This window comes from Burkholderia sp. LFS061 (genome assembly GCF_047978125.1).
Classification (GTDB): domain Bacteria; phylum Pseudomonadota; class Gammaproteobacteria; order Burkholderiales; family Burkholderiaceae; genus Burkholderia; species Burkholderia pyrrocinia_C.
Window position 1 is genome coordinate 1 of the sequence record NZ_JBFPFS010000023.1, and the last position, 107,174, is coordinate 107,174.

The 107,174-nt window shown below is 64.9% G+C and carries 96 protein-coding genes, 3 pseudogenes and 1 riboswitch; of the genes and pseudogenes, 66 read left to right on the top strand and 33 right to left on the bottom strand.

The genetic code is table 11. The annotated features are described in order from the left end of the window. Window positions 1-1,041 precede the first annotated feature (1,041 nt). From ACNQQL_RS20380 to ACNQQL_RS20400, 5 genes are all read left to right on the top strand, one after another. Window positions 1,042-1,650 carry a fimbrial protein gene (locus ACNQQL_RS20380; protein WP_347065260.1) on the top strand — a complete coding sequence of 203 codons (609 nt, stop codon included), beginning with the start codon at window positions 1,042-1,044 and terminating at the stop codon, window positions 1,648-1,650. A 54-nt stretch (window positions 1,651-1,704) separates the two neighbouring features. Next, the gene (locus ACNQQL_RS20385) at window positions 1,705-2,421 is read left to right on the top strand and encodes a molecular chaperone (protein WP_347065261.1); all 717 of its coding nucleotides are present in this window, start codon (window positions 1,705-1,707) and stop codon (window positions 2,419-2,421) included. Between the two features lie 122 nt (window positions 2,422-2,543). Next, entirely contained in the window at window positions 2,544-5,051 is a 2,508-nt protein-coding gene (locus ACNQQL_RS20390) for a fimbria/pilus outer membrane usher protein (RefSeq protein WP_347065262.1), read from the top strand. 72 nt (window positions 5,052-5,123) lie between these two features. Next, window positions 5,124-6,113, top strand: coding sequence for a fimbrial protein (locus ACNQQL_RS20395; RefSeq protein ID WP_347065263.1), 990 nt, complete (start codon window positions 5,124-5,126; stop codon window positions 6,111-6,113). 205 nt (window positions 6,114-6,318) lie between these two features. Then, window positions 6,319-6,483 (top strand): hypothetical protein, encoded by a 165-nt coding sequence (locus ACNQQL_RS20400; RefSeq protein ID WP_347065264.1) that lies wholly within the window; start codon window positions 6,319-6,321, stop codon window positions 6,481-6,483. A gap of 202 nt (window positions 6,484-6,685) precedes the next feature. On the opposite strand, the gene ACNQQL_RS20405 is transcribed toward ACNQQL_RS20400, so the two are convergent. Together ACNQQL_RS20405 and ACNQQL_RS20410 are read right to left on the bottom strand one after the other, a co-directional pair. Next, window positions 6,686-7,018, bottom strand: coding sequence for a DUF2322 family protein (locus tag ACNQQL_RS20405; RefSeq protein ID WP_347065265.1), 333 nt, complete (start codon window positions 7,016-7,018; stop codon window positions 6,686-6,688). A gap of 155 nt (window positions 7,019-7,173) precedes the next feature. Beyond that, on the bottom strand, window positions 7,174-7,875 hold the full coding sequence (locus tag ACNQQL_RS20410; RefSeq protein ID WP_347065266.1) for a flavin reductase family protein: 702 nt from the start codon (window positions 7,873-7,875) through the stop codon (window positions 7,174-7,176). 310 nt (window positions 7,876-8,185) lie between these two features. Here ACNQQL_RS20410 and ACNQQL_RS20415 point away from each other — a divergent pair, with 310 nt between their 5' ends. Beyond that, window positions 8,186-8,512 (top strand): thioredoxin family protein, encoded by a 327-nt coding sequence (locus tag ACNQQL_RS20415; protein ID WP_347065340.1) that lies wholly within the window; start codon window positions 8,186-8,188, stop codon window positions 8,510-8,512. A 10-nt stretch (window positions 8,513-8,522) separates the two neighbouring features. Continuing rightward, window positions 8,523-8,942, top strand: a complete 420-nt coding sequence (locus ACNQQL_RS20420; protein WP_213265607.1) for a secondary thiamine-phosphate synthase enzyme YjbQ — start codon at window positions 8,523-8,525, stop codon at window positions 8,940-8,942. 75 nt (window positions 8,943-9,017) lie between these two features. On the opposite strand, the gene atsR is transcribed toward ACNQQL_RS20420, so the two are convergent. The 3 genes from atsR to ACNQQL_RS20435 are packed head-to-tail and all read right to left on the bottom strand — an operon-like array spanning window position 9,018 to window position 12,249. Next, window positions 9,018-10,829 carry a hybrid sensor histidine kinase/response regulator AtsR gene (atsR, locus tag ACNQQL_RS20425; RefSeq protein WP_347065267.1) on the bottom strand — a complete coding sequence of 604 codons (1,812 nt, stop codon included), beginning with the start codon at window positions 10,827-10,829 and terminating at the stop codon, window positions 9,018-9,020. A 1-nt stretch (window position 10,830) separates the two neighbouring features. Beyond that, complete coding sequence (locus tag ACNQQL_RS20430; RefSeq protein WP_347065268.1) at window positions 10,831-11,334, bottom strand: molybdopterin-dependent oxidoreductase; 504 nt, start codon at window positions 11,332-11,334, stop codon at window positions 10,831-10,833. A gap of 42 nt (window positions 11,335-11,376) precedes the next feature. Continuing rightward, window positions 11,377-12,249 (bottom strand): helix-turn-helix domain-containing protein, encoded by an 873-nt coding sequence (locus ACNQQL_RS20435; protein WP_347065269.1) that lies wholly within the window; start codon window positions 12,247-12,249, stop codon window positions 11,377-11,379. A 392-nt stretch (window positions 12,250-12,641) separates the two neighbouring features. Between ACNQQL_RS20435 and ACNQQL_RS20440 the strand changes: the two are divergent. The 13 genes and pseudogenes from ACNQQL_RS20440 to ACNQQL_RS20500 all read left to right on the top strand — a co-directional run. Further along, a pseudogene (locus ACNQQL_RS20440) lies at window positions 12,642-12,740 on the top strand (sel1 repeat family protein); the annotation flags it as partial. A gap of 1,165 nt (window positions 12,741-13,905) precedes the next feature. Then, complete coding sequence (locus ACNQQL_RS20445; RefSeq protein WP_347065270.1) at window positions 13,906-15,312, top strand: undecaprenyl-phosphate glucose phosphotransferase; 1,407 nt, start codon at window positions 13,906-13,908, stop codon at window positions 15,310-15,312. Window positions 15,313-15,398: 86 nt separating this feature from the next. After that, window positions 15,399-16,583 carry a polysaccharide biosynthesis/export family protein gene (locus ACNQQL_RS20450; protein ID WP_347065271.1) on the top strand — a complete coding sequence of 395 codons (1,185 nt, stop codon included), beginning with the start codon at window positions 15,399-15,401 and terminating at the stop codon, window positions 16,581-16,583. Further along, complete coding sequence (locus ACNQQL_RS20455; RefSeq protein ID WP_347065272.1) at window positions 16,580-17,071, top strand: low molecular weight protein-tyrosine-phosphatase; 492 nt, start codon at window positions 16,580-16,582, stop codon at window positions 17,069-17,071. Before ACNQQL_RS20450 ends, ACNQQL_RS20455 begins: the two co-directional genes overlap by 4 nt. Window positions 17,072-17,078: 7 nt before the next feature. Further along, window positions 17,079-19,328 carry a polysaccharide biosynthesis tyrosine autokinase gene (locus ACNQQL_RS20460; RefSeq protein ID WP_347065273.1) on the top strand — a complete coding sequence of 750 codons (2,250 nt, stop codon included), beginning with the start codon at window positions 17,079-17,081 and terminating at the stop codon, window positions 19,326-19,328. Between the two features lie 19 nt (window positions 19,329-19,347). Then, complete coding sequence (gene wecB / locus ACNQQL_RS20465) at window positions 19,348-20,526, top strand: non-hydrolyzing UDP-N-acetylglucosamine 2-epimerase (protein WP_347065274.1); 1,179 nt, start codon at window positions 19,348-19,350, stop codon at window positions 20,524-20,526. 28 nt (window positions 20,527-20,554) lie between these two features. Further along, window positions 20,555-21,799 (top strand): UDP-N-acetyl-D-mannosamine dehydrogenase, encoded by a 1,245-nt coding sequence (gene wecC / locus ACNQQL_RS20470; protein WP_347065275.1) that lies wholly within the window; start codon window positions 20,555-20,557, stop codon window positions 21,797-21,799. Window positions 21,800-21,819: 20 nt separating this feature from the next. Next, window positions 21,820-23,106 (top strand): hypothetical protein, encoded by a 1,287-nt coding sequence (locus tag ACNQQL_RS20475; protein WP_347065276.1) that lies wholly within the window; start codon window positions 21,820-21,822, stop codon window positions 23,104-23,106. Beyond that, on the top strand, window positions 23,103-24,335 hold the full coding sequence (locus ACNQQL_RS20480; RefSeq protein ID WP_347065277.1) for a hypothetical protein: 1,233 nt from the start codon (window positions 23,103-23,105) through the stop codon (window positions 24,333-24,335). The genes ACNQQL_RS20475 and ACNQQL_RS20480 overlap by 4 nt, the downstream gene beginning before the upstream one ends. Continuing rightward, window positions 24,325-25,464, top strand: coding sequence for a glycosyltransferase family 4 protein (locus ACNQQL_RS20485; RefSeq protein WP_204422271.1), 1,140 nt, complete (start codon window positions 24,325-24,327; stop codon window positions 25,462-25,464). Before ACNQQL_RS20480 ends, ACNQQL_RS20485 begins: the two co-directional genes overlap by 11 nt. Then, window positions 25,461-26,261, top strand: coding sequence for a polysaccharide lyase (locus ACNQQL_RS20490; protein WP_347065278.1), 801 nt, complete (start codon window positions 25,461-25,463; stop codon window positions 26,259-26,261). Before ACNQQL_RS20485 ends, ACNQQL_RS20490 begins: the two co-directional genes overlap by 4 nt. A 131-nt stretch (window positions 26,262-26,392) precedes the next feature. Further along, on the top strand, window positions 26,393-27,472 hold the full coding sequence (locus ACNQQL_RS20495; protein WP_347065279.1) for an aspartate-semialdehyde dehydrogenase: 1,080 nt from the start codon (window positions 26,393-26,395) through the stop codon (window positions 27,470-27,472). Then, window positions 27,469-28,233, top strand: a complete 765-nt coding sequence (locus ACNQQL_RS20500) for a WecB/TagA/CpsF family glycosyltransferase (RefSeq protein WP_347065280.1) — start codon at window positions 27,469-27,471, stop codon at window positions 28,231-28,233. Before ACNQQL_RS20495 ends, ACNQQL_RS20500 begins: the two co-directional genes overlap by 4 nt. A 193-nt stretch (window positions 28,234-28,426) precedes the next feature. Here the strand turns inward: ACNQQL_RS20500 and ACNQQL_RS20505 are convergent, their stop codons facing one another. Beyond that, entirely contained in the window at window positions 28,427-29,443 is a 1,017-nt protein-coding gene (locus ACNQQL_RS20505) for a 1-aminocyclopropane-1-carboxylate deaminase (RefSeq protein ID WP_347065281.1), read from the bottom strand. 198 nt (window positions 29,444-29,641) lie between these two features. Here ACNQQL_RS20505 and ACNQQL_RS20510 point away from each other — a divergent pair, with 198 nt between their 5' ends. The 3 genes from ACNQQL_RS20510 (at window position 29,642) to ACNQQL_RS20520 (ending at window position 31,226) form a co-directional block, all read left to right on the top strand. Then, the gene (locus ACNQQL_RS20510; protein WP_006749403.1) at window positions 29,642-30,142 is read left to right on the top strand and encodes an Lrp/AsnC family transcriptional regulator; all 501 of its coding nucleotides are present in this window, start codon (window positions 29,642-29,644) and stop codon (window positions 30,140-30,142) included. A 110-nt stretch (window positions 30,143-30,252) separates the two neighbouring features. Next, window positions 30,253-30,756, top strand: a complete 504-nt coding sequence (locus ACNQQL_RS20515) for an antitoxin Xre/MbcA/ParS toxin-binding domain-containing protein (RefSeq protein ID WP_347065282.1) — start codon at window positions 30,253-30,255, stop codon at window positions 30,754-30,756. Beyond that, window positions 30,753-31,226, top strand: coding sequence for an RES family NAD+ phosphorylase (locus tag ACNQQL_RS20520; RefSeq protein WP_072438242.1), 474 nt, complete (start codon window positions 30,753-30,755; stop codon window positions 31,224-31,226). The genes ACNQQL_RS20515 and ACNQQL_RS20520 overlap by 4 nt, the downstream gene beginning before the upstream one ends. A 60-nt stretch (window positions 31,227-31,286) precedes the next feature. On the opposite strand, the gene mdeB is transcribed toward ACNQQL_RS20520, so the two are convergent. Next, window positions 31,287-34,019 (bottom strand): alpha-ketoglutarate dehydrogenase, encoded by a 2,733-nt coding sequence (mdeB, locus tag ACNQQL_RS20525; protein ID WP_347065283.1) that lies wholly within the window; start codon window positions 34,017-34,019, stop codon window positions 31,287-31,289. A 149-nt stretch (window positions 34,020-34,168) separates the two neighbouring features. On the opposite strand from mdeB, the gene ACNQQL_RS20530 reads away from it, so the two are divergent. From ACNQQL_RS20530 to ACNQQL_RS20555, 6 genes are all read left to right on the top strand, one after another. Continuing rightward, window positions 34,169-34,696 (top strand): Lrp/AsnC family transcriptional regulator, encoded by a 528-nt coding sequence (locus tag ACNQQL_RS20530; RefSeq protein ID WP_072438246.1) that lies wholly within the window; start codon window positions 34,169-34,171, stop codon window positions 34,694-34,696. 237 nt (window positions 34,697-34,933) lie between these two features. Beyond that, window positions 34,934-36,655 (top strand): ubiquinone-dependent pyruvate dehydrogenase, encoded by a 1,722-nt coding sequence (gene poxB, locus ACNQQL_RS20535; RefSeq protein ID WP_347065284.1) that lies wholly within the window; start codon window positions 34,934-34,936, stop codon window positions 36,653-36,655. Window positions 36,656-36,938: 283 nt separating this feature from the next. After that, window positions 36,939-37,529 (top strand): class I SAM-dependent methyltransferase, encoded by a 591-nt coding sequence (locus ACNQQL_RS20540; RefSeq protein WP_347065285.1) that lies wholly within the window; start codon window positions 36,939-36,941, stop codon window positions 37,527-37,529. A gap of 154 nt (window positions 37,530-37,683) precedes the next feature. Further along, a complete protein-coding gene (locus tag ACNQQL_RS20545) occupies window positions 37,684-39,117 on the top strand; it encodes an alkaline phosphatase (RefSeq protein ID WP_347065286.1) in 1,434 nt (477 codons plus the stop codon). 32 nt (window positions 39,118-39,149) lie between these two features. Beyond that, window positions 39,150-40,541: an alkaline phosphatase gene (locus ACNQQL_RS20550; protein ID WP_072438254.1), complete on the top strand. Its 1,392-nt coding sequence runs from the start codon at window positions 39,150-39,152 to the stop codon at window positions 40,539-40,541. 33 nt (window positions 40,542-40,574) lie between these two features. Then, window positions 40,575-41,330: a hypothetical protein gene (locus ACNQQL_RS20555; protein WP_347065287.1), complete on the top strand. Its 756-nt coding sequence runs from the start codon at window positions 40,575-40,577 to the stop codon at window positions 41,328-41,330. A gap of 149 nt (window positions 41,331-41,479) precedes the next feature. Here ACNQQL_RS20555 and ACNQQL_RS20560 read toward each other — a convergent pair whose 3' ends face one another. Next, entirely contained in the window at window positions 41,480-42,619 is a 1,140-nt protein-coding gene (locus tag ACNQQL_RS20560) for an acyltransferase (RefSeq protein ID WP_347065288.1), read from the bottom strand. Next, window positions 42,616-43,437, bottom strand: a complete 822-nt coding sequence (gene blaOXA / locus ACNQQL_RS20565; protein WP_416392675.1) for an OXA-1043 family class D beta-lactamase — start codon at window positions 43,435-43,437, stop codon at window positions 42,616-42,618. Before blaOXA ends, ACNQQL_RS20560 begins: the two co-directional genes overlap by 4 nt. A gap of 347 nt (window positions 43,438-43,784) precedes the next feature. On the opposite strand from blaOXA, the gene ACNQQL_RS20570 reads away from it, so the two are divergent. Both ACNQQL_RS20570 and ACNQQL_RS20575 read left to right on the top strand, forming a co-directional pair. After that, window positions 43,785-44,135 (top strand): hypothetical protein, encoded by a 351-nt coding sequence (locus ACNQQL_RS20570; RefSeq protein WP_347065290.1) that lies wholly within the window; start codon window positions 43,785-43,787, stop codon window positions 44,133-44,135. Window positions 44,136-44,279: 144 nt separating this feature from the next. Then, complete coding sequence (locus ACNQQL_RS20575) at window positions 44,280-44,840, top strand: hypothetical protein (protein ID WP_347065291.1); 561 nt, start codon at window positions 44,280-44,282, stop codon at window positions 44,838-44,840. Here ACNQQL_RS20575 and ACNQQL_RS20580 read toward each other — a convergent pair whose 3' ends face one another. After that, window positions 44,841-45,716 carry a LysR family transcriptional regulator gene (locus ACNQQL_RS20580; RefSeq protein WP_034181902.1) on the bottom strand — a complete coding sequence of 292 codons (876 nt, stop codon included), beginning with the start codon at window positions 45,714-45,716 and terminating at the stop codon, window positions 44,841-44,843. It lies immediately after the preceding gene. A 129-nt stretch (window positions 45,717-45,845) separates the two neighbouring features. Here ACNQQL_RS20580 and ACNQQL_RS20585 point away from each other — a divergent pair, with 129 nt between their 5' ends. After that, window positions 45,846-47,165 carry a DUF3422 domain-containing protein gene (locus ACNQQL_RS20585; RefSeq protein WP_347065292.1) on the top strand — a complete coding sequence of 440 codons (1,320 nt, stop codon included), beginning with the start codon at window positions 45,846-45,848 and terminating at the stop codon, window positions 47,163-47,165. Between the two features lie 29 nt (window positions 47,166-47,194). Continuing rightward, complete coding sequence (locus ACNQQL_RS20590) at window positions 47,195-47,395, top strand: hypothetical protein (protein ID WP_347065293.1); 201 nt, start codon at window positions 47,195-47,197, stop codon at window positions 47,393-47,395. Between the two features lie 37 nt (window positions 47,396-47,432). Here ACNQQL_RS20590 and cynR read toward each other — a convergent pair whose 3' ends face one another. Next, a complete protein-coding gene (gene cynR, locus ACNQQL_RS20595) occupies window positions 47,433-48,365 on the bottom strand; it encodes a transcriptional regulator CynR (protein WP_347065294.1) in 933 nt (310 codons plus the stop codon). Window positions 48,366-48,478: 113 nt separating this feature from the next. Here cynR and ACNQQL_RS20600 point away from each other — a divergent pair, with 113 nt between their 5' ends. The 4 genes from ACNQQL_RS20600 (at window position 48,479) to ACNQQL_RS20615 (ending at window position 51,003) form a co-directional block, all read left to right on the top strand. Next, the gene (locus ACNQQL_RS20600) at window positions 48,479-49,138 is read left to right on the top strand and encodes a carbonic anhydrase (RefSeq protein WP_347065295.1); all 660 of its coding nucleotides are present in this window, start codon (window positions 48,479-48,481) and stop codon (window positions 49,136-49,138) included. Window positions 49,139-49,168: 30 nt separating this feature from the next. Further along, the gene (gene cynS / locus ACNQQL_RS20605; RefSeq protein ID WP_072438272.1) at window positions 49,169-49,639 is read left to right on the top strand and encodes a cyanase; all 471 of its coding nucleotides are present in this window, start codon (window positions 49,169-49,171) and stop codon (window positions 49,637-49,639) included. A gap of 116 nt (window positions 49,640-49,755) precedes the next feature. After that, on the top strand, window positions 49,756-50,223 hold the full coding sequence (locus ACNQQL_RS20610; RefSeq protein WP_034181908.1) for a nucleoside deaminase: 468 nt from the start codon (window positions 49,756-49,758) through the stop codon (window positions 50,221-50,223). Window positions 50,224-50,568: 345 nt separating this feature from the next. Then, window positions 50,569-51,003 carry a GNAT family N-acetyltransferase gene (locus tag ACNQQL_RS20615; RefSeq protein WP_347065296.1) on the top strand — a complete coding sequence of 145 codons (435 nt, stop codon included), beginning with the start codon at window positions 50,569-50,571 and terminating at the stop codon, window positions 51,001-51,003. An 89-nt stretch (window positions 51,004-51,092) separates the two neighbouring features. On the opposite strand, the gene ACNQQL_RS20620 is transcribed toward ACNQQL_RS20615, so the two are convergent. Further along, window positions 51,093-51,989, bottom strand: coding sequence for a LysR family transcriptional regulator (locus ACNQQL_RS20620; protein ID WP_347065297.1), 897 nt, complete (start codon window positions 51,987-51,989; stop codon window positions 51,093-51,095). Window positions 51,990-52,127: 138 nt separating this feature from the next. Here ACNQQL_RS20620 and tam point away from each other — a divergent pair, with 138 nt between their 5' ends. Continuing rightward, on the top strand, window positions 52,128-52,913 hold the full coding sequence (gene tam, locus ACNQQL_RS20625; RefSeq protein ID WP_347065298.1) for a trans-aconitate 2-methyltransferase: 786 nt from the start codon (window positions 52,128-52,130) through the stop codon (window positions 52,911-52,913). Window positions 52,914-52,943: 30 nt separating this feature from the next. Here tam and ACNQQL_RS20630 read toward each other — a convergent pair. Further along, a pseudogene (locus ACNQQL_RS20630) lies at window positions 52,944-53,021 on the bottom strand (GNAT family N-acetyltransferase); the annotation flags it as partial. Window positions 53,022-53,169: 148 nt separating this feature from the next. Between ACNQQL_RS20630 and ACNQQL_RS20635 the strand changes: the two are divergent. Then, the gene (locus ACNQQL_RS20635; protein WP_347065299.1) at window positions 53,170-53,829 is read left to right on the top strand and encodes a M24 family metallopeptidase; all 660 of its coding nucleotides are present in this window, start codon (window positions 53,170-53,172) and stop codon (window positions 53,827-53,829) included. 240 nt (window positions 53,830-54,069) lie between these two features. Beyond that, window positions 54,070-54,393: a winged helix-turn-helix domain-containing protein gene (locus ACNQQL_RS20640; protein ID WP_047901809.1), complete on the top strand. Its 324-nt coding sequence runs from the start codon at window positions 54,070-54,072 to the stop codon at window positions 54,391-54,393. 27 nt (window positions 54,394-54,420) lie between these two features. Here the strand turns inward: ACNQQL_RS20640 and ACNQQL_RS20645 are convergent, their stop codons facing one another. Both ACNQQL_RS20645 and ACNQQL_RS20650 read right to left on the bottom strand, forming a co-directional pair. After that, complete coding sequence (locus ACNQQL_RS20645) at window positions 54,421-55,767, bottom strand: DUF2325 domain-containing protein (protein WP_347065300.1); 1,347 nt, start codon at window positions 55,765-55,767, stop codon at window positions 54,421-54,423. Between the two features lie 94 nt (window positions 55,768-55,861). Then, a complete protein-coding gene (locus ACNQQL_RS20650; protein WP_347065301.1) occupies window positions 55,862-56,410 on the bottom strand; it encodes a hypothetical protein in 549 nt (182 codons plus the stop codon). A gap of 83 nt (window positions 56,411-56,493) precedes the next feature. Here ACNQQL_RS20650 and ACNQQL_RS20655 point away from each other — a divergent pair, with 83 nt between their 5' ends. Next, window positions 56,494-56,754 (top strand): hypothetical protein, encoded by a 261-nt coding sequence (locus tag ACNQQL_RS20655; protein ID WP_347065302.1) that lies wholly within the window; start codon window positions 56,494-56,496, stop codon window positions 56,752-56,754. A gap of 90 nt (window positions 56,755-56,844) precedes the next feature. Beyond that, window positions 56,845-57,249 (top strand): nuclear transport factor 2 family protein, encoded by a 405-nt coding sequence (locus ACNQQL_RS20660; protein ID WP_347065303.1) that lies wholly within the window; start codon window positions 56,845-56,847, stop codon window positions 57,247-57,249. Between the two features lie 152 nt (window positions 57,250-57,401). On the opposite strand, the gene ACNQQL_RS20665 is transcribed toward ACNQQL_RS20660, so the two are convergent. The 4 genes from ACNQQL_RS20665 to ACNQQL_RS20680 all read right to left on the bottom strand — a co-directional run bounded on the left by ACNQQL_RS20665 (window position 57,402) and on the right by ACNQQL_RS20680 (window position 60,513). Continuing rightward, window positions 57,402-58,286: a helix-turn-helix transcriptional regulator gene (locus ACNQQL_RS20665; protein WP_347065304.1), complete on the bottom strand. Its 885-nt coding sequence runs from the start codon at window positions 58,284-58,286 to the stop codon at window positions 57,402-57,404. Between the two features lie 524 nt (window positions 58,287-58,810). Next, a complete protein-coding gene (locus tag ACNQQL_RS20670; protein WP_347065305.1) occupies window positions 58,811-59,680 on the bottom strand; it encodes an XAC2610-related protein in 870 nt (289 codons plus the stop codon). Window positions 59,681-59,727: 47 nt separating this feature from the next. Further along, complete coding sequence (locus ACNQQL_RS20675; RefSeq protein WP_347065306.1) at window positions 59,728-60,096, bottom strand: hypothetical protein; 369 nt, start codon at window positions 60,094-60,096, stop codon at window positions 59,728-59,730. Window positions 60,097-60,120: 24 nt separating this feature from the next. After that, complete coding sequence (locus tag ACNQQL_RS20680) at window positions 60,121-60,513, bottom strand: helix-turn-helix domain-containing protein (RefSeq protein WP_347065307.1); 393 nt, start codon at window positions 60,511-60,513, stop codon at window positions 60,121-60,123. Window positions 60,514-60,649: 136 nt separating this feature from the next. Between ACNQQL_RS20680 and ACNQQL_RS20685 the strand changes: the two genes are divergently transcribed. The 6 genes from ACNQQL_RS20685 to ACNQQL_RS20710 all read left to right on the top strand — a co-directional run bounded on the left by ACNQQL_RS20685 (window position 60,650) and on the right by ACNQQL_RS20710 (window position 68,257). After that, the gene (locus ACNQQL_RS20685; protein WP_347065308.1) at window positions 60,650-61,282 is read left to right on the top strand and encodes a glutathione S-transferase C-terminal domain-containing protein; all 633 of its coding nucleotides are present in this window, start codon (window positions 60,650-60,652) and stop codon (window positions 61,280-61,282) included. A 107-nt stretch (window positions 61,283-61,389) separates the two neighbouring features. Further along, on the top strand, window positions 61,390-61,776 hold the full coding sequence (locus ACNQQL_RS20690; protein ID WP_347065309.1) for a hypothetical protein: 387 nt from the start codon (window positions 61,390-61,392) through the stop codon (window positions 61,774-61,776). Between the two features lie 91 nt (window positions 61,777-61,867). Then, window positions 61,868-63,160: a TolC family protein gene (locus ACNQQL_RS20695; protein ID WP_347065310.1), complete on the top strand. Its 1,293-nt coding sequence runs from the start codon at window positions 61,868-61,870 to the stop codon at window positions 63,158-63,160. Window positions 63,161-63,171: 11 nt separating this feature from the next. Beyond that, complete coding sequence (locus ACNQQL_RS20700) at window positions 63,172-64,695, top strand: efflux RND transporter periplasmic adaptor subunit (RefSeq protein ID WP_347065311.1); 1,524 nt, start codon at window positions 63,172-63,174, stop codon at window positions 64,693-64,695. Next, window positions 64,692-67,898 carry an efflux RND transporter permease subunit gene (locus ACNQQL_RS20705; protein ID WP_347065312.1) on the top strand — a complete coding sequence of 1,069 codons (3,207 nt, stop codon included), beginning with the start codon at window positions 64,692-64,694 and terminating at the stop codon, window positions 67,896-67,898. Before ACNQQL_RS20700 ends, ACNQQL_RS20705 begins: the two co-directional genes overlap by 4 nt. Further along, the gene (locus ACNQQL_RS20710) at window positions 67,889-68,257 is read left to right on the top strand and encodes a copper-binding protein (RefSeq protein ID WP_347065341.1); all 369 of its coding nucleotides are present in this window, start codon (window positions 67,889-67,891) and stop codon (window positions 68,255-68,257) included. The genes ACNQQL_RS20705 and ACNQQL_RS20710 overlap by 10 nt, the downstream gene beginning before the upstream one ends. Window positions 68,258-68,378: 121 nt before the next feature. On the opposite strand, the gene ACNQQL_RS20715 is transcribed toward ACNQQL_RS20710, so the two are convergent. Beyond that, window positions 68,379-69,389 (bottom strand): sodium:calcium antiporter, encoded by a 1,011-nt coding sequence (locus ACNQQL_RS20715; RefSeq protein ID WP_347065313.1) that lies wholly within the window; start codon window positions 69,387-69,389, stop codon window positions 68,379-68,381. A 112-nt stretch (window positions 69,390-69,501) separates the two neighbouring features. After that, a riboswitch (yybP-ykoY riboswitch) is annotated at window positions 69,502-69,638 on the bottom strand. 469 nt (window positions 69,639-70,107) lie between these two features. Here ACNQQL_RS20715 and ACNQQL_RS20720 point away from each other — a divergent pair. From ACNQQL_RS20720 to ACNQQL_RS20735, 4 genes are all read left to right on the top strand, one after another. After that, complete coding sequence (locus tag ACNQQL_RS20720; RefSeq protein WP_347065314.1) at window positions 70,108-71,817, top strand: methyl-accepting chemotaxis protein; 1,710 nt, start codon at window positions 70,108-70,110, stop codon at window positions 71,815-71,817. A 216-nt stretch (window positions 71,818-72,033) separates the two neighbouring features. Continuing rightward, window positions 72,034-73,347 carry an EAL and HDOD domain-containing protein gene (locus ACNQQL_RS20725; RefSeq protein ID WP_347065315.1) on the top strand — a complete coding sequence of 438 codons (1,314 nt, stop codon included), beginning with the start codon at window positions 72,034-72,036 and terminating at the stop codon, window positions 73,345-73,347. 361 nt (window positions 73,348-73,708) lie between these two features. Continuing rightward, window positions 73,709-76,222 (top strand): EAL domain-containing protein, encoded by a 2,514-nt coding sequence (locus ACNQQL_RS20730; RefSeq protein WP_347065316.1) that lies wholly within the window; start codon window positions 73,709-73,711, stop codon window positions 76,220-76,222. Window positions 76,223-76,399: 177 nt separating this feature from the next. Next, a complete protein-coding gene (locus tag ACNQQL_RS20735) occupies window positions 76,400-77,347 on the top strand; it encodes a GlxA family transcriptional regulator (protein WP_072438529.1) in 948 nt (315 codons plus the stop codon). Window positions 77,348-77,402: 55 nt separating this feature from the next. Here the strand turns inward: ACNQQL_RS20735 and ACNQQL_RS20740 are convergent, their stop codons facing one another. From ACNQQL_RS20740 to ACNQQL_RS20750, 3 genes are all read right to left on the bottom strand, one after another. Next, the gene (locus ACNQQL_RS20740) at window positions 77,403-77,885 is read right to left on the bottom strand and encodes a YybH family protein (RefSeq protein ID WP_347065317.1); all 483 of its coding nucleotides are present in this window, start codon (window positions 77,883-77,885) and stop codon (window positions 77,403-77,405) included. A gap of 126 nt (window positions 77,886-78,011) precedes the next feature. Beyond that, a complete protein-coding gene (locus ACNQQL_RS20745; RefSeq protein ID WP_204422302.1) occupies window positions 78,012-78,866 on the bottom strand; it encodes a DJ-1/PfpI family protein in 855 nt (284 codons plus the stop codon). Window positions 78,867-79,016: 150 nt separating this feature from the next. Beyond that, window positions 79,017-79,763, bottom strand: coding sequence for an SDR family oxidoreductase (locus tag ACNQQL_RS20750; protein WP_347065318.1), 747 nt, complete (start codon window positions 79,761-79,763; stop codon window positions 79,017-79,019). Between the two features lie 351 nt (window positions 79,764-80,114). Between ACNQQL_RS20750 and ACNQQL_RS20755 the strand changes: the two genes are divergently transcribed. After that, window positions 80,115-81,323 (top strand): MFS transporter, encoded by a 1,209-nt coding sequence (locus ACNQQL_RS20755; protein ID WP_347065319.1) that lies wholly within the window; start codon window positions 80,115-80,117, stop codon window positions 81,321-81,323. A 26-nt stretch (window positions 81,324-81,349) separates the two neighbouring features. Here ACNQQL_RS20755 and ACNQQL_RS20760 read toward each other — a convergent pair whose 3' ends face one another. Beyond that, window positions 81,350-82,768: a heavy metal sensor histidine kinase gene (locus tag ACNQQL_RS20760; protein ID WP_347065320.1), complete on the bottom strand. Its 1,419-nt coding sequence runs from the start codon at window positions 82,766-82,768 to the stop codon at window positions 81,350-81,352. Then, the gene (locus ACNQQL_RS20765) at window positions 82,765-83,436 is read right to left on the bottom strand and encodes a heavy metal response regulator transcription factor (RefSeq protein ID WP_347065321.1); all 672 of its coding nucleotides are present in this window, start codon (window positions 83,434-83,436) and stop codon (window positions 82,765-82,767) included. The genes ACNQQL_RS20760 and ACNQQL_RS20765 overlap by 4 nt, the downstream gene beginning before the upstream one ends. Window positions 83,437-83,703: 267 nt before the next feature. On the opposite strand from ACNQQL_RS20765, the gene ACNQQL_RS20770 reads away from it, so the two are divergent. The 10 genes from ACNQQL_RS20770 to ACNQQL_RS20815 all read left to right on the top strand — a co-directional run bounded on the left by ACNQQL_RS20770 (window position 83,704) and on the right by ACNQQL_RS20815 (window position 94,041). After that, window positions 83,704-84,060 carry a hypothetical protein gene (locus tag ACNQQL_RS20770; RefSeq protein WP_347065322.1) on the top strand — a complete coding sequence of 119 codons (357 nt, stop codon included), beginning with the start codon at window positions 83,704-83,706 and terminating at the stop codon, window positions 84,058-84,060. 88 nt (window positions 84,061-84,148) lie between these two features. After that, the gene (locus tag ACNQQL_RS20775) at window positions 84,149-84,445 is read left to right on the top strand and encodes a hypothetical protein (protein ID WP_072438334.1); all 297 of its coding nucleotides are present in this window, start codon (window positions 84,149-84,151) and stop codon (window positions 84,443-84,445) included. Beyond that, the gene (locus tag ACNQQL_RS20780; RefSeq protein WP_347065323.1) at window positions 84,442-85,926 is read left to right on the top strand and encodes a TolC family protein; all 1,485 of its coding nucleotides are present in this window, start codon (window positions 84,442-84,444) and stop codon (window positions 85,924-85,926) included. Before ACNQQL_RS20775 ends, ACNQQL_RS20780 begins: the two co-directional genes overlap by 4 nt. Before the next feature lies 1 nt (window position 85,927). Next, a complete protein-coding gene (locus tag ACNQQL_RS20785) occupies window positions 85,928-87,223 on the top strand; it encodes a copper oxidase (protein ID WP_347065324.1) in 1,296 nt (431 codons plus the stop codon). A 74-nt stretch (window positions 87,224-87,297) separates the two neighbouring features. Then, window positions 87,298-87,645 (top strand): copper-binding protein, encoded by a 348-nt coding sequence (locus tag ACNQQL_RS20790; protein ID WP_347065342.1) that lies wholly within the window; start codon window positions 87,298-87,300, stop codon window positions 87,643-87,645. A 14-nt stretch (window positions 87,646-87,659) separates the two neighbouring features. Next, entirely contained in the window at window positions 87,660-88,040 is a 381-nt protein-coding gene (gene copC / locus ACNQQL_RS20795; protein WP_347065325.1) for a copper homeostasis periplasmic binding protein CopC, read from the top strand. Then, window positions 88,037-88,978, top strand: coding sequence for a copper resistance D family protein (locus ACNQQL_RS20800; protein ID WP_347065326.1), 942 nt, complete (start codon window positions 88,037-88,039; stop codon window positions 88,976-88,978). The genes copC and ACNQQL_RS20800 overlap by 4 nt, the downstream gene beginning before the upstream one ends. A gap of 215 nt (window positions 88,979-89,193) precedes the next feature. Continuing rightward, window positions 89,194-91,005, top strand: a complete 1,812-nt coding sequence (locus tag ACNQQL_RS20805; protein WP_347065327.1) for an ExeM/NucH family extracellular endonuclease — start codon at window positions 89,194-89,196, stop codon at window positions 91,003-91,005. 701 nt (window positions 91,006-91,706) lie between these two features. Beyond that, complete coding sequence (locus ACNQQL_RS20810) at window positions 91,707-93,566, top strand: S10 family serine carboxypeptidase-like protein (protein WP_347065328.1); 1,860 nt, start codon at window positions 91,707-91,709, stop codon at window positions 93,564-93,566. Window positions 93,567-93,648: 82 nt separating this feature from the next. Beyond that, window positions 93,649-94,041, top strand: a complete 393-nt coding sequence (locus ACNQQL_RS20815; protein ID WP_347065329.1) for a 2-oxoglutarate dehydrogenase — start codon at window positions 93,649-93,651, stop codon at window positions 94,039-94,041. A gap of 108 nt (window positions 94,042-94,149) precedes the next feature. Here ACNQQL_RS20815 and ACNQQL_RS20820 read toward each other — a convergent pair whose 3' ends face one another. Then, on the bottom strand, window positions 94,150-94,377 hold the full coding sequence (locus ACNQQL_RS20820) for a helix-turn-helix domain-containing protein (RefSeq protein ID WP_347065330.1): 228 nt from the start codon (window positions 94,375-94,377) through the stop codon (window positions 94,150-94,152). A gap of 243 nt (window positions 94,378-94,620) precedes the next feature. Continuing rightward, entirely contained in the window at window positions 94,621-95,700 is a 1,080-nt protein-coding gene (locus tag ACNQQL_RS20825; RefSeq protein ID WP_347065331.1) for an alcohol dehydrogenase catalytic domain-containing protein, read from the bottom strand. Window positions 95,701-95,810: 110 nt separating this feature from the next. Here ACNQQL_RS20825 and ACNQQL_RS20830 point away from each other — a divergent pair, with 110 nt between their 5' ends. Continuing rightward, window positions 95,811-96,608 carry a helix-turn-helix transcriptional regulator gene (locus tag ACNQQL_RS20830; RefSeq protein WP_347065332.1) on the top strand — a complete coding sequence of 266 codons (798 nt, stop codon included), beginning with the start codon at window positions 95,811-95,813 and terminating at the stop codon, window positions 96,606-96,608. 165 nt (window positions 96,609-96,773) lie between these two features. Here the strand turns inward: ACNQQL_RS20830 and ACNQQL_RS20835 are convergent, their stop codons facing one another. The 6 genes and pseudogenes from ACNQQL_RS20835 to ACNQQL_RS20860 all read right to left on the bottom strand — a co-directional run. Beyond that, window positions 96,774-98,252 (bottom strand): aminotransferase class V-fold PLP-dependent enzyme, encoded by a 1,479-nt coding sequence (locus ACNQQL_RS20835; RefSeq protein ID WP_347065333.1) that lies wholly within the window; start codon window positions 98,250-98,252, stop codon window positions 96,774-96,776. 351 nt (window positions 98,253-98,603) lie between these two features. Continuing rightward, the gene (locus ACNQQL_RS20840; RefSeq protein WP_347065334.1) at window positions 98,604-98,918 is read right to left on the bottom strand and encodes a TrfB-related DNA-binding protein; all 315 of its coding nucleotides are present in this window, start codon (window positions 98,916-98,918) and stop codon (window positions 98,604-98,606) included. An 18-nt stretch (window positions 98,919-98,936) separates the two neighbouring features. Then, complete coding sequence (locus ACNQQL_RS20845) at window positions 98,937-99,194, bottom strand: PAAR domain-containing protein (protein WP_175960441.1); 258 nt, start codon at window positions 99,192-99,194, stop codon at window positions 98,937-98,939. A 71-nt stretch (window positions 99,195-99,265) separates the two neighbouring features. Further along, on the bottom strand, window positions 99,266-100,747 hold the full coding sequence (locus ACNQQL_RS20850; protein ID WP_347065335.1) for a virulence factor: 1,482 nt from the start codon (window positions 100,745-100,747) through the stop codon (window positions 99,266-99,268). Next, the gene (locus tag ACNQQL_RS20855) at window positions 100,744-101,559 is read right to left on the bottom strand and encodes an effector protein Tle3 domain-containing protein (protein ID WP_347065336.1); all 816 of its coding nucleotides are present in this window, start codon (window positions 101,557-101,559) and stop codon (window positions 100,744-100,746) included. The genes ACNQQL_RS20850 and ACNQQL_RS20855 overlap by 4 nt, the downstream gene beginning before the upstream one ends. Before the next feature lie 14 nt (window positions 101,560-101,573). Next, window positions 101,574-103,874 (bottom strand): annotated as a pseudogene (locus ACNQQL_RS20860) (type VI secretion system Vgr family protein); the annotation flags it as partial. A gap of 786 nt (window positions 103,875-104,660) precedes the next feature. On the opposite strand from ACNQQL_RS20860, the gene ACNQQL_RS20865 reads away from it, so the two are divergent. Together ACNQQL_RS20865 and ACNQQL_RS20870 are read left to right on the top strand one after the other, a co-directional pair. Then, window positions 104,661-105,914, top strand: a complete 1,254-nt coding sequence (locus ACNQQL_RS20865) for an MFS transporter (RefSeq protein WP_347065338.1) — start codon at window positions 104,661-104,663, stop codon at window positions 105,912-105,914. A gap of 153 nt (window positions 105,915-106,067) precedes the next feature. Beyond that, complete coding sequence (locus ACNQQL_RS20870) at window positions 106,068-106,997, top strand: LysR family transcriptional regulator (RefSeq protein ID WP_347065339.1); 930 nt, start codon at window positions 106,068-106,070, stop codon at window positions 106,995-106,997. The last annotated feature ends 177 nt before the right edge of the window (window positions 106,998-107,174 follow it).

A 107,174-nucleotide genomic window follows, 5' to 3' on the forward strand; every position in this document is an offset into this window, starting at 1 on the left:
GCGGTCCAGCTTCGACGATCCGTCGCCAACTCAGCAGCCAATCGCATACGAAATCCTTTTGCGCAGCGACCTCGTGATCAAGACGAGGCGTTTTTCAACAGCCTGCTAGGGTCTTCAGGGGGGCGAATTACGCGAACATTCGTGTAGTGCGGCTCCCGGGAGCCGTTGCATGGCCGTTTGGTCGGGTTGTTTTGACGCGCGCCCCGTTTCGCAGTCGCCGTTGTCCCCTTCCTGCAGCGATTCTTCAAACTTTCCATTGTCGTCCGACGTGTCTTGAGGCGCAGCTTGAAACCCGTCAGCTGCCTGCGTATTCCCGTTCCCCTCCTGAGCGCGATACGCACCAATGCGATTCAAACGAAAACATCAATGGGGCATTGAGGCAATACTCCTTCACGGGATCCAGTCTCTCGGTTCATTCGCGGGTTGAATTCGACGGCCTCGCTGGATGGCTCAATGAGCGTCCGTGAAAGACCCTGAGCGTTGATACACCAGCGGCGAGATTCCAAAGATCAGTTGCATCACCCGGTTGATTCCGCCCCGATATCCGCCTTGCAGGCGGAGAGGTAATTGAAATCCCGAAAACAAGATCCCGAACAAGGGAGTAGATGTGGTCCGCACTATACGCGCCTATGTGATCCACGCGACGCGGTGCAGCCGGAGTGTCGCGCATTTTTTCAAATGTATTTGACGATTGATGGCTTGAATCCGTGGAATGCAGGAATTCGTACTTGTCCCAGACGCCCGCCTGATAGTTATAGGACTTGTCCTATTTGATGGGTGGAGGGTGGTTGATAACATTATCACACAGGTCGAGTCCTAATAAAAAGCTCGATTTAAGTTTGAAATGGCATCTTGAGTTGTCGGGGTAATGTGACTGCGGATTCGCGAATCTTCGAACCTCGGTCGAAGTGTCGATCAAATATTTTTCTCGAAATTATTGGAGGGTAAAGGCTGATAAATTTAAGGGAAATTGGTTGTGAAAATAGTATTTTTTGAGATGTCATTTTTGACAAATGTGACTGAAAAGTTATTTATTGGATATTGGGTGAACTGGAAATGAAAAAAATCACGATGATGATGTCGGCTGCTGGTCTCGTATTCGCGGCGATGAACGCTGCTCATGCTGCGGATGGCACGATCAACTTCACGGGTGAAATCGTAGCTGCGTCGTGCAGCATCGCGGGCGGTAACGGGACGTCCGTGACCGGCGGCAAGGGCGAGCAGTCGATCGACGTCAAGATGGGCAAAGTCAGTGTGGACGCACTGGACAACACCGCCGGCGGCGGCATCGCGGCCGGTACGGCGATCAACCTCAACCTCGACTGCGGTGCAACCGGCAAGGGCCTGAACACGGTCAAGGTGCGCTTCGACCCGGCCAGCGGCTCGGGCGTGGACGGCACCAACAACAAACTGCTGAAGACCACCGGCACGGCCAAGGGCGTGGGCATCGGCATCTACAACACCGCAGGCACGCTGCTGAACCTGAACGCCAACGAGACGTTCGACGCACCGCTGGTCCAAGGCGGCACGGCCGAAGCACCGACCTACACGGCCAACCTGGGGCTTCGCGCTGGCTACGTAAAGGCCGGCGCCGCCGTCGAGGCCGGTACTGCCAACGGCACGCTGCCGTTCACGCTGACCTACGAGTAATCAACCTCAGGGCGGGGAGTCGTTCCCCGCCCATTCATCTGCATTCCTTTCAATATGAAACGATTCCACTTTGCCGGGCTGGCCCTGGCCAGCTCGTTGCTGTTGTCTTCAGGCGTCTCGCTCGCCGGCATCACGCTCGACGGAACGCGCGTCGTGTTGGCCGCGCCGAGCAAAGAGGCGTCGGTGATGGTCCGGAACCGCGCGCCGGCTGACGTAATGATTCAGACGTGGATGGATGCGAGCGACGGGAAGTCGGACGTGCCGTTCGCGATCACACCGGCGCTGAACCGCCTGGGCGGGGAGAAGCAGCAGACGCTGCGGATCCTCTACTACGGCCAGGGTCTGCCCGCCGATCGCGAGTCGGTGTTCTGGCTCAACGTGCAGGAGATCCCGCAGAAAGCGAAGGGCGACAACACGCTGCAGATTGCCGTGCGTCAGCGCATCAAGTTCTTCTACCGGCCCACCGGCTTGTCCGGAAAGGTCGAGGAAGCGCCCGCGCAACTGCGCTGGAGACTCGTTCAGCGCGACGGTCGCGCGCAACTCGAAGTGAGCAATCCGTCGGCTTACTTCGTGTCGCTGGCTTCGGTCAAGGTGCGAAGCGGCGGTCGGGACTATGCCGCGGAGGCCGAGATGGTGCCGCCGTCCTCGACTCGCCTGTTTGCCGTCAAGGATCTGCCCGCCGGCGCTGCTTCAGCGGGAATAAAGGTCCACTTCGAGTCGATCAACGACTACGGCGCTGTCGAGCCGCATGACGGCACCACCACCGGTTGACGTAACCGGTTCGACACATCGTATTCCTCTTCATCTTCGTTATCCCTCGGGGCATCGCCGCGGGGAGGGTGTGTTCGTGCATGCGATTCCGCTCGGGAGGTGAATCAACTTAGAGAAAAGGTATGGAGAACTTCACAAAGGAACGGGATGTCTGGACGGCCGCGCAGATCGGCATGCCGTGCCTTGCGTTGCTTGGCCTGATGTTGCCGGCGCACGGGCACGCGGTGGAGTTCAACGAGTCCTTCCTGCGCAAGGGTGAAGGGCCGGTCGAGCTGAGCTATTTCGAGAAGGGCAGTTCGGTCCTGCCCGGCAGCTATGACGTCGATATCTACCTGAATCACACGCTGGTCAAGCGTCAGGATGTGGCGTTTCGTGCCGATGCCGAAGGTACCGTCAAGCCGGCGATGACCGTCGGGCTGTTGCGCACCGCCGGCGTCAACGTCGCGCGGCTCGAGAAGGACGGGCGCATCGCCGCCGGTGCGGACGACGCGACGATCGTCGACCTCCCCACTGTGGCGGACGGCGCTTCGGTGGAGTTCGAGTCCAATACGCTGTCGCTGAACATCAGTTTCCCACAACTGTATGTGTCGCAAACCTCGCGCGGCTACGTGGATCAGTCGCTGTGGGACGATGGTGTCCCCGCCTTGTACAGCGACTATCAGGTCAGCTACAGCCGCAACGATAGCCATGGCCAAAGCAACGAATATTACTTCGTTGGCTTGCGCAATGGCTTCAATGCCGGAGGCTGGCGTTTCCGCAACGAATCCACGCTTACCGGCACCACGGGTGCGGGCAGCCGCTTTAGCAGCAACCGCAGCTACGTGGAGCGCGACATCCGGCGCTTGCGCAGCAAGGTGGCGGCCGGCGAGCTGTATACGTCGGGCGACATCTTCGACAGCGTGCGCTTCGTCGGCGCGCAGATCGGCACCGATCTCGGTATGCTGCCCGACAGTGAAGTCGGCTTCGCGCCGGTCGTGCGCGGGATTGCCGAGAGCAATGCGGTGGTGGAAGTGCGGCAGAACGGCTACGTGATCTATTCGACACCGGTGCCGCCCGGTGCGTTCGAGATCACCGACATCTATCCGAGCGGCTCGAACGGCGATCTCGAGATCAGGATCACCGAGGCCGACGGACGCGTGCGCCGGTTCACCCAGCCGTACTCGTACCTGCCGGTGATGGTTCGGCGCGGCAGCCTGCGGTACGCATTCGCTGCCGGTCAATATCGCGTCCAAGGCGAGTCGAGCCCGAAGTTCACGCAGGGCACGCTGGTGTACGGCGTGTCCGACAACTTCACCGGCTACGGCGGCATTATCGCGGCGGACAACTACGTGGCGGCCGCCCTCGGCATCGGCGTGAACACGCGTATCGGCGGCATGTCGCTGGACGTCACGGCGAGCCGGTCGCGCACGTCGGCTGGTACCCGGCAAGGGCAGAGCTTGCGGTTCCTGTATTCGAAGACGCTGTATCCGACCAACACCACGTTCACGATGGTCGGCTACCGTTATTCGACGGACGGCTACCGTACGCTGAGCCAGCATGTCGAGGACACAGGTCGTTCGTACGGTCCGCGCGTCGCGCGTCAGAAAAGCCGCCTGGACGTGAGCGTCAACCAGCCGCTCGGAAGCGGCTCGATGTTCGCCGGCGTAGGCGACACGACCTACTGGAACGGCGAAGGACGCAGCCGGCGCCTGCAGGTCGGCTACAGCAACAGCTACAAGAACATCAGTTACAGCTTGTCGGCGTCGCACATCCAGGAGTCTGGGCCGTTCGGGCGCCCGGACACGCAGTTCAGCGTGTCCGTGAGCATTCCGCTGGGCAAGGCGTCGAGTTCGCATCGCCTGTCCGCGAACGCGGTGTCGTCGACCCGCGGCGACTTCAACGTGCAGACCGGCGTGTCGGGTTACGTGAACGACAGCAACACGGTCAACTACGGCGTGCAGGCCGGCTACAGTCGCGACGGCGGCGGCTCGGGCGGCGTCAGCGCGGGCTGGGATACGCCGAACGCGAAGCTGACCGGCAACTTCACGCAGGATCGCTCGGGCCGGCATTTCGACGCGGGCGCATCGGGTTCCGTCGTCGTGCATGGCGGCGGTGTCACGCTCGGCCAGCCGGTGGGCGAGACGTTCGCGGTGGTCCAGGTGCCGAAGGTGCGCGACGTGACGTTCGGTGGAGCATCGACGGTGCGTACCGACCGGCGCGGCTACGCGATCGTGCCGTATCTGCAGCCGTATCGTCAGAACTGGCTGAACGTCGATCCGTCGAGTATCGGCTCGCATACGGAGATCGCCGACAACGCGAAGATGGTGGTGCCCACGCGCGGGGCGATCGTGAAGACCCGCTTCGAAGCGGAGTCGGGGCGGCGCGTGCAGTTCGAGCTGAGCCAGGACGAAGGCGGCAAGGTGCCGTTCGGCGCGCAGGCGTACGACGCGAAGGGCAAGCTGCTCGGCATGGTGGACAACCAGTCGCGTCTGCTGGTGTTCGGCATCGAGGACAAGGGCAGCATCGACGTGCAGTGGGGTAACAACAGCTGCAAGGTGTCCTACCAATTGCCGACGCTGAACAAGGAACTGGCGTACGAGCGTCAAGCGGCGATGTGCATGCGCACGGGCACGGTGGTCGGCGCCCAGTGACAGGCGTCCGGAAAGTCTTCCCGTGACTGTTTGCCAAAGCGCGGGCACCGACGGTGATCGAGGAAAAGGAAAATGAAATTCATACAAATTTTGATTCTGGTTTTATTGTCAAATTATTCTCACGCATCTTGCACGATTAAAAGAAGTGACGGTGTCATGGTGCCGTCACTTATCGTTACTCTTCCGAAATTCAGTCCGCCTCCGTTCGATCCGAATATCGCGGATGGAACGGTGATTTTCTCGTCGTCTGGGGCAGCTAGCGGATTGGGTGGAATGCTGAATTGCACTTCGGCGATTGGTGACGTTATCTATGTCGGAACGACAGATTCCGCTCCCGGAAAATTCAACACGTATTCCACACCAGTTGCCGGAGTGGGAGTTCGTATAAGAGGGGGTATCAATGCGAGTCAATGGTGGCCCCAATGGGATACTATCACCGGCACGTCGAGTAATTACAATGCGGGGTCCGAGATTACGATCGAGTTCGTGAAAATTGGCGATGTTACGGCGCCGGGTGTTCTGAGCGGCGAAATTGGAATGACTTTTGCATTAAATCATGGAACGAAAATCCGTTCAGTCGTGACGAATGGCGCGATAAACATTCGTCCACAAGTGCCGACCTGTAATCTGTTGACGCCGAACATCGCAGTCGATCTGGAGAAAGTATCGGTGGGCGAGCTGAAAAGCGTCGGCGCAACGTCATTGCCCAAGCCCATGGAGGTGCGTCTCAAGTGCTCCGGCGGGAATCCAGGCACGTCGACAAGAATGTTCATGACGCTGACGGACTCGGCCAATTCAGGTAATCGGTCCGATACGCTCTCTCTCGCGTCCGGTTCGACCGCCAAAGGTGTCGGCATTCAGATATTGCGTGGTTCGGACAACACGCTGGTGAGTTACGGCCCGGACTCCGCTCAGGCAGGAAATCCCAATCAATGGGCGGTTGGAAGCTTCGGCAATGGCGACGTGACTATTCCTTTCAGAGCCCGTTATGTGCGAACGTCCGCTACCGTGATTCCCGGCAAGGCGAATGGTGTTGCCACGTTCACCATGAGCTATCAGTGAGATTCATTCTGGATTTCGGATCGATGACGCGTACGGAGATTGCCGACAACGCGGAGCCGGCGATGTCCACGCGCGGGACCCTTGTCAAGACTAGATTCGAGGTCTAGTCGGGCCGGCGCATGCAGTTTGAGATGAACCGGGACGCAGGCGGCAACGTGCCGTCCGGCGCGCAGGCGGACGATGCGAAGGCTCGCGGCTGGACATAGTGAACAACCAATCGCGCCTGCTCGTGTTCGGCATCGACGACCAGCGCGGCATCGATGTGCGGTGGGGCGACAAGCAATACTCGATCGGCCATGCGATGAAACCGCAGAACAGGGCGCTAGCGTATGAGCATCAGGCGGTGAACTGCATGTCAGTCGGTACATGATCGGCGTCGAATGATCGATGGAGGGAAATGGTCTTTCGACATCGACGTGCCAGGCGGAAGGCACTCCGAAGTGGCCTTCGCCATCAAGCAGAATGCACGGGAATTGATCTGGAAGATCGATGATTCGCATGCGTTGGTACCCGTCGACGAGATGCATGAGCGTGCCGCGCATCGAGGTGCGGCACCATGTCCCGCCTGTCGCTCAACCCTTCGCGACGACGTCGATGCGCAGCGCGTCGCCGCCGGCCGCGATCGCGAGCAGGCGATCGACGTTCGGGTGCGCGCCGGGGCGGTTGCGTGCGTCGGCGGTGTGCTCCGCGAACATGGCGAGGCCATGCTCGGCAGCCTTCGCGTCGAGCACGCCGAATGCCTGCTTCAGGTAGTGGTAGACCGCGAGCGAACCCTGTTTGCCGGGCTGGTTTTCGATGCTGGCGACCACGTCGCCGTTCGCGCCGACGAGATCGATGCGCGCGATGCCGTCGATGGCCGGCAATTGCGCGAGGTTGTCCTTGAATACTGGGGTAGCGTGAATCACTGAAAACACTCCGTCGGTTCGGTCATGGGCCAATGAGCGTGGCCGGCCGTATTTTATCCGATCGGATTCGGCGCAACGGCCGGCGCGGTCGAGTCGGTCGCGCGCTACGCGAGCGCCGCGAACTGCGCGGCGCTGCCCGCCAGCATCGCGTTTCATTACTGCCCGGCGCCAGCCGGCACGCCCGCTTCCCGCGAGCGCTCGATGTCCGGGCTGCGATACGCGCGCTCGGGAATCTCGGCGAGCCGCGACGCATGCACCTGCCGAGGCCCCAGGCCATGGAATCTCTGGAAGCTCATGATCAGCGGCGACCATTTGTCCGGATCGATGCGGTCTTGATGGCCATCCATCAGCAGGTCCGGATGCACGTGCACGCGCTGGATGCGCAGCTCGAACAGTGTGATTTTCCCGCGCAGGTCGGGCGTTTCATCGGAGAGGCCATGCGTGGCCGCGACGACCGCTTCCAGATGTACCGGGCATTCGAGCGCGCGAGGCGGCGACACGGTGTGCGATGCCGCCTCGATGAGCCCCGCCGCCCCGAACTTGTCGGGTTCGTACACGTAGCCTCTCACGCGCTTCGATTCGGGCACCGGATGCGTGCCCGTCGTCCGTGCGATCCGGTCGACCGCGTGCGCCTGCGCGGACGACGGCAGGTTCAGCACGCATTCGCCGGTGCGCGTCAGGTTGCGGGTGGTCTGCGAGCTGGCGGCGATGCCGATCACGCCGCGCCAGCCGAGCCAGAACGCGGACGAGATTGGCGCGAGATTTGCTGTGCCGTCCGGGTTCAGCGTGCTGACCAGCACGACGGGCGTGCCGAAATAGAGGATGTTCGGTTCGGTGACGCGATGCGGAGCGTTCATGGTCGGAGCCTTCGCTTCGTTGAGGGATCGGTTCGAATGCTGATCCTGTCGTGGCCGTGCGGCGCTCCGATTCTTGTCGTGTCATCCGGCGATCGGCGCGATGCGGCGACGCACGAAAATTGCTCGCGGAGCAGCGCTTGCAACGTGCGGCAACGGCGCGAGCATGCGGCGCGAGCATGCGGCGCGCAAACGGCCATCAGCGCATCGGCACCGCGCCTGCTTTTCCGCTACAGTAAGAAATCGCAGGCCGCGTGCCGCCGCGCCTCGCGCGCCGCGCGGCCACAATCCGGAATTGCACATGAGGGCCCCGATGGACACGCCGCAACGCTATACCGCCAATGCACCGACGCGCGAGGAAGTCGATGCACTCGCCGGTTCGACCGTCATCGAATTCGGCACCAACTGGTGCGGCATCTGCGCGGGTGCGCAGCCCGCGATCGTCGAATCGTTCGCCGCGCATCCCGCCGTGCGCCACCTGAAGATCGAGGACGGTCCGGGCCGCCCGCTCGGCCGCTCGTTCCACGTCAAGCTGTGGCCGACGCTGGTGTTCCTGCGCGACGGCGTCGAGGTCGCGCGCGTCGTGCGGCCCGCCGATGCGAAGCAGATCGAAGCCGACGGCTTCGCCGCGCTGGCCTGACGTTACGATCATGCAACAAGCCATCACGCATGTCGCCGTCGACGCGCGCGGCAGCGGCCTCGTCGAATTCACGCCGCAGGTGCGCGCGTTCGTCGATCAGCAGTCGATCCGCACGGGCCTGCTCACCGTGTTCTGTCGCCATACGTCGGCTTCGCTGCTGATCCAGGAGAACGCGGATCCGTCGGTGCGGCGCGATCTCGAACGCTACTTCGCGACGCTCGCGCCCGAGGACGAAAGCCGCTACGAGCACGACACCGAAGGCCCCGACGACATGCCGGCGCATCTGCGCACGGCGCTCACGCAGGTGCAGCTGTCGATTCCGGTCGAGCACGGGCGCATGGTGCTCGGCACCTGGCAGGGGATCTACCTGTTCGAGCATCGTCGCGCGGCACACCGGCGCGACATCGTGCTGCATCTGATCGGCGAATAAACGGGAGCGTGAGCGGGAGCGCGTGAGGCAGCGCCGGCGCGCGATGCCGTGCGCGTTTGCACGCGGCGCACCGCTTCAGGCGAGCAGCTTCTCGACCAGGGCGCCGAGTTCGCGCAGGTGGATGGGCTTCGGCAGGAATTCGTCGAACACCTGCTTGTTCTCGTGCAGCGCGGCCGATTCATACGCGCTGACGCCGACGATCGCCGGATGCCGGCCTTCGTCGTCCGGCTGCGCGACGGCGCGAATGCGCCGCGCGACCTCGAAGCCGCTCAGGTCCGGCAGTTCGAGATCGAGCACGACGATGTCGTAGCGGCCCGCGCCGAAGCGCGCGACGCCTTCGTGGCCGGTGGCGCACAGATCGGCGTCGATGCCGAGTGCCGACAGCATCGCGCCCAGTGTTTCGCGTGCGTTGTCGTTGTCGTCGACGACCAGCGCGCGCCGGTCGCGATGCGCGGCGGCCGCCGGCCACGCGGGCGCTTCGCCGGCGGCCTCGATGAAGTCGGGCACTTCGACGGGCAGCGTCACGACGAATTCGCTGCCTTCGCCGACCACGCTGCGCACGTCCACATGCCCGCGCAGCGTCGTGACGATTTCGCGCACGACGGCGAGCCCCATGCCGATCCCGTCCACATGCAGCCCGACCGCGTCGTTCGCGCGATAGAACGGCTCGAAGATCTTAGACAGATGCTGTTTCGCGATGCCGGTGCCCGTGTCGCGCACGACGATCGTCAGTTGCTTGCCGGCCGGCGCGTCGGCGAGCGCGATCGATACGTTGATCGACCCACCGAGCGTGTACTTGACGGAATTCTCGACCAGGTTCGACAGCACCTGCCGCAACAGCTTGCGGTCCGAGCGGATCGACAGATCGTGCGGCTGGACCTGCTGCGCGACCGCGATCCGTCTGGTCGCGATCTTCTCGCGCAGCGGCTCGATGACTTCGGCGAGCAGCGATGCCATGCCGACCGTTTCCAGTTCGGCGAGGCGCTTGGTCGAGCGCAGCTTGATGTAGTCGGTCAGGTCCTTGACGAGCGCTTCGAGCGACAGCGCGGAATTCTGCAGCCGCCGGATCGTCTTCAGGTTGGCGTCGGATTGCGGGCGCGCGAGCAGGATCTCGATCGACCCGCAGATCGCCTGCAGCGGCGTGCGCAACTCGTGGCTGACCATCCCGAGGAACGCGTTCTTCGCCTCGATCATCTCGAACGCGCGATCCGACGCCTTGCGCTCCGCGTCGAGCGCCGCGTCCTGTCGTTCGAGCAGGTCGTCGCGCGTGCGCATCGTATAGAACAGCAGCAGAAACAGCGCGCACAGGATCACGCCGAGCACGATGCCGAGGATCAGGATCGCGCGCTGCTTTTCCTTCAGTTGATGGAACGTGAAATCGCGCTGCGCCATCTCGATCGCGCGGAAGTAGTTCGCGAGGCCGTTGACCTTCGGCCAGTACGCATTGACCTCGTCGATCACCTGCCGCGCGTTCTTCGGCGCACCGCGCAGCAACGGCACGTCGTGCTTCAGGCGCGTCATGAATTCGCCGAGCGCGTCGATCTCGTTGCGCGCGCGCGGGATGCGCAGCCAGTATTGGGATACTTCGGACGGTCGTTGCAGAAACCCGAACGATACCGACAGGCTGTCGAGCTGCATTTGCACGCGATCGAAATCGTCGTCCTCGTGCGTCGCGTAGAGGATCAGTTGCCGGTCGAACCGCGTATAGACGTTCCGGTATTGCGCGGCCGTCCAGAACACGCCTTCGCGCGGCCCTTCGAGCACGCCCTCGTTGACCGAGGTTGCGAGGAGGTCCCACAGCAGGAACGCCCACGCGGCGAATCCCGCGATCCACAGCGACCCGAGGATCAGAATGATTTTTCTGTTTTTCCGTCGCGGCCGCGTCATTTCACTTCACGGTCAGGCCGATGATCTGCCATGCGAACTTGGCTTCGCCGAGCGGCGTCTTCAGCTCGTCGGGATACTGGTCGCGCGGATACATGATCCACAGCGGGCCGTAGTTGTCGTTGCCGAGCACCTTGCCGTTCATCGTTCGCGCGAGGATCACGCCGTATTTGTCCGCATCGGACACCGGAATCGTGAACGTGTATTCGTCGATGCAGTGGAATTCGATCTGCGTGCCGTGCGCGCCGACGGTCTTCAGCACGTCGGACAGGCGCGGGCCGGTGAAGGTCGCCTTCGGCGTCCAGCTCGTCGACGTGACGATCGTATGCTGCGGCAGCGCCATCAGCGCCTGCTCGGAAAACACGTAGGCCGTCTTGCCCTGCTGGTTGCTCTTGTCGATCTTGCCGTCGACGGTGAACGTAAACGACGAAGCCGCCCATGTCGCGGCGGCCATGCCGAGCAGGCAGGCCGTCAGCAGGCTCTTGGTCCAGATGGTCGAAATTCGCATGTCTTTCCCTCGGTCGTGCGGTGGTGGGTTGTCGATCCGGCCTCAGCTCGCGGTGGCCACGGCGGGCAGCGCGATCTTCAGTTCGCGGGCCACTTCGGCGAACAGGATCGGCAGGCGCACCGGCTTTTCCTCGCAGCGCGCGTTGTAGTGCGACACGATGTGCGCGATTTCGTCCTCGCTGGCTTCCCCGGTCGAGATCTTGCCGGTCAGCAGGAAGATCGGCGCGCCGCTGTTCTCGCTCGAACGGATGCCGCGCACGAGATCGGCGGCCGTCTGGTCGCCGAGCATCCAGTCGAGGATGTAGCCGTCGAAATCCTCGACCTCCAGCGCCTTGCGGAACGTGGCGCCGTCGAAGTACGGGATCGCGTTCACGCCTTTTTCGATGAAATATTCACATACCGTTTCGGCGACGTCCCGCGAATCGTCGACCACGGCGATGCGTGCCGCGTACACGTTCGGCTGGCTCGAGCGTAGCTCGACGACATCGACCGGATACGTGCGCCCTTCGCGCGCGTGCTGGCGCTCGGTGACGATCCATTCGCCTTGCCACTGCAACGCGACGAAATCCGTTTCGATCTGGCTGCTGGCCTTCGTCGAGATGGCGGCCCGGCAGCGAAAGCGCCGCGACTCGATCACGAGCGTCGCGTCGACCATCTCGGCGGCGGCCGGCTGCGCGCCCTTGTCGTCGAGCAGGATCGCGGGCGGCACGCCGAAGTGCGTCGCGATGTCCTGCAACTGCGACAGGTTCCATGGGATCAGGCCTTTCATCTTGCGCGTGACGACCGAGAAACTGAGGCCCAGCACATTCGCGATCGTCGTGTTGTGACTTCGCGGCGGAATGCCGTTCCGGTTCAGGAGGTCGCGCACCTTGTTGGCGGTGATGAGGTCGACGTTGGCCTGCTCGCTGTTGGACATCTCGACGGGGTCTCCAGAGGGTTTGGGCGACGAAGAGCATATCAAAAGTGACGCGTCACGCAAACTTTGAAAACGCGAAGGACCTTGACATGCCATTTTTCTCCATTATTATTGCTCACCACGTCACTATTGTTTGCCGCGTCATGTTTGAGGATCGATGCCGGCGACAGCCGATATAGCGAAAAGCGGCGGCATGAAGTAGTGACGGAACGATTCAAAGAGAGAACCTGAGAGAGCCTTGGGCAGCGTGTCGGCGTTGGCGGATTGTATCCGCCGCGCCGCGCGCGACCGGGTTGCGAGCCGAGCTCGCGGGGGTGAAAAGCTCGAAGAATTGCTGCGCAAATATAACTTGAGGAAGGTGCCACGGGTACCGCCGTTTACTTGCACCGGGGCTGCTGTTGCTGTTGGCCGTGTGCGCACAGGATCCGTCCGTGACCGGCAATACGGTGCGGACCTGCGACGACACCGGTTGTTCCGATCGTCCTGAAGATCCGGCCGGAAGCAACGGGGGCGGCAGCGGGGAGACCACCATCGCGCCACGCCGGGGGGTTATCGAAGTTCGCACGGACGCATAAGCCGAACAACGACTCTATCGATCGATAACGACATGAAGACCCACCTTTCCCGTCGTCTCACTCAAGGTGCGCTGGCCGCGGCGCTTTGCGCGTCCGTCGCGGCAGCGTCGCACGAGTCATTCACAGCCGAATGACCTGCGCTCGCTGAATCGAGTGCCTCAGGTGCGCCACGTCATCCGTGGCGCATCTTTTGCCGCCGGCTTGCCGGCGGTATTTCGTTTACGCCCGGGTTGTGCCCCTCAAGCGATCTCGCGGCAAATTTCGATCACGTTCAAAGCGGACTTTCCTGTTCTCGCACGCGAAGCGAACGCTGACGCTGCCGTGACGGCTGCGCACGAGCGGTGGCGTGACAAGCGCACGGCACACGCTCGCCTTTTTGCTGCAGTCGAGATCCTCGAATTCGCCGCCGAGCCGGCACGTCATGTCGGAACAGGCGACGCCGATGCGCGTCGATACCGAGTCGACTGTCACCTGAGACGACGCGCGTAGGTAGCGCTGGCATACGTTGCTCGCCAGGACGCGCGGCGAAAACCCGCCGCTCATGCGCAACGGCGCATTGACGCTGCCTCTTGTCGCAATGCCGGTGCACGTGGCAGTCGTCGGTCATCGTGTTTGCGGGATGGCGGTGCTTCCACACCGGCTTGCGAAGTGAACCGGCACACATCACGCGGCTTGCTTGGTCACTTGACATCAATAGACACGCCTTGTAGGCAGGGGCGTCATTGGCAAATAGTACAAGAAACATACCTATGCCAATTAGTTTAGGACATGACCGATTTAAAACGACAGATCGTAATGGCAGTATCAAGTCTCACACCGTCTCGATAAGCGATGGGCCCGCGGTAAGCGGAGGGCGTCGGTCTCGTTGGAGTTGTTAGGCCACGTCAGCCAGGTTCGAAATTTAACGATCCGTGACGTTTGATTAAAGGTCCATTTCAATCGATTCAGATTCGCATTGCTAAACAACACATGAAATCGATCGTCGGTCCGGGAGTCGATCCGTGTCGGCGTGGCGTGCATTGCGTGTAGATGCGCCGCCGTTCCGTCGCCAATCGATCGCGATAGATGATCGCCCAGGGTTATGCCTTCGTTCAACCAAACTAGATACACCCCCGCCGTTCGCGGAACAGCTTCACGGTCCTGGTTGCTGGATGCCGTATTGCTTGTCGTCACCGCATGGGCAGCGAGAAGCTGGCTGGGCGGCTCGTCGTCTGCCGGATCGGATGCCGTGCTGATCGCCGTTTCGATCGTGTGCGCGCTGGTCCTGTTTCCGTTGGTCGGTCTGTACGGCAATCCCGAGCGTCGCCTGTCGTGGCGTTGCGTGTGGCTCGCGCCGGCCTGTCTGGCCGTTGCGTTGTGCGTCGGCGCGATTTCCGTCATGGCGCACGACCGGCAATTCCCGGTCGCGCTCGACTGGCTAGCCGGCTGGTTCGCGCTGTCGGCGGTCGCGCTTGTCGTGTCGCAGGCCGCGCGGTGGTGTCTCGGCGTTTTCGCGGCGGCGCGGCGTGCCCGGCGCAAACCGGTTGCGCTCGTCGGGCATCGCGAACGTTGCCGCGCGCTCGTTGGGCGCGATGCGCGGGAAACCGCGCGGTCGTTCCAGATAGCCGCGATCTTCGACATGTCCGGTTCGTCGCCGATCGGGCCGGAAGAACCGGCCGTGCATCGTGATCTGGACGAATTCGTCGAGTACGTGCGTCGCGCACACGTCGGGGAGATCTGGATCGTGCTGCCGCTGTCGGAGGCCGATCGCGTCGGCGAGATCGTCCACGCGTTCGCCGAGGATCTGGTCGACATCCGCTTCATGCCTGACCTCACCGGCATGACGCCGCTTCATCCGAACGGGGCGATTCGTGGTCATGCGCTCGATCTCGTCTCGTCGCCGCTGTCCGCGCGGGCGCTGGCGGGCAAGGCGATGTTCGACCGCGTGTTCGCGAGCCTGGCGTTGATCGGAATCGCACCGCTGATGGCCGTCGTTGCGCTGGCGGTGAAGTTGTCGTCGCCGGGGCCGGTGCTGTTCCGGCAGCAACGCAGGGGTGCTTACGGGCGCATCTTCACGATCTACAAGTTCCGGACGATGCGCGTGCCCGACACGCGCGAGCCGGGCGAAGTCCGGCAGGCGACGCAAGGCGACCCGCGCGTCACGCGTGTCGGTGCGCTGCTGCGGCGCACGAGCCTCGACGAACTGCCGCAGTTCTTCAACGTGCTGAAGGGCGACATGTCGGTGGTCGGGCCGCGCCCGCATGCGGTGGAGCACGACCGCTTCTACCGGCATCTCGTCGACGGCTATATCCAGCGCTACCGGATCAAGCCGGGCATCACCGGCTGGGCCCAGGTCAACGGGCATCGCGGCGAGACGGATCGCGTCGAGAAGATGCAGAAGCGGGTCGAACACGATCTTTATTACTTGAACAACTGGTCGTTTGCGATGGACATGCGGATCGTGGCCGCGACCGTCCTGTATGGATTCACGCATCGCAATGCCTATTGAATGACGCGTCGATGCACACGCTCTGGACAACGGAAATGGAAACAGGAAAACGGCCCGGGTCACGGGCGCAACGCTTGCGATCGGCAATGACGGTCTTGCCCGTCGTGCTGCTGTCCGCTTGCACGATCGAGCCGGGCATGCATATGAACCTCGCGCACGATGCGGCGCGGGATGGCGGGATCGCGACGCAGGCATACGAAGGCGGCTTGGCGGTGTCGATGCATCGCATCGTCGCGGCATCGCCCGGCCAGCCGCGAAACGTACCCGCTTCGCGTGAAGCGGCGGCGTCGGTACCGATCGGGCCGATCGACGGCGAGTTGATCGCGGCCCAGCGGCGCGAGGCGCGCACACAGGATGAACGCACGCGCGCGGCGCTCTTTGCGGTGCCGGCGCCATACGCGATCGACGCGGGCGACGTGCTGCAGATCACCGTGTGGGATCACCCCGAACTGGCCGCGGCGCAGGGCAACCCGGGCACGCAACAGGTGCGCCCTGCCGATCCGCCGGCGGGCTTCGTCGTCGATCAGGCCGGCAACCTGACTTTTCCGTACGTGGGCGAACTGCATGTCGCCGGCATGAGCACGAGCGAGATTCAGTCCGCGCTTCGCGCACGGCTGTCGAAATGGTTCGTCGCGCCGCAGTTGACGGTGCGCGTCGCGTCGTATCGCGCGAATCGTGTCTACATCGACGGCGAAGTTCGTGCGCCGGGCGCGCACCCGCTCAACGACACGCCGATGACGTTGCTCGAAGCCGTCACGCGCGCGGGCGGCTTCACGGCCGACGCCGATCAGAGCCGCATGACGCTCGTGCGCGACGGTGCCGCCTATCCGGTCGACCTGCCGGGCCTGATTCGCGAGCGCGTCGATCCGTCGCGCATCGTGCTGCGCAACGGCGACCTGCTGCAGGTCGGCGCGCGCGACCAGTTCGGCGTGTACGTGATGGGCGAAGTCAACAAGCCGACGACGGCGCTGCCGCTGCGTAACGGCCGGCTCACGCTGGCCGACGCGCTGTCGCAGGCCGGCAGCGTGAACCAGGGTACGGCCGATCCGAAGCAAACCTACGTGATTCGCGCCGGCGCGGACCGGCAGGCGCAGGTGTTTCATCTGGATGGCAGCTCGCCGGTGTCGATGGTGCTCGCCAATGAGTTCGAGCTGCAGCCGCGCGATGTCGTGTACGTCGACAGCACGAAGCTTGCGCGCTTCGGCCGCGTGCTCGCGCAACTGCTTCCGGCCATCAACGCGGGCCTGACGGCCGCGATCGTCACGAAATGATGAAACGGATCCTGGTGGTGTGTACCGGCAATGTATGCCGCAGTCCGGCCGCGCAGGCGCTGTTGTCGCGTGCGCTGCCCGGTCGCACGGTGGAGTCGGCCGGCGTCGCGGCGATCGGCGGGACGCCGGTCGACCCGGTGATGAATGCACTGTTGATCGAGCGCGGCTTCGACGTGTCGGCGCATCGGGCTCGACGCTTCGATGACCTGGCCTGCCGGTGGGCCGACCTGATCCTGGTGATGGAGGTCGCGCATCGCCACCTGATCGAGCGGACTTGCCCGATGACGCGCGGCCGTGTGTATCGCCTCGCCGAGCGCTACCAGACCGACGTTCCGGATCCGTACCGCCGAAGCCGCTACGTCTACGACTACGCGATGAAGCTGATCGAGCACGGCGTGGCCGATTGGGCCGCGCGGATCGCCACCTTCGAATCGAACCCGCAGCCGCATCCGGATACCGGCGCGGATGCGCCGGAACACTTGCAGTGAGCCTCAAATGAACGCATCGAACCCACGTCAACCTCATTTACACGACGCCGACGAACTCGACGTGCGCGGCATCCTCGACGTGCTGATCCGGCACGCAGGCCGCATCGTCGCGGTCACGGCTGCGTGTGCCGCGCTTGGAGCCGGCTATGCCTTCGTCGTGAAGCCGGTCTACAAGGCAGACATTGCCGTGCAGGTGGAAAGCGGCGGCTCGGACCTGCGCAGCATGGCGGAGGGCGGGCTCGTCGGCGGCCTCGGCGCGCTGTTCGACGTGAAGTCGACCGACGACGGCGAGATGGAAATCCTGCGCTCGCGGCTCGTGACCGAACCGGTCGTCGACGGTCAGCGCCTGCACATCGAAGCGCATCCGCGCCGCGTGCCCGTGATCGGCTCCGCCGTCGCGCGCTTCAATCGCAGGCTGTCGACGCCCGGCTTGTTCGGGATCGGCGGGTTCGTCTGGGGCAACGAGCGCATCGATGTTCCGGCATTCGATGTGCCGCGCGACTTCCAGCAACATGCGTTCATCGTCACGTCGCTGGGCGACGGGCGCTATCGCCTGTCCGGCAGCGATCTCGATCGCGATGTGGAAGGCGCGATCGGCGAACCGCTGCACGTGAAGACGGCCGCCGGAGACGTGACGCTGCAGGTGGCCGGCATCGAAGCCGAAGTGGGCGCGCAGTTCGTCGTGAAGGCGGATTCGAGGCAGGTCGTGCTCGCCGAACTGCAGAAGAAACTGACGATAGCGAACCGCGGCAAGGATCAGTCCGGCGTGATCGGCGTGTCGTACGAAAGCCATGATCCGGTGCGCGCGGCTGCCGTGCTGAACGCGATCGCCGACAACTACGTGCGGCAGAACGCAAGCCGCAAGGCTGCCACCGCCGAGAAGTCGCTGGCGTTCCTGAGCGACCAGGTCCCGACCGTTGAGCGTCAGTTGCGTGCGGCCGAAGATCGCCTCAATGAATACCAGGCCCGCCATGAAATCGTGGACCTGACCGAGCAGGCGAAGGCGATGCTGACGCAATCGACCGCCGCGCAGATGTCGCTGTTCGAGCTCGAACAGAAGCGGCGGGCGTTGGCGTCGACGCTGACGCCGGCTCACCCGGAGCTCGCGGCGGTCGACCGGCAGATCGCCGCCGCCAACGCGCAGGTCGGGACGATCAACGACACGATCCGGCGCTTGCCCGATGCGCAGCAGAACGTCGTACGCCTGCGCCGCGATGTGACCGTGCAAACGGAGATCTATGTCGGCTTGCTGAACAGCGTCCAGCAGCTTCGCCTGGCGACCGCGAGCAAGATCGGCAACGTGCGCGTGATCGATCGCGCGATCGTGCCTGACAAGCCCGTGCGGCCAAGGCCGGCGCTGGTCACGGTGATGGGCGCCCTGATGGGGCTCGTGCTCGGCACGTGCGCCGTCATCGGCCGCGCGGTGCTGTTCGGCGGCGTGACCGATCCCGCGGAGATCGAGCGCGACACGAACCTGAACGTGATGGCGACGATTCCGCACAGCGTTGCGCAACACCGGATCGCGCAGCGTGACGCTGCGGCAGGCGGGGCGACGGTCCTGGCGCTGGCGCGACCGAACGAACCCGCGGTCGAGGCGCTGCGAAGCCTGTGCACGGCGCTGCGATTCCAGTTGATGGACCAGCCCGACGGCAACCGTGTGCTGATCACGGGACCGTCCGCGGGTGTCGGGAAATCGTTCGTGTCGGCCAACGTGGCCGCGCTGCTCGGACAGTCGAACAAGCGTGTGCTGCTGATCGACGGCGACCTGCGTCGCGGCGAGCTGGCCAAGCGCTTCGGCATGCGGCCGGAGATCGGCCTGTCGACCGTCCTTCGCGGCGGCGCGACCGCCGCCGACGCCATCGTGCGCGACGTCGCGCCGAACGTCGACCTGTTGCCGGCCGGCCCGTATGCCGATCGGCCCGTCGAACTGCTGTCTTCCGATCGTCTGTCGGCGTTGCTGATGCACGTCGCACGCGATTACGACGTCGTGCTGCTCGACGCGCCGCCGTTGTTGCCGGTGACTGACGCCGTCGTCCTGGCCGCGCAGGCGGACACGATCCTGCTCGCGGCACGTGCCGGCGTGACGACCTCGGGCGAACTGCTCGAAGCGGCGAAGCGGATCGAACGCGCCGGCGCACGCGCGACCGCGGTCGTGTTCAACGGCTTCCGGCCGGGGCTGCGCTCCGCCCGGTACGGCAACTACGGCGCGTACGGGTATGACAACGCCGATTCGCAAACCGCGGCGGATCGCACGTGATTCGCCGACGGAGATTCCAATGACCCATCACCACGAAAACATCCTCGTCACGTTCGGCACCCGTCCGGAAGCCATCAAGATGGCGCCGCTCGTCCACGCGCTGCGGGCCCGCGAAGGCGTGCGCTGCGGCGTCTGCGTGACGGCCCAGCATCGCGAGATGCTCGACCAGGTGCTCGACCTGTTCGGCATCGTGCCGGATTTCGATCTCGACCTGATGCGCGCCGGGCAGACGCTCGGCAGCCTGACCGGGCACATCCTCAATGCGCTCGACCCGGTGCTGGAATCGTTCCGGCCCGATCTCGTGCTGGTGCACGGCGATACGACCACGACGCTCGGCGCGACGCTTGCGGCGTACTACCGACGCATTCCGGTCGGTCACGTGGAAGCCGGGTTGCGCACCGGCAACCTGTATTCACCGTGGCCGGAAGAGGCGAACCGGAAGGTGACGGGCGCGCTCGCGCTGCATCACTTCGCGCCCACCGAAACCTCACGGGCGAACCTGCTGGCCGAAGGCGTCGAAGCCGCTCGCGTGCACGTGACCGGCAACACCGTGATCGATGCATTGCTGACGATCACCGAGCGCCTCAAGCACGACCGGGCGCTGGTGCGGCAGATGCGCGAGCGGTTTCCGTTCGTCGACGACGAGCGGCGCATGATCCTCGTCACCGGCCATCGCCGCGAGAACTTCGGCCACGGGTTCGAGCAGATCTGCGAAGCGATCGCGATCATCGCGAAGCGCTATCCGGAGTGCCGCATCGTCTACCCGATGCACCTGAATCCGAACGTGCGCGAACCCGTCACGCGGCTGCTCGGCGACATCGGCAACGTCGTGCTGATCGAGCCGCAGGAGTACTTGCCGTTCGTGTACCTGATGAGCCGTGCGTGGCTGATCCTGACCGACTCCGGCGGGATCCAGGAAGAGGCGCCGTCGCTCGGCAAGCCGGTGCTCGTGATGCGCGACACCACCGAGCGGCCGGAAGCCGTCGCGGCCGGCACGGTGAGGCTGGTCGGCACCGAAGTCGAGCGGCTGGTCGGCGCGGTGGTCGAGCTGTGGGACGACGGCGCTGCCTATCGCGCGATGAGCCGCGCGCACAACCCGTACGGCGACGGCCGTGCAAGCGAGCGGATTGCGGATCTGCTGGTCTCGCCGCCGATCCTGACGCAGGGGCCGGCATACCTGGCCGGCTCGCCCTGCTGAATCCCCCGACGTCTGGAGAACCTCATTCATGTCATTCGAAACCATTTCCGTCATCGGGCTGGGCTATATCGGCCTGCCCACCGCGGCGGCCTTTGCCGCGCGCCGTAAAAGCGTGGTCGGCGTCGACGTGTCGCAGCATGCGGTCGACACGATCAATCGCGGCGAGATCCATATCGTCGAACCCGAACTGGACATGCTCGTGCATGCCGCCGTGACGCAAGGCTACCTGCGCGCGACGGCAACGCCCGAGCCGGCCGATGCGTTCCTGATCGCGGTGCCGACACCGTTTGCCGATGGCAACAAGCCGGACCTGACCTATATCGAGGCCGCATGCCGGTCGATCGCGCCGGTGCTGAAGAAGGGCGACCTGGTGGTGCTGGAGTCGACTTCGCCGGTCGGCGCGACCGAAAAAATTGCGGCGTGGCTCGCGGCGCACCGCCCGGACCTGAGCTTTCCGCAACAGGCCGGCGAGCGCTCGGACATCCGTATCGCGCATTGCCCCGAGCGCGTGCTGCCGGGCCATGTCGTGCGCGAACTCGTGGAGAACGACCGCGTGATCGGCGGCATGACGCGCAAATGCGGCACGCGTGCGCAGGAGCTGTACGAGGTGTTCGTGCGCGGCGAGTGCATCCTGACCGATGCGCGCACTGCCGAAATGTGCAAGCTGACCGAGAACGCGTTTCGCGACGTGAACATCGCGTTCGCGAACGAACTGTCGGTGATTTGCGACCAGCTGGACATCAACGTATGGGAACTGATCCGGCTGGCGAACCGCCATCCGCGCGTCAGCGTGCTGCAGCCTGGGCCGGGCGTGGGCGGTCATTGCATCGCGGTCGATCCGTGGTTCATCGTCGATTCCGCGCCGGAGCACGCGCGTTTGATCCGCACCGCGCGCAACGTGAACGACGACAAGCCGCATTTCGTCTACGAGCGTGTGCGGCAGGCGGCGAGCCGGTTCCGCGAGCCGGTGATCGCGTGTCTCGGGCTTGCGTTCAAGGCGGATATCGACGATCTGCGCGAGAGCCCGGCGATGGAGATCGTCGAAGCGCTGGCGGCGAACGCCGGCGCGACGCTGCTGGTCGTCGAACCCAACATCGCCGCGTTGCCGGCAGCGTTGGAAGCAACGACCCGGCTGTGCGATCTGAACATAGCGCTGGCCGAAGCCGACGTGATCGTGATCCTCGTCGATCACGCCCCGTTCCGTCGCATGGACCCAGTGCGGCTGCAGACCAAGGTCGTGATCGACACGCGCGGCGTGCTGGCGCGCGGGTAACGGACGGGCGCACAAAAATCATGCTGCGGAATGCCGACGCCAAAAATCTGCTGGGCCGTGTCGAGGCGCTTGTCTGTACCGGCGCGCCCGGCCTCTATCGCGTGCTGACGTTCTGGCTCGTCCAGCGGATCTATTCGCTGGACGAGCTTGGGGCTGCGGCGTCCAACCTGTCGATCGCACAGATGATCGGTTTCTTCACGGCCATCGGCTGGGCGACGCTGATTCTGGTACGCGTACCGGCGAGCGACGGGAAGCAGGCGGCGCGCGGCGCGTTCTACTCGCTGGTGTCGATGGCGGGATGGACCGCCGTGGCCGCCACGATCGCATGCGTGCTGGTGTCCGCGTCCGGCTTCGTCGCGTTCGATCTCGGCGGCGTGGTCGCGCTGATGTGGGGCTGGACCGTGTATCAGCTCGCGCGGCATTTCTTCGTGTCGTACCGCCGCTACCGGATCACGATCGCGTTCGACTGCCTGCTGATCGCGGGCTCGTGCGCGATGCTGTGGATCGGCACGCGCCACGGCTATTCCGCGTCGCTGTGCCTCGCCGTTGCGCTGGTCGTGGTGGCCGTCGCGATGTTCGCCGCGATCGGCATGCCCGATCGTCGCGCGTTCTCGCTGCGCATCGACGTGAAGGGGCTGCAGTTCGGGCTGACCAATTTCCTGTCCGGCGGCATCGCGCTGGTGACCGTGCCGGCGGCGAACGCGATGTGCGGTGCGTCGTTCGCGGGGATGCTGTCGTTGTTTTCCTCGGTGACCGCGATCGGCAACCTGCTGCCGCGCGCCATTTCGATCGCGCAATTGCCGGACCTCGTGAAGCGGAAGAAGGACAAGGCGTCGCTCGATGCGACGCTGGGGGCGATGCGGCGCAATATTGACCTGTCGAACCTGGTCGTACTTGTCGCGAACCTTGCGATGGTGGCGGGGCTGACCTGGCGCTACGGGCTCGATGGCAACGGCGTGTACATGGTGCTCGCGGGCGGCGTGCTGCTGGCGATCCAGTGTGCGGCCGGCGTCCTTGGCGTCGTCGGCAGCAACGTGATGATGGCGTTCGAGCAGAGCGCGGCCACCGCGCGGATCAACATCGGTACCTCGGCACTGTTCGTCGTTTTGCTCGGTGGCTGCGTCGCCATCGGCGGCGAAATCGGGTTCTTCTGCATGCTGGCATCCGCGGTGGTCGTGACGCTGATCCGGAACGCGATCGTCGTGATGCATGCACGGCGGGTATGCGCGGCCTATACGGAATCGATCAGCGCGTTGGGCGTCGCCGATATGAAAGCGATGCCGGCGGCGTCGGGAGCGCGTCCATGAACGCGGCCGCCCGATTCCCGACGATCGTGCCGTATCGTCGATCGCGCGTGGCCGACCTGGGCGCCGGCCTGCTGGCGCTCGCTTACTTCGTCTTCTGCGTCAGCGACACGCTGCTCACGCTCGACGACGATCGTTCGCAGGTCGTAAAGATCGGCGCGTTCGGCCTCGTGTTCGCGGCGATCCTGTTGCGTCCGCGATTTCACCGGCTGGCCGTTCTCGCGCTGCCCATCGCCGTGTCGCTCTGCATCGGGATGCTGCTGTCGTTCAACGTCCATGCCGGGATCGAGGAACTCGTCCGCTTCCTCTTTCCGGTCGCGATCACGGTGGCGATCTTCCCGTACCGCGACCGGCTCGACGTGCTGGTCAAGACGTTCATCGGCGTGGTCGTGAGCAACGACCTGTTCCAGCTGTATTTCTACGTGTCGTATGCGGTTGGGCTGCCGCTGTTCATGCCGGTGCGGATCGACTCGGGATTGTTCCTGCGTGCGCAGGGGTGGATGGGATTCTTTTCGGAGTTCAGCTTCATCAACTTTTGTGCTTTTTTGCTGTGCCGCTTCCATTTTCAAAATTCGTCCAGGCTGAAATGGTCGTGGGTATTCCTGCTGTTCTCGCTGCTCGGATTTTCTTTCAAGATGTACGTCGCGGTCATTCTTTACCCGGTATTTCTTGGCTGGCGGGATATTCGAGTCTGGGCGGTGTCGCTTCTCGCGATGCTGGCCGGAACTCTGTTTCTGCTGATCGGATTATTCGATTCGTTCGTTCGGGTCGCGATGGCGAAACTGTCGTTCTACATCCTCTCCGGTAACTCGGCGCGAGCGGAATCCTATCGGGTGATGTTCGAGTCTCTGCTGAACGGCAATTTGCTCGGCGAGGGCCTCGGGAGTTTCGGCGGCCCCGCGTCGGTGAAGTACAACTCGCCGCTATATCAGACCTATCACTTCAACTGGTATGGGCTCGACGGTGTGTTGAAGACCACCGATACGTTCTACCCGCATTTGTTTGTCGAAATGGGCTTGTTTGGCGCGATTCTCTGGCTCGCATTCATGCTTTTCTATGGGCAATCCAGGAGGAAAAACATGATCTGGATGTATGTCGTTCTTGCGTTTTGTTTCGACAATCTGTTCTCGATGGCATTTCTATCGCCATCCTATGTGTTTTCAGCGTTGCTGATGATGTATGTGCTATCCGCGCATACCAGGTCATCGAGGGGGGAATCGAATGAGATATGAGGCGAATGATGCAGGGATTCCCAACGCGAACCGGATCAACGTATTGCACGTCGGTCCCGGATATGGTCAACGCGGCGGTATTGCTTCGGTACTCGGGGAACTGGCCGCCCGGCGGGCCAGCTTCGAGCGTGCCGACATCGGAACGACGATCTTCGAAACACATGGCTTCCAGAACACCGGTTCATCACTGCGATTCTTTTCGTCGGACATGCCGAAATTCATCTTTGCCGCAAGGGGGGCCGACGTTGTGCATTTCCACGTTTCGGAGCGTGGTTCCTTCTACCGAAAGTTCGCCCTCTATATGATCGCGAAAGCGATGCGACGACGGGTGGTGTTCCATTTGCATTCGGGCAATTTCGACCGCTTTGTCGCGCGTGCCGACGGCGTGACGCGTGCGGCAATACGTCAGTTCATTGGAGGCGCTGATGCGGTAATCGGCGCGTCTTCTGCGTCGGCACGGCTGTTGAATCAGTTTCGGAGAAACGCTGACGATACAAGCGTCGTTGCCAATTTCGCGACGGATGCGGAACATGATGCAATGCACGGCGGTTCACATGATCGCCCGCAGGCCTGCGTTCAACCCTATATCGCATTTGCCGGTCGCTTGTCGACCCAGAAAGGCGTCGACGTGCTGATCGAGGCTCTCGGCCTGCTCACGAGGCAGGGATTCGATATCGCGCTGAGGCTGGCCGGCGAAGGTGATACGGAGCGATGGCGTGGCGTTGCAAACGCTCATGACGTGATCGATCGAGTCCATTTCGAGGGATGGCTCGAGCGCGACGACAAGCTCTCGTTCTATCGAAACGCATTCGTGTTCTGTCTGCCTAGCCAGTTCGAGGCATTCGGTATCGCAGCACTGGAAGCCATGTTCTGCGGCGTGCCTGTCGTTGCCACACGGGTTGGCGGGCTGGAAGATCTGGTGAGCGAAGGTGTGACCGGGTATCTCGTCCCACCCAATGACGCCGAGGCACTTGCCGGCCGTGTTCGTCAACTACTCGAAAATCCGGCTCTCGCGACACGCATGAAAGCCGCCGCACTGTCGCGGGCAAAACAGAACTACGTCGCCGAGGCGATTTCGGAGCGGTATGTTCATTGCTATCGCGACATCACGAACGGAGTCGCCGTATGAAATTCGGCAAGCCCGTCACGTCCGGCATTGTGCTAATTGTGGTAGGGCTCGGATCAATACTGGTCGTGGCTTGTGCAACGACGACGGCAGTTCGCGTGGAGTCTGCCGATTACCAATCTGTTTATTCGAACTCGTGGCATAACGGTCTGAACGGCCTGACGTTCCAGCAAACCACGCCGACGAATATCACGCTGGTTGACGATCCGGTTGCCTCTGACCGTCGCGCGATTCGAGTCGAACTTCGAAAGAGTCAGGATTTTTCCCATCTGATCAATCGGTTGCCGAGGGCAGAATTTCTCTTGCCGCGCGACATCCAGCTTGCTCCCGGACATGAATATCTGATCCGGTGGCGCACCTATCTTCCGAGCGATCTCAGATTCGATAGCAAGCAATTCGCAATCCTCACTCAAATTCACCAGGGTGAGCATAGCGGCTCGCCCCCGGTCATGCTGAAACTGTTTGGATCGGAATACATCATATCCGTCCGCGGCGGCCACGATACGACGCAAGACACGCAAAGGCATCTCTGCTGCGCCGCGAATGACCGGGGAAGATGGGTTGACTGGACGATCCGCTATGCGCCCGATTCATCGGGTCGCCAGGCTATTACGCAGGTGTGGAAGGACAAGCTCGCCGTTTTCGATGCGAATGGCATACCGAACGCGTATGTCGGCGATCGGCACAGCTATCTCAAGTTCGGCATCTACAAGCCGAGTTGGCAAACCTATCCCACTGACGTCGATGCACTCGCCGTGTATTTCGGCGCTGTCTCCGTGGATGTCAAGAGAAACGATTGATGACTGAATTTCCCGATCCCGCCGCCGTCGCCGACGGCCTGCTCGCGCATTGCCAGCGCCACGACTACGCCGGCCACGATCCGTTCGATGGCCTGAACAGCCGCCTGTTTCGTTATTCCGGCCTGTCGTGCTTGCCGCTCGCGCGCATCGCATGGCTTCAATTTCACAAGCGCAGCCCGATCAATCTGCGCGGTCTGGCCGGCGTCCCACGCAAGCGGAATCCGAAGGGTATCGCGCTGATCATTCTCGGTTTGCTTGAACGTGAACGTCGGATCGGCGACGGAACGAGCGTTGCGGAAGCGCGCGTGCTAGGCAACTGGCTGCTGGAGCAACGCGTTGATCGGCGGCTGTGGCGCCATAGTGCATGGGGTTATCACTTCGACTGGGCGGCGCGCGCTTTCTTTGTACCGGTCGGCACACCGAACGCAATCACGACGTGCTACGCCGCGCGGGCGCTGTACGCGCTTGGCGACGCGACCGGAGATTCCCGTTTCATCGACACGGCTGTCGATGCCGGATACTTCCTGGATTCGCTTTATACGGAACACGACGGTTCCGGATACTACGCATACATCCCGGGCGAATCAGCGTTCGTCCACAACGCGAACCTGTGGGTGACCGCATTCGTTGCAGAGACGGCTCGCCGAACCGGCGATTCCGCGATGTGCGAACGCGCGCTGTGTGCTGCGATGCTCAGCGTGTCGATGCAGCGCGACGACGGCGCATGGGCTTACGGCCTGCGTAGTCATCACGCGTTCGTCGACGGCTTCCACACTGGCTACAACCTCGAGGCGCTGCACTGCCTGCGACAGGCCGCGGGCACGCGGTACTTCGACGACGCGATCGATCGGGGCCTCAAGTACTACCGGAACACGTTCTTCACGCCCGACGGCACTGCGAAATACTACGCCGACCGGATCTGGCCTCTCGACATGCATTCGTTCGCGCAAGCGCTGATCACGCTGCTGACGGTGTCGCCGGTGGAGTCCGACCGCCCGCTGGCGCAGCGTGTATTCGATCGCGCGATGCAGACGCTCTACCTGCCTGCCGAACGCCGCTTCGCCTATCAGCGCACTGCCCGTTCAGTCAATCGCGTTGACTACCTGCGATGGACGCAAGCGTGGGCGTTCTATTCGATCGGCCTTCTTGCGAACCACTTCCAGCCCGACGCTCTGTCGTCCCATTCCCTGTCTCGGAGAGAATTCGCATGAATCGCATTGAACTGTTCGGCTGTCCGATGGACGTCGGTACCATGACCCAAACCGTCGAGCTGATCCGCGATCGCATTGCGCGCTCGCAATTCACGCAGCACGTGGTCGTCAACGTCGCCAAGCTGGTCAATATGCAGGCCGATCCGGAGCTGGCCGCCTCGGTGCATGCCTGCGATATCGTCAACATCGACGGGATGGGTGTCGTGTGGGGCGCCCGCCTGCTTGGCCATGACGTTTCGGAGCGCGTCGCCGGCGTCGACCTGTTCGAGCGCTTGCTCGACATGGCCCAGCAGGACGGCCTGCCGGTTTTCATGCTGGGCGGCTCCGAGGTCGTTGTGCAAAAGGCGGCCTGCGCAGTCTCGGCAAAGTACCCGATGTTGCGGATTGCCGGTATTCACCATGGCTACTTCTGGGATGACGAGCGTACCGTCGTCGACCAGATTCGTGCGTCGGGCGCGAAGCTCCTGTTCGTTGCGATTACGTCGCCGCGCAAGGAAAACTTCATCAATCGCTGGAAATCCCAATTGGGCGTCGATTTCGTAATGGGCGTAGGCGGGACGTTCGACGTGGTGGCGGGCAAGGTGAAGCGTGCGCCGCTGTGGATGCAGCGCAGTGGCCTGGAGTGGGCATTCCGCGTCATCCAGGAACCGGGGCGGATGTGGAAGCGCTATCTGTCGACCAACAGCCGGTTCCTCGTGATGCTGACAGGCGCGTATGTGTCGCGGTTGTTTCGGCGCAAGGGAGAGGTCGATGCGCATTAGATGTGTTTTTGCCGCCCACATGCTCGTTGCAACGGTCTGTCACGCGGGTCCGCAGAGCGGTTCGTCCGACGACACGTGCTTTTAACGAGCAGATGACGCGCGAGGCATCGACGAACCGCGCCGTCTGGCACCCGTTCGGCGGAGGCTCGAAACTGGCGCTAACTGCGCACGCCGCGCCTCCGCCCGGCCCGCATCACCCCTGTCGGAAAATCTCCGCATACGCGCTCAACGCCGGCACGCCGCCCAGGTGCGCATACAGCACCTTCGAGCCCGGCTCGAATTCCCCGCGCCGCACCTTGTCGATCATCCCGTGCATCGACTTGCCTTCATAGACGGGATCGGTCAGCACGCCTTCGAGCCGCGCGCATAGCCGGATCGCCTCGAGCGTGCCGTCGTTCGGCAGCCCGTATTCGGGGCCCGCGTAGCGCGTGTCGAGCACGACGTCCTGCTCGTCGATGCGACGCCCGAGCTCGACGATTTCAGCCGTATGCCGCGCGATGCGCGTGATCTGCGCATGCGTTTTCTCCGGCGTCGCCGACGCGTCGATCCCGATCACGCGATCCGCGCGCCCGTCGGCCGCGAAGCCGACGACCATCCCGGCCTGCGTGCTGCCCGTCACCGAGCACACGACGATGTAGTCGAACCTGAATCCGAGTTCCGCTTCCTGCGCACGTACTTCTTCCGCGAAGCCGACGAACCCGAGCCCGCCGAGCGGATGCTCGGAACAGCCGGCCGGAACCGGATACGGCTTGCCGCCTGCCTGTCGCACGCTCTCCATCGCTTCTTCCCAGCTACGGCGGATGCCGATGTCGAAGCCGTCGGCAACGAGCCGCACGTCGGCGCCCATCATCCGCGATAGCTGGATATTGCCGACGCGGTCGTAGACGGGATCGTCGTAGTTGACCCAGTGCTCCTGCACGAGCACGCATTTCATCCCGAGATGCGCTGCAACGGCCGCGACCTGACGCGTCTGGTTCGACTGGACGCCGCCGATCGACACGAGCGTGTCCGCGCCCTGCGCGAGCGCGTCGGGGATCAGGTATTCGAGCTTGCGCGTCTTGTTGCCGCCGAACGCGAGGCCGCTGTTGCAGTCCTCGCGCTTCGCATACAGCTCGACCTTGCCGCCGAGGTGCGCGCTCAGGCGCTTGAGTGGCTGGATGGGTGTGGGGCCGAACGTCAGCGGATAACGGGGGAAGCGTTGCAGGTTCATCGACTTTTGTCTCCGGAAAGGTGGGGTTGGCGCGGGCATCGGTGCGTTCGGGAGGGGCCGGCACGCCGTGTCCCGATGGAAAAATGATAGGCAAGCACGCGCGAAATGAGCTTGCGAAATAAATATCGTCGGCCTACGTTGATAACGAATCGAGTGCTGATCAAGCAATTCGAGTTCGAAAAGATCGAGGAAGACGCAATGAAATTAACTGGAAGACCGGCGACGCCGGCCGATGCCGTGCCCGCGCTCGATCGCATCGATCGCGCGATCCTCAGGCAGCTTCAGCAGGACGCGTCGATCTCGAACGTGAGCCTCGCCGCGAAGGTGAAGCTGAGCGCGCCGGCGTGCCTGCGGCGCGTCGAACGGCTCAAGGAAATGGGGATGATTCGCGGGATCGTCGCGCTGCTCGACCCGAAGCCGCTCGGGGCCGGCATGCTGGTCGTGATCGGCTTCGTGCTCGACCGCTCGACGCCGGAAGCGTTCGCCGCGTTCGAGAAGGCCGCGCAGAAGGTTTCTGGGTGTGTCGAATGTCACGTCGTAACGGGCGAGTTCGACTATTTCATGCTGGTGCGCACACGCGACAACGAGAGTTTCAACCGGCTGCATGCGGAACAACTGATCTACCTGCCCGGCGTGCGGCAGGTGCGCTCGTTCATGGTGCTCAAGGAGATCCTGTCGACGCATGCGCTGCCGGTGTAGCGCGGAGCGTCGTCGATTCCCATCGGCCTAGGCTATGCCGTTTGGCTAATTGAAAATTCCCGTTTGGGTGTATACAATGAGAATTCAAATTAGCCCATTTGGGAATCGCAATGACAGCAACCACACCTGCGGCCCGTCAGCCTGCCAAGCGGGCTGCCGCATCTCGTGTCGCGACGCCGGCGGGTAGCTCGAACGCCTTGGGCGCCGGCAAGGGCGATTTCGACACCTTTGGCCGGATGGCGCCGATGTCGCAGCGGCGCGCGATCGCGGAGGGTTTCGACGCGGTCATCATCGAGCGCGTCGCGCGCGAGTTGCTCGGCGTGCCGGTTCAGTCCCTCTTGAGCGCGCTGAGCCTGCCCAGCTCGACCATTCTGCGGAAAATTGCCAAGCACGACCGGTTGTCGCAAGGCGAGTCCGATCGCGTTGCGCGCGTGCTCTACGTACTGGATCTCGCCACCGATCTGTTTGAGGACAGCGAGCGCGCAGGGGCGTGGATGAGCCGGGCGAACGCAGAGCTCGACGGTTTGAAGCCGCTCGAAGTGCTCGACGTACAGCCCGGCTACGACCGGGTGCGCGACATTCTGAACCGTGCCCAGTTCGGGGTCGGCGCGTGAGGTTGTATCGTCTCGCGAAAGAACGAAAGGGGCACTACCTGGCCGACGACCTGAGCGGGAACGGCGCGGCGATCGCCGGTGGCCGCTGGAATCCTCGCGGCATGCGCGTGCTGTACACCTGCTGCCATGCGTCGACGTCGTTGCTCGAGTCACTCGTCCATATGTCCGGCTTGCTTCCCGCTGGCGGATTTTTTTTAGTGACGCTGGAAGTGCCCGACACCGTCCATGACAATGCGTACCAGCCGGACCTGCCGGACGATTGGGCGGTACTGTCGCAGGATCCGGAGTCGACTGCCCGGATCGGGCGCGTCTGGCTTGAAGCGGGCGATCAGTTGGCGATGCGCGTACCGTCAGTCGTCTGCCCGACCGACTTCAACTTGCTGCTGAACCCGCTGCATGCGGATTTTGCTTCGAGTGTGAAAGTGATCGGCAAGGAAGCGTTCGCGCTGGATCCACGCCTCTTCGGCTAGTCGGCCGTATTGTTTTGGTCGACGAATCATCGTCGGCTGCTGCGCGGTCGCGTCGTCCGGTCAGCGCTGCCATGGCGCGACGCCTGGATATGCCGACTTGCCGAGACGCTCTCGCGCGTCGCGCACGATAGTCGCATCGAGTTCTCCATCATCCGCCAGCGCCTTCAGCGCCGCGAGCACGATGCTCGCGCGATCGACCTCGAAGAACGCGCGCAGCGCGTCGCGCGTGTCGCTGCGGCCGAAACCGTCGGTGCCGAGCGTCACGTAGCGGCGCGGCACGTACGCGCGGATCAGCTCGGGCACCGCGCGCACGTAGTCGGTTGCAGCGATCACGGGCCCGCGCGTCGCGGCGAGCGCGGCGGTGACGTACGGCGTCGAGTGCGTGTCGTCGTCGAGCCGCGCGCGACGCTCGGCTTCCATCCCGTCACGCTGCAGTTCACTGAAGCTCGTGACGCTCCATACGGCCGCGTCGATGCCCCAGTCGTCCTTCAGCATCCGCTGCGCGGCGAGTACTTCGCCGAGGATCGCGCCCGAGCCGAGCAATTGCATGCGTGCCGTCGCGTTCGAACCGGACGGCAGCCGGTGCATGCCCTTCAGGATGCCATCGCGCCGCGCGGCCGGATCGTCGTCGGGCATCGACGGCTGCGCGTAGTTCTCGTTCATGACGGTCACGTAATAGAACACGTCGCGCTGCTGCTCGACCATTTCGCGCATGCCCGCATCGACGATCGTCGCGACTTCGTACGCGAACGCCGGATCGTACGCGCGGCAGTTCGGGATCGTCGACGCGGCGAGGTGGCTGCTGCCGTCCTGGTGCTGCAGGCCCTCGCCGCCGAGTGTCGTTCGCCCGGACGTCGCGCCGATCAGGAAGCCGCGCGAGCGCTGGTCGGCGGCGGCCCAGATCAGGTCGCCGATGCGCTGGAAGCCGAACATCGAGTAGTAGATGTAGAACGGCAGCATCGGCAGGTCGTGCACGCTGTACGACGTCGCGGCGGCGATCCACGACGAGATCGCGCCCGCTTCCGAAATGCCTTCCTCGAGGATCTGGCCGCGCGTGTCCTCGCGGTAGTAGAGCATCGAGCCGAGATCCTCGGGCTCGTAGCGCTGGCCGAGCGGCGAGTAGATGCCGACCTGCCGGAACAGGCTGGCCATGCCGAACGTGCGCGCTTCGTCGGCCACGATCGGCACGACGCGCGAGCCGATGTCGCGATCCTTGATCAACGCGGCGAGCATGCGCACGAGCGCCATCGTCGTCGACATCTCGCGGCCGGCCGTATCCAGCGCGAACGCTCCCCAGGCCGGCATCGAAGGGACGGTCAGCCCCTTCGATGCCGCTATCCGCCTTCTGGGCAGATAGCCTCCCAGGGCAGCCCGGCGGGCATGCAGGTAACGCATTTCCGGGCTGTCTTCCGCTGGCTTGTAAAACTTCAACCGTTCGACGTCGCTGTCTGACAGCGGCAACCGGAAACGGTCGCGGAACGCCTTCAGATCGTCGACGTCGAGCTTCTTCTGCTGATGGGTCGTCATCCGGCCCTGGCCGGCCGCGCCCATCCCATAACCCTTCATCGTCTTCGCGAGGATCACGGTCGGCTGGCCGCGGTGCGCGAGCGCGCGCGCATACGCGGCGTGCAGCTTGCGCGCGTCGTGGCCGCCGCGCCGCAGGCGGTCGATCTCCGCATCGGTGAGCTGTGCGGCGAGCGCGTCGAGCGCGGGGTCCTGGCTGAAAAAGCGCGCGCGGTTGTATGCGCCGTCGTTCGCGGAGAAGGTCTGGAACTGCCCGTCGACCGTATCGGCGAACGCGCGCGCGAGCGCACCCGCGTGATCGCGCGCGAACAGCGGATCCCAGTCGGAGCCCCACAGCACCTTGATCGTGTTCCAGCCGGCGCCCGCGAACTGCGCTTCGAGTTCGTCGATCACGCGGCCGTTGCCGCGCACCGGGCCGTCGAGCCGCTGCAGGTTGCAGTTGATCACGAACACGAGATTGTCGAGCCCCTCGCGCGCGGCGAGCGACAGCGCGCCGAGCGATTCGGGTTCGTCCATCTCGCCGTCGCCGAAGAAGCCCCACACGGTGCGGCCCGCGGTGTTCGCGAGGCCGCGATGCTGCAGGTAGCGCATGAAGCGCGCCTGGTAGATCGCATTGATCGGGCCGATCCCCATCGAGCCGGTCGGGAACTGCCAGAAATCGGGCATCAGCCACGGATGCGGATACGAGCACAGGCCCGGGCCGGCGATTTCGCGGCGGTAATGCTTCAGGTGATCCTCGGTGAGGAAGCCTTCGAGATACGCGCGCGCATAGACGCCCGGCGACGAATGCGGCTGGAAGTACACGAGATCGCCGCCGGCCGTGCCGGGTGCGTCGCCGGTCGCGGGCGACGCCGCGCGGAAGAAGTGGTTGAAGCCGGTCTCGAACAGGTCGGACGCCGACGCATAGCTCGCGATGTGGCCGCCGAGTTCGCCGTACGCGCGGTTCGCGCGCACGACCATCGCGAGCGCGTTCCAGCGCAGCGCGGCCGACAGCCGGTCCTCGAGGTCGAGGTCGCCCGGATACGGCGGCTGCTCGGCGGGCGGAATCGTGTTCAGGTAGCGCGTGACGGGCGTGCGCGGCGACGCGAGGCCGGTTGCGCGCGCATGCTCGGCGAGCCGGTCGAACAGATATTGCGCGCGGTCGCGGCCGACGTGCGCGGCCACCGCGTCGAGCGCCTCGAGCCATTCGGCGGTTTCTTCCGGGTCCGCATCGGTGCGCGCGTGGGCCGCGCGCTGCGCGTGTTCGATACCGTTCGACAGATCCGTCATATGAGTCTCCCACGCGCCGGCAGCGGCACGCATCAATGGGACTCATGCTACGCGTCGATTCACAGAATATGCGTCTGATTTCATTGGGAATTTGCCTCTGGATAGTGTAAATATTCCGGAATCATCGCGAGAGAAGGAATATTCAAACCATGAGCACCTCCCCCAAGCGGCTCGACCGCATCGACATCGGCATCCTGAACCAGCTTCAGCAGAACGCGCGGATCACGAACGCGGAACTGGCGCGCGCGGTGAACCTGTCGACCACGCCGTGCTTCAACCGCGTGCGCGCGCTGGAGAAGCTCGGGCTGTTCCGGCAGCAGGTCACGCTGCTCGATCCCGAGCCGCTCGGGCTGCGGATCAACGTGTTCATCCAGGTCAGCCTCGAGAAGCAGGTCGAGGACGCGCTGCAGCGTTTCGAGGAAGCGATCTCGCAGCGGCCCGAGGTGATGGAGTGCTATTTGATGTCGGGCGACGCCGACTACCTGCTGCGCGTCGTGATGCCCGACATGCGCACGCTCGAGCGTTTCATCATCGAGCGGCTGACGACGATTCCCGGCGTGTCGAACATCCGGTCGAGCTTCGCGCTGAAGCAGGTGCGCTACAAGACCGCGCTGCCGCTGCCGGCGGCGGGGCTCACGCTCGTCGATCCGGACGAGTCGGCGTCCGACTGGGGTTGAGCGCGGCACCTGCCAGCCTGTCCGTTCGCCTGCGCGATGGTGACGAAACGATGACGCCGGCCGTGCGGCGAGGTGCCGGATCGAACCAATCGCGTGCGTGCGCCTCATACGGCAGTCGGCCCGATTGCACCGTCGCGACGCGGCGCGGGCCAGGCGCGTATGCTCGTCCGGTCGGCGAAACGTGCGAGCGCACGGCCGGTTCATGCATGTCTCGATCAATCAACGAGTGAGGGCGCGATGGCAAGACAGACGATGGCGGAATACCTGGCGAAGACGCTGGCGGCGGCAGGCGTCGAGCGCATCTGGGGCGTGACGGGCGACAGCCTGAACGGCCTGTCGTTCAGCCTGGCCCAGATCGGCTCGATCCGCTGGATGCACACGCGGCACGAGGAAAGCGCCGCGTTCGCGGCCGGCGCGGATGCCGCGTCGACCGGGCGGCTCGCGGTGTGTGCGGGCAGCTGCGGCCCCGGCAACCTGCACCTGATCAACGGGTTGTACGACTGCCACCGCAATCACCAGCCGGTGCTCGCGATCGCCGCGCACATCCCGTCGACCGAAATCGGGCTCGGCTACTTCCAGGAAACCCATCCGCAGGAACTGTTCCGCGAGTGCAGCCACTTCGCGGAGCTCGTGACCAACGCGTCGCAGTTCCCGCGTGTGCTCGCGCGCGCGATGCGCACCGCGATCGAGGAACGCGGCGTCGCGGTGATCGTGCTGCCGGGCGACATCGCGCTCGGCGACGGCCCGGAAGAGGCGCCGGCGTGGAGCGAATCGGCGCCGCCGTCGATCCTGCCGGCCGATGCCGATCTCGACCGGCTCGCGGCATTGCTGAACGGCTCCGACGCGGTCACGCTGCTGTGCGGCAGCGGCACGCAGGGTGCGCACGACGAAGTGGTCGCGCTGGCCGACACGCTCGGCGCGCCGGTCGTGCACGCGCTGCGCGGCAAGCAGTTCGTCGAGTGGGACAACCCGTTCGACGTCGGGATGACCGGGCTGATCGGCTTCAGCTCCGGCTATCACGCGATGGAATCGTGCGACACGCTGCTGATGCTCGGTACGGATTTCCCGTACCGGCCGTTCTATCCGTCGAACGCGAAGATCGCGCAGATCGACTGGAAGGGCTCGCAGCTCGGCCACCGCGCGCCGCTCGCGCTCGGCCTCGTCGGCACCGTGAAGGAAACCATCGCCGCGCTGCTGCCGCGCCTGACGCGCAAGACGCAGCGGCGCTTCCTCGAGAATGCGCTGAAGCATTACGCGGCCGCGCGCAAGGGGCTCGACGATCTCGCGGTGGCCGAGCCGCCGGGCCGCGCGATCCATCCGCAATACCTGACGAAGATCGTCGACGAAGTTGCGGCCGACGATGCGATCTTCACGGCCGACGTCGGCACGCCGACGCTGTGGGCCGCGCGCTACCTGACGATGAACGGCAAGCGGCAACTGCACGGCTCGTTCAACCACGGGTCGATGGCGAACGCGATGCCGCAGGCGCTCGGCGCGCAGGGTGCGCATCCGGGGCGGCAGGTGGTGTCGCTGTCGGGCGACGGCGGGCTGTCGATGCTGCTCGGCGATCTGCTGAGCGCGCGGCAGCTCAACCTGCCGATCAAGATCGTCGTGTACAACAACAGCCTGCTCGGCTTCGTGTCGATGGAGCTGAAGGCGGCCGGCTATCTCGATACCAACGTCGACCTGAGCCCGACCGATTTCGCGGCGATCGCGAAGGGCGCGGGTATCTTCAGCGTACGCGTCGAGCATTCGGAGAACGTCGAGCAGGCATTGCGCACTGCGTTCGCGCACGACGGGCCGGCGGTGGTCGACGTCGTCACGTCGAAATACGAGCTCGCGATGCCGCCGAAGATCGAGATCGCGCATGCGAAGGGCTTCAGTCTGTTCATGCTGCGCGCGATCCTGAGCGGGCGCGGCGACGAGATCGTCGAGCTGGCGAGAACCAACCTGAGGTGAGGCGGTGCCGCGCGCGGTGCGGCGTGCCGTTCGTTCCCGATCGGTCACGCTGCGTCGCTCCTGTCGGCGGCCCACTCACGGATGCGGCGGCGCGGGATATTAGGGACAATCTTCACGTCGCCTTAAGTTTTCGTTTCCTAGAATCGATTTGATCGTCGCTCTTCCTGCGGCGGACCGGATCGTCCAGGAGGATGCCCATGCAAAAGCCCCGTGTCGCCGTTGCCCTGCCTCGCGAAGTCATCGGCACGTCAAGGCTGAAGGCAAAACAGATCGAGGCCGGCCAATGATCTGGCCGAACGCGTGGCGTGTCTCGGCACTGTTCGTGCGCGAGTGGGTCGGCCGCCCGGCCGCGGTGGGCGCGTTGTGTCCGAGTTCGCGGCATCTGGCGCGCGAGATGGCTGGTGCGGTGCCGGACGGCGACGGGCTGGTCGTCGAACTCGGCGGCGGCACCGGTGCGATCACCGCGGCGTTGCTCGAACGCGGCGTCGCGCCACGGCGCCTCGTCGTGGTCGAGCGTTCACCGGCGTTCGTGCAGCACCTGCGGCGACGCTTTCCGGATGTGTCGATCGTATGGGGCGATGCGCGGCAGCTCGAGCGGCTGCTGCCGCCCGCCGCGCGGGTCGATGCGATCGTGTCGTGCCTGCCGTTGCGCACGCTGCCGCGCGAGGACGTGACGGCCATCGTCGAGCAATGCCATCGCGTGCTGTCGGCCGACGGCGTGATGATTCAATTCACGTACGACTTGCGCTCGCCCGGCCGTCATCCGCTGGGAGATTCGGCATTTGTTGCCTGCGGCAGCCGTATCGTCTGGGCAAATATTCCACCTGCGCGCATCGTGACCGTGCGCGGCGCCGCCACCGAACACGCCGGTTGACGCGGCCGCGCGCAAGGCGCCCGGACACGGCGCCGCGCCGGTTGCTTTCATAAGTCATACCGATCCTTCCAATTTCCATTCATCTCGCCGTCACATCAGGTTCCTACCATTGCCTTTCATTTCGAAAGCCGCAACACCGGGGGGAACCGGCAACATGAATCGAATCAAAATGGCGGCGCTGCTGTGTGCCGGCGCCTTTGCGCTTGCCGGATGCAACAGCGACGACGGCCCGACCAGCTCGACGCCCGCGCCCGTGCAGGCGGCGGCGCGCAACGTGATCTTTTTCCTCGGCGACGGCATGGGGATGACGACGCTGACGGCCGCGCGCATCTATGCGGTCGGTGAAGACGGCGCGCTCACGATCGATACGCTGCCCGAATCCGCGTTCGTGAAGACCTATTCGAACGATGCGCAGGTGACGGACAGCGCGCCGTCGATGTCGGCGTACATGACCGGCGTCAAGACCAACAACGAAGTGATTTCGATGTCGCCCGACACGAAGGCGATCGAGCCGACCGCCGGCCTCACCGGCAACTGCGGCGCAAACAACGGCAAATCGGAGTCGACTCTGCTCGAGATCGCGAAGGCGAAAGGGATGGCCACCGGTGTCGTGACGACCACGCGCGTCACGCACGCGACGCCCGCCGCGACCTATGCGCACGTGTGCCATCGCGATGCCGAGAACGACATCGCGGCCCAGCTCGTGCCGGGCGGCGCGGGCTACAACGGCGCGCTCGGCGACGGCGTCGACGTCGTGCTCGGCGGCGGCACGCAATTCTTCGTACCGAAGGACGGCGGCGGCAAGCGCACCGACGGACGCAACCTGGTCAACGAACTGAAGGCCAAGGGCTACGCGTTCGCGCAGAACCGCGACGACCTGCTGGCCGCCGATGCGACGAAGAGCGGCAAGCTGGTCGGCCTGTTTTCGTCGAGCCACATGAGCTACGACCTCGATCGCGGCGCGACCAAGGAACCGAGCCTTGCCGACATGGCGACGCGCGCGCTCGACGTGCTGCAGAACAACCCGAACGGCTATTTCCTGATGGTCGAGGGCGGCCGGATCGATCACGCGCTGCACGACACCAACGCGAAGCGCGCGCTGCAGGACACGGTCGCGTTCGACAACGCGATCAAGGCGGCGCTCGACAAGGTGCGCAAGACCGATCCCGACCTGAAGAACACGCTGATCGTCGTCACGGCCGATCACGATCACACGCTGGTGCTGAACGGTTATGCGGCGCGCACCGGCAAGACCGAATTGGGCAAGCCAGGCGTGCTGGGCGTGCTGCGCAGCTATCAGACCGGCGCGGTCGCGAAGGACGCGGACGGCGCGCCGTACACGATCATCGGCTTCGGCAACGGCGAGAACCGCGTGCAGGGCAGCCGCGCGGGGACCGCGCTCACCGACGCGGTGACGGGTGCCGACGATTATCGCCAGGAGGCGGCCGTGCGGATGGACAAGGGCAGCGAGACGCACGGCGGCACGGATGTGTTCCTCGGTGCGATCGGCCGCGGCGCGGATGCGTTCCACGGCGTGATCGAGAACAACCGGGTCTTCGAGCTGGTGCGCAACGCGGTGCAGCTTTGAGCGCCGACAACACGGGTACAGGGGAATACAGGATGTCGACCATCAAGTGCATCGCGGCGGCGTTGGCCGTCGTGGGTTTCGCATGCGGCGCGGCGCAGGCCGCCGGCCAGGCGAAGAACGTGATTTTCTTTCTCGGCGACGGCATGGGGCCGACGACCGTGACGGCGAGCCGGATCTACAAGGTCGGCGAGTCGGGACAACTGACGATGGAGAAGCTGGCCCGCACCGCGCGCGTCAAGACCTTCTCGAACGACGCGCAGACCACCGACAGCGCACCGTCGATGGCCGCGTACATGACCGGCGTGAAGATGAACAACGAGGTGCTGTCGATGTCGTCCGACACGCGCGCGGTCGCGCCGGGCAGCGACGTCAACGGCAACAAGACCGTCAACAACTGCGCGCCGGGCAACGGCCAGCCGGTCGCGACGCTGCTGGAGCTGGCGAAGGCGCGCGGCAAGGCGGTCGGCGCGATCACGACGACCGAGCTCACGCATGCGACGCCCGCCGCGACCTATTCGCACATCTGCCATCGCGACGCGCAGTACGACATCGCCGCGCAGGCGGCGCCGGGCGGTGCCGGCTACAACGCGGCGCTTGGCGACGGCGTGGACGTGCTGATGGGCGGCGGCCGAAATCACTGGACGCCGTTCGATCCGGTCGCGAACAAGCGTGGGCGCGCGGACGGGCGCAACCTGCTCGACGAGATGAAGACGAAGGGCTATACGGTCGTGGCTACCAAGGACCAGCTCGCGCAGGCCGGCAACGGCAAGCTGGTCGGCCTGTTCAGTTCGACGAGCCATCTCGAGTACGAACTGGACCGCGTGGCCGGCAAGGGCGAAGGGCCGACGCAGCCGAGCCTCGCGGACATGACGTCGAAAGCGATCGACGTGCTGTCGAAGAACTCGAACGGCTATTTCCTGATGGTCGAAGGCGGCCGGATCGATCATGCGCTGCACGGCACCAACGCGAAGCGCGCGCTCGAGGATACGGCGGCATTCGACGAGGCGATCCGCGTCGCGCTGTCGAAGGTCGACCTGTCGAATACGCTGATCGTCGTGACGGCCGACCACGACCACACGATGACGATCAACGGCTATTCGAAGCGCGGCAATCCGATTCTCGACATCAGCCGCAACTATCGCGACGGCCAGCCGAGCAAGGATGCCGACGGCAATACCTACACGACGCTGGTGTTCGGCAATGGCGCGAACCGGCCGAACGTGCGCGCATCGGTCGATTCGGCCACGGCGATGAACGACGCGTACCTGCAGGAAGTCGGCGTGCGGATGGGCAGTGCGGGCTCGGAGACGCACGGCGGCGGCGATGTGATGCTGTTTGCCGACGGCGCGGATGCGAAGGCGTTCAAGGGCACGATCGACAACACGAAGGTGTTCGGCCTCGTGCGATCGGCGTTCGGTTTCTGAGGCCGGCTGCTTCATGATGAACGGGAACACCCGATGAAACGCCAGCTTCTCTGTGTGCTCGCTTGCGGGTTGACCGCGCTCCCGGCCTTTGCGGCGGCGGATCTCGACGCCGTGCTGCTGCACGAAAGCCGCACGGTCACGGCCGACGGCGTGACGCGCACGACGATGTATCGCGAACGGATGGTTCGGCGCGACGGGCACGTGTGGGTCGAGCGCGTGCTGCCCGTCGGGGCGGCGGGCGGTGGGCATGACGACGATCACGACCATGACCACGACGCGGGCCGTGTGCGCCAGGATCCGCCGCGCGCCGGCATGCAACCGGCCGCCGCCCATGCCGGCCACAAGCATTTCAACTTCCAGGCAGCCGCACGTCACGTCACGTACGACGGCAAGACGGCGCGCATCGAGTATGTGGACGCGGCGACCCGGACGGTCGTCAGCGTGCCGCCGGCCGAGTACGAAACCACGGGCTTCGACGGCTCGTGGGACAACGCGTACTACGTGACGCCGCCGTCGCAATTGAAGCGGCTCGCGGCGGCGAAGCCCGGCGATGCGCCCGGCACCCGCTGGTACGAGCAGGCGGTCGACACGCCCGGCGCGCGCGGCGTGAACCGGATCCTGTGGAGCGAACGGTTGCAGGCGCCGCTGTCGGTCGAATACCGGAGTGCCGACGGCCGTGTCGTGCGCAAGCTGACGCTCACGCAGGTGCCGGCCGCGCGGCGCGAGCCGTTGCCTTGGCAGGCGCTCGCCGGCTACGCGCACAAGGAATACGCGGACTATCTGGATTGACCGGCGCGCGACCGATGACGCGGTTGCGCGGCCGATCGACGTTTCGTAAGCGGGGCTTGCGGTCAGGTCGGCCGGTATCGTCGCGATACGGCCGGGCTCTGGCCGGTTTTTTGTCCCGCCGCCACCCGGCAGGGATTGCCGATGCCGTGCTAGAAGCGCGCGCCGTCCGGCACGCGCGCCGCGGGCCGCGACGCGACCCGCTTGATGAAGCGGTCGAGCGGCGTCGCATAGCCGCGCGCGATGACCGCGCTCAAGCCGGCCGACAGCACCAGATACGCGACGAGCAACGCCAGCTTGCCGTCGCCATGCGTGGCGGACGGCGGCCAGAACGTGCGCAGCGCGCCGAGCACGATCAGGTGGAACAGATACAGCTCGTAGCTGAGCCGGCCGCTCCAGCGCAGCGGCGCGAGCACGCTGCCATGCGTGCGTTCGCGTTCCGCATGCGCGCCGATCAGCAGCACGGCCGTGCCGAGCGCCATCGCGGATACCCCGATCACATGGCTTTGCGCGATCGGCCACGCGAGATAGAGCGCCGTCATCGCCGCTACCGCGAGCCATTGCACGGGCGCCGCCGCGAGTACCTGCCAGCGCGCGCGTTCGGCGAGCAACGCGGTGCAGCAGCCGATCGCGATGCCGTCGAAGCACGCGAAGTATGCATAGAGGAATCCGCCTTCGTCGCCCGGATGCGCGAAGCGGTACACGGGGCCGATCGCGGCAATCATCAGCCAGAACGCGAACAGCCGCGAATCGCGGCGCAGCGCGATGCACAGCCGCGGAAACGACAGGTAGAACACTTCCTCGACCGACAGCGACCACAGCACGCCGAGCGCGTAGTTGACCCATCCGTACGCGCCGATCAGCACGTTCATCCAGAATGTGAGCGACGCGAGATTCACGAGCCAGAACGACACGGTGATGCCCTGCGGCGCATGGTTCGCGAAGATCGGCACGCCGGCCGCCGCGAGGCCGTTGACGAGCGCGAGCAGCAGGAGCAGGCACGGGACGATGCGCGCGATGCGCGACATGTAGAACGCGCGCACGTCGAGCGCGCCGAGGCTGCCCCAGCGGCGGCGCGCATTCGACGTGATCAGGTAGCCCGAGATCGCGAAGAACATCGTCACGCCGTAGTTGCCGTTGCGCACGATCGCATGGACCGTGTCCCAGCCGAGCACGCGCGCGAGCGCCGTATCGCGCAGCGGATATGCGATGTTGAAGTGATGCAGCAGGACGAGCATGATCGACACGCCGCGCAGCAGGTCGATCCGTGCGTTGCGCGGGCCGGCGCTCATTGCGGCCGGGCCGGTTCGGCGAGCGCCGGCAGCGCGGCCAGGAACGTATCGCGCGAGCGCAGGCCCGCATTCGGCGTCTGCCGTTTGTCGTCCTGGATCAGGTTCGCGAACACGAGCGTGCGCGGCCCCTTCGTCGCCCAGCCGACGAACCAGCCGTACGCGTGCGCGGCGTCGTACTTGAAGCCCGGCGAGCCCGTGCCCGTCTTGCCGTGCACGGTCCAGCCGCCCGGCTGCGCGTCGATCAGCGTGATGCGCTCGGTCATGTCGTACGCGTGCGCGCTGACGGGCAGCGTCCGGTGCACGATCTTGCGCATGAACGCGACCTGTTCGAGCGGCGAAATTCGCAGCGATGAATTGACCCATGCGCCCATCACGCCGCTGAGTTCGCCCTGCTTGCCGGTCACGTCCGCATTGCCGTAACCGAATGCGTTCGTGTACTGCTGGAAGCGCGCCGGCCCGAGCGCTTGTGCGACCTGTTCCGAGTACCAGAAGATCGACAGCTTGATCCAGCGCGCCGGGTCGGTCGGCTCGCGCCACGGGGCGCCGCCCCAATCGGGATAGTCTGCGTGGAAGTCGAGTGTCGGCGTGTGTTCGTCCTTCAGGAAGCCGGCGTCGAAGCCCATCAGGCTGATCGCCACCTTGAAGGTCGACGCCGGTGTGACGCGCGTCGCGCAATCGCCTTGCTGGACAAGCATCCGGCCGGTGGCGGCATCGGCGACGACGGTGCAGACAGGACGGGCGGATGTGGAGGCAGCGGCGACGAGGCCGGCGGCAAAGACAAGCAGCGTGCGGCGCCAGGTTTTCAAGCGGGACTCCATCGGATCGTGATCGGGAAGTGCGCCGTGCGGGCCAGCCGGCGGATCGTGTCGCCGGGGGCGAGCTCAATGGGGCAGGGGCCGGGGCGACGGCGATTGCCGGAGCCGACTGTCGCGGCCGCGCACAGTGAGTGTATCGAAGGCGGGGCGGTTGTCGACCTGTCATGGTTGACGGGACGCGTGGTCGTCGGCGGTGGCGGCGAGGATGGGCAGAGCGAAGGTGACGATGACGCGGGCTGCAACCCGCATGCCGTTTTTTGCAGCGCCGCGCCGTTTTTTTGCACGGCGTTTATGCGCGGTCTTCTAAGCTGGGCATGTGTCGAACAGCCGAGACGGCTTCCGTCCGCTCCATGACCTTCATCCATCCCGTTCCCGCCTTCGATGTCGCCGGCCGCCAGATGCGCGCCGGCGCACGCAACAACGTCCTTCCGTTCCCGCCGCCGTGCCCGCGCCTGCAGTTGCCCGTCACGCTGACGGCCGACTCCGGCGAACTCGCGCGCGCCCGCCTCGCGGCGCTGCTGCATTCGCCGCTCGGCGTGTATGTCGTCAGCGCGCGCACCGTGCGCGACGTGATCCATGTTCACTTCGAGATCGCGCCGGAGGATCTGGATTTCACGCTGCACATGCTGATCGCGCAGCAGGCCGACGCCGTGATCGGGCCCGTCGCGCGCCGGCTGCGCGTCGGGCCGAAGTCCCGGTGAACCGGGGAACGATTATTGCGCGTTCGTTGCTTGTTGCTCGTTTGATTCGCCGCCGGATCGCCGGTCGCGGTGCTGTCCGCCCGCCGGCGGCGGATGTTCGTGCGCCGCGTCGTGCGCGGCGGCGATCCTGAATACGGAGGGTTCATGTACCTCACCGAAGAAGTACGTACCGCGCGGCCTGCAAGCCGCCGCGCGCGGACGGCGTCGCTGCCGTCGGGCCGGCAGCTCGCGCGGCAGCTCGTGGCGACGGTGCGCGTGGCCGAAATGTTGCTGCATCAGGCGATCGTCGTGCCCGACGGGCATCAGTGGTCGGTCGACACCGAGCGCGTCGACGCGGCCGGCGGACCGCTCGCGGCCTGGGAGACCTGCGTGACGTTGCGGATCGGCAAGGTGTTCGCGCCGGCGGTCAATCCGGCCGCACGGGTCAACGACCCCGATCAGGTCGCGATCGAGATCGGCCTTTGTCTGCCCGAGCAGGCGTATCTGGACGAGCGGCGCGTGAGCATCTTCGGCCGCCGTCACGGCAAGCGGTTCGGCGCGACGCTGTCGGTCGCGTCGGGCGCGCAGTGGGGCTGGCAACGTGCGGAGCATGTCGCGCCGGAACATGCGCACGTGCACGGCGATACGCTCGAGGCACTCGTCGATACGGTCGCGGCGAACGTCAATGCGGCGCTGGCCGCGGCGGGGTTCGGCGCGACGCGCTGATCACGCATCGCCGGTTTGCCCGGTCTGCCGCTGAAGGTCTTCCATCAACTGTTCCGCGAGAAAGTCGCACGGCGGCCGCTTCGATTTCGTGCTGCGCGCGAGAATCAGTTCGAGCGGCGGCAGGTCGGGCAGCCCGTGCGAGCGGCCAAGCATCGACAGTTGCGCGGGAATCGCGCAGCGCGCGAGCGGCGCGACCGCGAGGCCGGCCTCGACCATGCTGAGCAGCCCGAGCAGGCTCGGGCTTTCATACGAGGTGCGATACGGCACCTTCGCGCGTTCGAGGCTGCGGATCGCGTTCTCGCGCGCGACGCTGCCCGGCATGAACACCGCGATCGGCAGCGGCCGCTCTTCCCACACGCGCGGCCCGTTCGTCATCGCGGCCCACGCCATCGGCTCGTGGCGGATGAAGTCGCCGGTCAGCCCCTTGATGCGCGTGCCGCACACGAGATCGACGGTGCCGTCCTTGATCAGCGGCGCGAGCGCGCTGCTCGGCAGCCCCATCACCTGGATCTCGACCTTCGGGTAGGTCGCCGAGAATTTCTTCAGGACCGACGGCAGCAGCGACGACGCATAGTCGTCCGGCACGCCGATCACGACCTTGCCGGTCACTTCCGGCCGGACCACGGCCGCCCACGCCTCGTCGCGCAGCGCCAGCATTCGTCTGGCGAATCCCAGCAGCACCTCGCCCTCGCGCGTCAGCACGATGCTGCGCGGCTTGCGCACGAACAGCGGCCGGCCGATCGCGTCTTCCAGGCTCTTGATCTGCATGCTCACGGCCGACTGCGAGCGGTTCACGGCTTCGGCGGCGCGGGTCATGTTGCCGGTCTCCGCGACGGCGACGACGGTGGCCAGCACGTCGTGATCGAGCATCTTCATGGGTATCAGGAAAACTGAACGTAACGATCAGCATTATGCGTTTTTATTGTTGCTATGTGTCTGCCATAGTGCGATCACGCTGGCGTTTTGCCCGGCACGCAAGCTTGAACAGGGAAGAGTGGTGTATCGATGATGGACCATCCGTTGCGCGCCGCACTGGCCGCGGAATTGCATGCGCGGCCGTTCCTGCGGCTTGCCGAAGCCGTGTCGCTCACGCATTACGCGATCTATGCGGACGGCCAGCCCGACATCCACGAAACGCTGCTGCACGCGCTGTGCCGCGACACCGGCATTGCCGCGCCGCACGAAGGCGCGACGCACTACGCAGTGCAGTCGCCGTGCGGCTGGCACCTGAAGTGGGAACGTCACACCGAATTCTCGACCTTTACGTTCGTCGCGCCGCGTCGCGACACCGGCTATTTCGACGATCTCGCGATCGAAGGCATTCCGGCCGCGTGGTTCGCACGGCTGGCCGGCATCCGCTTCGTCGCGGTGCGGATGGAACTGCTGTCGGGCGATGCCGCGCGGCTCGTCTGCGGCGACCTGCGCCGCTGGATCGACGGGCCCGCGCTCGTCGGCAGCAACGTGCTCGGTGGCGGCAAGGTGTTCTGCGACTGGCATGTGCGTGACGACGGCTTCATGCGTTTTCTCGTCGTCGACGAGGATTTCCGCGAGGAGCAGGGCGGCCGCCTGCTGCAGCGTCTGTACGAAATCGAAACGTACCGGATGATGGCGCTGCTCGCGCTGCCCGTCGCGCGGCGGATGAGCCGCGAACTCGACGAGATCCACGCGGCACTGCATGCGCTGATGCAGCGGATGGACGCGAGCGGTGCCGACGGCGACGACGCTGCGCTGCTCGTCAAGCTTACCCATCTCGCGGTGCGGGTCGAATCGCTGTCGGGTTCGGGCGCGCGTTTCAGTGCATCGCGCGCTTACGAGAAGCTCGTGCTGGCGCGCATCCAGGAATTGCGCGAGGAGCGTATCGAAGGAATGCCGACGATCGCCGAATTCATGGAGCGGCGTTTTGCGCCGGCGATGGAGACGTGCCGCAGCGTGTGGGCGCGCCACGAGCAGATCGCCGCGCGGATCGCACGTGCGGTCGACCTGTTGCGCACGCGCGTGAACCTCGCGCAGGAAAAGGACGTGACGCGCCTGCTGGCTGGAATGGAGCGCACCGCGCGCAATCAGCTTCATCTGCAGCACGCGGTCGAAGGGCTGTCGGTGGCGGCCATTTCGTACTACGTGCTGTCGCTCGCGACGGCGGCGTTCAAGGCGTTGCACGTGATGAACCTGCCGGTCGATCCGGAGCTGGCGGAAGGCCTGCTGATCGCGCCGGTCGTGTTCGCGGTGATTCACATCACGCGGCGCACGCGCGCGCAGCTTGCGCGATCGGAGGCCGCGCATGACGGCGCGCCCGCGCATGCGGCGGAGTTGAAGCAGGCCAGTTAGAACATCAACGACATATCAAAGGAGTGGAGATGACTTTTTCGCAGAAGCAGTCGGGGTTCTTCAGCGGTTTCGACGCATTCGACGAACCGGCACCGGAAGACGCGGGCGTCCCGGAAGAGGCGCGCGTGACGTCGTATCAGGCCGTGCTGCAGGAGCCGATGACGTCGCTCGTCGGGAATACGCACGATCGGCCGGACGTCGCGGCGGTGGCGATTCTTGGCTACAACTGACGCGTTTCTTCGCGTCGATTCGATGTAATTCTGGCGTTCATTTGCCGGCCGCCCTTTGGCGCGCCGGGCGTGAATCGCCTTCCCGCTTTCCCTTTCCCGCCCCTAGCGCGAGCGCCAACTCGACGAACGCGCGCGCGGCCGCGCTCCGGTACGCCCCCTTGCGCTGCAGCAGTACGGCCGTGCGCCGCAGCACGGTCGGATCGAGCGCGACGGCGACGAGATCGTCGTGCCCGGTCGCGATCGTCGCGGGCAGCAGCGTCGCGAGATTCGTGCGGCGCACGATCTCGATCACCGCACCGAGCGAATTCGCTTCCATCAGCACACGCGGCCGCACGTCGTGCTCGCGGAAATAACGGTCGATCTGCACGCGCGTCGCGAACTCGGCCGTGAGCAGCACGAGCGGCGCGTCGTGCAGCACGCGCAGGCCGGCCTTGCGTTTCCCGGCAAGCGCGTGCCGACGGTTCACGACGAGCGCAAGCGTCTCGACCAGCAGCGTCTTAGCTTCGATATCCGCCGTCCGCACCTCCTCGAACGCGATGCCGACATCGAGCTCGTCGTCGACGAGCAGCGCCTCGATGCGCTCCTGCGACATCTCGCGCACCGACAGCGACACTTCCGGATAGCGGCCGTGAAACGCCTCGACGAGCGGCCCGACGAGATAGCTCGTGAAGGTCGGCGTGACCGCGATCCGCAGCGAGCCGCGGCTGAGATCCTGCACGTCGTGAATGGCACGCCGGCCTTCCGCGAGATCGTGCAGCGCCTGCCGCGCATAGCGGAAATACACGTCGCCGGCGTCCGTCAATCGCGTGACACGCCCGGTGCGGTCGAACAACTGCGCGCCGAGCGTCTCCTCGAGCTGGCGGATCTGCTGAGACAGCGCGGGCTGGGAAACATGCAGCGCGGCGGCCGCGCGCGTGAAGCTGCGGTGTTCGGCGACGGCCAGGAAGTAGTTGATATGGCGCAGCAGCATGGCGATTCCTATAAGTCGTGCTTATCCGGTTGATCATAAATCAGTCTTTTACGTTATTGGAAGTCCGGCGTAACCTGCCCTTCATCGATTTCACCCACACCGGAGGACACGCGATGAAGGACATCATCGAAGGCTTTCTGAAGTTCCAGCGCGACGCCTATCCGGAGCGCGCCGCGCTGTTCCGCGATCTCGCGCGGTGCCAGAACCCGCGCGCGCTGTTCATCTCGTGCTCGGACAGCCGGCTCGTGCCCGAGCTCGTCACGCAGCGCGAACCGGGCGATCTGTTCGTGATCCGAAACGCCGGAAATATCGTGCCGTCGTACGGCCCCGAGCCGGGCGGCGTGTCGGCCTCGGTCGAATACGCGGTGACCGCGCTGCGCGTGACCGACGTCGTGATCTGCGGGCATTCCGATTGCGGTGCGATGACCGCAATCGCGACCTGCCAGTGCATGGACCATATGCCGGCCGTCGGCCACTGGCTGCGCTACGCCGATTCGGCGCGCGTCGTGAACGAGGCGCGCATGCATCGCAGCGAACGCGAGCGGATCGACTCGATGGTGCGCGAGAACGTCGTCGCGCAACTCGCGAACCTGAAGACGCACCCTGCCGTGCGGCTCGCGCTGGAAGAAGGGCGTCTCGCGCTGCACGGCTGGGTCTACGACATCGAATCCGGCTGCATCGACGCCCACGACGGCGCGACCGGCCGGTTCGTCTCCCTGGCGGACCATCCCGACGTCCGCGCCACACCCGCGACGCTTCCCGTCGCGGCCTGAACCGTTCCTACCCAACCACGAGGTATTGCCATGATTCAGTCACAGCACAGTCAGACCGCCCGCCACGCGCTTGCGGAGACCGTCGTTCTCGCGAAGGCGCGCAAGAACCTGTCGTTCGCGCAGCTCACCGAAGGCACGGGCCTGAGCGAAGCGTTCGTCACGGCCGCGCTGCTCGGCCAGCACGCGCTGCCGGCTGGCGCCGCGCGCGTCGTTGCCGACAAGCTCGGCCTCGACGACGACGCGGTGCTGCTGCTGCAGACGATCCCGCTGCGCGGCAGCATCGACGATCGCGTGCCGACCGACCCGACCATTTACCGCTTCTACGAAATGCTGCAGGTATACGGCACGACGCTGAAGGCGCTGGTTCACGAGAAGTTCGGCGACGGCATCATCAGCGCGATCAATTTCCGGCTCGACGTGAAGAAGGTCGACGATCCCGAAGGCGGTTCGCGCGCGGTGATCACGCTCGACGGCAAGTACCTGCCGACCAAGCCGTTCTGACTGTTCAGACGCCTGCGCGGCGTCGCGGACCAGCGCCGCCGCGCAGGTTCGCCCGACGTGAGTTGGCGATCGGCCGGCGCACGTTCCCGCCATTCCGTTTCAATGAGGACACAGTCATGGATTTTGTGAAACGCACGATCGATCTCGCGATGAAGAACGTGGAAGAGGGCGGACGCCCGTTCGCGACGGTGATCGTCCGCGACGGCGAGATCGTCGCGGAGAGCCCGAACCTCGTCGCGCAGACCAGCGACCCGACCGCGCATGCCGAGATTCTCGCGGTGCGCGATGCGTGCCGCAAGCTCGGCACCGAACACCTGACCGACTGCGAGATCTACATCCTCGCGAGTCCGTGCCCGATGTGCCTCGGATCGCTGTACTACTGCAGCCCGAAGCGCGTGATCTACATCACGACGCGCGAGGACTACGCGCCGTTCTACCGCGACGACCGCAAGTACTTCGAGCTCGACACGTTTTATGCCGAATATGCGAAGCCGATCGGCGAGCGGCGGCTGCCGATGGTGCAGCAGAAGCACGGCGACGCGATCGGCGTCTACCGGCGCTGGCAGGAACTGAACGCGAAGTGACGTGATCCGCGCGACGCACAGGTCGCACGGCGTAGCCGCCTCGGCTGCGCGTTTTCCCCATCCTTCGGTTCGCCCGGCGGCTTTCATGCCGCCGGGTATGTCGTGCGCGAGCGGCGCAGCGTGATCGACATGAAGGCGGCGTTCGCGGTGGTGTGTGCCGACGCAACGCGACAACGTGCAACAAAGCGGCGGGCGCGCGATGCGCCCGCCGTTTGTGCTTTTGCAGCGGCAGCGCCGGTTGCACTCGATTCGGCCGCATGCCGATGCGCGGGCGACGCGCTATAGTCGTGCGACGCCCGCAGGGTGCTGCACGCCCGGCGGCCTTTTCACGCACGCGTTCGCCTGATGACAGCCCATCCCGACGTTACCCTTCAATTGACCGACACCGAGCAGCCGGCCGCACGAGACTTCATCAGCCGCAAGCTCGGCGAATTCAACCACGCGATGACGGGGCGCGCCGATGCGGCCGCGCTCGACGTCTACGTGACCGATCCCGCGACCGGCGAGGTATTGGGCGGCCTCACCGGCCGGACTTCGCTCGGCCTGTTCTTCATCGATCTGTTCTACCTGCCCGAATCGCTGCGCGGCGGTGGATTCGGCAGCCGGCTGCTGCGCGAGGCCGAAGCGGAAGCGAAACGGCGCGGGTGCGCACGCGCGGTGCTGTACACGATCTCGTTCCAGGCGCCTGACTTCTACCGGAAGCAGGGTTACGAGACCTTCGGCGAAGTGCCGTGCGAGCCGGAAGGGGCCGCACGCGTGTTCATGGTCAAGATATTGTGAGCGCGTTGTCGCGGCTACGGGCCTGTTCCTGACATCCGCCGACATCGCAAGCGGGTGGCGGCAAGCGCAATGCCCATCCCGCTCGCGAATCACCGCCCAGGCGTCGCGCGTTCGACGATCATGTCGTAGAGCGCCCGCGCAGCGGGCGACAGTTGCGCGCTCTTGCGCGTGACGAGCACGAGCGTGCGCGACACCGACGGCTCGACGAGCTCGATCGTGCGGATCATCGGATACGCGTTCTTCTGGATCGCGAGTTTCGGCACCACGGCCGCACCGAGCCCTTCGGCGACGAGCCCGAGCGCGGTCGAGCTGCGCTGCACTTCGTAGAACGAATGCAGCGACACGCCGCTGGTCTTCAGCGCGCCTTCGAGCAGCCCGCGATTGCCGCTCACTTCGCCGGCGAAGATCAGCGGATGCGGCTGCAGCGCCGCCCAGCGGATGCGTCGCCGCTTCGCGAGCGGATGATCGTCGCGGCAGACAAGCACATACGGGTCGTGCGTGAGCGGCACACTGACGAGTTCGGGGTGCTGGTCGCCGGCGATGCTGATGCCGAATTCGGCTTCGCGCCGCAGCACGGCCTGCAGCACCGATGCCGACGCGTGATCGAGGATCTTCACGCGATCGTGCGGCCGGTGTCCGGAGAACGCGCGCAGGATGCGCGGCAGGTATTGCACGCCGACCGTCGGCACGCACGCGATCGTGACGTCGCCGCGCTGGCTCAGGCCCGTCTCGCGGATTTCGGTCAGCGCATCGGAAAGTTCGTTCAGCAGCCGCCGCGCTTGCGGCAGGAACCGCCGGCCGATCTCGGTCAGCGTGGTGCGGCGCGTCGTGCGTTCGATCAGCGCGACGCCGAGAAACGACTCGAGCTTGCGCAGCCGCTGCGTGATTGCCGTCTGCGTCACGTGCAGCGTGTCGGCCGCCTGCCGGAAGCTGCCGCCGTCGGCGATCGCGACGAAAGCCTGGACACCGAGCGTATCGATCTTCATCAGAAATTTGAATCAATAACGATATTAAATTCATTTTACTGAAGCGCTGCGCCAGTCGCAGAATGCGCTGCATCGGCGGCCGCATGCATCCCGCACCCGAATTCGGCGACGCCGACCATGCCGACAAGGAGAACCATCGTGACGACCCCACTCGATCAATACGCGAGCCAGTACGTGCAATTCGAGGACGAACGTACGCGGCCGGTGCGCAACCTGCTGGCCGCCGTGCCGCGCACGCCGATCCGCACGGCGATCGACATCGGCTGCGGGCCCGGCAATTCGACGGAAGCGCTGATCGCACGCGCACCCGACGCGACGATCCACGGGATCGACGCATCGGCGGACATGATAGCGGCCGCACGCAAGCGCCTGCCGGCACTACGTTTCGATATCGCCGATGTAGCCGCGTGGGACGATCCGGGCTGCTACGACCTGATCCTGTCGAACGCGGTGCTGCAATGGGTGCCTGCGCACGACACGCTGTTTCCGATGCTCGTCGGCCGGCTCGCGCCGGGCGGCCATCTCGCGGTGCAGATGCCCGACAATCTCGACGAACCCGCGCACCGGCTGATGCGCGAAGTCGCCGCGGCCGGGCCGTGGGCCGACAAGCTGAAAGGCGCGGCGCGCACCGAACGGTTCGACGCGCGTTACTACTACGCGCTGCTGTCGCCGCTGTGTTCGCGCGTGGACGTGTGGCGCACGACCTACTACCACCCGCTGCGCGGGGGCGCGGACGCGGTCGTCGAATGGTTCAAGGGCAGTGCGCTGCGGCCGTTCCTCGCGGCGCTCGATGACGGCGAACAGCGAGCGTTCCTCGCGCGCTATCGCGAGGTGCTTGCCGGGCCGAACGGCTATCCGGCACTCGACGACGGCACCGTGCTGCTGCCGTTCCCGCGCCTGTTCATCGTGGCGACACGGAAATAAGGCGGTAATGACGTGGCGGGCGGCGCCGCGTCAGCGCACCTGCCGCACCGATTCCGGGTCGACCGTGCGGCTCCATGCGGTCTGCCCGTCGCGCAGGTCCTTGTACCAGCTGGATTTCGATGTCGGTCCGGTGCGGGCATCGGCGCGCGACGAAACGCGACAAAGCATCGGTCCGGAATTCGATATATTCTCCTGTACATATCGAAGTGACAATCAACCGTATCGCCCCACATTCACCAAGCACGGGAGCACCATTTTGAATTCGACGCACCGCGAAGCCGTCGGCGAAGCCTTTTCGCTCGACGCGATGCAGCATGCGAGAACCATGACGTGGCAGGCCGTCGACGCGATCGCCGCGGGCATTCGCCCCGGCATGCGCGAATCGGAGGCCAATGCGCTGGGGCTGAGCGTGCTCAACGATCTTGGGATGGACCGAATCTGGCATCCGATCCTCGTCCGCTTCGGGGAAAACACGTTGCGCACGTTCAAGGAGCGTTCGGTGGCGGACCCCGTTCTCGCCGACGACGACATCTTCTTCATCGATCTCGGCGCAGTCTGGGCGAAGCACGAGGGCGACGCCGGTGCGACGTTCGTGTGCGGCGACGATCCGGACATGCGTGCGTGTGCGCGCGCGGCGGGCGTCATCTACGGCGAAGTCGAGCATCACTGGCGGACCACCGGATGCGCGGGCATCGCGCTGTACGAATTCGCGGCGCAACGCGCCGACGCGCACGGCTTCCGGCTGAATGTCGACATCAAGGGGCATCGCGTCAGCGATTTCCCGCACGCGATCTACAAGGCCGGCAATCTCGGCGATTTCGACGGCGCGCCGGCCGCCGGCCTGTGGATCCTCGAGATTCAGATCGCGCATCCGACGCGGCCGTTCGGCGCGTTCCACGAAGACCTGCTCGTGTAAGCGTGGCGCCCGGCGGCGCGCGAGATGCATGCGCGCCGCTGCTGTTCCCGGGCGCCGGCCTCCTGCCTGCACCACGTGACGCGGCCGGCCGGCATCGTCGCGCGCGTGCTCGCGATCCGAGCGCGGCACGTGTGCCGCCGGCGTTTGCCGCGCCGGCCATCGTGTATGCTTGCCCGCATCGTTCTAACGGCAAACAACATGAAGACTTCGGCACACCCCAAGCCAGAGGTGCGGTTCAGGATGCGCATCCAGCAGGCCGATACGATCGCGCTCGGCCCGGGCAAGGTCGCGCTGCTGGAGGCCGTGCGCGAGCATGGTTCGATTTCGGCGGCGGCGCGCAGTTTGAAGATGTCGTACCGGCGCGCGTGGCTGCTGATGGATGAACTGAACCGCTCGCTGAAATCGCCGGCGACGGTGTCCGAGCACGGCGGGCAGAGCGGCGGCGGCAGCGTGCTGACGCCGGTCGGCGAGGAGATCATCCGCCTCTATCGGGGGATCGAGGAGCGCGCATACGCCGCCTGCGCGGACGAAATCGCCGCGCTCACGAAAATGGTGCGCCGCTGAAGGGATATTGCGCCGCCGCCGGGTTGCCTAGCCGTGCCGCAGGCAAAAACGCGGCATGTCGCCCGCGGCTGCGTCCGGCGCGATGACATCGCGTGCCTGCGCATCGAGCCGCCCGATCAATTCGACGAAGCTGGCGACGCTCGCGGTCCGCAGCGGGTAGTACGCGATGTGATGGCGTTCGCAGATGCGCTTGAGCAGGTTCATCGAATCGTGATCGATGCAGTCGACCGGGAACACGACCATGTGCGCGCCCGGTAACGCCGTGGCCAGCAGGCCCTTGCGATCCTCGATGCCGCCGTCGTGCATCGTCACTTCGCCGCCTGCAGTCTCGACGATCCGCCGGATCGCCCGGTTCGAACCGGGCCGCCCGCCGACATAGACGACGCGCCTGTGCCGAAGTATCGACAGCGTGTCCACCGTCTGCTCGGCCGGATCGTCCGTCGACGCCTGCACCGCCCGTTCGATCGCGCTCGCCTCGGCGCGCAGCGTCTTCACCATCGCCATCAGGTCGTCGAGCCGCGCGCGCATCGCGCGGGCGCTCGCCTGTTCCGCGGCGATACGCTGTTCGACCGCCTCGCGGCGGCTCGTATGCAGCGCGAGCCGTTCGTCGCGCGAGGCCAGCGCTTCGCGTAGTGCGTGCACTTCGTCGCGCAACGCGGTTTCGGCAGCCGGCGGCTGCGCGCTCCGGCGCGCGTTGATCGCCTCCAGTTCCTTCAGCGCCGCGTCGCGCTGCGTGCTTATCTCGTTCAGGCGTGCCTGCTGCCGCTCGATCTTTGCCTGCAGCGCCGCATTCTCTTCCTCCAGCGCGACCAGCCGCCGGATATCGGCGCGATTGGCCGCGCCGACCAGGTGCGACAGCATGTGCAGGTCGCCGAACGCGGCCTGGCGCACGCCCATCGTCGTGCGCGGATGCGTCATCAGCGCCCAGTACGCGGACGGAATGTCGCCGCTCTTGAGTGCTTCTTTCCAGCGTGCGAGGAGTTCGTCGGCGTCCTTCGCGTTGTCGAACGCGCGTATCGCACCGGCATAGCGCTCGTCGAGCGCCTTGTGCAACGCCTTGGCGCCGGCCGTGCCGTCGATCGCGAGCTCGACGGCCGCGTGATGGATCTCGAGGTCGGTGGCGTGCTGCCGGTCGAGATCGGTGAATTTCGGCACGAGCCGGCGCAGTTCGTGCGTGGTCAAGCAGGTGCCGATGATCGAGCAGTGCAGATTCGCATCGAGTTCGGACAGGCGCGCGCGGCGGGTCAGCTCGGCCAGTTGCGCACGCGACGGCGCGCAGCATGCGTCGATCCGCGCGCCGGTTGCCGCGGACGGATGGCCGCCGGACGACGAAAGGCCGGCCGTGCGGGCAAGGCGAAAGGGCGGGGCGTGCATGTTGACCTCTATCCGGCACTGTCGGACCGGAGACGGATGCGCGAAAGATTTTCGAAATATACCACGGAATATAACGAGGGAAATTCCGGGGAAATCACCAGGAAATACGGGGTGCGCCGGTCAGCAGAGCGCGGCGGAGCGGTCGGTTTGAGGTCGTACGGCCGGGAGAGCGCGGTCGAGACGGGAGCGATGCCGGCGCGTGGCACGCCATCACGTACTCGACACACAGCCCGACCAGCAGCACGTCGACGCGCTCCAGCGCGGTGACCGCGTCGCGCATCGCGGCCGGGTCGTTGCTGAACGCGTCGGAGAACACGTCGTCGCGCGTGCGTTCGAGGCCGCGCGCCTGCCCGATTGCATATTCGAGGTCGGGCAGGCGCGTGAAGCGCGCGGCGCGCTCGAGCGCCAACAGCAGCTCGCGCAGGCTCATCGCGGACAGCGTTTCGTCCGTGGCAGTCGAGAATAGCCGGATGAAGCGTGCGACGCTGCCGCGCAGGCGCCGGAACGCATCGACGACGTCCGTGACCTGCTGCGCGCGCCCGTCGCTCGGCAACGGCCTGAGCGCGCTAATTTTGCACGTCAGTATCGGCGTCTGGTCGCGTGCGGCGCGCAGCGGTGCGCGATCCGTCGGCGTGCGGGGCATGGCGTGTCTCCGGTGGTGCAGATGTCGATATATTCTATGGGATATATCGAGCGCGCAAAACGGCACTTCGAGGATCTCTGTGAATGTCGCTGATCGACCCGTTGCCTTCGTTCGTTTCCGCCGCGGAAACGGCGGCTTTCGGCATGCGTCCGACGCCCGTGCCGTGCGCCGGTTTCAAGGCCTATCCCGTATCGAGCCGACTTTGCGTCGGCGTGCGCGACCACCATCGCAGATGGTCGCCGGTGGCCGGCAAGATTCAGGTGCATGTCGTCGTGGCGGCAGGATGGCGGCGTCCCGGATTGCTTATATCAAATCGGCGTCGCTCGATTGCTCGCCAACCCTAGGTGTGTCGTCCTGCGGTTCGACTATGCTGAATTGACGGCAGCCCGGGCTTCGCGCCTCGATGCTGCGAGCGGCGATGACGGGAGGGCACGATGATCGAGCAAAGCAACGTTCAACTGGTGCAACAGGCGTACGCGGCGTTCGGCAGGGCCGATATCGACGGCATCCTGCAGACGCTCTCCGAAAGCGTCGACTGGTTCATACCGGGGCCGATTGGCATGATTCCGTTCGCCGGCAGAAGACATGGACCTCAGGAGGTCGCGGCGTTCTTCGGGGTGCTTGCATCGACGCAGACCGCGGAACGGTTCGAGCCGCTCGAGTTCATCGCCAGCGGCAACAGGGTCGTCGTGCTCGGCACACAACGCTGGTATGTCCATTCGACCGGGCGCACGTACGAGGACGAGTGGGTGCATCTGTTTACGATCGAAAACGGAAAGATCACGGCGTTTGCCGAGTATCACGATACCGAGGCGGAAGCGGCGGCACATCGGCAGTGACGGCGTTGCTCGTGCGCCGGCTGTCCGGGAACCCGGTGCGAATATTCCAGCCGCCCGCGCGAAGATTTTGACGTTGCACCGTTGACATCGACGGGGCTTGATGCGAGTGGCGCCGGCACATCGACGCGGCGCAACCGAAGGCGGCCGCGCAGTCAGTGCGCGTTTGCGGGCGGCACGGCGCCGTCCTGCGATCCGGCGGAAGGGAATGCGGTGGTGGCCGACCCCCACGCGGCGAGTTCGCGTTTCGTGCGTACACCGAGCTTCGCGAACGCGCGCTTCACGTACGACTCGGCCGACGCGACGCGCACACCGAGAATCCCGGCGGTTTCCGGTACGGTCTTGCCGGAGATCAGGTGCTTGCAGGTTTCGTATTCGCGCTTCGACAGCTTCACGCCGTCGGCCGCGATCCGCGCATCGAACTGCGCGAGCGGATGGACTTCGGGCATCGGATGCGCGACGCGCCGCACGGCCGTGGTCGACGCATGCAGTTCGAGCAGCGGGAACAGCATGTCGCTGATACTGCGGAAGCGGTTCATCTCGGCGAGCGTGAACGGCGGCCGGTCGCGGCCGCGCTCCAGCGCGATCGAATGCTGCGAATAGCGCGTGCCGCGCGCGAGCACGCATTCGTGCCCGATATGCACGTCGTCGAACAGCCGCTGGCGGAATTCGCCGGGCGGGATCGCCGCGATGTCGCGCACGACGAGCATCGTGCCCGTCTTGCCGCGCAGCCCCGCGAACAGCGGGTCGCTGTCGAGAAAGCGCTCGTAGTAGAGCGTCATCACGTCCGAGATGTCCGACGTCGCGGTGCCGATGCCGCTGCTGCCGATCCATTCGCATCGGTAGCCGGTGGGCATCGTGCGGTCGACGCGCGAGCGTTCGACGTGCGCGACGTCGAGCGGCACCACGTCGTTCAGCAGTTGCGTGAGGCGCGGCACAAAGTGCGGCGTGCCGACCGTCTCGATCAGCTCGCCCAGCGCCTTGAACGACACGTTGAATCGGTCATTGTCGCGGTGGAAGGGGTTCACGTTCGGCAGCATGCGGTTCCCCGGTGAGAGGCGGCGGGATTGTAGCGATTGCGGTGAAAAACGTCATTAAGGGGAAACACCGGCGGGCGTCCTGTCGGCCTGCCCGTCTGCGTCAAACATCGCTTTTCCCCCTGGAGGAAGACATACCGGGGCAGTGTAAATGAGTCACTGCTGTCTCTGCTTTTTTCAATCGAGAGACGAAAGATTCAGATGGTCAACATGCGAAGCTGTTCCCGTCCCGGCGCGGCCGGATCACTTCGACGTCGGTGATGCACGGGCTGCCGAACGCGGTGCGCCGACGATGCCTGCCGGCTGCTACATGCGAATTACTTGCTCGACGTGGCCGGCAATCCGTACGACCTCGCGCTCGACGGGTTTCAGCCGTTCCGACACGCAGGGCGAATGGCGTTGGGGCGAACGTTAGAGCCGTGATGCGAAGTGCGTGAATATTTGAGCAGGCATCCATATTAATGTGAAGTTGCGCGTTCAATATGTGGGAAAGCCGCGCGAGGCGGGCAGGCCGGATGCGGTGCGTGTCAGCCGCCCGCGGGCATGGCGTCCTTCGCGCTGATCCAGCCCGTCACGGCGCCTACGCGCGGATTGCGATAGACGACCTTCAGCCACTTGAAGTCGGCAGTCGCGTCGACCAGTTCGAGCGTATCGCCCGCGACGACGTAGCGCCGCGTCGGCGCATCGTTCATGGCCTCGTGCAGCGGCACGCGCGACGCGCGCACCTTGAACGTGACCTTGCCACCGCCGTAGGCCTGCGGGCGGCGCGACACGCGCTTGCCGTGCTCGTCGTAGGTCAGCAGCATCGACGACGGGCCCGAATCGCCGTCGAGCAGGTCGCGCAGGTCGTCCGGCGTCGCCTCGCTGGACTGGTACAGATACATCCTGCCGCCGGCGTCGAAGCGGTATGCATCGGTGTACCAGCTCGGGCCGCCGCGGCACGAGTTGTAAAGCGTGCGCTCCTTCGGCTTCGCTTCGACGTTGATCAGGCCGTCGCAGTTGCCGTGAGGCATGTCGCTCGCCGGCATTTGCAGCGGCTCGAACTGCTGGCGCGCGGCGTCGTACAGGTAGATGCCGTAGTTTTCGTTGACCATGCCGAGCAGCGCGTGCGCCGCGAGATCGCGGTGGCCGTCGAAGTTGTAGTCGTCCGATGCGAGGCGGTAGCGGCCTTCCTCGTCGGTGGCGGTGACGTCGAGCATCTGGGTTTTCCCGCCCGGCAGGAAGCGGACCGTGATGTGCGCGCTGTCGGCGCGCTCGACGCGCGCCGTGACGGTGTCGTCGACCTTGAACGCGAGCAGCGGTTTGGCCGCGTGTGCGGCGGCCGGCATCGTTGCGCACGCAACGAGCAGCAGCGCGGCGACGCGCGGAAACGGTCGGAATCGCAGGGATCGCGTCATGAGCGGGTGTCGGAAAGAAGGTCGAAAATGGGCGTGCATGCGACCGGTTAGCCGCGTGTGCTTTCGTCGCGATAGCCGCTCTTGCCGACGAAGATCTCCTTCAGCGCCGCACGCAGCGCAACCGGATCATATTGGCCTGGCGCGAGATGGATCACGTAACGCGTTTGACCGTCGAGACGCGCGGCGATGCCCGGTTCGATCTCGACGTCGATCGAGTCGTCCGTCAGGCGCACCGACAAATCCTTGACGCGCAGGTTGATCTGGTCGCGCACCATCACTTCGATCAGCGTGTCGTCCGGAAAGCGCGACAGCGCGAAGCAATAATCCTGCTCCGCGTCGTGACAGTAGATGTTGGCGAAGCTTTCGTCGTCGTCGAGGTCGGACGTTGCCGCGCCAACGGTAGCGTGAAGGTCCATGAACGTAGGTTCCTGCGTAATAGGTTATCGGGGGGAGCGGCTTGCAGTTTCGATCGCAGCCGCGGCTTCGGGCGTCGCGCCGGTATCGCACGACGCATCGGCATCGCGCGCCTTCAGCCACAGCCCGAATTCGCGCATCACTTCGACGACTGGCCGCAGCCGGTCGCCGTCCGTGGTCAGATCGTACTCGACGCGCACCGGCACTTCAGGATAGACGGTCCGCCGCACGAGGCCCGCGTCTTCGAGCGCGCGCAGGTCGAGCGTCAGCATGCGCTGCGAGATGCCCGGCATGTCGCGGCGCAGGTCGCTGAAGCGCCGCGGCCCGTCGAGCAGATACGACACCAGCAGCAGCCGCCAGCGGCCGCCGAGCAGGCGCATCGCTTCTTCAACGGAACATCCTGTCGCACTCGTTTTCATCCTGCTGACCCCTGGTCGGTAAATTTTTTGTGACTACGGCACAAACGACTGCCGTCTTCCCGGCCGTGCGCCGATGCGAGATATTAGCGCCCGCGTCGCGGCGAATCGATACACGGACAACCAACGAAGGAAACGCATGAAGCTCTATCACGCTCCCGGAAGCTGTTCGCAGGCGATCCGCATCGTGCTGCACGAAGGCGACATCGACGCGCAGATCGTCAACGTCGACGCGCGCAAGCATGTCGTCGAAGGCGGATGCAACTACTATGACGTGACCGAACTCGGCTACGTGCCGCTGCTCGAACTCGACGACGGCACGATGCTGCGCGAAGGGCCGGTGATCGCGCAGTATCTCGCGGATCTGCGCCCGGAAGCCGCGCTCGCGCCCGCGTACGGCACGCTCGCGCGCTACCGGCTGATGGAGTGGCTCAACTTCCTCGGCACCGAGATCCACAAGGGTTTCATCCCGCTGCTGTACGCGGTGCAGGCGGGGAAGTACGTCGAGCCCGCGCGGCAGAAGCTCGACAGCCGCTTTGCATGGATCGACCGTCAGCTCGACGGCAAGGCGTTCGTCACGGGCGACACGTTCAACGTCGCCGATGCGTACCTGTTCGCGCTGACCGGCTGGGGCAAGGCCGACTGGATGCGCTCGGTGTACAACGCGGATATCGACCTGAGCCGGTATGCGCATCTGCGCGCGTGGTACGAGCGCGTTCGCGAGCGGCCGGCGGTGCAGGCCGTGCTGGCGGCGGACGGCCTGTCGCGGTAGCGCGCAGAGACGGTCGCGGATACGGTGCGTCATCCCGCCGTACCGCGACCGTTCCTTCATATCGACGCACCGCCACGCAGCAAAAATGCCGCGCTATAATCGCCGCCATGAAACTGCTTCGGACCTTCATCCTGCTGCTGCTTTGCGCGGTGCTGCCCATCAGCGGGCTGGCAGCCAGCGGTCTGACCGGTGAATGTCCGATGCAGCACACGATGTCGATGGAAGCGGATACCGGCATGAAGATGTCCGCCGACATGAGCGATTGCGATTCGATGAAGTCGCCCGCCGCCGACAGCGCGAAAGCGAAGGCCAAAGCCAAGGGCATGGCCTGCAAGGTGACGGCCCAATGCCAGTTCGGCAGTCTCTATCACCCTGCCGTCCGCGTCGACGTCACCCGTCCCGCTGCATTCGCCAGCACGATCGTCTTCCACTACACGCAGTCCGTCCCGGTCCGCGACCCGAGCGGGTTGTGGCGCCCTCCACGCATTAGCTGATCCCGTCCGACCGGTTCACCGCCCAGGCGGTGAGGTTCGTCCTGTGCTCAGGACGTGGAATCCCTTTGGGTTCCGACGTTGGGGTTAGACCATGTCATTCGATTTCGGCACGCCGCGCATGCGGCGTGCGTGTCGGCGCGCGCCCGTGCTGTGGGCCGCGCTGCTGGCGGCGGGCGCCGTTCACGCGCAGCAGTCGCCGTTCACGCTGGACGCCGCGCTGCAGTCCGCCACCGATCATTCCGCTTCGATGCAGGCCGCGCAGGCTTCGGTGCGCGCGAGTTCGGAAGCGGCCGTCAAGGCCGGCCAGTTGCCGGACCCGATGCTCAAGGCCGGCATCGACAACCTGCCGGTCAACGGCGGGCAACGCTTCACCGTCGGCCAGGACTTCATGACGATGCGTCGCATCGGCATCGAGCAGGAATGGGTGTCCGGCGACAAGCGGCGGCTGCGCTCGGCGCTGGCCGACGAGCAGGTCGGCCGCGAACGCGCGGGCTATCTCGTGCAGCTCGCCGCCGTGCGCCGGCAGACCGCGACGGCCTGGCTCGACGCCGTCTTCGCAAAGCAGGTGCTCGGGCTCCAGCAGGCGCTGCTCGCGCACATGAACCATGAACTCGACGCGACGCAGGCGTCGTATCGCGGCGCGAAGGCGAGCGCGGGCGACGTCGTGCAGGCCCGTGCGATGCTCGCGCAAACGCAGGATCAGGTGCTCAAGGCGCAGCAGGCGTATCGCACCGCACTCATCGCGCTTGCCCGCTGGACGGCCACGCCGGTTGCGGACGTGACGGGCACACCGCCCGCGCCCGAATCCTTCGTGTCTTCGCTGCCGCCTGACGAACTGCGTCTGTCGCAACCGGCGCTCGTCGCCGCCGCAGGCGACATCGCGGTCGCCGAAGCTGACACCGCGGTCGCGAACAGCGAGCGCAGCCCGAACTGGACGTGGGAAATCGCGTACCAGCAGCGCGGTGGCGCGTATTCGAACATGGTGTCGGTCGGCGTCTCGATTCCGTTGCCGATCAACCGCAAGAATCGCCAGAACCGCGACGTCGCCGAGAAGGCAGCGCTCGCGACGAAGGCGCGGCTGATGTACGAGGACACGCTGCGTCAGGTGCAGGCCGATATTCGCACGCAGTCCGAAACGCTGGCGAGCGGCCGCGAACGCATCGCGAACCTGAGCGCGGCGCTACTGCCTGCCGCCGATCAGCGCGTGCTGCTCGCCAATGCCGCCTACCGGGCCGGCACGGGGTCGCTTGCCGATACGTTCGCCGCGCGGCGCGCGCAACTGGAAGCGCAGTTGCAGGTGCTCGATCTCAGGCGCGACGTGTCGCAGACCTGGGCGCAGCTCGAATATCAGGTCGTGCCGGCGACGCTGGCTGCCGCGCAGTGAAGGAGAACCTCATGACGAAGCAATCACTGGCGCGTGCGGCGCTATTGACGTTCGCTGCCGCGGCGCTGCTCGGCGCCGGCTATTTCGCGGGCGTCCGCCATGCGGCGGGCGGCACGGGGGCGGTCGCGGCGCCCGCTGTCGCACCAGCCGGCGAGACCGATCCGAAGGCGGGACGCAAGGTGCTGTACTGGCACGACCCGATGGTGCCGAACCAGCACTTCGACAAGCCGGGCAAATCGCCGTTCATGGACATGCAGTTGCAGCCCGTCTACGCGGACGACGGCGGAGGTTCGTCGGGAATCCGGATCGATCCGGGCCTGCAGCAGAACCTCGGCATTCGCTATGCGACCGTCCGACGCCAGCAGACGGCGGCCGGATTCGACGCGGTGGGCACCACGCAGTTCGACGAATCGCGCGCGGACGTCGTCCAGTCGCGCGTCACCGGCTACATCGACCGTCTCTATGCACGCGCGCCGATGCAGCGCATCGCGAAGGGCGAGCCGGTCGCGTCGCTGTTCGTGCCGGACTGGCTCGCGCCGCAGGAGGAATATCTCGCGCTCAAGCGCGGCGGGATGGACGGCAGCCTGCTCGATGCGTCGCGTGCGCGCATGCGGGCGCTGTCGATTCCCGACGGCATGATTGCGAATCTCGATCGCACCGGCCGCGCGCAGACGCACGTCGTGCTGAGCGCGCCGGAAACCGGTGTCGTCAGCGAGTTGAACGTGCGCGACGGCGCGATGGTCGCGCCCGGGCAGACGCTCGCGAAGATCGCCGGGCTGTCGACGCTGTGGCTCATCGTCGAGGTGCCGGAAGCGCTCGCGTTGAACGTGCAGCCGGGGATGTCGGTCGACGCGACGTTCGCGGGCGATCCGGCGCGGCACTTCACCGGGCGCATCCGCGAAGTGCTGCCCGGCATCAGCACGGGCAGCCGCACGCTGCAGGCGCGCGTGGAGATCGACAACGCAGCGCTGAAGCTCACGCCCGGCATGCTGATGCGCGTGCGCGTCGCCGCGAAGGAGTCGGCTTCGCGCCTGCTCGTGCCGTCCGAAGCGGTGATCGCGACCGGCAAGCGTACGATCGTCATCGTGAAGAACGGCGACGGCAGGCTTCAGCCGGTGTCGGTGACGGTGGGCAACGACGTCGGCGGCGACACGGAAGTGCTCGACGGGTTGAACGAAGGCGATACGGTCGTCGCATCGGGGCAGTTCCTGATCGATTCCGAGGCCAGCCTGAAAAGCGTGCTGCCGAAGCTGGAGCGGGCCGCGGGAGCAAGCGCGCCGGCATCGTCCGCAGCAGCAGCGGCGCCGATCTACGAAACCACCGGCAAGGTCGAGAAGGTCACGGCCGACGACATCACGTTCTCGCATCAGCCGGTTCCGGCGCTCGGCTGGGGCGCGATGACGATGGCGTTCGGCAAGCCGTCGGCACAAGCGTTCCCGGACGTGAAGCCGGGCCAGACGGTGCGCTTCGCGTTCACGCAGACCGACGACGGCTACCGGCTGACGAAGGTCGAGCCGCAAGGAGGTGAACGATGATCGCGCGCATCATTCGCTGGTCCGTCCGGAATCGCTTCCTGGTGCTGCTCGCTACGGTGCTGATCGCCGCATGGGGCGTTCATTCGCTGCGGCAGACGCCGCTCGATGCGTTGCCCGACCTGTCGGACACACAGGTAATCGTGAAGGCGTCGTATCCGGGCAAGGCGCCGCAGGTCGTCGAGGATCAGGTGACCTATCCGCTGACGACGACGCTGCTCGGCGTGCCCGGCGCGAAAACCGTCCGCGCGTACTCGTCGTTCGGCGACGCGTTCGTCTATGTACTGTTCGACGATCGCACCGACCCGTACTGGGCGCGTTCGCGCGTGCTCGAATACCTGAGCCAGGTGCAGAGCCGGCTGCCGGCGGGCGCGACCGTGTCGCTCGGGCCGGATGCGACCGGTGTCGGCTGGGTGTACGAGTACGCGCTAGTCGACCGAACCGGCCATCACGATCTCGGGCAACTGCGCGCGCTCAACGACTGGTTCCTGAAGTTCGAGCTGAAGGCGGTGCCGGACGTATCCGAAGTCGCGAGCATCGGCGGCATGGTGCGCCAGTATCAGGTCGTGCTCGATCCCGACAAGCTGCGCGCGTACGGGATCACGCAGGCGGCGGTTGCGGACGCGCTTCGCCAGGCCAATCAGGAGTCCGGCGGATCGGTCGTCGAGCTGGCCGAGTCGGAGTACATGGTGCGTTCGTCCGGCTACCTGCGCGCGCTCGACGATTTCCGGCACGTCGTGCTGCGCACCGACGACGCGGGCACACCGGCGCTGCTCGGCGACGTCGCGCGGATCCAGGTCGGCCCGGCGATGCGGCGCGGGATTGCGGAGCTGAACGGGCAGGGCGAGGTGACGGGCGGCGTGATCGTGATGCGCTCGGGCAAGAACGCGCTCACGACGATCGACGCGGTGAAGACGAAGCTCGCCGACCTGAAGCGTTCGCTGCCGCCCGGCGTCGAGATCGTCACGACCTACGATCGATCGCAACTGATCGAGCGCGCGGTGGGCAACCTGAAGGACAAGCTGATCGAGGAATTCGTGATCGTCGGCATCGTCTGCGCGGTGTTCCTGTTTCATCTGCGCAGCGCGTTCGTCGCGATCCTGTCGCTGCCGCTCGGCGTGTTGGCCGCGTTCATCGTGATGCGCTACCAGGGCGTGAACGCGAACCTGATGTCGCTCGGCGGGATCGCGATCGCGATCGGCGCGATGATCGATGCGGCGATCGTGATGATCGAGAACGCGCACAAGCATCTGGAAGCATACGACCACGCGCATCCCGGCGAGCCGATCACGGCCGCGCGCCGTTGGGAACTCGTCGCGGCGTCGGCGGCGGAAGTCGGGCCGGCACTGTTCTTCTCGCTGCTGATCATCACGCTGTCGTTCATTCCGGTGTTTTCGCTGGAAGGGCAGGAGGGCAAGCTGTTCGCGCCGCTGGCGTTCACGAAGACCTACACGATCGCCGCGGCCGCCGGGCTGTCGGTCACGCTGGTGCCCGTGCTGATGGGCTATCTCGTGCGCGGCCGCATTCCGCGCGAGAACGCGAATCCGATCAACCGCGTGCTGATCCGCCTCTACCGCCCGCTGCTCGAAGCGACGCTGCGGCGCCCGTGGTTCGCGATCGGCGTCGCCATCGTCGCGCTCGTGCTGACGGCCGTGCCGTTGTCGCGGCTCGGCGGCGAATTCATGCCGCCGCTCGACGAAGGCGACTTGCTGTACATGCCGACCGCGCTGCCCGGCATCTCGGCCGACAAGGCGAGTGAGCTGCTGCAGCAGACCGACCGGCTGATCAAGACCGTGCCCGAGGTCGACACCGTGTTCGGCAAATCGGGACGCGCGGATACCGCGACCGACCCGGCGCCGCTCGAGATGTTCGAGACGACGATCCGCTTCAAGCCGCGCAGCGCATGGCGGCCCGGCATGACGCCGGAGAAGCTCGTCGACGAACTCGATCGCACGGTGAAGGTGCCGGGCCTGTCGAACGTGTGGGTGCCGCCGATCCGCAACCGGCTCGACATGCTGTCCACCGGCATCAAGACGCCGGTCGGCGTGAAGATCTCCGGGCCGGACCTGACGGGGATCGACGCGATCGCGACGCAGGTCGAGGCGGCGGTGAAGCACGTGCCGGGCGTCACGTCCGCGCTCGCGGAGCGGCTGAACGGCGGCCGTTACATCGACGTCGACATCGACCGGCTCGCCGCCGCGCGCTACGGGCTGTCGGTCGCCGATATCCAGTCGGTCGTGTCGTCGGCGGTCGGCGGCGAGGACGTCGGCGAAGTGATCGCGGGGCGCGAGCGTTTCCCGATCAATATCCGCTATCCGCGCGAGATCCGCGATTCGCTCGAGAACCTGCGGCAACTGCCGGTCGTCACGGCACGCGGCGCGCAGATCCGCCTCGGCGACGTCGCGCGCATCGCGATCGCCGATGGTCCGCCGATGATCCGCAGCGAAAACGCGCGGCTGTCCGGCTACGTGTATGTCGACCTTCGCGGCACGGATCTGAGCATGGCGGTTCGCGCGATGCAGCAGGCCGTCGCGCAACAGGTCGCATTGCCGCCCGGCTATTCGATCGCGTGGTCCGGGCAGTTCGAGTATCTCGAACGCGCGGCAGCGACGCTGCGCACCGTCGTGCCGGTGACGCTCGTCGTGATCTTTCTGCTGCTGTTCCTCACGTTCGGCTCGGCGGCCGATGCGCTGCTGCTGATGTCGACGGTGCCGTTCGCGCTGGTCGGCGGCTTCTGGCTCGTGTGGGGGCTCGGCCATGCGGTGTCCGTTGCGACGTCGGTCGGTTTTATCGCGCTCGCGGGCGTGGCCGCCGAATTCGGCGTCGTGATGCTGCTGTACCTGAAAGGCGCGCTGACGCGCCGGCTCGACACCGGCGAACCGCTGACCGATGCGTTGCTGCTCGACTCGATTCGCGAAGGCGCGGTGCTGCGCGTGCGGCCCAAGGCGATGACGGTTGCCGTCGTGCTCGCCGGCCTCGTGCCGATCATGGTCGGGCACGGCGCCGGCTCCGAAGTCATGCAGCGCATCGCCGCGCCGATGGTCGGCGGCATGGTCACCGCGCCGCTGCTGTCGATGTTTGTCATTCCCGCCGCGTGGCTTCTGCTTCAGCGCCGCCGTGTGCGACGCGCGAGCGATGCGCGGCATTCCGATGCAGTTCCTCACGGCATGAACGTGCCGTCCACCCAAACCGGAGAATCACGATGAAGAAACTGATTGCTGCCACCGCTGCCGTTCTCGCGATCGGCGCTCTTGCAACGCCGGCCTTTGCCGCCGGCGACATGTCGGGCATGGACATGTCCGGCATGAAGATGTCGTCCGATGGCTCGGCCGAGTCGAATGCCGCGCTGACCGATGCCGAAGTGAAGAAGGTCGATGCCGCGACCGGCAAGGTCACGCTGAAGCACGGCGCGCTCGACAACGTCGGAATGCCGCCGATGACGATGGCGTTCAAGGCGAAGGACGCGGCCATGCTCGCGCAGGTGCATGTGGGCGACAAGGTCAAGGTCCGGATCGAGAACGTCAACGGCACGATGACGATCGTCAAGCTGGTGAAGGCATCCTGATCGTCCGGATGCGGGTGTTGCTTTCGCCCGCGTCAATGCAGTGAAGCGCATCGCGCGGACGCGGCGGACGTTGCCGCGTCCACGCGCGTGTGCGTGTAGGGCAATGCGCCCGATTCCGGCGTCAGCGCGCCAGCGTCAGGAACAGATACACCACATAACCCGCGCCGTTCGCCAGCAACGCCCAGATCGCGAGCCCGCGCGGCCGGGCATTGACGCGCAGCCACGCCGCCGCCGCGAGCGTAATGATCACGCCGGTCAGCACTTCGAGGCGCGGCTCCCATGGCGTCAGCATGATGCCGATCGCCGGCAGCAGCGTGCCCTGGAACACCATCGCGCCGGTGATGTTGCCGAACGCGAGCGTATCCTTCTTGCGGTGGATCCACAGCACGCTGTTGACCTTCTCCGGCAATTCCGTGGCAATCGGCACGATGATCAGCGACAGCAGCAGCGCCGATATGCCGAGCACGTGCGACGCGCCCTCCACGCCGTGAATGAAGCCCTTCGCACCGCCGACCAGCAGCGCGACGCCGAGCAGCAACTGCAGCGCGATGGTCGCCAGGTTGGTCGGCAGGCCCGTGCGCGCCAGGAACATCGTGTGCGGCGCCTCGGTGCCGTGCCCGGCATCGACGAGCTGGTTCGACGCGCGGAACGTCATCACGACGTACATCGCATAGATGCCGACCAGCATCGCGGAAAGCAGCGCGCGCACGGCCCAGTTGTGATGCGGGACGAACATCGCCGCGGTCGCCAGCGAGAACGCGGCCAGGAAGTAGTTCATGTCGCGCACGAAACCCGTGCGTTCGGGCGCGATCGTGCCGCGCAGCCCGCGCGAGCGGATCACGGCGAGCGTCATCAGGAACGTGGTGAGCGTCGCGAGCATCAGCGGCGCGCCGAGAATCGCGCCGACGCCGATTTCCTCGTTCACCGCCTGGTTCGCCGTGCCGCCGGCCAGCGCGAGCAGCGGCACCATCGTTTCGGGCAGCGCGGTGCCGACGGCCGCGAACAGCGAACCGGTCACGCCTTCGGAAATCTTCAGGCGTTCGCCGAGATGTTCGAGCGCATTGGTGAAGAGTTCGGCGGCCACGAGGATCACGAGCAGCATGAACGCCAGTTCGACGAACATGAACGTCATGCGGCACCTCCGCAGGCTGGTGCGTAGCGGGCGATGGGGCGTGGGGGAACGGCTGGGAGGAACATGGGAACTCCGTGGTCGGACGCTGACGAACCATGGCACATCCGCCGACGTCCGACCAGGAACGACGCGATGCGCCCATGGTCTCGCCAGACCGAATCGGCCGAACGCGCCACGGCCGAAAGCCGAGTGTGTTGACGCGTTCGCTTTCCGGGGACGGAAAGCAGGCTACTCCCCAAAGACGGAGGGCAGTCTAGCGGAGCGGATTTCTTTCGACAAGCCTTCGTTTCGAAAAAATGCTTCTTCGCGGATTTCCGTGGATGTCGCTGTCCGACCTCGAGCCGCCCTTCATGCCAACTATCGTGTATGACCGTTACCTGATCGTGAACGTCCGTTGACACGCCTCCTGGTCCTTGGCGCATTGATTGGTCGCCCTGAATGTGCCGGAATCCACCAGGCGCTGATCGTCTCTTGTCCGCTCCCTCGAGCCCCCGTTCCGGCGTCCGGCGTTTTTCTCCCGTGGCGCCCGCGCGTGCATTTATCACATATCGGCAGCCAGCATTTTGGCAAGTTCTGCAAGGGACTGCTCCTGAATCGACTGCTAATCGCGATCGATCTCGGGCCGTTATCTGCAAGTATTCCGTCGAAGCTGCACTCTGCAGAGTGCAGCTTCGCACCTTCCCCTACCCGTTGGTCAATCTGCAAGGTCGGTAAGCACATGAAGCTGTCATTTGCGCAGAAACTCTGGTTGCCACTCATCCTGAGCCTGCTGTGTCTCGCCGGAATATCGATCTATAACGCTTACCAGACTCGAGAAATGCGGCTGGAGGAGCGCAAGGCAGACCTGAAACATGCAGCGGAGATCGCGCTGAGCGTGGTCAAGACCTTTGGCGATCAGGCTGCCGCCGGCGCCATGCCGGTGGCGGAAGCCCAGAAGCGGGCCTTGGACAGCGTCCGGAATATGCGGTACGGCGAAGACGGTTACTTCGTGATCCTCAATTCGCAGCCGACGGCACTGATGAACCCTGCAAAACCGGAACTGGAAGGCAAGGACGTCGGCGATTTCAAGGATCCGAACGGCGTCTACTTCTTCAGGGACACGGTCGCCGTCATCAAGCACGCCGGTCGGGGTTTTACCGCGTATTCCTTTCCGAAACTGGGGAGAACCGAAGCCTCTCCGAAAATCGTCTACAACGTGACCTATCAGCCGTGGGACTGGATTCTCATGACGGGGCTTTATGTCGACGACCTCGATGCTGCATTCCGCTCGACGCTGTACCAGAGCCTCGGGATTCTGGTGGTATTGGCCGGCGCCCTGTCGGTTGTCGTGTTGCTGTTCAACCGCGGCATCTTGCGCTCACTGGGCGGTGAGCCGTCCTATGCCGCCGAGATTGCAAACCGGATCGCCGGCAACGATCTGACCGCCGTGGTGAAGACCGCACCGGACGACCGATCGAGCCTGCTTTTTTCGATGAAGTGCATGCAGGAGCAGCTCACGCAGACGATCGGTACGATCAAGGTTTCGGCCGATTCGATCGCTACCGCCACGCACCAGATTGCGGCGGGCAACCAGGACCTGTCGCAGCGCACCGAAGAGCAGGCCGCCTCGCTCGAGGAAACGGCGGCCAGCATGGAGCAATTGACCTCTACCGTCACCCAGAATGCCGACAATGCCAGTCAGGCCAGCCAACTCGCCGCGCAGGCTGCCCAGGTGGCGGAGCAGGGCGGCACTGTCGTGTCACGCGTGGTGGAAACCATGGATGGCATCAACGCCAGCTCGGACAAGATCGCCAACATTGTCGGTATCATCGAGAGCATCGCGTTCCAGACCAATATCCTCGCGCTGAATGCGGCTGTCGAAGCGGCGCGGGCGGGTGAGCAGGGACGGGGTTTCGCGGTGGTCGCCTCGGAAGTACGCTCGCTGGCACAACGCTCCTCGGCGGCGTCCAAGGAAATCAAGGAGCTGATCCACGATTCCGTGGAGCGCGTGCAGGCAGGTGCCGGCCATGTACGGGAAGCGGGTGCGAAGATGCGCGAGATTACGTACGAGATCAGGCGCGTGACGGACATCATGGGGGAAATCACAGCCGCATCGCAGGAACAGAGCAAGGGTATCGGCCAGGTCAACCAGGCCGTCACGCAGATGGACGAAGTCACGCAGCAGAACGCGGCGCTGGTCGAACAGGCGGCGGCCGCCGCCAGCTCGCTCGAGTCGCAGGCGGACGATCTGAAAGCGTCCGTTTCAATGTTCAGACTGAACGCCTCGCGCGACGCCGAAGTCAGCCGCCCTGTCACGCAAACGCAAACGACTGCGGCTCCGACTCCGACGCGCACCAGAACCCCAGCCAGGTCAGCCCCGGATCGGCCCGCACCACCGCCCGTTCTGGCAGCGCAAACCGCCGCGGCTGGAGAATGGGACAGCTTTTAGGCGGCCATCCGCGTCACGAGTGACTGACAGGCAGAGCAAACCGCGCGGGTCGGCGCCGGCTCGGACGGTTATCATGCGTCTTCGTGAGCGTTGAAGATGCCGGAGACGACGCCAGTCATCAGCGCAACGAACTCCCCGGATGCGACGGATACCCGCTTGGCATCCGCGAGACCTCAACTCAAAGGGAATCGTTCAAGATTGAATACAAGAGCACCGTTGCCCGGCCCCGCCGACGATCAACCGACGTCGGACAGCAAAGCCGCCACACCGGAATACGTCTACCTCGGGCGGCAGCCGATTCTGGACCGCAGCGGAGTATTGAACGCATTCGAACTGCTGTTCCGCTCCGGGACAGCCAATTTCGCCCGAATCACGGATGACGCTGCTGCCACTGCGCAGGTCATCGAGAGACTCATCGGCGATATTGGCCTCAACACTGCACTGGGCGATCGCACCGGCTATGTGAACGTCGACCGGACGGTGCTGATGTCCGACATCGTCCGGTTGTTGCCGCGTGAACGCTTCGTGCTCGAAATCCTCGAAACCGTGACGTTCGACGAGGCGCTCTGCAGGCGCTGTAACGAACTGCGGCGCGCGGGCTACCGGCTCGCGCTGGATGATGTTTCTCGGGTTTCCCCGCGCCTGTTCGAGTTTCTGCCTTACGTCGATATCGTCAAGATCGATTTTCTCGCATGCCCGCGCGAACACCTTGCCGAGCTGATCGACGCCGTCAGGCAGCACGGGAAGGTTTCGATCGCCGAGAAAGTCGAGACACCGGAGGACCATGGTGCCGCCATGCGCGCCGGCTTCGAACTGTTTCAGGGCTACTACTTTGCGAAGCCGCAGGTGCTGACATCGCGGCGCATCAAACCATCGCGCGACGCGCTGCTGCGGCTGCTCGTGCTTCTGGGCGGCGAACCGGAGATTGTCGAACTCGAAGCCGAACTCAAGCGGATTCCGAACCTCGTCATTCAACTTCTGATGCTGCTCAATTCGAGCGCGGTCGGGCTTAGCCAGGCAGTTTCATCGCTGCGTGAGGCGATCATGCTGGTCGGCACGCGGCAAATCGCGCGCTGGGCACAGTTGCTCCTGTTTGCAGACGAACGTCTGGACGCGCTGCGCTCCGATCCGCTGGCGCAGCTGTGCGGCACGCGTGCGCGATTCATGGAACTTGCCGCTGGCCGGCTGCGGCCCGATGACGATCGGTTTGCCGAGACCGCGTTCATTGCGGGCGTGTTCTCACTGGTTCATGTGCTGTTCGGCAGCACGATCGAGGACGTCGTGACTACGACGCCGATTCACGCCGATATCCGGCGGGCACTGCTCGAACGGCATGGCGAGCTGGGTCTGCTATTGAACGCCAGTGAGGCAGCCGAATCGGGGGAGTTCAACGCAATCCGCGCAGCGTGCAATGAATTGCCGATCTTCACCCCCAACGACCTGACCATGCTCTGGCTTGCTGCCGCTGCCTGGTACGACGATCAGGTGCGTGGGCTGCCCGCACACCGCCCGCAGCGAGCCTCGCAATAAGGGGGGCGATGGCCGCACCGTCGATCTCACCCTGCACGCAGCCGCTCGACTTGCCGCCGCGCGACCCGGATGTCGTCGTGGCACTCAACTCTTGTCCGAATCTGCCGTTAACTCAGGGCGGAGGGCAGTGCTCCGGCGTGTGGATTCGCCGGACAAGGGGGCGTCGACCGTGGTCTCGGGGTCAAAGTGCCGCGCTCGTCGCCACGACGCCTCAAGCGATGGGTCAATTCCCCGTTTGCGAGTTCGATGAGTACGCAACCATTCGAGGCAAGTGAGGTCGTAACTTGCCTGCCGCCGCGGGCGAGCCCGAAGGTTGCCGGATCGACGTGCGCCGGCGAGGATTTTTCGTCTTGGTTAGAGAATGTATCCGAACAGCTACGATGTTCCGATTGCGCGCCTCGTCGCGCGTCAGATTCTGTCCTGCGCGCCCGCCACGCCGGTGCGGGAGGTCGCGCGACGCATGTTCGCCGAACGTTGCAGCTCGATCGTCGTGATGCAGGATGAACAGGTCGTCGGGATCTGGACCGAGCATGATGCACTGTCGGCCGGCGACGATCCGCGCGAACTCGATAGGCCGGTCTGCGAGGTGATGAGTCGTCCGGTACTGACGCTCGAGGCCGATACGCCGCTGGGTGAAGCCGCGATGAAGTTCAAGCAGTCGGGCGTGCGGCACTTCGTGGTGGTCCGGGATGGCGCCGCGATCGGCGTGCTGACGCAGACCGACGTCGTCGTGAACCAGGGGCCGGAATTTTTCCTGCACCTGAAGCCGATCGAATCGATCTGCGTCCATCCGCCCGTTGTGGTGCCCGAGCAGGTCGCACTGCACGAAGTCATTGCGCGGATGCGCGCGCAACGGCTCGATGCGATCCTCGTCGGCTACGACGACGGCGAGCATGGCATCCTGACCGAACGGGACATCGTCCGGCTCTTGGCAGACGGCGGGGCCCAAGGCGTGGTCGGGGCCTATGCGAGCAAGCCGCTGCAGATGCTGACCGCCAAGCAGAGCCTGTATGCGGCGCAGCGCTTCATGACCGAGCACAATATGCGGCATGTCGGCATCCAGGATGACGATGGCAGGCTGACCGGGCTGCTCTGTTTCGCGGACGTGCTGCAGAGCATCGAGCACGAATACGCGAACGAGCTGCGCAGCGCCTTGCGCGAGCGCGACGAAGCGCTTGGCCTCGCGCGCTTCAACCTGCGCATGGCGGACCGCGTGTTCGAATCGGCACTCGAAGGCATCATGGTGACCGACCGGCACGCGAAGATCGAGCGCGTCAACCAGGCCTTCACGCGCCTGACCGGGTACACCGAGGACGAAGTGATCGGGCGCAACCCGGGCTTGCTGAGTTCCGGGCGCCAGACGCCCGATTTCTACAAGCAGCTGTGGCATTCGCTGACGACCGATGGCCACTGGCAAGGCGAAATCTGGAATCGCCGCAAGACCGGCGAGCTGTTTCTCGAATACCTGACGATCACCAGCATTCGCGACAGCGAAGGCGAGATCTCCCACTACGCGGCGATCTTTTCCGACATCACGCAGCGGCGCCAGGCGGAGGAGCGGCTGGGCTATCTCGCCACGCACGACGTGCTCACCAATCTCGCGAACCGGATGCTGTTCGAGGAGCGGCTCTCGCACGCGATCGTCCACGCGAAGCGTCTCGGTCGCAAGGTCGCGGTGATGTACCTCGATCTCGACCGCTTCAAGCTGGTCAACGATACGCTCGGCCACAACGCCGGCGACGAGGTGCTGAAGATGGTCGCGGAGCGCATCGTCGCGAAAGTGCGCGCGAACGACACGGTGGCGCGCATGGGCGGTGACGAATTCGCGCTCGTGCTCGAGGAGGTCGACGATGTCCGCGACGTCGGGCGAGTTGCGCGCAAGCTGCTGGACGAAGTGGGGCGGGCGATCGATATCGGCGATCGCGAGATCTTCGTGACGCCGAGCATCGGCATCAGCATCTATCCGGACGACGGCACCGAGGCGGAGGACTTGATCCTGCTCGCGGACCAGGCGATGTACGGCGCGAAGAGCCGTGGCAGGAACGTGTTCCAGTTCTTCGAGAGCAAGATGACGTCGTCGGCGATCGAGCAGCTGGAGACGCTCGGCGAGTTGCACCGCGCGCTCGAGCAGAATGAATTCCGCCTGTTCTACCAGCCGCAATACGATCTGGCCAGCGGCCGGATCGTCGGCGTGGAGGCGCTGCTGCGCTGGTTGCATCCACGCAGGGGCCTCGTGCCGCCGGGCGATTTCATCGGGCTGGCGGAGCGGTCCGCGCTGATCGTCCCGATCGGCAGGTGGGTGCTGCACGAAGCCTGCCGGCAGGCGCGCCGCTGGCTCGACGAAGGCTTCGAGTTCGGGCGTGTGTCGGTGAACGTGTCGGCACGGCAGTGTTTTACCGACCACTTCCTCAGCGACCTGACGACCATTCTCAGCGAAACCGCATTGCCGGCCGAATGCCTGCAGCTCGAGTTGCTCGAAAGCATGGCGATGAACACTCGCGAGGAAATGGGCATCCTGCTGCGCGAACTGGCGACGCGGGGGATCAGCCTGGCGATCGACGATTTCGGTACGGGCTATTCGTCGCTGGTGTATCTGAAGGATCTGCCCGTCGATACGCTGAAGATCGATCAGTCGTTCCTCGCGGACTGCGGTTCGGGCAGCACGGACGACGCGATCGTGCGAGCGATCGTTGCGATGGGGCGCGCGCTGGGGCTCGATGTCGTGATGGAGGGCGTCGAGACGGCAAAGCAGCTGGCCTTCCTGCAGGAGATCGGTTGCCACCAGGGACAGGGTTTCCTGTTCGCACGGCCGCAGCCCGCCGACCAGCTGGCCGGCATCTCGTCGCGCCGCGGTGCTGAATTGCTGGCAGAGTGAGCCGGTCGCGGGGCGTGCCGCGGCGCGTAATCGATCGAAGTCGTTACCGTTCCAATGACACTTCAGCTGGTGGGTGAGGGGCAAATGACGTTTTTCCGTCATTTCCGCCTGCATGGCGCGATTTGAGGGATGTCCGTAAAATACGCCTTCTCAGGGTATTCGGCCAACGACTCCGTCATGCATCGAATCGGGTTTTTTGTTTGCAGTGGCTACGACGCTCTCGATCTTGGGGGGCCACTGTCGGCTTTTAATCAGGTGGCCACAGCCGCCGGCCATACTCCGTACGATCTTCATGTCATCTCGGAGTCTGGAGGCCCGGTACGTGGCAATACCGGTCTTTCGATCGAGACCAAGCCGGTCGGAAGGCGCATGTTTGACACGGTCGTTTTCGTGGGCGGCGATATCAGCCCGATGCAGACACCGGGGAACATCGCCGCTGCCAGGAAATTGTGCGCCAGGGCGTCGCGGGTGGCGAGCGTGTGTACGGGAGCGTTTCTGCTTGCGGAAACCGGCTTGCTGGACGGCTTGAGAGCAACCACGCACTGGCGGTACGCTGCGCTGTTGCAGTCCCGCTTCCCTCGCGCCCGGGTCGAGGGCGATAGCATCTATATCGTAGACGGCCGCATCTGGACGTCGGCGGGCATTGCCTCCGGAATTGACCTGGCGCTCGGCTTGATCGAAAGAGATATGGGTGCGGAAGTCGCGCGCGCTGTTTCCAGGCTTCTGGTTGTTCCGTACCGTCGACCGGGCGGGCAGTCCCAATTCTCCGCCATGTCGCAAATGGAGCCTGAATCGGATCGTATCCGCATCGCGCTGAACTTCGCGAGAGAACATCTGGCCGAAGCGCTACCCGTGGAACGACTCGCCGATGCGGCAAGATTGAGTCCGAGGCAGTTCGGACGAGCGTTTCGTCGGGAAACCGGGGAAACGCCCGCCAAGGCGGTCGAACGTTTGCGCGTCGAAGCTGCGAGGCTGCGCCTGCAGGACGGTAGTGAACCCATCGAACAAATTGCTCTGGCCGTGGGATTCACTGATCCGGAACGCATGCGGAGGGCCTTTATCAAACTGTATGGCCACCCTCCACAGGCGATCCGGCGCGAGAGCAGATTGAACAGTGCGCGCTGATCGAGCGCCGGGCTATTGGCGCTCGCGGTACGTGACTACCTGGATCGCGGGGCGCTCAATGGCCATCGGACTTCCGGGCAGCGTAATCATTCCAGATGTCGCGATGCAATTTCCACGCGCCGCCCTCCTTCAGAAAGAGGAGGACCTGCTTACCGCGGTATTTGAGGTTTCCAACATGGTCGCGGATTTCCGCATCCGAAACCTCCGTCACGGTCCGGTCGTTACCGTAGAACTCGTAATTGCTGAACGATACGGTGTCGGGTTTTGCCCCGGCATACCCGTTGGCGAAGTGCGCGGCAATCGCGCTGCCCCCCGTCACCCTGTCGCCGCCGGGCGGCAGGAGTGCGCCGTCTTTCGTATACAGACGGCCTATCGCGTCGTAGTCCCCTCGCGCAAAGGCATCCGCCCATCGCGCGTTCTCGGCTTTGATGGCCGCTTCGGTTTGAGGTTGCGGGCCGCCGGCAATGGCTGGCGCCGCAAACGCGAAAAAGGTAGAGCAGGCTGCAAGGGCTGCAGTAAAACGACGAATCTGTTGCATTTCAGGATTTCCGATCAGGGTTTGAATCGAAGGGCCTGCGCCAGCTTGGGCAGGTGAGGCAAGCGATGTCGGCCGCGGCTTCATCGAAACGCGTGCAAGTCCTCGCAGACATTGACCGCGTGCATCTCAGCGAACGCCAGGGATTCGTGCGAGCCCCCTGGATGCACCAGGCAGTTCCTTGTCGACCATCGCGATGAGTTCCGGCCGTGCGTCTCTGGGATGACCGGAATGGAACGGCGGAGCGGGATCGTATTCGATCACGAGTTGCGTGAATTCGGCGGCCTGCCGACCGCGCAGCTTCTCTGCGACGCGAAGGGCGAAATCGATGCCCGCCGTCACGCCGCCGCCGCTCATGAAGCGGCCGTTGTCGTCTTCCACGAACCGATCCGGCACGGGGATCGCGCCATATTCGGACAGCTTGTTGACGAAGGCCCAATGGCAGGCGCTTCGCTTGCCCTTGAGAATGCCCGTCGCAGCAAGCACCAGCGATCCGTTGCAAACCGACGTTACATGTTTGGCGCTTTCCGCCAGACGCCGGATCTGCGCTTGATACTCGGGCCGCATCGGCGCCGTCAAATCGGACCCGCCGGGCACCAGAATCAGGTCCGTCTTTTCGATATCGGCCAGTCGTTCGGTCTTGCCATACACGACCCCGAATTCGAGGGTCACGTTACCCCCATTGAGGCTCGCATAGCGAACGTTCGTGTTCGGCAGCCGGTGGAAAATTTCGCTGGGGCCGGCGAAGTCGAGAAGCGTCCCGCCGTCGTAATTGACAATCAAAATGTTGAGCGGGTCATCCGGAGCAAGTTCTCCGTTGCTGGCGGCCCGCGCGAGAGCAGGCGTGGTGTGGCCAAGCAGGGCTCCGCCACCCAGCACGGCGCCCAGCGTGGCGATGCTGCCGAGCTTGAGAATATCGCGGCGCGAGCGGCCTGCTCCGGTGAGTGCCTTTCCGTAGGCATTCTTTTCGCTACTGTCGGTCAAGATCATTTCTCCTTGCGCTTCGGCCCCTCCGTGCGCAACAGGGTTGGGGCCGGATTGAAAACCACCACGACACGCATGCGGGTGGACGTGTGATCAAGGTGTGGACGAGCCGGAAGAACGTGCAGGGCTCTTGAATCAGAAAGCGCAGGCTTAAAGCTGCGAGGCGCCGCCATCGACAACCAGCTCGCTGCCGACAACGTAGGAGGATTCGTCGCTGGCGAGATAGAGCGCCGCGTAGGCAATGTCCTCTGCCTTTCCCAGATGGCCGACCGGTATGGTCTTCGCGAACTCGCTTTTGAAGTTGCGGACATCCTCGTCCGACATCCCCCACTTGCTGAGCAGGGGCGTGTCCGTGCCGCCAGGCGCGATCGCGTTGAACCGGATCTTGCGATCGAGAAACTCGTAGGACCAGCTACGGGCAAGCGATCGCACGGCGGCCTTCGCCGCCGCGGTCAACGAGATGCCATGCTTGCCGGTCTGGGCGACGAACGACGTGTTGAGGATGACTGAGGAACCCTCTCGCAAGTCCGGCAGCACCGCTTGAAGCGTGAACACCACGCCCTTGACGTTGATGTCCATGATCTCGCTGTAGAGGTGGTCGTCGATGTCGTTGACCGCGGACGGGAAAGCCCAACCAGCGTTGGCGAACACGACATCCAGCCCGCCGAACTGCTCTTTTACCTCTGCGGCAATCGCTCGCATGTCCTCGATCGAACGTACATCGCCCTTGAGAACCAACGCATTCTCGCCAAGCTCGGCCTTCACGCGCTCGAACACTGCATCGTCGCGACCGGTAACCGCAACTCGGGCGCCTTCTGCAATGAAAAGCCTGGCGGTCGCGAGACCGATGCCGCTGGTACCGCCCGTAATCAAAGCTGACTTGTTCTTGAGCCTCATCTTCCGTTCCTTTCTTTGCTCGAGATTGGCCAAACCGGACGCACAACGCGCAATCGCGCTTATGCTCGTGTTCCGGCTTGATACCTGTGCAAATTATGGAACCCGACTCGAATGGCTCAAAGGTCGTATAACCCTCAAAATGCGTCATTCAATTCAACCTGATGACGAACCCCCACCTTGGGGTGTTTACTGGCGGCCGTGCGCAACAATGCCGGGCCAGGTGGCTGATCCGAAAACCAAGCGAAGCCTCTGACTCTCTATTAACGTCGACGCGTCCGTGTGCCGTGCGTCACCGGCCCGCAGTAGTATCGGGGGTGTCCCGTGTCAGGATTCCCGAATCGAGAGCGACCCATGCAGACCGAATCGTCGACCGGCATTCTTCGTCAAATTCCGCGCAGCGTCTGGGTGCTGGGCTGCGTCAGCCTGTTGATGGACGTATCGTCGGAGATCATCCACAGCCTGTTGCCGATGTTCCTGATGGCGGGGCTCGGCGCGAGCGCGACCGCGATCGGTGTCATCGAGGGGATCGCCGAGGCGACGGCGCCGGTCGTCAAGGTGTTCTCCGGCACGTTGAGCGACTATCTGCGCAATCGCAAGTGGCTGGCGGTCGCCGGATACGGGCTCGGCGCGCTCAGCAAGCCGCTGTTCGCCATCGCGCCGACGATCGGCGTCGTGGTGACGGCGCGGATCGTCGACCGGATCGGCAAGGGAATCCGGGGTGCTCCGCGCGACGCGCTCGTGGCCGACGTCACGCCGGTCCACCTGCGCGGCGCCGCGTACGGGCTGCGACAGGCGCTCGACACGGTGGGTGCGTTTCTCGGGCCGCTGCTGGCCGTTGCCATCATGCTGATGTGGCGCGACGACTTCCGCCTAGCCTTCTGGCTGGCCGTGATCCCGGGCATGCTGGCCGTGGCGCTGCTCGCGTTCGGTATCGAAGAGCCGGCGCGCGCACCGGGCGACAAGCGCGTCAACCCGATCCGCCGCGACGTCGTGAAGCAACTCGGCGGGCGCTACTGGTGGGTCGTCGCCGTCGGTGCCGTGTTCGCGCTGGCCCGCTTCAGCGAGGCTTTCCTGGTGCTGCGAGCGATGGGCAGCGGTGTACCCGTCGCGCTCGTTCCGCTCGTGATGGTGGCGATGAACGTCGTGTACGCGTTGTCGGCCTATCCGTTCGGCAAGCTCGCCGACACGACGAGCCACACGAAGCTGATGGTGGCCGGACTCGTCATGCTGGTCGCAGCCGATCTCGTGCTCGCGCACGGCACGCACTGGGGAACCGTACTCGTCGGCGTGGCGCTGTGGGGGCTCCATATGGGGATGACGCAAGGGTTGCTCGCCACGATGGTCGCGCAAGCCGCGCCGTCCGAATTGAGAGGCACGGCGTTCGGCGTTTTCAATCTGCTCAGCGGCGTCGTGACGCTCGCATCGAGCGTCGTCGCCGGCATCCTGTGGGACAGCGTGGGCGCCGCAGCCACGTTCTACGCGGGGGCGGTGTTCAGCGCGGCGACCATCGTGCTGCTCGTGTGCCTGCGCGGATCGTTCGGCGCCGCGCAGGCCCGGTGATTGCGAGCCGGCAGCGAACGGCCAAACTAACTATCGGTGCCGCGCGGAAAGTAAAGCGCGAACGTCGTGCGTCCGTCGCTGCTTGCGACCTCGACCTTGCCGCGATGCAGTTCCATGATCGACTTGACGATCGCGAGCCCGAGCCCCGCGTTTCGCGCCGCACCGTGCCGCGACGAATCGATGCGGTAGAAGCGCTCGAAGATCCGGTCGACCTGTTCGGGCGGAATCGCGGCACCGCGATTCGTGACCTCGACGACCGCGTAACCGGCCTGCACGGAAACGGCCAGCTCGATCGTCGACGCGGCTTGCGCATGTTCGAGCGCGTTCGACGCGAGGTTGCTGACCGCACGCCGGAATAGCGTTGCGTCAGCAACGACCGGCGCATTGCCGCGCACGTCGATGCGCACGCCGGCCTCGTCGGCCAGTGCCTGGAAATACGACGCGAGCCTGCGCAGTTCGCTGCCCGCGTCGAGTTCTGCGGTTTTCAGGTGCTGCCGCGCATTGTCGGTGCGCGCGAGAAACAGCATGTTCTCGATCATCCGCTGCAGCCGTTCGCATTCCTCGATATTCGAATCGATCAGCGCTTCGTATTCTTCGGTCGTGCGTGCGCGCGACAGCGTGATCTGCGACGAGCTGATCACGTTGGCGAGCGGCGTGCGCATGTCGTGCGCGAGATCGGACGAGAACTGCGACAGTCGCACGAACGCGCGTTCGAGACGGTCGAGCATCCGGTTGACCGAGGTCGCGAGCTCGCGCAGCTCGACCGGGCCGCCGCGCGCGTCGAGGCGCGCGTTAAGGTTGTGCGCCTCGATGAGCGACGTCTGCCGGCCGAGGCTCTCGACCGGGCGCAGGCCGCGCGACGCGACCGCATAACCGAGCGCGCCGACCAGCAGCGCGCCGACGGCGGCCGCGAGCCAGATGTCGACGCGATAGCTTTCGAGCAGTGACTGGCGATCCGTCGCCGTGCGTGCGAGCGCGACCTGGATCGCCTCGCCGGACGGCAGCGTGGCGCGTGCATAGACGCAGCGCGACGCACCGATGCCGGGCGGCGAGCAGGTGAACGGGTCGCCGGGTTTACCGGTTCCGCTGGCCGTATGCGGCGCGGCGATCACCGTGGCGAGCGTATTGCCGGCTTCGTCGGTGTGCTCGACGAGCGGACGGTTCTGCCCGTCGTAGATGCCGAGATAGACGCCCGGATGCGACAGCAGCACCTCGTGGAACACGGCCGGATCGGCGCGCAGCGCGGCTGTCGATCCGCTCGCGTGCGCGAGCTGCAGGAACTGGTTGAGCTTGCCGGAGATCTCGATGTCGTCGCGCCGCGTCAGTTCGGCGGACAAAGAACGATAGAGGTACGCGCCGGTCAGCGCGAACACGAGCGCTGCGACGACGGCGAACGCGAGCGTCAGGCGCCGCAGCAGCGAATACGAAGCCGGGCTCGCGGTCACGGACGATCCTCGAGCACGTAACCCATGCCGCGGATCGTATGGATCAGCTTCTTGTCGTAAGCATTGTCGATCTTCGCGCGCAGCCGCTTGATCGCCGCATCGACGACGTTCGTGTCGCTGTCGAAATTCATGTCCCAGATCTGCGACGTGATGAAGGTGCGCGTCAGGACTTCGCCCTCGCGTTCCGCGAGCAGTTGCAGCAGCGCGAATTCCTGCGCGGTCAGGTCGATGCGGTGGTCGGCGCGCCGCACGCGACGCTTGATCAGGTCGACTTCGAGATCGGCCACATTCAGGATGTCGCGCACGTTGCGCGGCGCGCGGCGCAGCAGCGAGCGGATGCGTGCGAGGAACTCGGCATACGCGAACGGCTTGAGCAGGTAGTCGTCGGCGCCCAGTTCGAGGCCGGCGACCTTGTCCTCGATCGCCTCGCGGGCCGTGAGCAGCAGCACGGGCGTCTGCTTTTGCGCGCGCAGCCGCCGAAGCACTTCGAAGCCGTCCATCTCCGGCAGCATCACGTCGAGCACGACGAGATCGAAATCCTCGTGCAGCGCGAGGAACAGCCCGTCCTTGCCGTTCTCCGCGATGTCGACCGTGTAGCTCGCCTCCATCAGCCCTTTCCGGAGGTACGACGCCATCTTGGGTTCGTCTTCGACTATCAGTATCCGCATGGTGAGGCAGGCTGTCCGTGGTTCCAGCCGGTCAGTGTAACGCCTGAGCTTACGGCGCCGAGCGTGCGCGAAAGATGACCGCCGGATGACGGAAATTTCATGAAGTGCTTACTCGCCGCTTCGCCCGCGTTTCATGAAAATCCTGTCATGTTTCGACCATGTCGTCGTCACGGCGGCGGCGATAAGCTGCAGCCGTGTTGTCCCCGGAGCGCGCCGTCGCGGCGCTGCGCCGGCCGATCCGATCGTTGCCTGCCTGATTCCGTTTCCATGTCGTACTGGCGCAAATTCATCCTCGTCGTGCTGCTGGCGTTGAGCCTGCCGATCCAGTCGTTCGCGACTGTTTCGATGCAGTGCGCGGGCGCTGCGGTGCCGCATGCGGAAGAGGCGCCGCACACGATGTCGACCGAGCAGGGCGCGCGGGGGAACCACGGGGATCACGAAAGCCACGCGGCGTCGTGTGCCGCCTGTGTGTCCTGCTGCTTCGGCACGGGCATGTCGGGTGTGCGAGCGGTGCCGGCTGCGGCGGACGCCAGGATCGCGATCGCGTCGTATCCGCCTTCGGCCGTCGTCGTGTCGTTCCTGACCGGCGGCATCGAGCGGCCGCCTCGCCGGACTCCCGTCTAGTCCCTGCCCGCGGCCGACCGGCCGCGACCCGCAATCCATTCCGCCGGCTGCACGCCAGCCGCCGGACGACTCACGACGAGACTCATTCATGCGATTGATCACTGCGGCGCTGTTGAGCGCGGCGGCCATCGTGCCGTCGCTCGCGCCTGCGCAACCCCCGCTTCCCGATCCGGCGGACGCCGCCGCGACGGTGCCGGACGTCACCGTGACGTCCGCGTTCGACGGCTACCGGCCGTATCGCGACGACGAAGGCCCGGGCTGGAAGCAGCTGAACCGGGACGTAATGGAGCGGCCCGCGAAGGGGCGCACGACCGGCGCCGCGAAGCCCGGCGACCCGGCGGGCAACGGCGGCGCCCATTCGATGCATGGAGGGGCCGCGCGATGAAGAACCTGTCGATATCGCCGCGAATCGTCGCGGCTGCGGTCGCGCTGGCATTCCTCGCGGGCTGCACGACGTTTTCGAAGGACGGCGGCTTCGGCGCCGTGTCGTCCACCGCGTCGGAACGGGTCGGAAAAGACGCCGTCGTCGTCCGCACCGATGCCGACCGCGAAGCGGTCGACCAGCGGACCCGGGAATTGCTCGCGAAGCCGCTGTCGATGGACGACGCGGTTCAGGTCGCGCTGCTGAACAATCGCGGCCTGCAGGCGTCGTACGCGGAGCTCGGGCTGTCGGAGGCCGACCTCGTGCAGGCCGGCCGGCTGCCGAACCCGCGCTTCTCGTTCAGCCGCACGCGCGCCGGCGACGGCGAGCTGAGCCTCGGCCGCACGTTCTCGGCGAACGTGTTCGCGCTGCTGACGATGCCGTTCGCGACGAACATCGAGCGCCGCCGTTTCGAACAGACCAAGCTCGAAACGGCCGACGCGATGCTGAAGGCGGCGGCCGACGCGCGCCGTGCGTATGTCGAGGCCGTCGCCGCCGAGCAGGCCGCGAACTATGCGCAGCAGGTGCGCGATGCCGCGAGCGCGGCCGCCGAACTCGCACAGCGCATGCGGCAGGCCGGCAACTTCAGCCGGCTCGATTACGCGCGCGAACAGGCGTTCCATGCCGACGCGGTCGCGCAGCACGCGAAGGTGCGCCAGCAGGCCGTGGCCGCGCGCGAGAAGCTCACGCGTGCGATGGGGCTGTGGGGCGAGCGCGCGCAGTACGCGCTGCCCGACCGTTTGCCCGACCTGCCGAACGCGCGCCCGGACCTGCCCGATCTCGAACGCTTCGCGATGAGCAACCGCCTCGATATCCAGGCCGCGAAGCTGCAGACGCAGGGCGTCGCGTCGTCGCTCGGCCTCAGCAAGGCCACGCGCTTCGTCAACGCGGTCGATCTCGGCTACGTGAACAACTACGAGACCGGCAAGGGCCACGAGCACGGCTACGAGATCAGCGTCGAGATTCCGCTGTTCGACTGGGGCGGCGCGAAGGTCGCGCGGGCCGAGGCCGTCTACATGCAGTCGGCGAACCGGCTCGCGAAGACGGCCATCGACGCGCGCTCCGAAGTGCGCGAGTCGTACGCGGCATACGTGACGAGCTACGACGTCGCGAAGCACTATCGCGACGAAGTCGTGCCGCTGCGCAAGACGATCTCGGACGAACTGCTGCTGCGCTACAACGGGATGCTCGCGAGCGTGTTCGAGCTGCTGGCCGATGCGCGCGAGCAGGTCGGCGCGGTGAACGGCTACATCGATTCGCTGAAGGACTACTGGCTTGCCGAAACCGATCTGCAGATGGCCGTCGGCGGCCGGCTGCCGACTTCGGGCCCCGCGCCGCGCGCGGCGGTTTCCGCCGAACCCGAACCCGACGCCGACGCTGCGCCGCAGCCGGCTTCCTCACCCGCGGCGCAACCGGCGCCTACAACGCATCCTGAAGGTCATTGACATGGTGTCCCGTCGACAATTTCTCAGCGGCTCGGGCGCCGCGCTGCTGGGCGCCGCGATGGTCAGCAAGGCCGGCGCCGCGTCGCTGCCCGAAGCGCCCACGATGGCGAAAACCGCCACGCAGCCGCCGCTCGTGCCGCCCAACGGCCGTCCTTACACGCCCGTCGCGACGCTGAACGGCTGGACGCTGCCGTGGCGGATGAAGAACGGCTGGAAGGAATTCCACCTGACGGCCGAGCCCGTCGTGCGCGAGATGGCGCCCGGCATGAACGCGAACCTGTGGGGCTACAACGGCCAGTCGCCGGGCCCGACGATCGAGGCCGTCGAAGGCGACAACGTCCGCATCTTCGTGACTAACCGGCTGCCCGAGCACTCGACGATCCACTGGCACGGGCTGCGGCTGCCGAACGGGATGGACGGCGTCGGCGGCCTCACGCAGCCGCATATCCCGCCAGGCAAGACCTTCGTCTACGAGTTCCAGCTCGAATCGCACGGCACGTTCATGTATCACCCGCACGCCGACGAGATGGTGCAGATGGCGATGGGGATGATGGGCATGTTCATCGTGCACCCGAAGGATCGCGGCACGATGCCGGTCGATCGCGACTTCGTGTTCCTGCTCGCCGCGTACGACATCGATCCCGGCAGCTACACGCCGCGCGTGAACGAGATGACGGATTTCAACATGTGGACCTTCAACTCGCGCGTGTTCCCGGGCATCGACCCGCTGCCGGTGCGCGCGGGCGACCGCGTGCGGATTCGTTTCGGCAACCTGACGATGACGAACCATCCGATCCACCTGCACGGCTACAGCTTCGAAGTCGCGGGCACCGACGGCGGCTGGATTCCGCCGGCGGCGCGCTGGCCGGAAGTGACGGCCGATGTCGCGGTGGGCCAGATGCGCGCGATCGAGTTCACCGCCGATCGCCCGGGCGACTGGGCGTTCCATTGCCACAAGTCGCATCACACGATGAATGCGATGGGCCATCAGGTGCCGAACCTGATCGGCGTGCCGCAGAAGGATCTCGCGAAAAAGATCGGCAAGCTCGTGCCGGACTACATGGCGATGGGCAGCACCGGCGGTGCGATGGGCAACATGGAAATGCCGCTGCCCGACAACACGCTGCCGATGATGACGGGCACGGGCCCGTTCGGGCCGCTGGAGATGGGCGGCATGTTCACGGTGCTCAAGGTGCGGCAGGGGCTCGGCCGCAACGACTATCGCGACCCGGGCTGGTTCCGGCATCCGAAGGGCACCGTCGCATACGAATACACCGGCGAATTGCCGGACGGCTGAGCAGCAGTAGCAGTACGCGGCGGCCGTGCCGATGCGGCCGCCGGTTTCGATTCACTCACTCGGGAGCAAGCATGATGAAGAAGGGACTGGTTTCGATTGCAACGGGTTGCGCGCTGGCGTTTTCCGCCGCGTCGTACGCGGCCGGCGACATGGCCGGCATGGACATGAGCGGCGGCGCGAAGCAGGGCGCCGACGCGAAGCACGGGATGTCGCACGGCGAGATCCGCAAGGTCGACACGGCCGCGGGCAGGCTGACGATCAAGCACGGCCCGCTGGACAACCTCGGGATGGACGCGATGACGATGGTGTTCAAGGTGAAGGACCCTGCAATGCTGTCGCAGGTGAAGGTAGGCGACAAGATCGATTTCGTCGCCGAGGACGTGGGCGGTGCGCTGACCGTCGTCGAGCTGAAGAAGCCGTGACGCCGGGCATGAACATGAAGATCACGACTCTCACGCGGCTGGCCGCCTTCGCCGCGGCCGGCGCGATTCTCGCGGCCGCGCCGGTCGCGGCATCGGCACACGGCAAGCTCGAAAGCGCCGCGCCCGCGACGGGCAGCGCGGTCGATACGGCGCCCGACGCGTTGCGGCTTACGTTCAACGAAGACCTCGAACCGACCTTCAGTTCGGTGAAGGTGTCGGACGCGAACGGCAACGCTGTCACGCAGGAAAAGGCGAAGGTCGATGCGTCGAACCCGCGCGTGATGACCGTCGCGATGCCGAAGCTCGCGCCGGGCGCGTACACGGTGCAGTGGGCGGTGATGACGGCCGACGCGCATCGCACCAAGGGCACCTATACGTTCAAGGTGAAAGGGTGAACGAGGGCTTCGTCGGCCTGCTGCGGCTCGTATCGGTGGCGATCCAGAACGCCGGGTTCGCGGTGATCGTCGGCGCGCTGCTCGGCAGCCACTGGCTCGCGCGCGGCGCGTCGGCGTGGCAGCACGGCATCGCGCGGCGTCTCGTCGCGACGCTGCGCATTGCGTCGGTCGCGTCGCTGCTCGCGAGCATCACCGCGTTCTGGGCGCACTGCGCGCTGATGAGCGAAGTGTCGATGCTCGACGCAGGGCCGGCCGTCCGCGCGATGCTCGTGGGCACCGGTTTCGGCCATGCGTGGCTGGCCGGCGCCGCGCTCATGGTTGTCGTCGTGCTGCTGTCGTTCGTCAGACATGCGAACGACACGCGCTTTCCGTTCGCGATGTGGGCCGCGCTCGCATGCGTCGCGCTCGCGCGCAGCAACGGCGGTCATCCGGTCGACGCAGGGCTGTTCAGCGTGCCGGTGTGGGTCGACTGGCTGCATCTGCTGGCGATCAGCGCGTGGGTCGGGCTCGTGCTCGTGACGGCGTTCGGCGTGATGCCGCGGCTCGTCGGCATGCCCGCGGGCGAACGCGAGACCGGCGCGTCGTTCGTGCAGTCGCTTTCCGATGCGTCGACCTATGCGTTGATCGTGCTGTTCGCGACCGGCGCGTACAACGGGTGGCGCGGTGTCGATACGCCCGCCAACCTGCTCGCGTCGACGTACGGGCAGATCCTGCTGTTGAAGTTCGCGCTCGTACTGACTGCGGCGGCGCTCGGCGGACACAACCGCTTCTTCGGGATGCCGAAGCTGCTGGCCGCGCTGAAGAATCCGGCCGCCGCGATGCCGGCCGGCCCGTTGCGGCGGTTCGGCGCGGTGTTGCGGATCGAGGCGGTCGTGCTGGCCGGCGTGCTGATGGTGGCGGCCGTGCTCGTGTCGAGCGCGCTGCCGGGGACGGTCTAGCGCGACGGTGCGTTGACGAAGGTCACTCAGGGGAATCGTCGCGAGCACGGCAGATTTTTTGTCGGACGATTCCCCGCTTTTTATGCGCGATCGTGTGGCCGGTGTGGCGATCGCGGCGCGATAGCGGAAATTACATCGGCCTGTCTGTCGATTACCAAAAACTGTCATTGAGCGCCGTTAAGCTTTCGCCACCCTCACAACCGGGATTCCCTGCCATGCGCTCGACAATCCGCCTGTTTGCCCCGTTATTGCTTCTGCCCACGCTCGCTGCGCCGGCGATCGCCGCCACCGCCGCGCCCGTCAGCCCGAACTGCGGCGGCAGCGCGACGCCGATCGCCGATATCCAGGGGCCGGGCGCGCCGTCGCCGCTCGCCGGCCAGAACGTATCGATCGAAGCCGTCGTCACTGCCGATTTCGGCGGCACGGACGGTTTCGGCGGCTTCTTCGTCCAGCAGGCCGACGCGCAGCGCCGCAACCAGCCGGGCGTGTCCGAAGGCCTGTTCGTCTATGCGCCGAAAGTGCGTGCGAAGGCCGGCGATCTCGTGCACGTGACGGGCAAGGTCGAGGAGAAATACGGGCAGACGCAGCTCACGCAGTCGGGTGCGATCGCGGTGTGCGCGAACGGCCAGACCGTCACGCCTGCGACGCTCGCGCTGCCGGTCGACAGCCCGAACGGGTTCGCCGCGTATGAAGGGATGCTCGTGCGCCTGCCGCAGACGCTGAACGTCACCGACAACTACGAGCTCGGCCGCTACGGCAGCGTGTTGCTCAGCAACGGCCGCCTGCGCACGCCGACGAGCGTCGTGCCGCCCGCCCAGGCGCAGACGCAGATCGATGCGAACGCACGCAACCGGCTGGTCCTCGACGACGGTTCGAACAAGCAGAACCCCGCGACCGTGCCGTATCCGGCGCCGGGCCTGTCGGCCGCGAACACGCTGCGCGCGGGCTACACCGTGCGCGACGTCGAAGGCGTGCTCGAAGTGCGTTACGGCGCATGGCGCGTGCAGCCGCTGCCCGGCGCGGCCGTGCCGGCATTCGACGCGCGCACGAACCCTCGCACCAACGCGCCCGCGCGCGATCCGAAATCGAACCTGCGCGTCGCATCGTTCAACGTCCTCAACTACTTCAACGGCAACGGTCTCGGCGGCGGCTTCGATGATCCGAACAACCGCGGTGCGAAGAACTACCAGGAATTCCAGCGTCAGGAAGCGAAGATCGTCAGCGCGCTGAAGGCGCTCGACGCCGACGTGATCGGCCTGATGGAAATCCAGAACAACGGCTACGGCGAACTGAGCGCGGTACGCCAGCTTGCGGCGAAGCTCGGCAACCACTGGCGCGTCGTCGATCCGGGCACGTCGCGCCTTGGCGGCGATGCGATCGCGGTCGCGATGATCTACGACAGCCGCAAGGTTGAACCGGTCGGCCGCGCGGCCACGCTCGCGATCGACGACAAGAACCGCCAGCCGCTCGCGCAGTCGTTCCGCCGCATCGGCGGCAAGCAGGCGTTGACGATCGCGGTGAACCACCTGAAGTCGAAGAACTGCCCGGACGCCGCGAACGACGATCTCGACCAGGGCGACGGCCAGGGCTGCTGGAACCCGACGCGCACGCGTGCGGCGGCGAAGGTCGCCGACTGGCTCGCCGGCACGCCGACGGGTGTCGCGGGCCAGGGCGTGCTGCTGATCGGCGACTTCAACAGCTACACGCATGAAGATCCGATCCGCGCGCTCGAATCGCGCGGCTACCGCAACCTCGTCGCGCGCTGGATCGGCGCGAATGCGTACAGCTACGTGTACAACGGCGAAGCCGGCTATCTCGATCACGCGCTCGCGACGCTGCCGCTTGCATCGCACGTGAAGGCCGTGCACGAATGGCACATCAACGCGGACGAGCCGCTCGCGCTGCAATACACGATGGCGTACAAGTCGGCCGAGCAGCAGAAGACGTACTACGCACCGGATGCATATCGTTCGTCGGATCACGATCCGGTGCTGATCGATATCGCGCTGCCGGGCGGCGGGCATTGATGGCGGGTTGATTGTTGGTGACGGGCGGCGGCGAGTGTATCGCGCGCCGCCGCCCGCGCTGCGGAAAATCCGGTCGGATATCGGGTAAATAATTCCACTGCAACCGGATTGAATTGGCTGAATCGGTATTTTATGGATGGCGAGGTGCGCATAAGCACCCGGATTGGCAAATGGATGAGGTGAATCAAATCACCGAATCGCACATGCGTGCGGCTACGCTGCTTTAATCGATTGTGGATAATAAAAATGAAAGAAAATTCCTGTTGATATGAAGGCTTTTGGGGCGCTGCATCAATACAGCAAAGGCTTTTGCGTTGTGTGCGAAAAGTAAAATATTCGACGAAGCATTGCCGATAAAGCGCGCCTTGCGCGAATAATCCATCTTTCTTTCAAATCCCAGACACTGGCCGGCCTTCGCATCATTACGGGATTTTTAATATCGGAATGATCTTTGACAACGCGGCGCAGCACCGCCTATTTTGTCGATGTCGTAAATTTCGGTAATCAGAAAAGAAGTCCAAACTGCAGGGGGCGGTTCACGCACGATTCTCGCCGGCAGTTTGCTGTGTCTGTATCACGTTCAGTCTCTTGAAGCAGTCCGATCCCAACCGCCTTTTGCGCGAGTGGCGGGTGTTGCTGCGCGTCTCGCCGGCGAAGGCGGCCTTTGTGAAGCGGTATCCGAACCAAATCAAAGGGCAGAGATGAAACCAGACAGGAGCTGTACCGGCAGCCGTCATGGCCGCCGTGGCCGTCACGGCCGGTTGGCCGGGCTAGGTGCATTGACCGTCATGACACTGGCGCTCGCGGCGTGCGGCGGCGACGATTCGTCGTCCGTCGGCGCGTCGAGCCTCGCGCAGGCGACCGCCAGCCAGCAGGCCGGCGCGCAACAATCGGCCGGCAGCCAGACGCCGGCGGCCAACCAGCCTTACGTCGATCAGGTCGCGTATTCGATGAATGCGACCGACGGCCTCGCCGCCGCGCAGGTGTCCGAGAAAGCGGCGGTCATGCATTACCAGTGGAAGTCCGGCGGCACGACCATCAACTACACGACGACCACCGGCCACCTGACCGCGCAGGACGCGAACGGCAATGCGGAAGCGTCGATGTCGTATGTCGCGTACACCGCGCCGAGCACGAACGGCAAGCCGCGTCCCGTCACGTTCGTGTATAACGGCGGCCCCGGCTCGTCGTCGATCTGGCTGCGCCTCGGCTCGTTCGCGCCGACCCGCGTCGCCACGCCCGATCCGCTGTTCGGCAGCAACTGGCCGAACTATCCGCTCGTCGACAACGCGGAAAGCCTGATCGACACCACCGACCTCGTGTTCATCGACCCGCCGGGAACCGGGCTGTCGGAAGCCGTATTGCCGAACACCAACCAGAAGTACTGGGGTTCCGATGCGGACGTGAACATCATGCGCGACTTCATCCAGCGCTACCTGAACGTCAACAGCCGCGGCAGCTCGCCGATCTACCTGTACGGCGAATCGTACGGCACGCCGCGTACCGACATGCTGGCGCTCGCGCTCGAATCGGCCGGCGTGCACCTGACGGGCATCGTGCTGCAGTCGGCGATCCTGAACTACTTCGCGGATGCAGTGGAAGCGGTGGCGATCACGCAGTCGACGGAAGGGCTGCTGCTCGAAACCGATACCGTGGCCGGCTACCTGCCCGGTTATGCGGCGGTCGCGGCGTACTTCAACCAGGTATCGCCGGCGCCGGTGAACCAGGCTTTGTACGCACTGCAGACGGAACTGTTCACGACGCTGATCTACAACCAGCTGCAGAAGTATTCGCAGTCGTGGGTGTTGAGCCAGCTCGGCATTCCGGATGCGCTCGGCACGCCGGTGTTCCCGAGCGATGCGACGCTCCAGCTGTGGTCGATCCCGTCGAGCCTGACGCAACAGGCGCTGCGCGGCTACTTCAACGCGAATCCGTTCGGCACGAGCCTGCTGCCCGGAACGACGGTCGGCCGGTATGACGGACGCGTGTCGTTGCCGAACTCCGATCCGCGTCTGCAGACCGACGGCGACCCGTCCGACATCCTGATCTCGCAGCCGTTCACGAACGCGCTCGCGACGCAGATGCCGGACTACCTCGGCTACACCGCGCCGAATGCGACCTACCTGCCGCTGAACGACAACATCATCGGCGTATGGGACTTCTCGCACGACGGCCAGCCGATGCCCGACACGATCCCCGATCTGCTCGGTGCGCTGCAGCTCAACCCGAAGCTTCGCGTGCTCGCGGAGAATGGCTTCCACGATCTCGCGACGCCGTTCTTCAACACCGAGAAGCAACTCGCGCGGTTGCAGACGGTGAAGGGCCTGAATCCGAAGCTGCAGGTGAACTTCTTTCAGGGCGGTCACATGACTTATCTGGACGATGTCGCGCGTCCGCAGATGAAGCGGGACCTGACGACGTTCTATCGCGGCAAGCGGATTCCGACGGCGCTGACGCTGCACACGCTGCCGCCGCCCTGGCCGGACGAGAACCCGCCCAGCGTGCCGACCGGCAGCGTGCCGGGCGCGACGGCCGCGACGACGCTGGCGGCGGCCCCTTGAGCGACGGACTCCTTGTCAAAGGAACCCTCTATTCATCCATTGAATGCGAGTGATCATGTCCCTAATCAAATTGATTCGGCGTATGTCTGCGTTGATCGTCCTCGGTGCCGCGATGAGCAGCGCCTACGCATCGCCGCCGCAGGCGGTGGCGCCGGTGAAGCTGCCGCATGGCGGGCGCGGTGTCGACGGTCCGTTCTTTCCTGCCACGCGTGCGGCGCCGGTGTTGCCGTCGACCGGCGCGACGCTGCAGCAGCAGGCGCAGCGGCGTGTGGACGCGAGGCTCGGCGCCAATACGGTGCTGAGCAACGGCGCGGCCGTGACGAAGGCGCAGGCGCAGAGCAGCGGGCTCGGTTTCGTGTCGAAGCACTTCGACGAGATCGATGCGAAGCACACGGGCCGCGTGACGATGAGCGATGTACGGCAGTTCATCCAGCAGCGGCAGGTGCAGGCGCAGCAGGAACAGCAGGACGAGTGAAGTAGCGGGCAGGGTGGCGGCCGGTGTGAGGTCGGCACCGGCCGCCGGACCGCGCCACGCGTTCAGGTTGCCTGGCGCGCGTAGCGCCTGGCCTTGGCCGACGGCAATTCACCGAACATCGCGCGGTAGTCCTGCGTGAAACTGCTCAGGTGCCAGAAGTCCGCATTTGGTTGCGGCGGACGTCACGGATTCGCCGAGCCGAAGTTCGCGGCGCGCGTGATTCAGTCGAACGGCTCGCAGATACGCAACGGGGTTCAGATTGAGCGCGTCGTGGAACGCATACTGCGCGGTGCGCCGACCGATGCCGAGTTGCACGCACAGTTCGGCGATCGACAACGGACAGGTCGATGCGTCCTGAAGCCGCTCCTGCACGGCGTTGACCAGCGACCAGTACTTCGTCGGGCTCGATTTCGACATTCACGGCAATCGCATTCCGATCCGATGCGTGAACGGTATGAAACCAAATCTCCCGGCAATATCGGATTTCGGCAACGTAGTGAAAATCCGGATGCCTGCACTGTTCGAGGGCGTGGCGCGGCGTCATGACGGGCCGATTCGGTGCGATGCCGGAAAGACGTGCTATGGCTCGATAACGGTCATCCTGAACGGCCCGCCGTTCGCCGCCGCATGTGCGACCGCTTCGTTCGCATCGTCGAGCGCGAAGACCGTCACGTCGAAATGCCCGAGATCGAGCAGCCCGCCGCGGATAAGTCCCGTCATCAACGTCACGGCTTCCGTCGGGCACATCCACTTGCCGCGCAGCGTGATGTCGTTACGCATGAGCCACGGATACGGCAACTCGAGCCCCGCACCGCCGAGCATGCCGACGCCGCCCATCAGCACCACGCGCCCGTACGGGCGCACCGCCATTACCGCGGCACGCACCGTCGTCGCGGGCACGGACGGCGGCATCAGGTCGATCACGCAGTCGATCGGCCCCGGCGCCGCCTGCTGCATGCGTGCGCGATCCGTGGCTTCGTCGCCGGTCAGCGCGACGGTGCGCACGCGTTCGCCGAAGCGGCGTTCGAGATCCGCGAGCGCGCGCGCATTGCGGCCGGGCGCGACCACGCACCGCGCGCCCATCGCCAGCGCGACCGCGATGCCTGCGCTGCCGAAGTTGCCGGTCGCGCCGCTGACGAGCACGATCTCGCCGGCCCGAAGATTGGACGCGAGCAGCCCGCCGTACGGCACGAGCAGCGTATTGAGCGCGCACCAGCGTGCGGCGTCGGCCGGCGGGACGTCGCCGATGCGCACCGCGTTCTCGGTCGGCACCCGCAGTCGTTCGGCAAACGGGCCGTCGTGGAAATGGCGCTGCAATTGCTTGCCGCCTTCGCCGCGCGCGCTCCAGCCCTGCAGCACGATGTCGGGCATCAGCGCATCGTCGCGCGAGCGCACGGTCGGATCGCAGAACACCCAGTCGCCACGTTGCAACTTCGTCGCGTCGGGGCCGGTTTGCCGGACCCGGCCGATTGCGCCGCAGCCGGGCACCATCGGCAGTTCGATCGGGTACTGACGCTCGCCGTTGAACACTTCCCGTGCATAGGACAGAACCGGTGCCGCAACGACATCCACGATGACCTCGCCGGTGCCGAGCACGGGATCCGGCAGCGTTTCGATTGCGAGCGGCATGCCGAGCGACTTCAGAATCGCAGCTTTCATGACTGTTCCAGAGGGTGGGGGACGCGCCGATTCTGGCAGGCTTAGAATCCGCAACAAGGCCCGGCACGAGCCCAGGATTTCCCGATACCACCCTGCACGGAGCGAACCCGATGGCCGCCACCACGCGAACCCCGTTCGGCGATTTTCTGCGCTCGCGGCGCAAGAGGCTGCGGCCGGATGCCGTCGGCCTGCACGACGGCCCGCGCCGGCGCACGCCCGGCCTGCGGCGCGAGGAAGTCGCGGAACTGGCGGGTATCGGTGTCGACTGGTATGTGCGGCTCGAGCAGGGGCGCGACGTCAGCCCGTCGGATGCGACGCTCGACGCTCTGGTACACGCATTGCGGCTGGACAAGGCCGAGGCCGCCCATCTGCGCGCGCTCGCGCGGCGGGACACGTCGCGTGCGTTCGTGCCGGAGAGCGTGCCGCCCGCCATCGCGCGGCTCGTCGCGAATCTTCACCTGCCTGCGTACGTGACCGGGCGGCGCTGGGACATCCTCGCGTGGAATGCCGCGGCAGCCGACCTGCTCGGCTTCGATCGGCTCGCGGAAGCCGATCGCAACATTCTGGTCTACACGTTCGTCGAGCCGCACGCGCGCCGGCTCTTTGCCGAGAGTTGGGCCGACGAAGCGCACCGGATGATTGCGCTGTTTCGCACGAACCATGATCTCCATGCGAACGATCCGGCGTTCATCGCGCTGGTGGAGCGCCTGCGCGCGAGCAGCGACGAGTTTGCGCAATGGTGGGGCACGCATGATGTGCGCAGCGGGGCATCGGGCCAGAAGGTGCTCGTGCATGCGCAACGCGGCAAGCAGCGTTATGAATACGCGACGTTCCAGGCGAACGACGATCCCGCGTTGAAGCTGGCGATTTATACGCCGGTGAGTGGCGACGGGGGCGTCGGCGAATAGGGGCGCGCGAGCGACAGGATTGCCGGCGGGGCATGCAACGGCAGTCGTCAGCCTGGCGCCGAGGCTTGATTGGGCGGCGCCACCACCCGGCGACGCATCAACGCATCGGCATCCTTCGCGTGCGAAGACGGGTGGTGCGGCGGCGTGTTCGGGCAGTGTTCCGCGTCAGGCCGTACGCCGGCTCGACAAACGATTCCACAGCATTCCTGACCGGCTCCCGCTTCGGCAATACGCGAGCACCGGCTTCTGCAGCGAATCGACCAATGCACCGAACGCATCGACCTCAGCGTCGCCGATGCGATCGCGCTCGACGGGCAGGTAGCGCGCTTCGAGGCCCAGTTCGCGGGCTGCTGCTGCGATCTCGTCGAACGCAGGTTGATCGTCGCCTTCGCCGTCCGGACGGTTGCAGATGACCGAGCGGAAACCTGCATTCCGGATCGCTTTCAGGTCGGCCGGTGTGATCTGCCGCGAAGCGGAAAACCCGTTCGCAGCCGTCGCGCGACATTGCTCGATTGCTTTCCGGAAACAGGCGATCGCGAAATCGACGTCCTGCTCCGTCGTAAAGCGACCGAAGCTCACGCGCACGGTGCGGCCGGCAGTTTCCGCGTCGAGGCCGATCGCGGTCAGCACGTGGGACGGTGCGCCGCTGGTCGAGTTGCATGCGGATGTAGACGACACGGCGAGCGCTTCGCCGAGCATGAACGGGAAAAAGCCTGGCGCATTCACCGTCAGGCTCAGCGTGTGCGGGATGCGGCGCGCGGCAGCGGCGTTCTGCGTGACGTCGCCGAGCGCGAGCAGCGCGTCCGTCAGGCGTGCGCCGAGCGCTGCGATCCGCGTGGCTTCGCCGCCGAGTTTTTCAGCGGCCAGTTCGCACGCGACGCCCATGCCGACGATCTGATGCGTCGCAAGCGTGCCCGAGCGCAACCCGCGCTCGTGTCCGCCGCCATGAATTTGCGGAGCGATCCGGTCGGCGATGTCGCGGCGCACGAACAGCGCGCCGATGCCCTTGGGGCCGTACACCTTGTGGGCCGACATCGACATCATGTCGATGCCGAGCGCGCGCACGTCGATCGGCGTCTTGCCGAGCGCTTGCGCGGCGTCGACGTGCAGCAGCGCGCCCGCGGCGTGCACGACGCGCGCGATCGCGGCGATGTCGGTCAGCGTGCCGATCTCGTTGTTCACGAGCATCAGCGACACGAGGCCGGTGTCGGGGCCGATCGCCGCGGCGACCGCGTCGGCGGTGATTTCGCCGGCGCGCGTGGGCGTCAGGAAGGTGACCGACATCCCGCGCTTCGACAGGTTCGCCATCGTATCGAGAATGGCCTTGTGCTCGAGGCGGCTCGTGATCAGGTGGTGCTTGTCGGTCGCGGTTTCCGCATAGCCCTTCAACGCGAGGTTGTTCGATTCGGTGGCACCCGACGTCCAGACGATCTCGTCGGCATCCGCGCCGATCAGCGCGGCGACTTGCGCGCGTGCGCGCTCGACCTGCTCACGCGCCAGCCGGCCGGCGGCATGCGAACTCGATGCGGGATTGCCGAAGATGCCGTCGAAGCCGAGGCAGGCCGTCATCGCTTCGATCACGCGGGGATCCGCGGGCGTCGTTGCCGCGTAGTCGAGGTAGTGCAGCGTGGTGGTATCGCTCATGTCCTTCTCTTGGTCTTTCTCTTTCGGAATGGGAGAAATGATACGGGGGACAGAAGGGAAAATGGATCCAAAATCGGTCGACAAGCCAGCTTGATGTGGAATTAAGTTTTCTTGTTTTATGGTATTGAGGAATTTATTTCTAGGTGGGCCTGCCGCGCGTTATGTCGGCGGACTGGCCATGCGGATGCTTGTGCCGCCCTCCCCGATGACATGTCCGTGGCTATCGATCCACTCCGTCTTCAACGTGCGGCGTGCCTTCGTCGTCGGGTTGCCGTGAGACGCATGGACGCGCGGCGCCTTCCCGCGTCATTTCGAATTCGGGGAGGTAATGGCTACCGTTCCCCGGATCGGTCAAGCCGTCGGTTTCGGATCGGATGACGCAGCCAATCGGTGAGCGTCACGAACCCACGCGTGCAACGCGCTTTCGTACTGCGCCGGGATCGTAATCGTCAGCGTGGTGAGGCGCGTGTCGTTGCCCGGCAGTTCCAGGTACCTTTGCCACGTTTTCCGTACAAGTTGCGACATTGCGGAACGGGTCATGCCGAGTTCGGCGGCAAGCGCGCGCTGTGTCCGGCCCTTGACGAAGATTTCAAACAACGCCCAATGGTTCACGGGCTTGATCCGGGTATCTTGCAGCCTCAACAGACGGAACTGTTCGGCGCTCATGCGTCGGCTCTGCCGCATTCAGACACGCCCGGAAGTTTGCAGGGAGGAAATCAACGCGGCTCCGCAGGAAGTCTTGTGACCATCGAATGCGGCGGCGCGGCCTTCAACGTCAAACGCCACGTCTCCTTCGGCAATCACACCGGCTCCGTGAATCGGACATGAACACGCGTCGCCAATGCGGGCGACCGCGCGTCCCATTACCTTGCTTCTTCCGGCTCCGGACTCAACCCGGCCGCCGTGGGTGTGTACGTCGCCAACTCGAACGATTCCTCGCATATAACCCATCTCCTGAATGACTCGGCGCGGCGGTCGCGTTCGCTCGAAACGCGCTGTCGCGTCGGTTTGTATCACCACGAATAACCCTGCGTTCCGTAGTTCGTATCGTGACGGCGACCCCACCACGGCAGATAGGCGTTGTTCCCGCCGCGCGCGCGGAACCAGTCTTTGTCTGGATCGATTGGCGTGAGCTTCGACGGCGGCTTGACGACAACTGCGACGGGATGCCTCGGGTCGGTCGTGCCGGCGACCAACGCGTTACCGCCGAAGTGATTGATCCGGCCGATTGCCAGCGCGACGTCGGTCAATGCGCTTCCGGTTCCCATGTCGCCGAGCAGCGCCGCCGTGTTGAAGGTCTGTTTCTGGTGGTCGTAGTCGGGTAGGACTTCCGTGAGTGTCTGTGACAGGCCGACAAGGCGCTTCGATGCGGCGTCGCTACCGGCACCGGCATCATGAACGATGTACTTGATATCCGGGACCGCAATCCCTGCGTTGTGCGCTGTCTGATCGATGGTTGCCTTCCATGCTTGCACAGTTCGTGTCGTGCCGGCCTTTTGCGAAAACTCGTCGATGTTGCCGGTCGCGGCCTCGCCGATCCATGCGAGCGGTTCGCGCTCGGTATTGAAGGTCGGGCCGGCGAGAAACAGCACAACGAGGTTTTCGTTAATCTGCGCGTCCTTCGGCGGGAAACTCGGCGCATCCCAATTCATCACCCATACGCTCTTGTCGGGGTTCGCCTGCAGGTAGTTCAGTGCCTTGTTCAGGGAAGTGAAGCCGGCGTTCGCGCCGCCCTGTGTGACCTGAACATTGGGAAGAGTGTTGCGGCTCCATACTTTCGGAAAATGCGGGTTTCCGATAAAAAACGTTTCCCTAATCTCGTTGACTAAGAATGCTCCCGATTCAGCGATATCGAGTCGCGGTGGAATCGCCAATTCGATATGAATTCCAGACAGTTCGTTCCAATCCTTTTGATCGTCTGGTTTCACTGTGTAGAAGTACTTTGCGTTCATGGCATAGCGCGAGCTCAACAAGAGCGGAAACTGCTCCATGTACTTGTGATAGAAGCCCTTGAACGTCTCGGCACCTTCGTTACCGTAGGCAATTCCTGCGACTGATTGCAGCGTCGTGAACGACTTCGGATCGGTGCGTACCATGTCGTCGTTCTTGTTTGGCGTAACAAGACCTTGCGCCCACAACGTTTGCCATTCCGTTGGGTAATCCTTGCGTTGCAGCGGATTCTGCCAAATCAGACCGACGACTTGCGCAACGAACGGCTTGGCGGGTCCTTCAGTTAGTGCAGCGGTACTGATGTCTTGCTTGGCACTTGGAGCGGCCTGCGCTGGACGCGTCGTCGCCGTGATGAATAAGAACACTACGAGCACCAGCAGCCCAGGCAAAATCACTAATCGCTTCATCCAATCTCCTGTTTCAAGTAATGCAGGGTGCGGGTGATCAAAATGCGCCATCAATGCGACGATCAGCAGGGCCGTAATTATCCACGTCACGACGGCCAAAGCGATGCGACGTGGCCATGTAGCGATCAGCGCCTTCATACCACACCCCCGACCCTCAAATAGGGTTGTCCTTCTCGTTTGTCGGTGATCTTGTCGGGCATATTGCTCTCACTGCCATCCGCATGCACCCATTGGTGCATGGGTAACTCATCAATCACACCCTTGGAAAAATATTTCCAATATTTCTTGTTGGGAATCCCGTCAGGAATACCATCGCCCATCCGCCAGTCAGCCTCAATCCGCAGCGCCTTCCATTGCTCAGGCGTCAGATAGCAAGGACCAATCGCCACATCATACGCAAGCGCCTTTCTCGCATGTTCCGGGTTCGTCATCGTCGTTGAGTGGTTTGTCGGGCTATTGATTTCGCCGCGATCAAACCAATCCGTGATCTGCTTGTCGCGCCAGTCCTTGTAGCCGTCAGGCAGATCGCTTTTCCCATCCTCTCCGATAACATGACCGTCACCGTCGACCCAGTCGGTGTTCAACGTGCGGCGCGCCTCCATCCGCATCAGTGCACGGTCCTCGTAACGCTGTCCGGCTTCACTTTCGGCCGTACCTTGGGCGTCACCGTCCTTGTTCTTCGCCCTGTACTGGTCATAAGGATCGTCGGCCTGTTTGTCCGCATCGGTCTTGCTCGCATCGCGCCATGCGGACGGCGGATCGTTACCTTCGTTGAAGTCGCTTTTCGCTTCGCCGTCCTCCGTCAAAATCGGCTTGCCGAACCGCAGCGCCTTCGGCGGAAACGACTCGTCCAACGCCGGCGCGTCCGCAACGATCGTCCATCCCTTCGGCGGATCTTCGTTCACACGAAACATCTTCAGCGCCGAAGTCACAGCGGTTGCCGCATACATGATCGGCGCGGTGACACACCATCGCTATGCGCGAACATCGAGATGCCATGACCGCCATGCAGATTGATGCGCTCGCCGCTGGTGAGTTGCACGTGTTGCTGCGCGATCTGATCGATGTTCTCGCCCGCATATACGACATGCGTTTTAGGGGTGACGTGCAGCGACCCTGACTGCGCGCCGAACGCCAGCAATGCGGATGCGTGGTCGGCCGCACCGGATTCCGCGCTGCCGGGTGTCCAGTGACGGAACGCATCGGCGATCTTGTCCTGGCCGGCGGTATCGGCGGACTGTCCGCCATGCTGGCCGGCATAGTCGCCAAGCGATTTGAACAGTTCGGCGCACTGGTCGAGCAAGTGAACCAGTTCATCGCGATCGAGCTGACCACCGGTCGCACGCGTGCGCGCGTAGGTCGATAACAGAATGCCCTGGGCGGCGCGCAACGCCGCGGCCGCGTCGGTGCGCAGTTCCGCACCTTCGCCCCGATCGTTTCCGTGCCCATCCTTCCGGGGCTGCGTCAGGTACCCCAGATTCAATTGGGTATGCGCGTGTTCGCTCGCCAACTGCGCCGAGATTTGCGATGGCGTATCGTCCAGACGAAGCTGGTTGTACCGATCGCCCTTGATTTCCTTGGTCTTGATTCCGGACAAGTAGCGGTTGCCCGGTAGCGCGCCGGTATCGCTGAAGGTCGCGGGCTGGTTCGCCCCGTTGCTCAAAACCCCGATGATCACCAAACGGTCCGGATCGCCCGACAGGCACCCGAGCAAGACTTCCATCCCCACCCGAGGCAGGAAGAGCGCACCGAAGTATTTGCCCGCCAGACTCGCCCCGACACGTATCGGCGCACTGTCGCCGGCCGAACCGTTCGTGCCGGCGCCTTGCGCGTGCGCGTGATCCGCGGGATCGAAGCCGTGAAGCCGCACGCGCACGCGGCCGGCTGCGTCGCAAAACACTTCTTCCCCCTGCGTGCCGACGATCGTGCCGGTCAGCAGGTGAGCCGGCGGGAGGTCGATTTTCGGATCGTATGACGGCTTGAGCGGCACGCCGCGACGCACGCACGTGAAGCTGTTCTCGTAGCGCGTGTCCGTCTGTTCCGGCGCATCGGCCGGCGCGGGCGGTGTGGTTCGCGTGAGGTTCCGGCTCGCCGCGAACAGCGCGTTTACGCGGCTCGTCAGGTCTTTCGGCAGGTTGTTCAAGATATCGTGCCGAACCGACGTCACGACGAACTGCCGCTGTTCGGCCAGCTTCATGTCCAGTTCGGGGTCGCCCGTCAGCGTGAACCAGTGACCGACCGGCATATCGCGCACGCTACCGATACCGTCGTAGCGCTCCGCTTCGAACTGGTGGGCGAGTATCCGGTCGTGCGTGATGCGGTCGTGATCGTTCCACGAATCTCCGACGTGCGGAATGTCGATCGCCACATCGGTCAGCAATCGGGCAAGGTCGTTGCCGGCGTCGCCTTGATCGATGCTGCTTGCGATGGCAGACACGTCCATGCGGGCCTTCTTGTAGTCCCACGACGGACGGCTGGCTTTGCCGGGAGACAGGCTTTGATAACGAGCGAACAGCGTCACCGTATCGCGTAGCTCGGTTCCTGCATCGCGCGGGTGAAGACGCACGGCACCGGCAGGTGATTCCGCCAATCGAAGCGGGTCATCGCAGAAGACGAGCGTATGGATCGGCCGCTCTTCGGTAATGCTGCGTGCCCCTCCGATCGGCCCGGCTTTCGCAAAAACCGTGATGCCTTCGCGCCGCAGCAGTCGACGCACAAAACGAGCGTCCGATTCGTTGACCTGCCGCGTCAGTTCGCGTGCCGGATAGCGCTCGGCTCCCAATCCCGACAGGTCGAAATCGAATGCACGCGCGAGTGCGGCGCTGCGTTGTCGCCATTCGTTCATCAGCGTGGCAAGAATCTCGATAATGCTCAGCGATCGGAATACGCGGGAGTTGGTGCGGTAGTCCATCAACGAAAGTGCATCGCAGACGTGCAACTGGTACACCGTCAGCTCGCCGTCGGATTGACCGATATGCACGTCCCGCACGATTGCATCGATCGTCCGCACGTCGCCCCGGTCGGTCGTCAGGCGGACCGATACAGGCACGCCGAGAAACAGCGTGGGGGAGAGATGATCGTGTGTGGAAACGCAGGTCAGGTTCCCGTCGATTCCCGACATCAATCCTTCGCGGATATCGGCGTGATGGAGCGCCAGCAGATGGCCGACCGCGCGTTGCGCCGGCCCGAAATGAAGCGCGACCGGCCGTTTGTTCCAGTCCACAAGACCGGATGCAAAGTTTCGAAGTGTTGCTGCGATCGACATGACGGCAATCTCGTTATTATTTTTCCGGATTCGGACTTGTTCGAATCGGATTCTCGGTTTAATAAAACGACGACATTCGTAATTTCGATGCGGAGAATATCAAACTTATATCGGTTTCATTGCATATTGATATTTTGAGATGAAAAATCGTGCCTTAAGAAACAGTGTTTGACGTTTTTTTGTGGTGATGGATTTTTTAATAAAAATCCTATGCCGGAAATATTTGGTGATATCCGTGTCTGTTCTTTACTGGTCGGCCTGCGCCACAGGGACTGACTTTTTCGTCGAACTGACTTCGGTTGCCAAATTTAAAAATCAGACTTTTTCCAATTCAGAATGGACGTCGGCACATTGCAGTATCGGAAGGGGCCCGAACAGGATCGCGCTCGTGTGCTCGCCGAGCTTGCCGGACCGTGTGCATGCAGGGTGTAAACGGGCAATACGCCGATTCCTCGATGTCCATGAGGGATTTCCCCGTGACACGTGCGTGAGCGTCATTTCAACGCCGCGCCCATTCGCCCCGCGCTTCCCCGCAGACACTTCCCGCCCCCTTGCGCCCGATTATTTGCATTTCGCGAATGGCGCGTTCGCCGGTTGTTCCATACCCGATCCGCGGCCGTGCACCTATCGTGGTGGCGTCGGCTGGCTGGATTCGATGCGTCGAACCGGAAAGGCAGCCGGCACTTCGTCGCGATTCACATCGCACACCACACGAAAAACATCGGACCTGGCTCATGCGCAGGCGCTGCGGCGCGCGCAGGCGAACCAGCGTCCTCGGAGACGGAAATGAAAGCAAACGAGTGGGATACCTCCTATGAGTGGAAGGCGGTGACGCTGCTGGCGCTCGGCTTCGGGCTGGTCGGCCTCGACCGCTGGCTTATCGCGCCGCTGTTCCCTTCGATCATGAAGGACCTCAACCTGACCGCGCAGGATGTCGGCAACTGCATCGGCGTGCTCGGCCTGTCGTGGGGCGTATTCGCGGCGCTGATGGGCGGCATCTCGGACAAGGTCGGCCGCAGGAAGGTGCTCATTCCGGCCATCATCGCGTTTTCGCTGCTGTCGGGCTTTTCGGGGCTCGCGGGCGGCCTGCTCGGGCTGATGGCGATTCGCGGGCTGATGGGCGTCGCGGAGGGCTCGTTCTGCCCGACGAGTTTCGCGGCGACGGCCGACGCGTCGCATCCACGGCGGCGCGGCCTGAACCTCGGCCTGCAGCAAAGCGGCTTCGCTCTGTTCGGCCTGGCGCTGTCGCCGATCATCGCCACGCAACTGCTCGGCTTCGTGTCGTGGCGCTGGGTCTTTGCGCTGGTGGCGATTCCCGGCTTGATCCTCGGCGCGATCATGTTCTGCGTCATCCGTGAGCCGAAGGTCGTGAAGGAGGTCGCGTCGGAACACGCGCCGGCTTCGCTCGGCCACGTGCTCAAGAGCCGCAACATCCTCGTCGCGATGGCCGCACTGTGCTGCGCGATGACCGGCGTCTTCGTGCTCGGCGCGCTGCTGCCGCTGTACCTGACCGATTACCTGTCGCTCGGCACGCAGAAGATGGGCCTCGTGGTGTCGGCGATCGGCTTCGGCGGCTTTCTCGGGCAGTTCGGTTTGCCCGGCCTCTCCGATCTGGTCGGGCGCCGCCTCGCGAGTATCGTCGGCTTCGCGGGAACGGCCGTGATGCTCTATATCTTCCGCGGCCTCGGCCCGCAGCCGCTCGCGTTGTTCGGCGTCCTGTTCGTCGCGTCGTTCTTCACGCTCGGGCTGGTGTCGCTGCTGTCCGGCCCGGTCGCGACCGAGGCTGCGCCCGTCGGTCTCGTGTCGACGTCGATCGGCGTGGTGGTCGGCGTCGGCGAGATCTTCGGCGGCGGCATCGCGCCGGCGATGGGCGGCTACGTCGCTGCACACTTCGGCATCCAGAACATTATGTGGTTGCCGATGTGCGCGGTCATGCTGGGCATCGTGGTCAGCATGCTGTTGAAGGAAACCGCGCCCGCCGTGCTGCAGCGTCGCGTGATCGTTCAACCGGAGCTGGCGGCCGGAAAGCAGCCGAGGTAATGCCTGAGCGGGTGCACCGGCGAACGCCGGTGGCGGTGCGCTCCGCTCCGCGATTGACATCGATTTGGCGACACAGTGACGCTTTTCGCATGACACAGCCCGTTGCCCGGCGCGGGTAGACTGCCGGTTTCGCTGTCGAAAAAAGGGCGCGGTATGGACCGGTTCCTGAGCATCGAGGCATTCGTAAGAGTCGCGGAGGCGAGCAGCTTCGCCGAGGCCGCGCGGCAGCTTGGTGTGACGAGTTCGGTCGTGACGAACCGCATCCAGCAACTGGAGAAGTTCGTCAATGCGCCGCTGTTCCATCGCAGCACGCGCCACGTGCGCCTGTCCGAAGTGGGCGAGGCGTTCTATCGCGAGTGCGCGGAGGTGGTGGGGCGCGTCAACGAGTTGACGGACCAGATGCGCGAGCTTCGCGCCACGCCGACCGGGCGGCTGCGCATCCAGATGCTGCCCGGTTTCGCGCTCGATCACTTCGGCGCGCCGCTGGTCGAATTCAATCGGCGCTACCCGGGCATCCAGCTCGACGTCATCGTCAATGATCGCGTCGTCGACCCCGTCGAAGAAGGGTTCGACATCGCGTTCCAGATCTTTCCGCCGATTTCCGAATCGCTGATCGAGCGGCGGCTGTTCACGGTCAGGCGTCTTTTTTGCGCGTCGCCCGCTTACCTCGAAGCGCATGGTGCGCCACAACATCCGCGCGATTTGCTGCAGCACACCACCGCGCTGTATTCGGGTTATCCGTCGCGCAATCGCTGGACGATGACGCGCGACGACGAGGTCGTCGAAATGGAGCTGCCGGGCATGATTCGCTCGAACTCCGTTCACCTGCTGCGCGAGTGTGCGCTGACAGGCGGCGGCGTCGTTTGCCTGCCGACGCTCGTGGCAAGCGACGCGCTCGTCGCGGGGCGGCTGGCGCCGATCCTGACCGACTACCAGCTCGCGCCGCTGAGCTTTGCCGCCGTCTATCCCGCAACGCAGCGACAGGCGTTGAAGGTGAAGGCGCTGGTCGAATTCCTCGCCGAATACATCGGCGACGAGCCCCCGTGGGATCTTCCGCTTCTGGAGCGTGGCTGGGTGCGGTGACCCGCGCGATTATTCGCGAAACGCAAATGCCGTAATCGCCATCCGTTGCCTTGTTGCCGCTGTCTCTTGCCCCTAGCAGGCTGTTGAAAAACGCCTCGTCTTGATCACGAGGTCGCTGCGCAAAAGGATTTCGTATGCGATTGGCTGCTGAGTTGGCGACGGATCGTCGAAGCTGGA

What these genes read in the sequence shown, in the direction of transcription:
- ACNQQL_RS20385 (WP_347065261.1), top strand. Translation starts at nt 1,705, where the DNA reads ATGAAACGATTCCACTTTGCCGGGCTGGCCCTGGCCAGCTCGTTGCTG.
- ACNQQL_RS20390 (WP_347065262.1), top strand. Translation starts at nt 2,544, where the DNA reads ATGGAGAACTTCACAAAGGAACGGGATGTCTGGACGGCCGCGCAGATC.
- ACNQQL_RS20395 (WP_347065263.1), top strand. Translation starts at nt 5,124, where the DNA reads ATGAAATTCATACAAATTTTGATTCTGGTTTTATTGTCAAATTATTCT.
- ACNQQL_RS20410 (WP_347065266.1), bottom strand. Translation starts at nt 7,875, where the DNA reads ATGAACGCTCCGCATCGCGTCACCGAACCGAACATCCTCTATTTCGGC.
- ACNQQL_RS20415 (WP_347065340.1), top strand. Translation starts at nt 8,186, where the DNA reads ATGGACACGCCGCAACGCTATACCGCCAATGCACCGACGCGCGAGGAA.
- ACNQQL_RS20420 (WP_213265607.1), top strand. Translation starts at nt 8,523, where the DNA reads ATGCAACAAGCCATCACGCATGTCGCCGTCGACGCGCGCGGCAGCGGC.
- atsR (WP_347065267.1), bottom strand. Translation starts at nt 10,829, where the DNA reads ATGACGCGGCCGCGACGGAAAAACAGAAAAATCATTCTGATCCTCGGG.
- ACNQQL_RS20430 (WP_347065268.1), bottom strand. Translation starts at nt 11,334, where the DNA reads ATGCGAATTTCGACCATCTGGACCAAGAGCCTGCTGACGGCCTGCCTG.
- ACNQQL_RS20435 (WP_347065269.1), bottom strand. Translation starts at nt 12,249, where the DNA reads ATGTCCAACAGCGAGCAGGCCAACGTCGACCTCATCACCGCCAACAAG.
- ACNQQL_RS20445 (WP_347065270.1), top strand. Translation starts at nt 13,906, where the DNA reads ATGCCTTCGTTCAACCAAACTAGATACACCCCCGCCGTTCGCGGAACA.
- ACNQQL_RS20450 (WP_347065271.1), top strand. Translation starts at nt 15,399, where the DNA reads ATGACGGTCTTGCCCGTCGTGCTGCTGTCCGCTTGCACGATCGAGCCG.
- ACNQQL_RS20455 (WP_347065272.1), top strand. Translation starts at nt 16,580, where the DNA reads ATGATGAAACGGATCCTGGTGGTGTGTACCGGCAATGTATGCCGCAGT.
- ACNQQL_RS20460 (WP_347065273.1), top strand. Translation starts at nt 17,079, where the DNA reads ATGAACGCATCGAACCCACGTCAACCTCATTTACACGACGCCGACGAA.
- wecB (WP_347065274.1), top strand. Translation starts at nt 19,348, where the DNA reads ATGACCCATCACCACGAAAACATCCTCGTCACGTTCGGCACCCGTCCG.
- wecC (WP_347065275.1), top strand. Translation starts at nt 20,555, where the DNA reads ATGTCATTCGAAACCATTTCCGTCATCGGGCTGGGCTATATCGGCCTG.
- ACNQQL_RS20475 (WP_347065276.1), top strand. Translation starts at nt 21,820, where the DNA reads ATGCTGCGGAATGCCGACGCCAAAAATCTGCTGGGCCGTGTCGAGGCG.
- ACNQQL_RS20480 (WP_347065277.1), top strand. Translation starts at nt 23,103, where the DNA reads ATGAACGCGGCCGCCCGATTCCCGACGATCGTGCCGTATCGTCGATCG.
- ACNQQL_RS20485 (WP_204422271.1), top strand. Translation starts at nt 24,325, where the DNA reads ATGAGATATGAGGCGAATGATGCAGGGATTCCCAACGCGAACCGGATC.
- ACNQQL_RS20490 (WP_347065278.1), top strand. Translation starts at nt 25,461, where the DNA reads ATGAAATTCGGCAAGCCCGTCACGTCCGGCATTGTGCTAATTGTGGTA.
- ACNQQL_RS20500 (WP_347065280.1), top strand. Translation starts at nt 27,469, where the DNA reads ATGAATCGCATTGAACTGTTCGGCTGTCCGATGGACGTCGGTACCATG.
- ACNQQL_RS20505 (WP_347065281.1), bottom strand. Translation starts at nt 29,443, where the DNA reads ATGAACCTGCAACGCTTCCCCCGTTATCCGCTGACGTTCGGCCCCACA.
- ACNQQL_RS20510 (WP_006749403.1), top strand. Translation starts at nt 29,642, where the DNA reads ATGAAATTAACTGGAAGACCGGCGACGCCGGCCGATGCCGTGCCCGCG.
- ACNQQL_RS20515 (WP_347065282.1), top strand. Translation starts at nt 30,253, where the DNA reads ATGACAGCAACCACACCTGCGGCCCGTCAGCCTGCCAAGCGGGCTGCC.
- mdeB (WP_347065283.1), bottom strand. Translation starts at nt 34,019, where the DNA reads ATGACGGATCTGTCGAACGGTATCGAACACGCGCAGCGCGCGGCCCAC.
- ACNQQL_RS20530 (WP_072438246.1), top strand. Translation starts at nt 34,169, where the DNA reads ATGAGCACCTCCCCCAAGCGGCTCGACCGCATCGACATCGGCATCCTG.
- poxB (WP_347065284.1), top strand. Translation starts at nt 34,934, where the DNA reads ATGGCAAGACAGACGATGGCGGAATACCTGGCGAAGACGCTGGCGGCG.
- ACNQQL_RS20540 (WP_347065285.1), top strand. Translation starts at nt 36,939, where the DNA reads ATGATCTGGCCGAACGCGTGGCGTGTCTCGGCACTGTTCGTGCGCGAG.
- ACNQQL_RS20545 (WP_347065286.1), top strand. Translation starts at nt 37,684, where the DNA reads ATGAATCGAATCAAAATGGCGGCGCTGCTGTGTGCCGGCGCCTTTGCG.
- ACNQQL_RS20550 (WP_072438254.1), top strand. Translation starts at nt 39,150, where the DNA reads ATGTCGACCATCAAGTGCATCGCGGCGGCGTTGGCCGTCGTGGGTTTC.
- ACNQQL_RS20555 (WP_347065287.1), top strand. Translation starts at nt 40,575, where the DNA reads ATGAAACGCCAGCTTCTCTGTGTGCTCGCTTGCGGGTTGACCGCGCTC.
- ACNQQL_RS20560 (WP_347065288.1), bottom strand. Translation starts at nt 42,619, where the DNA reads ATGAGCGCCGGCCCGCGCAACGCACGGATCGACCTGCTGCGCGGCGTG.
- blaOXA (WP_416392675.1), bottom strand. Translation starts at nt 43,437, where the DNA reads ATGGAGTCCCGCTTGAAAACCTGGCGCCGCACGCTGCTTGTCTTTGCC.
- ACNQQL_RS20570 (WP_347065290.1), top strand. Translation starts at nt 43,785, where the DNA reads ATGACCTTCATCCATCCCGTTCCCGCCTTCGATGTCGCCGGCCGCCAG.
- ACNQQL_RS20575 (WP_347065291.1), top strand. Translation starts at nt 44,280, where the DNA reads ATGTACCTCACCGAAGAAGTACGTACCGCGCGGCCTGCAAGCCGCCGC.
- ACNQQL_RS20580 (WP_034181902.1), bottom strand. Translation starts at nt 45,716, where the DNA reads ATGAAGATGCTCGATCACGACGTGCTGGCCACCGTCGTCGCCGTCGCG.
- ACNQQL_RS20585 (WP_347065292.1), top strand. Translation starts at nt 45,846, where the DNA reads ATGATGGACCATCCGTTGCGCGCCGCACTGGCCGCGGAATTGCATGCG.
- ACNQQL_RS20590 (WP_347065293.1), top strand. Translation starts at nt 47,195, where the DNA reads ATGACTTTTTCGCAGAAGCAGTCGGGGTTCTTCAGCGGTTTCGACGCA.
- cynR (WP_347065294.1), bottom strand. Translation starts at nt 48,365, where the DNA reads ATGCTGCTGCGCCATATCAACTACTTCCTGGCCGTCGCCGAACACCGC.
- ACNQQL_RS20600 (WP_347065295.1), top strand. Translation starts at nt 48,479, where the DNA reads ATGAAGGACATCATCGAAGGCTTTCTGAAGTTCCAGCGCGACGCCTAT.
- cynS (WP_072438272.1), top strand. Translation starts at nt 49,169, where the DNA reads ATGATTCAGTCACAGCACAGTCAGACCGCCCGCCACGCGCTTGCGGAG.
- ACNQQL_RS20610 (WP_034181908.1), top strand. Translation starts at nt 49,756, where the DNA reads ATGGATTTTGTGAAACGCACGATCGATCTCGCGATGAAGAACGTGGAA.
- ACNQQL_RS20615 (WP_347065296.1), top strand. Translation starts at nt 50,569, where the DNA reads ATGACAGCCCATCCCGACGTTACCCTTCAATTGACCGACACCGAGCAG.
- ACNQQL_RS20620 (WP_347065297.1), bottom strand. Translation starts at nt 51,989, where the DNA reads ATGAAGATCGATACGCTCGGTGTCCAGGCTTTCGTCGCGATCGCCGAC.
- ACNQQL_RS20640 (WP_047901809.1), top strand. Translation starts at nt 54,070, where the DNA reads ATGCGCATCCAGCAGGCCGATACGATCGCGCTCGGCCCGGGCAAGGTC.
- ACNQQL_RS20645 (WP_347065300.1), bottom strand. Translation starts at nt 55,767, where the DNA reads ATGCACGCCCCGCCCTTTCGCCTTGCCCGCACGGCCGGCCTTTCGTCG.
- ACNQQL_RS20650 (WP_347065301.1), bottom strand. Translation starts at nt 56,410, where the DNA reads ATGCCCCGCACGCCGACGGATCGCGCACCGCTGCGCGCCGCACGCGAC.
- ACNQQL_RS20655 (WP_347065302.1), top strand. Translation starts at nt 56,494, where the DNA reads ATGTCGCTGATCGACCCGTTGCCTTCGTTCGTTTCCGCCGCGGAAACG.
- ACNQQL_RS20660 (WP_347065303.1), top strand. Translation starts at nt 56,845, where the DNA reads ATGATCGAGCAAAGCAACGTTCAACTGGTGCAACAGGCGTACGCGGCG.
- ACNQQL_RS20665 (WP_347065304.1), bottom strand. Translation starts at nt 58,286, where the DNA reads ATGCTGCCGAACGTGAACCCCTTCCACCGCGACAATGACCGATTCAAC.
- ACNQQL_RS20670 (WP_347065305.1), bottom strand. Translation starts at nt 59,680, where the DNA reads ATGACGCGATCCCTGCGATTCCGACCGTTTCCGCGCGTCGCCGCGCTG.
- ACNQQL_RS20675 (WP_347065306.1), bottom strand. Translation starts at nt 60,096, where the DNA reads ATGGACCTTCACGCTACCGTTGGCGCGGCAACGTCCGACCTCGACGAC.
- ACNQQL_RS20680 (WP_347065307.1), bottom strand. Translation starts at nt 60,513, where the DNA reads ATGAAAACGAGTGCGACAGGATGTTCCGTTGAAGAAGCGATGCGCCTG.
- ACNQQL_RS20685 (WP_347065308.1), top strand. Translation starts at nt 60,650, where the DNA reads ATGAAGCTCTATCACGCTCCCGGAAGCTGTTCGCAGGCGATCCGCATC.
- ACNQQL_RS20690 (WP_347065309.1), top strand. Translation starts at nt 61,390, where the DNA reads ATGAAACTGCTTCGGACCTTCATCCTGCTGCTGCTTTGCGCGGTGCTG.
- ACNQQL_RS20695 (WP_347065310.1), top strand. Translation starts at nt 61,868, where the DNA reads ATGTCATTCGATTTCGGCACGCCGCGCATGCGGCGTGCGTGTCGGCGC.
- ACNQQL_RS20700 (WP_347065311.1), top strand. Translation starts at nt 63,172, where the DNA reads ATGACGAAGCAATCACTGGCGCGTGCGGCGCTATTGACGTTCGCTGCC.
- ACNQQL_RS20705 (WP_347065312.1), top strand. Translation starts at nt 64,692, where the DNA reads ATGATCGCGCGCATCATTCGCTGGTCCGTCCGGAATCGCTTCCTGGTG.
- ACNQQL_RS20715 (WP_347065313.1), bottom strand. Translation starts at nt 69,389, where the DNA reads ATGACGTTCATGTTCGTCGAACTGGCGTTCATGCTGCTCGTGATCCTC.
- ACNQQL_RS20720 (WP_347065314.1), top strand. Translation starts at nt 70,108, where the DNA reads ATGAAGCTGTCATTTGCGCAGAAACTCTGGTTGCCACTCATCCTGAGC.
- ACNQQL_RS20730 (WP_347065316.1), top strand. Translation starts at nt 73,709, where the DNA reads ATGTATCCGAACAGCTACGATGTTCCGATTGCGCGCCTCGTCGCGCGT.
- ACNQQL_RS20735 (WP_072438529.1), top strand. Translation starts at nt 76,400, where the DNA reads ATGCATCGAATCGGGTTTTTTGTTTGCAGTGGCTACGACGCTCTCGAT.
- ACNQQL_RS20740 (WP_347065317.1), bottom strand. Translation starts at nt 77,885, where the DNA reads ATGCAACAGATTCGTCGTTTTACTGCAGCCCTTGCAGCCTGCTCTACC.
- ACNQQL_RS20750 (WP_347065318.1), bottom strand. Translation starts at nt 79,763, where the DNA reads ATGAGGCTCAAGAACAAGTCAGCTTTGATTACGGGCGGTACCAGCGGC.
- ACNQQL_RS20755 (WP_347065319.1), top strand. Translation starts at nt 80,115, where the DNA reads ATGCAGACCGAATCGTCGACCGGCATTCTTCGTCAAATTCCGCGCAGC.
- ACNQQL_RS20765 (WP_347065321.1), bottom strand. Translation starts at nt 83,436, where the DNA reads ATGCGGATACTGATAGTCGAAGACGAACCCAAGATGGCGTCGTACCTC.
- ACNQQL_RS20770 (WP_347065322.1), top strand. Translation starts at nt 83,704, where the DNA reads ATGTCGTACTGGCGCAAATTCATCCTCGTCGTGCTGCTGGCGTTGAGC.
- ACNQQL_RS20775 (WP_072438334.1), top strand. Translation starts at nt 84,149, where the DNA reads ATGCGATTGATCACTGCGGCGCTGTTGAGCGCGGCGGCCATCGTGCCG.
- ACNQQL_RS20780 (WP_347065323.1), top strand. Translation starts at nt 84,442, where the DNA reads ATGAAGAACCTGTCGATATCGCCGCGAATCGTCGCGGCTGCGGTCGCG.
- ACNQQL_RS20785 (WP_347065324.1), top strand. Translation starts at nt 85,928, where the DNA reads ATGGTGTCCCGTCGACAATTTCTCAGCGGCTCGGGCGCCGCGCTGCTG.
- ACNQQL_RS20790 (WP_347065342.1), top strand. Translation starts at nt 87,298, where the DNA reads ATGAAGAAGGGACTGGTTTCGATTGCAACGGGTTGCGCGCTGGCGTTT.
- copC (WP_347065325.1), top strand. Translation starts at nt 87,660, where the DNA reads ATGAAGATCACGACTCTCACGCGGCTGGCCGCCTTCGCCGCGGCCGGC.
- ACNQQL_RS20805 (WP_347065327.1), top strand. Translation starts at nt 89,194, where the DNA reads ATGCGCTCGACAATCCGCCTGTTTGCCCCGTTATTGCTTCTGCCCACG.
- ACNQQL_RS20810 (WP_347065328.1), top strand. Translation starts at nt 91,707, where the DNA reads ATGAAACCAGACAGGAGCTGTACCGGCAGCCGTCATGGCCGCCGTGGC.
- ACNQQL_RS20815 (WP_347065329.1), top strand. Translation starts at nt 93,649, where the DNA reads ATGTCTGCGTTGATCGTCCTCGGTGCCGCGATGAGCAGCGCCTACGCA.
- ACNQQL_RS20825 (WP_347065331.1), bottom strand. Translation starts at nt 95,700, where the DNA reads ATGAAAGCTGCGATTCTGAAGTCGCTCGGCATGCCGCTCGCAATCGAA.
- ACNQQL_RS20830 (WP_347065332.1), top strand. Translation starts at nt 95,811, where the DNA reads ATGGCCGCCACCACGCGAACCCCGTTCGGCGATTTTCTGCGCTCGCGG.
- ACNQQL_RS20835 (WP_347065333.1), bottom strand. Translation starts at nt 98,252, where the DNA reads ATGAGCGATACCACCACGCTGCACTACCTCGACTACGCGGCAACGACG.
- ACNQQL_RS20840 (WP_347065334.1), bottom strand. Translation starts at nt 98,918, where the DNA reads ATGAGCGCCGAACAGTTCCGTCTGTTGAGGCTGCAAGATACCCGGATC.
- ACNQQL_RS20845 (WP_175960441.1), bottom strand. Translation starts at nt 99,194, where the DNA reads ATGCGAGGAATCGTTCGAGTTGGCGACGTACACACCCACGGCGGCCGG.
- ACNQQL_RS20850 (WP_347065335.1), bottom strand. Translation starts at nt 100,747, where the DNA reads ATGAAGGCGCTGATCGCTACATGGCCACGTCGCATCGCTTTGGCCGTC.
- ACNQQL_RS20855 (WP_347065336.1), bottom strand. Translation starts at nt 101,559, where the DNA reads ATGTATGCGGCAACCGCTGTGACTTCGGCGCTGAAGATGTTTCGTGTG.
- ACNQQL_RS20865 (WP_347065338.1), top strand. Translation starts at nt 104,661, where the DNA reads ATGAAAGCAAACGAGTGGGATACCTCCTATGAGTGGAAGGCGGTGACG.
- ACNQQL_RS20870 (WP_347065339.1), top strand. Translation starts at nt 106,068, where the DNA reads ATGGACCGGTTCCTGAGCATCGAGGCATTCGTAAGAGTCGCGGAGGCG.